122 protein-coding genes (1 of these 122 only partly in view) are annotated in these 110,844 nt (G+C 68.8%); 47 read left to right on the top strand and 75 right to left on the bottom strand.

Annotated elements, in window-relative coordinates; genetic code table 11:
- On the top strand, window positions 1-170 hold the final stretch of the coding sequence (locus tag BST28_RS02050; protein WP_083079786.1) for a CoA transferase. It extends 1,024 nt beyond the left edge of the window; the window shows 170 of its 1,194 coding nt (coding positions 1,025-1,194); its start codon lies beyond the left edge, outside the window; the stop codon is at window positions 168-170.
- Here the strand turns inward: BST28_RS02050 and BST28_RS02045 are convergent.
- The 9 genes from BST28_RS02045 to BST28_RS02005 form a co-directional block, all read right to left on the bottom strand.
- Entirely contained in the window at window positions 128-1,447 is a 1,320-nt protein-coding gene (locus BST28_RS02045) for an acyltransferase family protein (protein ID WP_083079683.1), read from the bottom strand. The two genes, BST28_RS02050 and BST28_RS02045, sit on opposite strands and share 43 nt — an antisense overlap.
- Window positions 1,448-1,452: 5 nt before the next feature.
- Window positions 1,453-3,213, bottom strand: a complete 1,761-nt coding sequence (locus BST28_RS02040) for a DUF2339 domain-containing protein (protein ID WP_083079681.1) — start codon at window positions 3,211-3,213, stop codon at window positions 1,453-1,455.
- 62 nt (window positions 3,214-3,275) lie between these two features.
- Window positions 3,276-3,905: a response regulator gene (locus BST28_RS02035; RefSeq protein ID WP_420093418.1), complete on the bottom strand. Its 630-nt coding sequence runs from the start codon at window positions 3,903-3,905 to the stop codon at window positions 3,276-3,278.
- Window positions 3,906-3,924: 19 nt separating this feature from the next.
- Entirely contained in the window at window positions 3,925-5,070 is a 1,146-nt protein-coding gene (macS, locus tag BST28_RS02030; protein ID WP_083079680.1) for a MacS family sensor histidine kinase, read from the bottom strand.
- A gap of 26 nt (window positions 5,071-5,096) precedes the next feature.
- Window positions 5,097-6,242 (bottom strand): acetate/propionate family kinase, encoded by a 1,146-nt coding sequence (locus BST28_RS02025; protein ID WP_083079679.1) that lies wholly within the window; start codon window positions 6,240-6,242, stop codon window positions 5,097-5,099.
- Window positions 6,239-8,350: a phosphate acetyltransferase gene (gene pta, locus BST28_RS02020; protein WP_083079678.1), complete on the bottom strand. Its 2,112-nt coding sequence runs from the start codon at window positions 8,348-8,350 to the stop codon at window positions 6,239-6,241. Before pta ends, BST28_RS02025 begins: the two co-directional genes overlap by 4 nt.
- 119 nt (window positions 8,351-8,469) lie before the next feature.
- Window positions 8,470-9,639 carry an acyl-CoA dehydrogenase gene (locus tag BST28_RS02015; RefSeq protein WP_083079677.1) on the bottom strand — a complete coding sequence of 390 codons (1,170 nt, stop codon included), beginning with the start codon at window positions 9,637-9,639 and terminating at the stop codon, window positions 8,470-8,472.
- Between the two features lie 14 nt (window positions 9,640-9,653).
- Complete coding sequence (gene purE, locus BST28_RS02010) at window positions 9,654-10,169, bottom strand: 5-(carboxyamino)imidazole ribonucleotide mutase (RefSeq protein WP_083079676.1); 516 nt, start codon at window positions 10,167-10,169, stop codon at window positions 9,654-9,656.
- A complete protein-coding gene (locus BST28_RS02005) occupies window positions 10,162-11,394 on the bottom strand; it encodes a 5-(carboxyamino)imidazole ribonucleotide synthase (RefSeq protein WP_420093417.1) in 1,233 nt (410 codons plus the stop codon). Before BST28_RS02005 ends, purE begins: the two co-directional genes overlap by 8 nt.
- 79 nt (window positions 11,395-11,473) lie before the next feature.
- Between BST28_RS02005 and BST28_RS02000 the strand changes: the two genes are divergently transcribed.
- On the top strand, window positions 11,474-12,121 hold the full coding sequence (locus BST28_RS02000) for a GtrA family protein (RefSeq protein WP_083079673.1): 648 nt from the start codon (window positions 11,474-11,476) through the stop codon (window positions 12,119-12,121).
- On the opposite strand, the gene BST28_RS01995 is transcribed toward BST28_RS02000, so the two are convergent.
- Together BST28_RS01995 and BST28_RS01990 are read right to left on the bottom strand one after the other, a co-directional pair.
- On the bottom strand, window positions 12,085-12,594 hold the full coding sequence (locus BST28_RS01995) for a PH domain-containing protein (protein WP_083079672.1): 510 nt from the start codon (window positions 12,592-12,594) through the stop codon (window positions 12,085-12,087). The two genes, BST28_RS02000 and BST28_RS01995, sit on opposite strands and share 37 nt — an antisense overlap.
- An 8-nt stretch (window positions 12,595-12,602) precedes the next feature.
- A complete protein-coding gene (locus tag BST28_RS01990) occupies window positions 12,603-13,442 on the bottom strand; it encodes a biotin--[acetyl-CoA-carboxylase] ligase (RefSeq protein WP_083079670.1) in 840 nt (279 codons plus the stop codon).
- A 95-nt stretch (window positions 13,443-13,537) separates the two neighbouring features.
- On the opposite strand from BST28_RS01990, the gene BST28_RS01985 reads away from it, so the two are divergent.
- Window positions 13,538-14,512, top strand: a complete 975-nt coding sequence (locus tag BST28_RS01985; RefSeq protein ID WP_083079669.1) for an alpha/beta hydrolase — start codon at window positions 13,538-13,540, stop codon at window positions 14,510-14,512.
- Window position 14,513: 1 nt separating this feature from the next.
- Here the strand turns inward: BST28_RS01985 and ligD are convergent, their stop codons facing one another.
- Entirely contained in the window at window positions 14,514-15,419 is a 906-nt protein-coding gene (gene ligD / locus BST28_RS01980) for a non-homologous end-joining DNA ligase (RefSeq protein WP_083079668.1), read from the bottom strand.
- A 129-nt stretch (window positions 15,420-15,548) separates the two neighbouring features.
- On the opposite strand from ligD, the gene BST28_RS01975 reads away from it, so the two are divergent.
- The 7 genes from BST28_RS01975 (at window position 15,549) to BST28_RS24530 (ending at window position 21,840) form a co-directional block, all read left to right on the top strand.
- Entirely contained in the window at window positions 15,549-17,198 is a 1,650-nt protein-coding gene (locus BST28_RS01975) for an acyl-CoA carboxylase subunit beta (RefSeq protein ID WP_083079667.1), read from the top strand.
- Window positions 17,199-17,257: 59 nt separating this feature from the next.
- A complete protein-coding gene (locus BST28_RS01970; protein WP_109560609.1) occupies window positions 17,258-17,518 on the top strand; it encodes an acyl-CoA carboxylase subunit epsilon in 261 nt (86 codons plus the stop codon).
- Between the two features lies 1 nt (window position 17,519).
- Window positions 17,520-18,158: a Maf family protein gene (locus tag BST28_RS01965; RefSeq protein ID WP_083079665.1), complete on the top strand. Its 639-nt coding sequence runs from the start codon at window positions 17,520-17,522 to the stop codon at window positions 18,156-18,158.
- Between the two features lie 54 nt (window positions 18,159-18,212).
- The gene (locus tag BST28_RS01960) at window positions 18,213-19,127 is read left to right on the top strand and encodes a sulfurtransferase (RefSeq protein WP_207570011.1); all 915 of its coding nucleotides are present in this window, start codon (window positions 18,213-18,215) and stop codon (window positions 19,125-19,127) included.
- The gene (locus BST28_RS01955) at window positions 19,127-19,543 is read left to right on the top strand and encodes a SufE family protein (RefSeq protein ID WP_083079661.1); all 417 of its coding nucleotides are present in this window, start codon (window positions 19,127-19,129) and stop codon (window positions 19,541-19,543) included. Before BST28_RS01960 ends, BST28_RS01955 begins: the two co-directional genes overlap by 1 nt.
- 91 nt (window positions 19,544-19,634) lie before the next feature.
- Window positions 19,635-21,431, top strand: coding sequence for an acetyl/propionyl/methylcrotonyl-CoA carboxylase subunit alpha (locus BST28_RS01950; protein WP_083079659.1), 1,797 nt, complete (start codon window positions 19,635-19,637; stop codon window positions 21,429-21,431).
- Between the two features lie 13 nt (window positions 21,432-21,444).
- Entirely contained in the window at window positions 21,445-21,840 is a 396-nt protein-coding gene (locus BST28_RS24530) for a hypothetical protein (RefSeq protein WP_043336991.1), read from the top strand.
- Here the strand turns inward: BST28_RS24530 and BST28_RS01940 are convergent.
- Window positions 21,754-22,029 (bottom strand): hypothetical protein, encoded by a 276-nt coding sequence (locus tag BST28_RS01940; RefSeq protein ID WP_083079657.1) that lies wholly within the window; start codon window positions 22,027-22,029, stop codon window positions 21,754-21,756. The two genes, BST28_RS24530 and BST28_RS01940, sit on opposite strands and share 87 nt — an antisense overlap.
- A 60-nt stretch (window positions 22,030-22,089) precedes the next feature.
- Window positions 22,090-23,073: a TIGR03557 family F420-dependent LLM class oxidoreductase gene (locus BST28_RS01935; protein ID WP_083079655.1), complete on the bottom strand. Its 984-nt coding sequence runs from the start codon at window positions 23,071-23,073 to the stop codon at window positions 22,090-22,092.
- 90 nt (window positions 23,074-23,163) lie between these two features.
- Here BST28_RS01935 and BST28_RS01930 point away from each other — a divergent pair, with 90 nt between their 5' ends.
- Both BST28_RS01930 and BST28_RS01925 read left to right on the top strand, forming a co-directional pair.
- Window positions 23,164-24,171, top strand: a complete 1,008-nt coding sequence (locus tag BST28_RS01930; RefSeq protein WP_083079653.1) for an iron-containing redox enzyme family protein — start codon at window positions 23,164-23,166, stop codon at window positions 24,169-24,171.
- Window positions 24,172-24,364: 193 nt separating this feature from the next.
- Complete coding sequence (locus BST28_RS01925; RefSeq protein ID WP_234808169.1) at window positions 24,365-24,802, top strand: STAS domain-containing protein; 438 nt, start codon at window positions 24,365-24,367, stop codon at window positions 24,800-24,802.
- A gap of 5 nt (window positions 24,803-24,807) precedes the next feature.
- On the opposite strand, the gene BST28_RS01920 is transcribed toward BST28_RS01925, so the two are convergent.
- Window positions 24,808-26,970 carry a catalase gene (locus tag BST28_RS01920; protein WP_083079649.1) on the bottom strand — a complete coding sequence of 721 codons (2,163 nt, stop codon included), beginning with the start codon at window positions 26,968-26,970 and terminating at the stop codon, window positions 24,808-24,810.
- A gap of 85 nt (window positions 26,971-27,055) precedes the next feature.
- On the opposite strand from BST28_RS01920, the gene BST28_RS01915 reads away from it, so the two are divergent.
- Window positions 27,056-27,745 carry an HAD family hydrolase gene (locus BST28_RS01915; protein WP_083079648.1) on the top strand — a complete coding sequence of 230 codons (690 nt, stop codon included), beginning with the start codon at window positions 27,056-27,058 and terminating at the stop codon, window positions 27,743-27,745.
- Between the two features lie 59 nt (window positions 27,746-27,804).
- Here the strand turns inward: BST28_RS01915 and BST28_RS01910 are convergent, their stop codons facing one another.
- From BST28_RS01910 to BST28_RS01855, 12 genes are all read right to left on the bottom strand, one after another.
- Entirely contained in the window at window positions 27,805-29,571 is a 1,767-nt protein-coding gene (locus BST28_RS01910) for a complex I subunit 5 family protein (RefSeq protein WP_207570010.1), read from the bottom strand.
- 6 nt (window positions 29,572-29,577) lie between these two features.
- Complete coding sequence (locus BST28_RS01905) at window positions 29,578-29,931, bottom strand: sodium:proton antiporter (RefSeq protein ID WP_234808168.1); 354 nt, start codon at window positions 29,929-29,931, stop codon at window positions 29,578-29,580.
- Window positions 29,928-30,680, bottom strand: a complete 753-nt coding sequence (locus BST28_RS01900; protein ID WP_234808167.1) for an MnhB domain-containing protein — start codon at window positions 30,678-30,680, stop codon at window positions 29,928-29,930. The genes BST28_RS01905 and BST28_RS01900 overlap by 4 nt, the downstream gene beginning before the upstream one ends.
- Window positions 30,677-30,928: a Na(+)/H(+) antiporter subunit B gene (locus BST28_RS01895; RefSeq protein WP_083079644.1), complete on the bottom strand. Its 252-nt coding sequence runs from the start codon at window positions 30,926-30,928 to the stop codon at window positions 30,677-30,679. Before BST28_RS01895 ends, BST28_RS01900 begins: the two co-directional genes overlap by 4 nt.
- Window positions 30,925-31,218 carry a monovalent cation/H(+) antiporter subunit G gene (locus BST28_RS01890; RefSeq protein ID WP_083079642.1) on the bottom strand — a complete coding sequence of 98 codons (294 nt, stop codon included), beginning with the start codon at window positions 31,216-31,218 and terminating at the stop codon, window positions 30,925-30,927. The genes BST28_RS01895 and BST28_RS01890 overlap by 4 nt, the downstream gene beginning before the upstream one ends.
- Window positions 31,215-31,469: an MrpF/PhaF family protein gene (locus BST28_RS01885; protein ID WP_083079640.1), complete on the bottom strand. Its 255-nt coding sequence runs from the start codon at window positions 31,467-31,469 to the stop codon at window positions 31,215-31,217. The genes BST28_RS01890 and BST28_RS01885 overlap by 4 nt, the downstream gene beginning before the upstream one ends.
- Entirely contained in the window at window positions 31,466-31,936 is a 471-nt protein-coding gene (locus BST28_RS01880) for a Na+/H+ antiporter subunit E (protein WP_083079638.1), read from the bottom strand. The genes BST28_RS01885 and BST28_RS01880 overlap by 4 nt, the downstream gene beginning before the upstream one ends.
- Entirely contained in the window at window positions 31,920-32,333 is a 414-nt protein-coding gene (locus BST28_RS01875) for a ChaB family protein (protein WP_083079637.1), read from the bottom strand. The genes BST28_RS01880 and BST28_RS01875 overlap by 17 nt, the downstream gene beginning before the upstream one ends.
- Before the next feature lie 83 nt (window positions 32,334-32,416).
- Window positions 32,417-33,415, bottom strand: coding sequence for an SDR family oxidoreductase (locus tag BST28_RS01870; protein ID WP_083079635.1), 999 nt, complete (start codon window positions 33,413-33,415; stop codon window positions 32,417-32,419).
- Complete coding sequence (locus BST28_RS01865) at window positions 33,412-35,085, bottom strand: GMC family oxidoreductase (protein WP_083079633.1); 1,674 nt, start codon at window positions 35,083-35,085, stop codon at window positions 33,412-33,414. The genes BST28_RS01870 and BST28_RS01865 overlap by 4 nt, the downstream gene beginning before the upstream one ends.
- Entirely contained in the window at window positions 35,085-35,831 is a 747-nt protein-coding gene (locus BST28_RS01860) for a gluconate 2-dehydrogenase subunit 3 family protein (protein WP_019738422.1), read from the bottom strand. The genes BST28_RS01865 and BST28_RS01860 overlap by 1 nt, the downstream gene beginning before the upstream one ends.
- 7 nt (window positions 35,832-35,838) lie before the next feature.
- Window positions 35,839-36,249: a hypothetical protein gene (locus tag BST28_RS01855; RefSeq protein ID WP_234808175.1), complete on the bottom strand. Its 411-nt coding sequence runs from the start codon at window positions 36,247-36,249 to the stop codon at window positions 35,839-35,841.
- 237 nt (window positions 36,250-36,486) lie between these two features.
- Here BST28_RS01855 and BST28_RS01850 point away from each other — a divergent pair, with 237 nt between their 5' ends.
- The 3 genes from BST28_RS01850 (at window position 36,487) to BST28_RS01845 (ending at window position 37,855) form a co-directional block, all read left to right on the top strand.
- Window positions 36,487-36,720, top strand: coding sequence for a hypothetical protein (locus BST28_RS01850; RefSeq protein WP_109510963.1), 234 nt, complete (start codon window positions 36,487-36,489; stop codon window positions 36,718-36,720).
- A 15-nt stretch (window positions 36,721-36,735) separates the two neighbouring features.
- On the top strand, window positions 36,736-36,891 hold the full coding sequence (locus BST28_RS23955) for a hypothetical protein (protein WP_019738425.1): 156 nt from the start codon (window positions 36,736-36,738) through the stop codon (window positions 36,889-36,891).
- Between the two features lie 103 nt (window positions 36,892-36,994).
- Window positions 36,995-37,855, top strand: coding sequence for a cyclopropane mycolic acid synthase family methyltransferase (locus BST28_RS01845; RefSeq protein ID WP_065288894.1), 861 nt, complete (start codon window positions 36,995-36,997; stop codon window positions 37,853-37,855).
- 23 nt (window positions 37,856-37,878) lie between these two features.
- Here BST28_RS01845 and BST28_RS01840 read toward each other — a convergent pair whose 3' ends face one another.
- From BST28_RS01840 to BST28_RS01835, 3 genes are all read right to left on the bottom strand, one after another.
- Window positions 37,879-38,226 carry a J domain-containing protein gene (locus BST28_RS01840; RefSeq protein WP_019738427.1) on the bottom strand — a complete coding sequence of 116 codons (348 nt, stop codon included), beginning with the start codon at window positions 38,224-38,226 and terminating at the stop codon, window positions 37,879-37,881.
- A 249-nt stretch (window positions 38,227-38,475) separates the two neighbouring features.
- Window positions 38,476-38,724 (bottom strand): hypothetical protein, encoded by a 249-nt coding sequence (locus BST28_RS23610; protein WP_131813849.1) that lies wholly within the window; start codon window positions 38,722-38,724, stop codon window positions 38,476-38,478.
- 38 nt (window positions 38,725-38,762) lie between these two features.
- Entirely contained in the window at window positions 38,763-39,185 is a 423-nt protein-coding gene (locus BST28_RS01835) for an Hsp20/alpha crystallin family protein (protein WP_065288914.1), read from the bottom strand.
- Between the two features lie 123 nt (window positions 39,186-39,308).
- On the opposite strand from BST28_RS01835, the gene BST28_RS01830 reads away from it, so the two are divergent.
- On the top strand, window positions 39,309-39,695 hold the full coding sequence (locus BST28_RS01830) for a MerR family transcriptional regulator (protein WP_065288893.1): 387 nt from the start codon (window positions 39,309-39,311) through the stop codon (window positions 39,693-39,695).
- Window positions 39,692-39,913: an Rv3202a family protein gene (locus tag BST28_RS01825; protein WP_019734831.1), complete on the top strand. Its 222-nt coding sequence runs from the start codon at window positions 39,692-39,694 to the stop codon at window positions 39,911-39,913. Before BST28_RS01830 ends, BST28_RS01825 begins: the two co-directional genes overlap by 4 nt.
- A gap of 3 nt (window positions 39,914-39,916) precedes the next feature.
- Here the strand turns inward: BST28_RS01825 and BST28_RS01820 are convergent, their stop codons facing one another.
- Both BST28_RS01820 and BST28_RS01815 read right to left on the bottom strand, forming a co-directional pair.
- Complete coding sequence (locus BST28_RS01820) at window positions 39,917-40,117, bottom strand: CDGSH iron-sulfur domain-containing protein (protein WP_065288892.1); 201 nt, start codon at window positions 40,115-40,117, stop codon at window positions 39,917-39,919.
- A complete protein-coding gene (locus tag BST28_RS01815) occupies window positions 40,114-40,746 on the bottom strand; it encodes a HemK2/MTQ2 family protein methyltransferase (protein WP_065288913.1) in 633 nt (210 codons plus the stop codon). Before BST28_RS01815 ends, BST28_RS01820 begins: the two co-directional genes overlap by 4 nt.
- A 166-nt stretch (window positions 40,747-40,912) precedes the next feature.
- On the opposite strand from BST28_RS01815, the gene BST28_RS01810 reads away from it, so the two are divergent.
- The gene (locus BST28_RS01810) at window positions 40,913-42,025 is read left to right on the top strand and encodes an enolase C-terminal domain-like protein (RefSeq protein WP_019734834.1); all 1,113 of its coding nucleotides are present in this window, start codon (window positions 40,913-40,915) and stop codon (window positions 42,023-42,025) included.
- 87 nt (window positions 42,026-42,112) lie between these two features.
- Here BST28_RS01810 and BST28_RS01805 read toward each other — a convergent pair whose 3' ends face one another.
- The 4 genes from BST28_RS01805 to BST28_RS01790 form a co-directional block, all read right to left on the bottom strand.
- Window positions 42,113-43,933: a thiamine pyrophosphate-requiring protein gene (locus tag BST28_RS01805; RefSeq protein WP_083079629.1), complete on the bottom strand. Its 1,821-nt coding sequence runs from the start codon at window positions 43,931-43,933 to the stop codon at window positions 42,113-42,115.
- 27 nt (window positions 43,934-43,960) lie between these two features.
- Entirely contained in the window at window positions 43,961-44,653 is a 693-nt protein-coding gene (locus tag BST28_RS01800; RefSeq protein ID WP_083079627.1) for a UdgX family uracil-DNA binding protein, read from the bottom strand.
- The gene (locus BST28_RS01795) at window positions 44,650-44,919 is read right to left on the bottom strand and encodes an LLM class oxidoreductase (RefSeq protein ID WP_019734837.1); all 270 of its coding nucleotides are present in this window, start codon (window positions 44,917-44,919) and stop codon (window positions 44,650-44,652) included. Before BST28_RS01795 ends, BST28_RS01800 begins: the two co-directional genes overlap by 4 nt.
- Before the next feature lie 142 nt (window positions 44,920-45,061).
- Window positions 45,062-45,541, bottom strand: a complete 480-nt coding sequence (locus BST28_RS01790; protein WP_019734838.1) for an MPT63 family protein — start codon at window positions 45,539-45,541, stop codon at window positions 45,062-45,064.
- A 304-nt stretch (window positions 45,542-45,845) separates the two neighbouring features.
- Between BST28_RS01790 and BST28_RS01785 the strand changes: the two genes are divergently transcribed.
- Complete coding sequence (locus BST28_RS01785; RefSeq protein WP_234808174.1) at window positions 45,846-46,478, top strand: PAS and ANTAR domain-containing protein; 633 nt, start codon at window positions 45,846-45,848, stop codon at window positions 46,476-46,478.
- A 184-nt stretch (window positions 46,479-46,662) separates the two neighbouring features.
- Entirely contained in the window at window positions 46,663-47,418 is a 756-nt protein-coding gene (locus BST28_RS01780; protein WP_165758038.1) for an STAS domain-containing protein, read from the top strand.
- 10 nt (window positions 47,419-47,428) lie between these two features.
- Here the strand turns inward: BST28_RS01780 and BST28_RS01775 are convergent, their stop codons facing one another.
- From BST28_RS01775 to BST28_RS01765, 3 genes are all read right to left on the bottom strand, one after another.
- Window positions 47,429-48,139 carry a GAF and ANTAR domain-containing protein gene (locus BST28_RS01775; protein ID WP_029248735.1) on the bottom strand — a complete coding sequence of 237 codons (711 nt, stop codon included), beginning with the start codon at window positions 48,137-48,139 and terminating at the stop codon, window positions 47,429-47,431.
- Window positions 48,140-48,287: 148 nt separating this feature from the next.
- Window positions 48,288-49,514: a glycosyltransferase gene (locus tag BST28_RS01770; protein ID WP_029248736.1), complete on the bottom strand. Its 1,227-nt coding sequence runs from the start codon at window positions 49,512-49,514 to the stop codon at window positions 48,288-48,290.
- A 17-nt stretch (window positions 49,515-49,531) separates the two neighbouring features.
- On the bottom strand, window positions 49,532-50,521 hold the full coding sequence (locus tag BST28_RS01765) for a glycosyltransferase (RefSeq protein WP_083079624.1): 990 nt from the start codon (window positions 50,519-50,521) through the stop codon (window positions 49,532-49,534).
- Window positions 50,522-50,801: 280 nt separating this feature from the next.
- Here BST28_RS01765 and BST28_RS01760 point away from each other — a divergent pair, with 280 nt between their 5' ends.
- Window positions 50,802-51,227 (top strand): STAS domain-containing protein, encoded by a 426-nt coding sequence (locus BST28_RS01760; protein WP_207570009.1) that lies wholly within the window; start codon window positions 50,802-50,804, stop codon window positions 51,225-51,227.
- A 133-nt stretch (window positions 51,228-51,360) separates the two neighbouring features.
- On the opposite strand, the gene BST28_RS01755 is transcribed toward BST28_RS01760, so the two are convergent.
- Both BST28_RS01755 and BST28_RS01750 read right to left on the bottom strand, forming a co-directional pair.
- Window positions 51,361-52,308, bottom strand: coding sequence for an MFS transporter (locus BST28_RS01755; protein ID WP_234808166.1), 948 nt, complete (start codon window positions 52,306-52,308; stop codon window positions 51,361-51,363).
- A gap of 111 nt (window positions 52,309-52,419) precedes the next feature.
- Complete coding sequence (locus tag BST28_RS01750) at window positions 52,420-53,124, bottom strand: cutinase family protein (RefSeq protein WP_083079776.1); 705 nt, start codon at window positions 53,122-53,124, stop codon at window positions 52,420-52,422.
- Between the two features lie 264 nt (window positions 53,125-53,388).
- Between BST28_RS01750 and BST28_RS01745 the strand changes: the two genes are divergently transcribed.
- Window positions 53,389-54,327 carry an esterase family protein gene (locus BST28_RS01745; RefSeq protein ID WP_019738940.1) on the top strand — a complete coding sequence of 313 codons (939 nt, stop codon included), beginning with the start codon at window positions 53,389-53,391 and terminating at the stop codon, window positions 54,325-54,327.
- A 32-nt stretch (window positions 54,328-54,359) separates the two neighbouring features.
- Here BST28_RS01745 and BST28_RS23950 read toward each other — a convergent pair whose 3' ends face one another.
- From BST28_RS23950 to BST28_RS01735, 3 genes are read right to left on the bottom strand one after another with little or no spacing between them, the layout of a single operon-like run.
- Window positions 54,360-54,515, bottom strand: a complete 156-nt coding sequence (locus tag BST28_RS23950) for a hypothetical protein (RefSeq protein ID WP_019738941.1) — start codon at window positions 54,513-54,515, stop codon at window positions 54,360-54,362.
- A complete protein-coding gene (locus BST28_RS01740) occupies window positions 54,512-55,075 on the bottom strand; it encodes a hemerythrin domain-containing protein (RefSeq protein WP_083079622.1) in 564 nt (187 codons plus the stop codon). The genes BST28_RS23950 and BST28_RS01740 overlap by 4 nt, the downstream gene beginning before the upstream one ends.
- Before the next feature lie 47 nt (window positions 55,076-55,122).
- On the bottom strand, window positions 55,123-56,583 hold the full coding sequence (locus tag BST28_RS01735) for an aminotransferase class I/II-fold pyridoxal phosphate-dependent enzyme (RefSeq protein ID WP_083079620.1): 1,461 nt from the start codon (window positions 56,581-56,583) through the stop codon (window positions 55,123-55,125).
- Window positions 56,584-56,626: 43 nt separating this feature from the next.
- Between BST28_RS01735 and BST28_RS01730 the strand changes: the two genes are divergently transcribed.
- Together BST28_RS01730 and BST28_RS01725 are read left to right on the top strand one after the other, a co-directional pair.
- Window positions 56,627-58,957 carry a molybdopterin oxidoreductase family protein gene (locus BST28_RS01730; protein ID WP_083079618.1) on the top strand — a complete coding sequence of 777 codons (2,331 nt, stop codon included), beginning with the start codon at window positions 56,627-56,629 and terminating at the stop codon, window positions 58,955-58,957.
- Window positions 58,954-59,436, top strand: coding sequence for a hypothetical protein (locus tag BST28_RS01725; RefSeq protein ID WP_083079616.1), 483 nt, complete (start codon window positions 58,954-58,956; stop codon window positions 59,434-59,436). The genes BST28_RS01730 and BST28_RS01725 overlap by 4 nt, the downstream gene beginning before the upstream one ends.
- Window positions 59,437-59,442: 6 nt before the next feature.
- Here BST28_RS01725 and BST28_RS01720 read toward each other — a convergent pair whose 3' ends face one another.
- Both BST28_RS01720 and BST28_RS01715 read right to left on the bottom strand, forming a co-directional pair.
- Entirely contained in the window at window positions 59,443-59,781 is a 339-nt protein-coding gene (locus tag BST28_RS01720; protein ID WP_065288910.1) for a hypothetical protein, read from the bottom strand.
- An 11-nt stretch (window positions 59,782-59,792) separates the two neighbouring features.
- Entirely contained in the window at window positions 59,793-60,362 is a 570-nt protein-coding gene (locus BST28_RS01715) for a type 1 glutamine amidotransferase domain-containing protein (protein WP_065288882.1), read from the bottom strand.
- Window positions 60,363-60,465: 103 nt separating this feature from the next.
- Here BST28_RS01715 and BST28_RS01710 point away from each other — a divergent pair, with 103 nt between their 5' ends.
- Together BST28_RS01710 and BST28_RS01705 are read left to right on the top strand one after the other, a co-directional pair.
- Window positions 60,466-61,512 carry a hypothetical protein gene (locus BST28_RS01710; protein WP_083079612.1) on the top strand — a complete coding sequence of 349 codons (1,047 nt, stop codon included), beginning with the start codon at window positions 60,466-60,468 and terminating at the stop codon, window positions 61,510-61,512.
- A 22-nt stretch (window positions 61,513-61,534) separates the two neighbouring features.
- A complete protein-coding gene (locus BST28_RS01705; RefSeq protein ID WP_065288880.1) occupies window positions 61,535-61,831 on the top strand; it encodes a hypothetical protein in 297 nt (98 codons plus the stop codon).
- On the opposite strand, the gene BST28_RS01700 is transcribed toward BST28_RS01705, so the two are convergent.
- The 5 genes from BST28_RS01700 to BST28_RS01680 form a co-directional block, all read right to left on the bottom strand.
- Entirely contained in the window at window positions 61,824-62,099 is a 276-nt protein-coding gene (locus BST28_RS01700) for a hypothetical protein (protein WP_065288879.1), read from the bottom strand. The genes BST28_RS01705 and BST28_RS01700 overlap by 8 nt on opposite strands.
- A gap of 2 nt (window positions 62,100-62,101) precedes the next feature.
- Window positions 62,102-63,592 (bottom strand): molybdopterin-dependent oxidoreductase, encoded by a 1,491-nt coding sequence (locus BST28_RS01695; RefSeq protein WP_083079774.1) that lies wholly within the window; start codon window positions 63,590-63,592, stop codon window positions 62,102-62,104.
- The gene (locus tag BST28_RS01690) at window positions 63,589-64,017 is read right to left on the bottom strand and encodes an oxidoreductase (protein ID WP_083079610.1); all 429 of its coding nucleotides are present in this window, start codon (window positions 64,015-64,017) and stop codon (window positions 63,589-63,591) included. Before BST28_RS01690 ends, BST28_RS01695 begins: the two co-directional genes overlap by 4 nt.
- 69 nt (window positions 64,018-64,086) lie before the next feature.
- Window positions 64,087-64,623 carry a DUF1360 domain-containing protein gene (locus BST28_RS01685; protein WP_083079772.1) on the bottom strand — a complete coding sequence of 179 codons (537 nt, stop codon included), beginning with the start codon at window positions 64,621-64,623 and terminating at the stop codon, window positions 64,087-64,089.
- A gap of 3 nt (window positions 64,624-64,626) precedes the next feature.
- Window positions 64,627-64,959, bottom strand: a complete 333-nt coding sequence (locus BST28_RS01680; protein ID WP_234808173.1) for a hemophore-related protein — start codon at window positions 64,957-64,959, stop codon at window positions 64,627-64,629.
- Between the two features lie 123 nt (window positions 64,960-65,082).
- Between BST28_RS01680 and BST28_RS01675 the strand changes: the two genes are divergently transcribed.
- Together BST28_RS01675 and BST28_RS01670 are read left to right on the top strand one after the other, a co-directional pair.
- Entirely contained in the window at window positions 65,083-65,763 is a 681-nt protein-coding gene (locus BST28_RS01675) for a cutinase family protein (protein WP_029248909.1), read from the top strand.
- A gap of 80 nt (window positions 65,764-65,843) precedes the next feature.
- Window positions 65,844-67,604, top strand: a complete 1,761-nt coding sequence (locus BST28_RS01670) for a glycoside hydrolase family 15 protein (RefSeq protein ID WP_083079770.1) — start codon at window positions 65,844-65,846, stop codon at window positions 67,602-67,604.
- On the opposite strand, the gene BST28_RS01665 is transcribed toward BST28_RS01670, so the two are convergent.
- Complete coding sequence (locus BST28_RS01665; protein WP_083079606.1) at window positions 67,594-68,772, bottom strand: alcohol dehydrogenase catalytic domain-containing protein; 1,179 nt, start codon at window positions 68,770-68,772, stop codon at window positions 67,594-67,596. The two genes, BST28_RS01670 and BST28_RS01665, sit on opposite strands and share 11 nt — an antisense overlap.
- Window positions 68,773-68,923: 151 nt before the next feature.
- On the opposite strand from BST28_RS01665, the gene BST28_RS01660 reads away from it, so the two are divergent.
- Both BST28_RS01660 and BST28_RS23945 read left to right on the top strand, forming a co-directional pair.
- Window positions 68,924-69,814: a manganese catalase family protein gene (locus tag BST28_RS01660; RefSeq protein WP_019735706.1), complete on the top strand. Its 891-nt coding sequence runs from the start codon at window positions 68,924-68,926 to the stop codon at window positions 69,812-69,814.
- A gap of 16 nt (window positions 69,815-69,830) precedes the next feature.
- Window positions 69,831-69,983 (top strand): hypothetical protein, encoded by a 153-nt coding sequence (locus BST28_RS23945; RefSeq protein ID WP_019735707.1) that lies wholly within the window; start codon window positions 69,831-69,833, stop codon window positions 69,981-69,983.
- A 36-nt stretch (window positions 69,984-70,019) separates the two neighbouring features.
- Here BST28_RS23945 and BST28_RS01655 read toward each other — a convergent pair whose 3' ends face one another.
- Window positions 70,020-70,604 (bottom strand): hemerythrin domain-containing protein, encoded by a 585-nt coding sequence (locus BST28_RS01655; protein WP_029248911.1) that lies wholly within the window; start codon window positions 70,602-70,604, stop codon window positions 70,020-70,022.
- Window positions 70,605-70,726: 122 nt separating this feature from the next.
- Here BST28_RS01655 and BST28_RS01650 point away from each other — a divergent pair, with 122 nt between their 5' ends.
- The gene (locus tag BST28_RS01650; RefSeq protein ID WP_083079604.1) at window positions 70,727-72,235 is read left to right on the top strand and encodes an FAD-dependent oxidoreductase; all 1,509 of its coding nucleotides are present in this window, start codon (window positions 70,727-70,729) and stop codon (window positions 72,233-72,235) included.
- A gap of 59 nt (window positions 72,236-72,294) precedes the next feature.
- Complete coding sequence (locus BST28_RS01645) at window positions 72,295-72,498, top strand: DUF2795 domain-containing protein (RefSeq protein ID WP_019735710.1); 204 nt, start codon at window positions 72,295-72,297, stop codon at window positions 72,496-72,498.
- Window positions 72,499-72,509: 11 nt separating this feature from the next.
- On the opposite strand, the gene BST28_RS01640 is transcribed toward BST28_RS01645, so the two are convergent.
- From BST28_RS01640 to BST28_RS01625, 4 genes are all read right to left on the bottom strand, one after another.
- Window positions 72,510-73,298 carry an RNA polymerase sigma factor SigF gene (locus BST28_RS01640; RefSeq protein WP_019735711.1) on the bottom strand — a complete coding sequence of 263 codons (789 nt, stop codon included), beginning with the start codon at window positions 73,296-73,298 and terminating at the stop codon, window positions 72,510-72,512.
- A complete protein-coding gene (locus tag BST28_RS01635) occupies window positions 73,295-73,732 on the bottom strand; it encodes an ATP-binding protein (RefSeq protein ID WP_019735712.1) in 438 nt (145 codons plus the stop codon). Before BST28_RS01635 ends, BST28_RS01640 begins: the two co-directional genes overlap by 4 nt.
- Before the next feature lie 202 nt (window positions 73,733-73,934).
- The gene (usfY, locus tag BST28_RS01630) at window positions 73,935-74,246 is read right to left on the bottom strand and encodes a protein UsfY (RefSeq protein ID WP_019735713.1); all 312 of its coding nucleotides are present in this window, start codon (window positions 74,244-74,246) and stop codon (window positions 73,935-73,937) included.
- A gap of 178 nt (window positions 74,247-74,424) precedes the next feature.
- On the bottom strand, window positions 74,425-74,799 hold the full coding sequence (locus tag BST28_RS01625; protein ID WP_019735714.1) for a hypothetical protein: 375 nt from the start codon (window positions 74,797-74,799) through the stop codon (window positions 74,425-74,427).
- 140 nt (window positions 74,800-74,939) lie between these two features.
- Here BST28_RS01625 and mbp1 point away from each other — a divergent pair, with 140 nt between their 5' ends.
- The 3 genes from mbp1 (at window position 74,940) to BST28_RS01610 (ending at window position 76,337) form a co-directional block, all read left to right on the top strand.
- Entirely contained in the window at window positions 74,940-75,179 is a 240-nt protein-coding gene (mbp1, locus tag BST28_RS01620; protein ID WP_019735715.1) for a microaggregate-binding protein 1, read from the top strand.
- A 126-nt stretch (window positions 75,180-75,305) separates the two neighbouring features.
- Window positions 75,306-75,980 (top strand): winged helix-turn-helix domain-containing protein, encoded by a 675-nt coding sequence (locus BST28_RS01615; protein ID WP_019735716.1) that lies wholly within the window; start codon window positions 75,306-75,308, stop codon window positions 75,978-75,980.
- A gap of 42 nt (window positions 75,981-76,022) precedes the next feature.
- The gene (locus BST28_RS01610; protein ID WP_019735717.1) at window positions 76,023-76,337 is read left to right on the top strand and encodes a hypothetical protein; all 315 of its coding nucleotides are present in this window, start codon (window positions 76,023-76,025) and stop codon (window positions 76,335-76,337) included.
- 17 nt (window positions 76,338-76,354) lie between these two features.
- Here BST28_RS01610 and BST28_RS01605 read toward each other — a convergent pair whose 3' ends face one another.
- Together BST28_RS01605 and BST28_RS01600 are read right to left on the bottom strand one after the other, a co-directional pair.
- A complete protein-coding gene (locus BST28_RS01605) occupies window positions 76,355-76,684 on the bottom strand; it encodes a hemophore-related protein (protein ID WP_019735718.1) in 330 nt (109 codons plus the stop codon).
- Window positions 76,684-77,073 (bottom strand): hypothetical protein, encoded by a 390-nt coding sequence (locus tag BST28_RS01600; protein WP_019735719.1) that lies wholly within the window; start codon window positions 77,071-77,073, stop codon window positions 76,684-76,686. The genes BST28_RS01605 and BST28_RS01600 overlap by 1 nt, the downstream gene beginning before the upstream one ends.
- 104 nt (window positions 77,074-77,177) lie before the next feature.
- Between BST28_RS01600 and BST28_RS01595 the strand changes: the two genes are divergently transcribed.
- Together BST28_RS01595 and nei2 are read left to right on the top strand one after the other, a co-directional pair.
- Window positions 77,178-81,650 (top strand): ATP-dependent helicase, encoded by a 4,473-nt coding sequence (locus BST28_RS01595; RefSeq protein WP_083079602.1) that lies wholly within the window; start codon window positions 77,178-77,180, stop codon window positions 81,648-81,650.
- Complete coding sequence (nei2, locus tag BST28_RS01590; protein WP_083079600.1) at window positions 81,650-82,399, top strand: endonuclease VIII Nei2; 750 nt, start codon at window positions 81,650-81,652, stop codon at window positions 82,397-82,399. The genes BST28_RS01595 and nei2 overlap by 1 nt, the downstream gene beginning before the upstream one ends.
- Before the next feature lie 16 nt (window positions 82,400-82,415).
- Here nei2 and BST28_RS23940 read toward each other — a convergent pair whose 3' ends face one another.
- From BST28_RS23940 to BST28_RS01560, 6 genes are all read right to left on the bottom strand, one after another.
- Entirely contained in the window at window positions 82,416-82,850 is a 435-nt protein-coding gene (locus BST28_RS23940) for a hypothetical protein (protein ID WP_029248913.1), read from the bottom strand.
- A 50-nt stretch (window positions 82,851-82,900) separates the two neighbouring features.
- Window positions 82,901-83,782 (bottom strand): pseudouridine synthase, encoded by an 882-nt coding sequence (locus BST28_RS01580; RefSeq protein WP_083079769.1) that lies wholly within the window; start codon window positions 83,780-83,782, stop codon window positions 82,901-82,903.
- A 97-nt stretch (window positions 83,783-83,879) separates the two neighbouring features.
- Window positions 83,880-84,782, bottom strand: a complete 903-nt coding sequence (locus BST28_RS01575; protein WP_133054277.1) for a hypothetical protein — start codon at window positions 84,780-84,782, stop codon at window positions 83,880-83,882.
- A 497-nt stretch (window positions 84,783-85,279) separates the two neighbouring features.
- Window positions 85,280-86,344, bottom strand: a complete 1,065-nt coding sequence (locus BST28_RS01570) for a hypothetical protein (protein ID WP_165758035.1) — start codon at window positions 86,342-86,344, stop codon at window positions 85,280-85,282.
- A gap of 158 nt (window positions 86,345-86,502) precedes the next feature.
- Complete coding sequence (gene glpD / locus BST28_RS01565; protein WP_083079594.1) at window positions 86,503-88,215, bottom strand: glycerol-3-phosphate dehydrogenase; 1,713 nt, start codon at window positions 88,213-88,215, stop codon at window positions 86,503-86,505.
- A 66-nt stretch (window positions 88,216-88,281) separates the two neighbouring features.
- Entirely contained in the window at window positions 88,282-89,706 is a 1,425-nt protein-coding gene (locus BST28_RS01560; protein ID WP_083079592.1) for an NAD(P)H-quinone dehydrogenase, read from the bottom strand.
- 42 nt (window positions 89,707-89,748) lie between these two features.
- Between BST28_RS01560 and BST28_RS01555 the strand changes: the two genes are divergently transcribed.
- Window positions 89,749-90,240, top strand: coding sequence for a gamma-glutamylcyclotransferase family protein (locus tag BST28_RS01555; RefSeq protein WP_019735230.1), 492 nt, complete (start codon window positions 89,749-89,751; stop codon window positions 90,238-90,240).
- Window positions 90,241-90,348: 108 nt separating this feature from the next.
- Here the strand turns inward: BST28_RS01555 and BST28_RS01550 are convergent, their stop codons facing one another.
- Window positions 90,349-91,233 (bottom strand): type IV toxin-antitoxin system AbiEi family antitoxin, encoded by an 885-nt coding sequence (locus tag BST28_RS01550; RefSeq protein ID WP_065289190.1) that lies wholly within the window; start codon window positions 91,231-91,233, stop codon window positions 90,349-90,351.
- 180 nt (window positions 91,234-91,413) lie between these two features.
- On the bottom strand, window positions 91,414-92,592 hold the full coding sequence (locus BST28_RS01545; RefSeq protein ID WP_043335011.1) for an amidohydrolase: 1,179 nt from the start codon (window positions 92,590-92,592) through the stop codon (window positions 91,414-91,416).
- A gap of 43 nt (window positions 92,593-92,635) precedes the next feature.
- Between BST28_RS01545 and BST28_RS01540 the strand changes: the two genes are divergently transcribed.
- The gene (locus BST28_RS01540) at window positions 92,636-93,424 is read left to right on the top strand and encodes a purine-nucleoside phosphorylase (protein ID WP_019735233.1); all 789 of its coding nucleotides are present in this window, start codon (window positions 92,636-92,638) and stop codon (window positions 93,422-93,424) included.
- Window positions 93,425-93,491: 67 nt separating this feature from the next.
- Window positions 93,492-95,102 carry a phospho-sugar mutase gene (locus BST28_RS01535; RefSeq protein WP_019735234.1) on the top strand — a complete coding sequence of 537 codons (1,611 nt, stop codon included), beginning with the start codon at window positions 93,492-93,494 and terminating at the stop codon, window positions 95,100-95,102.
- Window positions 95,103-95,134: 32 nt separating this feature from the next.
- Here the strand turns inward: BST28_RS01535 and upp are convergent, their stop codons facing one another.
- From upp to BST28_RS01520, 3 genes are all read right to left on the bottom strand, one after another.
- Window positions 95,135-95,758: a uracil phosphoribosyltransferase gene (gene upp, locus BST28_RS01530; protein WP_019735235.1), complete on the bottom strand. Its 624-nt coding sequence runs from the start codon at window positions 95,756-95,758 to the stop codon at window positions 95,135-95,137.
- Between the two features lie 109 nt (window positions 95,759-95,867).
- Window positions 95,868-97,283 (bottom strand): PE-PPE domain-containing protein, encoded by a 1,416-nt coding sequence (locus BST28_RS01525; RefSeq protein WP_234808165.1) that lies wholly within the window; start codon window positions 97,281-97,283, stop codon window positions 95,868-95,870.
- Between the two features lie 215 nt (window positions 97,284-97,498).
- Entirely contained in the window at window positions 97,499-98,989 is a 1,491-nt protein-coding gene (locus tag BST28_RS01520) for a PE-PPE domain-containing protein (protein WP_083079590.1), read from the bottom strand.
- Window positions 98,990-99,223: 234 nt separating this feature from the next.
- Between BST28_RS01520 and satS the strand changes: the two genes are divergently transcribed.
- Window positions 99,224-100,504, top strand: a complete 1,281-nt coding sequence (satS, locus tag BST28_RS01515; RefSeq protein WP_083079588.1) for a protein export chaperone SatS — start codon at window positions 99,224-99,226, stop codon at window positions 100,502-100,504.
- A gap of 18 nt (window positions 100,505-100,522) precedes the next feature.
- Here the strand turns inward: satS and BST28_RS24525 are convergent, their stop codons facing one another.
- Window positions 100,523-100,903, bottom strand: a complete 381-nt coding sequence (locus tag BST28_RS24525) for a hypothetical protein (RefSeq protein ID WP_133054276.1) — start codon at window positions 100,901-100,903, stop codon at window positions 100,523-100,525.
- On the opposite strand from BST28_RS24525, the gene BST28_RS24340 reads away from it, so the two are divergent.
- The gene (locus BST28_RS24340; RefSeq protein ID WP_234808164.1) at window positions 100,896-101,300 is read left to right on the top strand and encodes an LGFP repeat-containing protein; all 405 of its coding nucleotides are present in this window, start codon (window positions 100,896-100,898) and stop codon (window positions 101,298-101,300) included. The genes BST28_RS24525 and BST28_RS24340 overlap by 8 nt on opposite strands.
- 90 nt (window positions 101,301-101,390) lie before the next feature.
- On the opposite strand, the gene BST28_RS01505 is transcribed toward BST28_RS24340, so the two are convergent.
- The 3 genes from BST28_RS01505 to BST28_RS01495 are packed head-to-tail and all read right to left on the bottom strand — an operon-like array spanning window position 101,391 to window position 104,166.
- Window positions 101,391-102,476: an adenosine deaminase gene (locus tag BST28_RS01505; RefSeq protein ID WP_083079586.1), complete on the bottom strand. Its 1,086-nt coding sequence runs from the start codon at window positions 102,474-102,476 to the stop codon at window positions 101,391-101,393.
- On the bottom strand, window positions 102,473-103,777 hold the full coding sequence (locus BST28_RS01500) for a thymidine phosphorylase (RefSeq protein WP_083079765.1): 1,305 nt from the start codon (window positions 103,775-103,777) through the stop codon (window positions 102,473-102,475). The genes BST28_RS01505 and BST28_RS01500 overlap by 4 nt, the downstream gene beginning before the upstream one ends.
- Window positions 103,774-104,166: a cytidine deaminase gene (locus tag BST28_RS01495; RefSeq protein ID WP_065289188.1), complete on the bottom strand. Its 393-nt coding sequence runs from the start codon at window positions 104,164-104,166 to the stop codon at window positions 103,774-103,776. The genes BST28_RS01500 and BST28_RS01495 overlap by 4 nt, the downstream gene beginning before the upstream one ends.
- Window positions 104,167-104,398: 232 nt before the next feature.
- Here BST28_RS01495 and sdhC point away from each other — a divergent pair, with 232 nt between their 5' ends.
- From sdhC to BST28_RS01475, 4 genes are all read left to right on the top strand, one after another.
- Complete coding sequence (gene sdhC, locus BST28_RS01490; protein ID WP_083079764.1) at window positions 104,399-104,833, top strand: succinate dehydrogenase, cytochrome b556 subunit; 435 nt, start codon at window positions 104,399-104,401, stop codon at window positions 104,831-104,833.
- Window positions 104,830-105,297, top strand: a complete 468-nt coding sequence (locus BST28_RS01485) for a succinate dehydrogenase hydrophobic membrane anchor subunit (RefSeq protein ID WP_019735244.1) — start codon at window positions 104,830-104,832, stop codon at window positions 105,295-105,297. Before sdhC ends, BST28_RS01485 begins: the two co-directional genes overlap by 4 nt.
- Window positions 105,298-105,328: 31 nt before the next feature.
- The gene (gene sdhA, locus BST28_RS01480) at window positions 105,329-107,083 is read left to right on the top strand and encodes a succinate dehydrogenase flavoprotein subunit (RefSeq protein ID WP_065289187.1); all 1,755 of its coding nucleotides are present in this window, start codon (window positions 105,329-105,331) and stop codon (window positions 107,081-107,083) included.
- Window positions 107,084-107,148: 65 nt separating this feature from the next.
- Window positions 107,149-107,940 carry a succinate dehydrogenase iron-sulfur subunit gene (locus tag BST28_RS01475; RefSeq protein WP_065289186.1) on the top strand — a complete coding sequence of 264 codons (792 nt, stop codon included), beginning with the start codon at window positions 107,149-107,151 and terminating at the stop codon, window positions 107,938-107,940.
- Between the two features lie 30 nt (window positions 107,941-107,970).
- Here BST28_RS01475 and BST28_RS25010 read toward each other — a convergent pair.
- A partial coding sequence (locus BST28_RS25010) for a hypothetical protein (RefSeq protein ID WP_420093416.1) occupies window positions 107,971-110,844 on the bottom strand: 2,874 nt, incomplete at its 5' end.

Raw genomic sequence — 110,844 nt, 5'->3', positions numbered from 1 at the left:
AGCTGTTCGCCGAGAACCGCTTGGCGTTGCGGGTCGGTGACGGCGATGATGCGGTCACCGTGGTACGCACCCCGGCCCGCTACGGCTCGTTCGACGCCACCACGACCGGCCCTCCCCCGGCGCCCGGTCAGCACAACGACGATTTTCTGGTCGACGAACCGCCGCGGTGAGCGGCCAGCGCACGGGCGCTCACCAGCGCGGCCAGCAGCACCGCCACGCAGATCAGCCCGTCGTCCTTGAGTCCCCACTTGATCGCCAGCAGCGTCGCCGCCCCGGCCACCATCAGTAGTGCTCCGACCACCGCACTGCGGCCCGGCGCCACCACCACCGGGGCGTCCCAGCCGGGTAGCGCGTCGTTCTCCAGCGGCCGCAACACCACGAACAGCACCGCTACCGTCGCCGCCACCGCCATCAGCTGCACGACGCTCAACGCCGCGAAGTGCGGCAGGCCCGGATAGCGCGGCAGGCCGAGGCCGTCGCAGACCAGGTGCACCCCCAGCAGCACCGGAATGTGCCACAGGTACAGCGTCATCGCTCCGGAGTTGCCGAGCGCGGTCAGCCACCACACCCGCGGCCGCTGCGCCCATCGGGTGATCGCCGGCGCGGCCCAGATCGCCAGCGCGCTCATCACGATCGTGTGCCCGGCCAGCAGCAGCGACGGTGGGCTGGTGTTGGACAGCTGCTGATCACCGGTGCCGACCATGCTCGGCTGGTAGGGGCCCAGCCACAACAGCCCCAGGTTGATGACCAGCAGCGCCGCCGCCACGCCCAGGGCCGCCGGCCGGGTCAGCAGCCCGCGCCGGTAGGCCACGCCGAACATCGCCGGGATGAGCCAGACGGCGAGGTTGAGATAGCCCAGTGGCGCCAGCGCGGGCCAGTGCACCCGGAGCATGTCGATGGCGGCGATGCCGGCGTAGATCCCGGCCACTCCCGTGGCCAGGCGCGCCGCGGTGGTCACCCGGTAGAGCAGCGGCATCGCGGCCAACACCAGCACGTAGGCCCCGAGGAACCACAGCAGCTGGATGCTCACACCTGCCACTGGTTCATAGACGTGCCGCGGCAACAGCGGGTAGAGCACGGTCAGGGCGCAGGCCCAGAACGCCAGGTAGTAGAACACCGGGCGGAACAGCCGCAGGCAGCGTTTCATCAGCCAGGCGCCCCAGTCGGCCCCGGGCCGCCAGGAGGTCACACAGGCCGCGGCGCCGGCGAAGAAGAACAGCGGCATGATCTGGAAGATCCAGGTCAGTGCCTGAAACACCGTCGAGGTGGTCAACAGGTTGTCCCAGATCAGCACGCCGTCGCGGATGACGCTGGTGGCCATCACGGTGTGTCCGGCTACCACGCCGATCAGGGCGGTGATCCGCATGACGTCGACGGCGCGGTCGCGGTCGGCCGGCGTCGCCGCGGCCAGTTCGGCGGGCCCGGGGAAGCTCAGTTGCCGTGCCATGGCGCTCAGTTGCCTTTCCCGTACGGGTCGCCGGCGTCGGGTTGCGCCAGGCTGCGGGCGTAGCCGGTGCCCATGGCGAGCAGCATCAGGCCCGCGACGATGAACGCCGCGACCCGGAACATGCCGTCGAGGGTGCCCAGGTCGAACAGGAACAGCTTGGCGGTGGCAGCGCCGGTGAGGGCCAGCCCGGCGGTGACCGCCCAGGTGCGGCCATCGCGGTCGGCCAGGTGCAGCGCATAGCGCAACAGACCGGCCGCGGTGGCGATCCAGCAGATGGTGGCCGCCGTGTGGCCGGCCAGGAAGCCGCCGCCGGCGCCGCCGATCGCCACGCCTGCGGTGACCGCGAACATGGTGACGGCGTAGAGGCTCAGCGCCCCACCGGCCACGGCAAGCATCCGGGCGCTGTCGGGATCGGTGTTCGTGCCCGCGGCGGCGTACGCCCGGGCAAGGGCGGCCACCAGCGCGATCGCCAGCACGCTGGCGGCCAGGGTGGAGACGGTGTCGGCGGTCGTCATCACGGTCGCGGTGACCAGGGTGCGCGGTGCCGCGTAGCCGCAGTAAGCGAGGAGGCCGACGCAACCGAATCCCGTTGCCACCCAACGTGCCACCCGGCTCTGCCGGCCGACGACCGCGACGACGCCGGCCATGCCCAGCAGCACCGGCGCCAGCACCGGCCCGCGCACCGCGGAGATGACCGCGACCAGCGCGGCGACCGCCGACAGCGCCGAGAACACCTCGACGACCACCGTCGCCAGCCCCCGGCCGAGCAGGACGACCGCGAGCATGGCAACCGACAGCGCCGCCGCCAGCGCGGTGGCCCCCACCCTGTCCGTGACTGCCCCGGCCGCCAGCACGGGCAGGGTTCCGGCGGCGGTCAGCAGCGCGAGCGCACCCGCCCGGGTGGTCGTCGGCAACAGCAGCAGTCCGCTGGCGACGGCCAGGACCGCGGCCACCACGGCAGCGGCGCCGAGCAGCCAGCGCTGATCGTGGCCGGCGCCGGCGGTCAGCGCGACCAGCAACGGCACCGTCGACGCCGCGATGCGGGCGGCGAACATCGCGGTCCAGTCCTTGCCCAGCTGCACCGGCAGCGCCGCCGCCGACAATGTGAGCAGGAAACCGATCAACAACAGATCGACGTCGCCGGTGATGGCCGGGGCCAGGCCGATCAGCGGCACCAGTACCAGCAGTGCGAGGTGTTCGGAGTCCCAGCGCCGCGCCAGGGCCAGGCCAACACCGCCCACCGCGGCGGAGATCACCAGCCCGAGGGGCGCGGACACCCACCCGTAGTACGCGGTGATCGCGAGGATATCCAGGTAGGCCGCGGCGATCCCGGTGGCGGCCACCGCGATCGCGCCGGTACGCCCACCCGGCCGGCCGTACAGCCGGGCCGCGGCGGCCACCAGTCCGGCCGACAGCGCGAAGCCTCCGACGACCCGGATCTGTGGGCGCAAGATTCCGGCCTGGGCGGCCAGCACCAGCAGCAGCACCACGCCGACCAGGGTCACCGCGACCCCGGCTACGGCCAGCAGCTTGCCGATCCAGCCCGAGTCACCGGGGGCCGGACGGGGTTGGGGCTCGGTGCGGTACCCGGCGGCCGGCGGGGCGGCCGGGGTGGCCAGGGCGGCCGGGACCGCTCGGGTGCTGGGGGCTCCGGCACTGATCATCCGGTCCAGTTCGGCGAGCTCGCCCGAGACCCGGTACAGCTGCCAGGACAGCGCATGGCATTCCGCGGAGAGCCGGTTGATCACGGCGTGTGGTTCGGTCATGCCGGTGACGATGCCGGTTTTTTGCGCCGCGCGGATGAGTAGGACTACCTGATTCGCCGGGGTTATTGGTCCAAACCGTGCTCGATGGCGTAGCGGGTGAGCTCCACCCGGTTGGCGACCTGCAGCTTGCGAAACGTCGCCTGGACGTGGTTCTCCACGGTGCGGTGGCTCAGCGACAGCTTGGCCGCGATCTGCTTGGCGGACAGTCCCTTCGCCACGTAGCGCAGCACCTCGGTCTCCCGCTCGGTCAGCGCCGGCGTCGCCGGCCCGGACTCCGGACTGCGCGACAGCCGGCGGTATTCACCCAGGACCAGACCCGCCAGGCCGGGGGTGAACACCGCCCGCCCGGCGGCCGTGGCACGCACCGCGGCGGTCAGCTCCTCGCGCGAGGCGCTTTTGACCAGGTAGCCGGTTGCACCGGCTTTGACGGCCTGCAGCACGTCGTCGCGCTCATCGGAGGCCGACAGCACCAGCACCCGCGTCGACGGCGAGACCTCGAGCACCGCGGTCGTGGCCGCGACACCGTCACCGTCGGCCAGTTGCATGTCCATCACCACCACCTCGGGCTTGACCACCTCGGCCCGGCGGCGCGCGGCGGCCACCCCGTCGGCGGTGGCGACCACGGTGAAACCCGACTCGGCCAGGTCGCGGGCCACCGCGTCCCGCCAGATCGGATGGTCGTCGACGACCATCACCGTCGGCGCAGCCGGTTCAGCCACCGCACTCACCCCGGCGCGGTACGGACAGTTCCCATTCGGTTCCCTCACCGACCTCGGTGCTCAGCCGGGCGCTACCGCCCAGCGCGGCCAGCCGGCCCACGATCGCCTTCGAGACACCGACTCTTCCCTGCCGGACCGCCTCATCCAACCGGCCCGCGGCGATGCCCACGCCGTCGTCACGCACGGTGACGGTCACGGTTTCTCCCAGGTCCTCGCAGAGCACGAATGCCCGGGCCCCGTCCCCGGCGTGGCGCGCCACGTTGTCCAGGGCGTTGCCGACCGCCGCGTCGAGTTCGGCCACAACACCGGGCGCCAGCAACACCGGTGTGGCCGGCAGGCTGACCGAAACCCGCTCGTCGGCGCGGCGGCTCAGCAGGGCACGCAGGTCGGCGATGTCTGCCGCATCGGTGTCCTGGGCGAACTCCGCCGAACTCACCAGCCGCCGCAGTGCGCGCTCCTGCTCGCCGGCCAGCTCCGCCAATTCCGCTGCCGCGCCGCCGATCTCCCGGCCGCGGCGAGCGACCAGTGCCAGCACCTGGATGGCGCCGTCGTGGACGTGGCGGGACAGCCGTTCGCGCTCTTCGGTCGCCGCGGAGAGCCGGATCGCGCGTTGCAGGTCCTGGTGCGCGCGGCGGGCGGTCTGGGCGGCCATCCCCACGGCCAGCGCGAGCGCCAACTCGATGATCACCGTGGCGTTGCGGCCGAAGTTGAGGCTCACATAGCCCTTCACGAATGCGCTGGCGGCGGTGATCACCACCGCGGCCGGCAGACCGCCGACCGGGCCGAACAGCAGGGCCGCCGAGATGGTGGCGTTGCTGGCCCACAGCGTCGTCGGCCAGGTCTGGTTGTCCAGCGCCCAGGATCGGGCGGCGACCAGTTCGGTGGACAACATCAGCGCCACGACGACGAGCAGCTCGGCGATCACCCAGGCCGGGCGCCGGCCGAAGCCGTGCAGGTAGGCGATCGCGCAGGCGATGCTCCAGGCGATCAGCACCGCGAACAGCAGCCAGGCCGCCCCGGGCCGGTCCAGGTCGTCGTTGATGGCGATTTGAAAGCCCAGCGCGTAAAGGCAGCTCAGCAGGCGGAACAGCTGCGCCGCCCGCCACAGCGGCGCAGTCGCATCCGGATCCCGGCTCATCGGTGTCCACCGTGACCGATCGCCATTTACACGAATTCCCATGCGGCGCGGGCGATCGCCAGCTCCTCGTTGGTGGGAACAACCAGGACGGTGGTGCGCGAGTCGTCGGCGGAGATGATCCGCGCGCCCTTACCGGTGCGGTTGAGGTCGGGGTCGACGACGATGCCCAGCCCGTCCAGGCCCGCCAGCGCGTCCTCACGTACCGCGGCGACGTTCTCCCCCACCCCCGCGGTGAAGGCGATCGCATCGACCCGGCCGAGCACCGCCAGGTAGGCGCCGACGTATTTGCGCAGCCGGTGCACATAGACGTCGTAGGCCAGCTTCGCCGGGGCCGAACCGGCGGCGATGTGCTCGAGCAGTTCCCTGAAGTCGTTGATCCCGCACATCCCCTTGAGCCCGGAGCGCCGGTTGAGCAGTTCGTCGAGTTGTTCGACTTCCATGCCGGCGGTGCGCCGCAGGTGCATCAGCACTCCCGCATCGATGTCGCCGCAGCGGGTGCCCATCACCAGCCCCTCCAGCGGGGTCAGCCCCATCGAGGTCTCCACCGCGACCCCGCCGTGCACCGCCGACGCCGACGCGCCGTTGCCCAGGTGCAGCACGATGGTGTTGAGCTCGGCGAGGTCGGCGTCCAGCAGCACCGCCACCTGGCGGGAGACGTACTCGTGCGAAGTGCCGTGGAACCCGTACCGGCGGATGCCGTAATCGGCTGCCACGTCACGGTCTATCGCATAGGTGGCGGCGGCCTGCGGCAGCGAGTGGAAGAAGCCGGTGTCGAAGACCGCCACGTGCGGTAGGTCGGGGAAGTCGGCGCGCGCGACCTCGATGCCGATCGCGTTGGGGGGGTTGTGCAGCGGCGCCATTTCGGCGAGCCGCTCGATCTCGGCCAGTACCGCGTCGGTGATCAGCGTCGGCGAGTGAAACTTCGTGCCGCCGTGCACAACCCGGTGCCCGACTGCCCGGATCGCGCCGAGGTCGATCCCGGAATCGAGTAGCTGCTGGTGGATCATGTGCAGGCCGGCGGCGTGATCGGGGATCGTCCCCTCCGGCTCGCCGATCTGTTCGACCAGACCCGAGACCACCGCGGTGCCGGCCACCGGATCGATCACCTGGAACTTGATCGACGACGAACCGGAGTTGAGCACCAGCACCAGCCCGGTGTCGCCGACAGTCACCGAGCCGCCTCCTGCGCCTGGATCGCGGTGATCGCCACCGTGTAGACGATGTCGTCGACCAGCGCGCCCCGGGACAGGTCGTTGACCGGTTTGGCCAATCCCTGCAGTACCGGACCGATCGCGACCGCCCCGGCGCTGCGCTGCACCGCCTTGTAGGTGTTGTTGCCGGTGTTGAGGTCCGGGAACACCAGCACGGTGGCCCGCCCGGCGACCGCCGAGTCGGGCATCTTGGCTGCCGCTACCGTCTCGTCGACCGCGGCGTCGTACTGGATCGGCCCGTCGGCGAGCAGGTCGGGCCGGCGCTGATGCACCAATTGTGTTGCGGCACGCACCTTGTCCACACCCGCCCCGGCGCCGGACTCACCGGTCGAATACGACAGCAAAGCCACCCTGGGCTCGATACCGAACGAGGCGGCTGTGGCGGCCGAGGAGATCGCGATATCGGCGAGTTGCTCGACGGTCGGGTCGGGTACCACCGCGCAGTCTCCGAACGCCAGCACCCGGTCGGACAGACACATCAGGAAGACACTGGACACCGTTGAGACCCCCGGCGCGGTCCGGATGATCTCGAATGCCGGGCGGATGGTGTGCGCCGTGGTGTGCGCGGCACCGGACACCATGCCGTCGGCGAGCCCCAGTTGTACCATCATGGTGCCGAAATAGGAGATGTCACGCATGATCTCGCGGGCACGTTCCTCGGCGATCCCCTTGTGGGCGCGCAGTCGGGTGTACTCTGCGCCGAACGATTCCAGCAGGCCGCTGTTGGCGGGGTCGACGACCTGCGCCGCATCCAGGTCCACCCCGAGTTCGGCGCCGCGCCTGCGCACCGCGTCCTCCACCCCGAGCAGGGTCAGGTCTACGATTCCGCGGGACAGTAACCGGCCGGCCGCCAACAGGATCCGGTCATCGGCGGCTTCGGGCAGCACGATGTGGCGCCGGTCGGAGCGGGCGCGCTCCAGCAGCTGGTACTCGAACATCTGGGGGGTCACCACCGTCGACGCCGGCACCCGGATCCGTTCGGCCAGCTCGGCGCCGTCGAGGTGAGCGGCCATCACCGCTAGCGCGGTGTCGATCTTGCGCAGTGCGTCGACGGTGATCCGCGAGCCGGTGTGCGACACCTTTTCGGCGGTGTCGTAGGTGCGGTGGCTGGTGGCGATCAGCGGCAGGGTAGGCCGCAGCCCCTTGACTAGCTTGTCGATCGCCGGGTGCGGCAGCAGGCCACCGTTGAGGATGATCCCGGCTAGTGACGGGAAGCCCTGTGCGTCATGGGCGTTCACCAGCGCCAGCAGTACGTCGGAGCGATCGGCGGGCACGATCACCACTTGACCTTCGGTCAGCCGTTCCAGAATGTTCTCGGCGGTCATCCCGCCGACCATGACACCGAGCGCCTCACGGCGTAGCAGCTCGGGGTCGCCGCTGTAGACGGTGCCGTCCAGCGCCGTGCACAGTTCGGCCATCGTCGGGGCGGACAGCAGCGGTACCTCCGGAACCGCGAACGCGGGAATGTCCCGGGTGCCCGGGCCGTCCAGACGGTCCGAGATCGCCTTGGTGACCTCCGCCAGCCGGTCCGGGTCGCAGCGGTTGGCGATCACCACGGCCGGGTGGGCGTGGACCGCGGCCGCCTCGGCCAGGCAGCGGGCCGTGATCTCGCCGATGGCCTGCGCATCACGCTGGTGACCGTTGATGGCCAACACCAGCGGCGCCCCCAGGTTCACCGCGACGCGGGCGTTGAAGGTCAACTCGCTCGGGTTGACGATGTCGGTGTAGTCACTGCCGACCACCAGCACGGTTTCGCACTGGCGCGCGACGTCGTGGAACCGCGCGACGATCTCGCCCAGCGCGGCTTCCCGGTCGGAGAAGACCTGCTGGTAGGTCACGCCGCGGCACCTGGTGTGATCGTCGATCTGCGCGGTGGCGTGCGCGAGCAATAGCTCGAGCTGCTCGTCGGGCTCGTCGAGTGAGCGGACGATCGGGCGGAACACGCCGACCCGCGCCGACGAGGCGGCCAGCAGGTGCAGCAGACCCAGCGCGATGGCGGACTTGCCGGTTCCGCCCTCGGCGGCGGCCAGGTAGATGCTCGACGTGCGAGCCGGTTCGGCTTCGGTCATGGTGCCCTCAACCTAATTGAGGCGGTCGCCTTCGGCCTTGATCACCGCGAGATTGCAACCATGCAGGTGACTGCGCGCATTTCGCTGCATGGTTGCAATCTCGCGGAAATGTGGGCTGCTCAGCGCAGCAGGTGCCGGCTCATCACCACGCGCTGGATCTGGTTGGTGCCCTCATAGATCTGGGTGATCTTGGCGTCGCGCATCATCCGCTCGACCGGGAAGTCGGTGGTGTAGCCCGCCCCGCCGAACAACTGCACCGCATCGGTGGTGACCTCCATGGCCACATCGGAGGCGAAGCACTTGCTCGCCGCAGAGATGAAGCCCAGGCCGGTCTCCCCGCGTTCGGCGCGCGCGGCGGCGCTGTAGACCATCAGCCGGGCCGCCTCCAGTTTCATCGCCATGTCGGCGAGCATGAACTGCACCCCCTGGAAGGTGGCGATGTTCTTGCCGAACTGCTTGCGGTCCTTGGTGTATTCGATCGCCGCATCCAACGCCCCCTGAGCGATACCCACGGCCTGGGCGCCGATGGTCGGGCGGGTGTGATCCAACGTGCGCAGCGCGGTCTTGAACCCGGTCCCGGGCTCACCGATGATCCGATCACCGGGGATACGGCAGTTCTCGAAGTACAACTCGGTGGTCGGCGAGCCCTTGATACCGAGCTTGTGCTCCTTGGGCCCGATCGTGAAGCCCTCGTCATCGACGTGCACCATGAACGCCGAGATACCGTTGGCATCCAGATCAGGGTCGGTCACCGCCATCACCGTGTACCAACTCGACTTGCCGCCGTTGGTGATCCAGCACTTGGAGCCGTTGAGGATCCAGTCGTCGCCGTCGGCCTTGGCCCGGGTGCGCATCGCCGCGGCATCACTGCCCGCCTCCCGCTCGCTCAATGCGTAGGAGGCCATCACCTCACCGCTTGCCAGGCCCGGCAGCACCTGCCGCTTCAGCTCGTCGGAGCCGGCCAGGATCAACCCCATGGTGCCCAGCTTGTTCACCGCCGGGATCAACGAGGACGACGCACACACCCGCGCGACTTCCTCGATCACGATGCATGCCGCCACCGAGTCCGCACCCTGCCCGCCGTACTCCTCGGGCACATGCACGGCGTTGAAGCCCGAGGCGTTCAAGGCCGCCAGCGCCTCCTCGGGGAAACGCGCCTGCTCGTCGACCTCCTTGGCGTAAGGAGCGATCTCCTTCTCCGCCAACGCCCGAATCGCCGCCCGCAGCTCGTCGTGCTCTTCGGGGAGTTTGAACAGGTCAAACGACGGATTCCCGGCCCACCCAGCCATCACAGCCTCCTAAGCTACTCGCCGGTAACTTTACCTTGTAGTTTCGCGTCCTTCGCAAGCACGGTGTCCGCCAGTTGCTGTTGGAAAGTCTCCATCCGGGCCCGTAATGCCGCATCGGCGGAGGCCAGAATACGCACCGCCAGCAACCCCGCGTTGCGCGCGCCGCCGATGGAGACGGTGGCCACCGGCACCCCGGCCGGCATCTGCACGATCGACAGCAACGAGTCCAGCCCGTCGAGACGTGCCAGCGGAACCGGCACCCCGATCACCGGCAGCGGTGTGGCCGAGGCCACCATCCCGGGTAGGTGCGCGGCCCCGCCCGCCCCGGCGATGATCACCTCGATACCGCGGCCGGCCGCGGCACGGGCGTAGTCGAACATCCGCTGCGGGGTGCGGTGCGCCGAGACCACCCCCACCTCGAAGGGGATGTCGAACTCGGCCAGCGCGCGGGCCGCGTCCTCCATCACCGACCAGTCGCTGTCGCTGCCCATGATCACGCCTACCCGGGGACCGGGCTTGTGCTCACTCATGCGGATCCCATCCATCGCTCCATTCCCCGTGCGACAACCAGTGTGCCGCGCTCTCGGCCCGCTCACGCAGCTTGGCCGACGCCGTGGCGTCATCACCGAGCAGGTTGACGTGCCCGATCTTGCGGCCCGGCCGCTCGTCCTTGCCGTAGAGGTGCACACGCGCGTCGGGATAGCGGGCGAACAGGTGGTGCAGCCGCTCGTCCATCGTCATCGCCGGCGGCTCGGCAGCACCGAGCACATTGGCCATCACGGTCACCGGCACGACCGGGGAGGTGGCGCCGAGCGGATAGTCCAGCACCGCGCGCAGATGCTGCTCGAACTGGCTGGTGGCCGCACCGTCCATGGTCCAGTGCCCGGAGTTGTGCGGCCGCATCGCCAGCTCGTTGACCAGCAGCTCTCCGGCCGTGGTCTCGAACAGCTCGACGGCCAGCACCCCGACCACACCCAACTCGTCGGCCAGGCGCAGCCCCAATTGCTGTGCGGCAGCAGCAGATTCAGCAGGAAGATCGGGTGCGGGCGCGATCACCGTCACACAGATCCCGTCTTCCTGCACCGTCTCCACCACCGGCCACGCCGCGCCCTGGCCGAACGGCGACCGGGCGACCAGCGCCGAGAGCTCCCGGCGCATCGCGACCCGCTCCTCGACCAGCACCGGCACCCCGGAGGCCAGGTACTCGGCGGCGGCGGCCCGGGCCTGGACCACATCGTCGACGATGGACACTCCGCGCCCGTCGTACCCGCCCCGGGTGGTCTTCACCACCATCGGGCCGCCGGTCAGCTCGGCGAACTCGTCGACGGCCTGCAGAGTCTCGATGGCGGCGAACCGTGGCACCGGCGCCCCCAGGGCCGCCAGCCTGCGTCGCATCACCAGCTTGTCCTGAGCGTGCAGCAGCGCAGCCGGCGGCGGCGCCACGTTGACACCCTCGGCGATCAGCTTGTCCAGCAGTTCGCCGGGGACGTGCTCGTGGTCGAAGGTGAGCACGGTGGCTCCGGTGGCGACCCGGCGCAAGTCGTCGAGGTCGGTGTGCGAGCCGATCACCACGTCCGGGGTGACCTGGGCCGCCGGCTCGTCGGCCGCGCCGGCCAGCACCCGCAGCCGCTGGCCGAGCGCGATCGCCGCCTGGTGGGTCATCCGGGCCAGCTGACCGCCGCCGACCATGGCGACCAGGGGGCTGCGGCCACTTGCCGATGGCGGCGCGGTGGTTGGGGGTTTCGGCACGGGCAATATCGTGTCACGTCGGGCCGTCTGCGTCCTTATCCAGTCGTTAGGCGCGGATCAGGCAAAGTCCGTACACTGGCGACTTGTGTCTTTTACCGACGCCACGATCGCCCGGCTGCCCCGGGTGATCCGGCCGCTGGCCGAGCGCCACCATGAGTTGATCAAGTTCGCGATTGTCGGCGCGACCACCTTCGTCATCGACTCGGCGCTGTTCTACACGCTCAAGCTGACGATCCTGGAACCCAAGCCGGTCACCGCCAAGGTCATCTCCGGCATCGTCGCGGTGATCGCGTCCTACATCCTCAACCGTGAGTGGAGTTTCAAGGACCGCGGTGGCCGGGAGCGCCACCACGAGGCGCTGCTGTTCTTCGGGATCAGCGGTGTCGGCGTGCTGCTGTCGATGGCGCCGTTGTGGTTCTCCAGCTACGTGTTGCAGCTGCGGGCGCCGATGGTGTCGCTGACCATCGAGAACATCGCCGACTTCATCTCGGCCTACATCATCGGCAACCTGCTGCAGATGGCGTTCCGGTTCTGGGCGTTCCGGCGCTGGGTCTTCCCCGACGAGTTCGCGCGCAGCACCGATGCCGCGCTGGATGCGACGATCGAGACCGGCGCACTCGCCGAGGCGATCGAGGACTCCCTGGAGGGCGGCCCGGACAGCGGAGTGGTCACCCTGTTCCGGCGCCCGGCACGCCGTCAGCCCGCAGCGGACGGGTTGTCGAAGACCTCGTGATACAGCAGCGCGTGGACCTGTTCCACGCGCGGGATGTCGTAGAACTCCAGCGGTTCCTGTGACGCCGACTCGATGATCAGCGTCCCGGTACGCAGCATCCGGTCGATGAGCCCGTGGACGAACTCCACACTGTTGATCCGCGCCAACGCGATGTCGATCCCGCTGCGCGTCAGCAACCCGTGCCGGTACATCACGCGCCGGTCGGTGACGACGAAGTGGGTGGTCAGCCAGGTCAAAAACGGCCAGACCGCCAGCCAGCCGACCACCACCAGCCAGATCACCCAGATCACCCCGAAGACCACGTTCTTGGCGTTGGGGTCCCAGGCCCGCGGGTTGACGATCCCGGAAGCGAAGCCGGCGCAGGCCGTGGCCAACAGCAGGGCCAGCAGCGGCAACAGCAGGCGTTTGACGTGCGGATGACGGTGCAGCACGACCTGTTCGTCCTCGGCCAGCACGTTCTCGGGGTAACCCACGGCCGGCCCTAGCCGAGACCCGCTGAATCGCCGGGCCGCAGCCGCGTGACATCGCCGGCCGACACCGTGACCGTCTCAGTACCGGTGTTGATGATGAGCCGGCCCGTGTCATCGATCGCCTCGGCGAGGCCCTCGACCCGATGGTCACCGGGGGTGTCGGCGCGCACCCGGGCGCCCAGTGTGCAGCTGTAGCGCCGGTAGTCCGCCGCCAGCGCCTCATCCGCCCCACCGGCTGAGCGCCACGCCGCGATCCGGGCCGCGAGGTGCCGAAGAACCTTGTTCGCCAAGAGATTTCGGTCGAGCATCGAGGCGCCGAGCATCGCCAGCGAGACCGCCGCCGGATCCGGCGCCTCGGAAGCGGTCATGGTCACGTTCAGACCGAGTCCGACCACGATGAGCGCCTTGGGCGCAGCCACCTCGGCGAGGATCCCGGCCAGCTTGCCTTGCATGTCCGAGCCCACCAGGACGTCGTTGGGCCACTTCAGGCCGACCGGCAGATCCGCGACCTCGGTGAGCGCGTCGGCCACCGCCACCCCGGTCGCCAAGGTCAGCCAACCCCATCCCGATGTCGGCACCATGTCCGCGGCGACCCCCACCGACAGTGCCAGTTGACTACCCGCGGGGGCCACCCAGTGCCGCCCGTGCCGGCCGCGACCGGCCGTCTGGTATTCGGCCAGCAGCACCGCGCCATCGATGTCCTCGCCCGCCGCGGCGCGGGCCAACAGATCGGCATTGGTGGATCCGGTCTCGGTGACCACATCCAGGGCGCGCCAGGGTTGACCCGGGCCGGTCAACCCGTCTCGCAGAACGGTTGCGGCAAGCGGCGGCCGCGGTGGCTGAGCATCCATTTCGCCAAGCCTAGAGGCCGTGCCGTCGCCGCGCCGGTTGAAACGCCCGACCGCAGGGTACTCCAACTCCTGAACACAGGAGAGCGGGAAGTCGAATGGTCACCGTAGGCTTGACGAGGCGAATTCATCGCCGCCACAGTGCACAATCGGTGGCGGTCTCGTTGGCCAGCCTGTTCATCGTCAAGAATGTCGTGCGCGCGTGGGCTATTCGGCCGGACCTGGCGTGGCCGTTGACATCTGTCGACCGGTTCGCCGGCTGGGTGCCCTATCGGCCGGCGATGACAGTTGAACGCGTCCGGCTGGGACACTGTGCGGCCGAACGGGTCCACGCCGCGAGAACATCGAGGCAGCGCGCGATCCTGTACCTGCACGGCGGCGCATTCCTGACCTGCGGGCTCAATACCCACCGCTCCCTGGTGGCTCGGTTGTCGCGGGCCGCCGACGCCTGCGTCCTCAACGTCGATTACCGAATGTTGCCGTCGCACCGGATATCCGACGCGATCGAGGACGGCCTGAGCGGATTGCGCTGGCTGATGCGTCGCGGCTACGACCCCGAACAGATCGTGATCGCCGGTGATTCGGCCGGCGGCTATCTGGCTTTCATGACGACCCTGGCCGCACTGCAGGCTGGGCTGGCGAAACCTGCTGGCATTGCCGTGGTTTCGCCCTTCACCGATGCGGATCCGACGGCGAAGATGCGGCACCGCAACGCCAATCGGTGTGCGATGTTCCCGCGCGGAGCGCTGGCGGCGTTCACCCGCTTTCTCCATCGGGCCCAGGTCGTTTCACCGGTGGACGCCGACCTGTCGACGCTGCCTCCGGTCACCATCCACGCCAGCTCCGACGAACTGCTGCTGCCCGACGCCGAGGTCATGGCGCAGCGCCTGCAGGCCGCCGGGGTCCCCTGTGATCTGCACTTGTGGGAAGGCCAGATTCACGATTTCCCGCTGGCGGCCGATGTGCTGCCCGAAGGCCGCCGGGCGATCCGCTACATCGGTGACTTCGTCAAGGAAGTCACCGAAGTTCTCGAACCCAACCCGGCTCCCAAACCCGGTACGGCCGTCGCCTGAGCTAGGCGCCCAGCTTCGCCAGCCGATGCCGGCGCGACGCCACAGCGCACGCATGCCGATGCATGTCGGCCCACGGATCACCGCGTTCGGACAACCGCTCGGGCACGTCGCGCAGGGTGAACCTGTCCGACCGCATGCCCGGCACGTCGAGCTCCTCCCACTCCAACGGGGTGGCCACCGGCGCGCCCGGGCGGGCCCGGACCGAGTACGGCGCAACCGCGGTCTGCCCGTAGGCGTTACGCATCACGTCGACATACAACCGGCCGTCGCGGCCGGCCTTGCGAATCTCGCACGTTCGATGCACCGGGTCGTCGTCGACGACCAGCCCGGCAATGGCGCGGGCGAACTCGCGAGCGGTGTCGAAATCGGCGTGGCCCCGCAGCGGCGCGACGACGTGCAGGCCGCGAGAACCCGTCGTCTGCACGTAGGCCGTCATACCCAGCTCCTGAAGGACGTCGGCGACCGCACGGGCGGCGGCCCGGACCACGGCGAAGTCGGCGTCGGCAGGGTCCAGATCGAACACCAGGCGGTCCGGCCGATTCAGATGCGGCCGGCGAGACAACCAGGTGTGCAATGTGACGCAATCCTGGTTGGCCGCCCATACCAGCGCCTCGTCGCGTCCCACCACCGGATGCACGACGGATCCCGCCGCGGACTTTTTGGGGACCTCGGCCCGCTCCATCCAGTCCGGCAATGACGCGGCGAAGTTCTGCTGGATGAATCCTTCCTCCTCGATGCCGCCGGGAAACCTGGTCAGCGTGAGCGGACGGCCGTCCAGGTGCGGCACCATCACCGGCGCCACCTGCGCGTAATAGTCGATCAGGTCGCCCTTGGTGATCGGGTCGTGGCCGGCCGACGGCGGGAACAACACCCGGTCCGGATGAGTGATCGCGACCTTGGGCTTCATGGCAACCGCGTACCCGCTGGCATCGAGGCGGTAAACCGACCCGCGCCGGTCACACGTTGTGCTTGCGCGATCTGGGCCTAACCGGGTCCGGTCGGGAGAACCGATGGTCCGCGATTAAGATCATTTCTTATGACCGTTACTGAGCACTCCGGGGAGTCCGCTGTAGAAGCCCAGAGCGAGCACGTCGTCGACATCCACACCACCGCAGGCAAGCTTGCCGACCTCAAGCGTCGGACCGAGGAGACCCTGCACCCGGTCGGGGAAGCCGCGGTGGAAAAGGTGCACGCCAAGGGCAAGCTGACCGCCCGTGAGCGCATCCTCGCCCTGCTCGACGAGGGGTCGTTCGTCGAACTCGACGCGCTGGCCAAGCACCGCAGCACCAACTTCGGTCTCGCCGAGAAACGCCCACTGGGCGACGGGGTGGTCACCGGTTACGGCACCATCGACGGCCGCGAGGTCTGCATCTTCAGCCAGGACGCCACCGTCTTCGGCGGCAGCCTCGGTGAGGTCTACGGCGAGAAGATCGTCAAGGTCCAGGAGCTGGCCATGAAGACCGGCCGGCCGCTCATCGGCATCAATGACGGCGCCGGCGCCCGCATCCAGGAGGGTGTGGTCTCGCTGGGCCTCTACAGCAAGATCTTCCACAACAACATCCTGGCCTCGGGCGTGATCCCGCAGATCTCGCTGATCATGGGGGCCGCCGCGGGCGGTCACGTCTACTCCCCCGCCCTGACCGACTTCATCGTGATGGTCGACCAGACCAGCCAGATGTTCATCACCGGCCCGGACGTGATCAAGACCGTCACCGGCGAGGACGTCACCCAGGAGGAACTGGGCGGGGCCCACACCCACATGGGTAAGTCCGGCACCGCGCACTACGTCGCCTCCGGCGAGCAGGACGCCTTCGAGTACGTGCGCGACCTGCTCAGCTACCTGCCGCCGAACAACTACGCCGACCCGCCGCGCTACCCGGTGCCGGCTCCCGCGGGCGCGATCGAGGACAACCTCACCGCCGAGGACCTCGAACTGGACACGCTGATCCCGGACTCGCCGAATCAGCCCTACGACATGCACGAGGTGATCACCCGGATCCTCGACGACGACGAGTTCCTCGAGGTGCAGTCCGGCTACGCGCAGAACATCATCGTCGGGTTCGGCCGCATCGAGGGCCGCACGGTCGGCATCGTGGCCAACCAGCCCACCCAGTTCGCCGGCTGCCTGGACATCAACGCCTCGGAGAAGGCAGCCCGGTTCATCCGGACCTGCGACTGCTTCAACATCCCGATCGTGCTGCTGGTCGACGTGCCCGGCTTCCTGCCCGGTACCGAGCAGGAGTACAACGGCATCATCCGACGCGGCGCCAAGCTGCTCTACGCCTACGGTGAGGCCACCGTCGCCAAGATCACCGTCATCACCCGCAAGGCCTACGGCGGCGCGTACTGCGTGATGGGTTCCAAGGAGATGGGCGCCGACGTCAACGTCGCCTGGCCGACCGCACAGATCGCGGTCATGGGCGCCTCCGGCGCGGTCGGTTTCGTCTACCGCCAGCAGCTCTCCGAGGCCGCCCGCAACGGCGAGGACGTCGATGCGCTGCGCCTGAAACTGCAGCAGGAGTACGAGGACACGCTGGTGAACCCGTACGTGGCCGCCGAGCGCGGCTACGTCGACGCGGTGATCCCGCCGTCGCACACCCGCGGCTACATCGCGACGTCGCTGCGGCTGCTGGAACGCAAGATCGTCCAGCCGCTGCCCAAGAAGCACGGGAACATTCCCCTGTGAGCGGCGCGAGCGGAGTGAGCGCAGCGAGGGACGCGAGTGACGCGAGCAGTGAAGGCGCTGTGAGCGGCGACAAGAGCGACGACACCCCGGCCCAGGAGGCTCCCGCAGCCGCCGAGCCGCACATCCGGGTGCTCAAGGGCAACCCCACCGACGAGGAGGTCGCGGCGCTGGTCGCGGTCCTGGGCACGGCCGGCGCCGGCGCGGCCGAAACCGGAGCACCAGAGCGCAATCTGTGGGGCCACCCGGTGGACAAACTCCGGTATCCGTTGTTCAGCTGGCAGCGGGTGACCCTGCTCGAGCGCACCCACCTGCGCCGGTGAGGTGACGCGCTTCGTCCTCGGGTCCGCGTCATCAGGCCGCTTGGCCGTGCTGCGGGGCGCCGGGATCGACCCCCTGGTGGTGGTCTCCGGGGTGGACGAGGACGCCGCCGCGGCGAGCCTGGGCCCCGACGCCGAACCCGCCGCCGTGGTGTGCGCCCTAGCGCGCGCCAAGGCCGAAGACGTCGCGGCCCGCGTGGACCCGGCGGTCGCGACGGATTGCGTGGTCATCGGATGCGATTCCATGCTCTACATCGATGGCGAATTGGCCGGTAAGCCGCCGTCGGTGCACGAGGCCCGCCGCCGATGGCGGTCGATGGCCGGGCGCGCCGGCCAACTTCACACCGGTCATAGCTTGATCTGGTTGCAGGATAACGAGATACGTCATCAGGCCGCGGAGACTGCGGTGACCACGGTGCGGTTCGGGACACCCACCGACGACGACCTGGACGCCTACCTGGCCACCGGGGAGTCGCTGCGGGTGGCCGGCGGCTTCACCCTGGACGGGCTGGGCGGCTGGTTCATCGACGGCGTCGACGGCGACCCGTCCAGTGTCATCGGGATCAGCCTGCCGTTGGTGCGGTCCCTGCTCGCCGGCGCCGGCCTTTCGATCGCCGCGCTGTGGGCGGCCAACCCGGTGTAGGCGAGGCGCCGTCTCGCTGCGACGCGGGAGACCGGGGTGGGTAGGCTCGACACCGTGCCAGTGCCTGCCGACCCCAGCCCCGCCCTGCAGTCCTACGCCCACCCCGAGAGGTTGGTCACCGCCGACTGGCTCGCGGGAAATCTTGGTAAACCCGGTCTCGTCGTGGTGGAGTCCGACGAGGATGTGCTGCTCTACGACGTCGGCCACATCCCCGGCGCGGTGAAGATCGACTGGGTCACCGACCTCAACGATGCCCCGGTCCGCGACTACATCACCGGTGAGCAGTTCGCCGATCTGATGAACCGCAAGGGAATCTCGCGCGACGACACCGTGGTGATCTACGGCGACAAGTCCAACTGGTGGGCCGCCTACGCGCTGTGGGTGTTCACCCTGTTCGGCCACGAAGACGTCCGGCTGCTCGACGGCGGACGCGACCTGTGGGTGTCCTCGGGCCGCGAGACCACCCTGGAGGTGCCGTCGAAGACCACGACCGGTTACCCGGTGGTGCAGCGCAACGACGCTCCGATCCGCGCCTACAAGGACGACGTGTTGGAGATCATCGGCCGGGAGCCGCTGATCGACGTCCGCTCGCCGCAGGAGTACACCGGCGAACGCACCCACATGCCGGACTACCCGGAGGAAGGCGTGCTGCGCGGCGGCCACATCCCCACCGCGATATCCATCCCGTGGAGCAAGGCCGCCGACGACGCCGGCCGGTTCCGCAAGCGCGAGGAATTGGAAGAGCTCTACGGGTTTCTGAAGCCGGAGGACAAGCCGGTCGCCTATTGCCGCATCGGGGAGCGCTCCAGCCACACCTGGTTCGTGCTGACGCACCTGCTCGGCATGGAGGGGGTCCGCAACTACGACGGCTCCTGGACCGAGTGGGGTAACACCGTGCGGGTGCCCATCGTGGACGGCCCGGAACCGGGTCGGGCGCCCGCGGCAGCTCAGGGAGCCGCAGCGAGCTGATGAGCCTGCCGGAAGGATTGGCGCAGGTGGCTTCCGATTTCGCGGAAGTCGACGGGCAGGACAAGCTGCGGCTTCTGCTGGAATTCGCCGACGAGTTGCCCGACCTGCCCGATCACCTGGCGGAATCGGCCATGGAGCCGGTGCCGGAGTGCCAGTCGCCGTTGTTCCTGCACGTCGACGCCGCTGACCGGCAGCGGGTGCGGTTGTACTTCAGTGCGCCCCCGGAGGCACCGACCACTCGGGGGTTCGCAGCGATCTGGGCGGCCGGTCTCGACGGTCAGCCCGCCGACGTCATCCTGGCGGTGCCGGAGGATTTCGCCTCCAGTCTGGGCCTGGCGGCGCTGATCAGCCCGCTGCGGCTACGGGGCATGTCGGCCATGTTGACCCGTATCAAGCGGCGGTTACGCGCGGCATAGGGGCACCTGGAACAGGTTCCGCGGTCGCGCCTTACACTGCTGTGAACTAGATTCTTAAAGACATTTCTTAAACATGCCATCAGGAGGGCCAGTGGCGAACCATGCCAGCTCGAAGATCTCCAAGGTGCTCATCGCCAACCGCGGGGAGATCGCAGTCCGGGTGATCCGCGCCGCGCGCGACGCCGGATTGGCCAGCGTGGCCGTGTACGCCGAACCCGATGCCGACGCGCCGCACGTCCGGCTCGCCGATGAGGCGTTCGCCCTGGGCGGGCAGACCTCCGCCGAGTCATACCTGGTGTTCGAGAAGATCCTGGACGCCGCCGCGCAGTCGGGTGCCAACGCGATCCACCCCGGGTACGGATTCCTTTCCGAGAACGCCGATTTCGCCCAGGCCGTCATCGATGCCGGGCTGATCTGGATCGGGCCGAGCCCGCAGGCCATCCGCGATCTCGGTGACAAGGTCACCGCCCGCCACATCGCCGCCCGCGCCAAGGCGCCGCTGGTGCCCGGTACCCCGGACCCGGTCAAGGACGCTGACGAGGTGGTGGCCTTCGCCAAGGAGCACGGTGTGCCGGTGGCGATCAAGGCCGCCTTCGGCGGCGGCGGCCGCGGCATGAAGGTGGCCCGCACCATCGAGGAGATTCCCGAGCTGTTCGAGTCGGCCACCCGCGAGGCGATCGCGGCGTTCGGCCGCGGTGAGTGCTTCGTGGAGCGCTACCTGGACAAACCCCGCCACGTCGAGGCCCAGGTCATCGCCGACCAGCACGGCAACGTCGTCGTCGCGGGCACCCGCGACTGCTCGCTGCAGCGCCGTTTCCAGAAGCTGGTCGAGGAGGCCCCGGCGCCGTTTTTGACCGACGCGCAGCGCAAGGAGATCCACGAGTCCGCCAAGCGGATCTGCAAGGAGGCCGGCTACTACGGTGCCGGCACGGTGGAGTACCTGGTCGGCCAGGACGGGCTGATCTCGTTCCTGGAGGTCAACACCCGCCTGCAGGTCGAGCACCCGGTCACCGAGGAGACCTCCGGAATCGACCTGGTGCGCGAGCAGTTCCGCATCGCCAACGGCGAGCAGCTGGACCTTACCGAGGACCCGGAGCCGCGCGGGCACTCCATCGAGTTCCGGATCAACGGCGAGGACGCCGGCCGCGGCTTCCTGCCCGCCCCCGGCCCGGTCACCCGCTTCGACCCGCCGACCGGCCCCGGCATCCGGATGGACTCCGGTGTGGAGACCGGTTCGGTGATCGGCGGCCAGTTCGACTCGATGCTGGCCAAGCTGATCGTCACCGGGGCGAACCGCACCGAGGCGCTGGAACGCGCCCGGCGCGCCCTGGACGAGTTCCATGTGGAGGGGCTGGCCACGGTCATCCCGTTCGACCGTGTGGTCGTCCGGGACCCGGCGTTCATCGGTGACGAGAACGGCTTCTCGGTGCACACCCGCTGGATCGAGACCGAGTTCGAGAACAACATCGAGCCGTTCGCCGGTGGCGAGCCGCTCGACGACGAGGACGCGCAGCCGCGGCAGAAGGTGGTCGTCGAGGTCGGCGGTCGCCGCCTGGAGGTCTCGCTGCCCGGGGATCTGGCGCTGGGCGGTGGCGGGGCCGGTGGTCCCGCCGGGGCCATCCGCAAGAAGCCGAAGGCCCGCAAGCGCGGAGCACACGGCGGCGCGGCGGCATCCGGTGACGCGGTGACCGCGCCCATGCAGGGCACCGTGGTGAAGGTGGCCGTCGAAGAGGGCCAGGAGGTCGCCGCCGGTGACCTGGTCGTCGTCCTGGAGGCGATGAAGATGGAGAACCCGGTCACCGCGCACAAGGACGGTGTGGTCACCGGCCTGGCGGCGGAGGCCGGGTCGGCCATCACCCAGGGCACGGTGCTCTGCGAGATCAAGTAGCGGAGCCGGACTCATCGAGCCCGTCGAGATCAACGCCGGCCCGTGGTATCTGCGGATGCCACGGGCCGACACCCGCGTCGATGACCGTCCCACGCTGGCCGACCTCGGTGAGACCGACCCGGACTACGTTGCCGACGCGGCTTCCGGGTGGGCCGGTGATACCCGCTATCTGTGGGCGGTCTGCGAGCCGACCACCGGCGAGCTGCTCGCCGAGGTGACGCTGGACCCGGTCTCGGGCGCGCTTGCCACCCGCAGCCGGGCCGGCCATGAGGAGGCGGCGCGGACCGGAGCTGAGGCGGTATCGAGGTTCGCCGCCGGTGCCCTAGGTCTGACGGCGGTGGTTGCCGCCGCGGAAGCTGCGGTTTCGTCCGACGAAAACCCACGTCACCCCGCCGGCCGCCAGCACTAAGACCAGGATCCCGAAACCCAGCGACCAGCCGGCGTCGTGTAGCGCCGCGGCGCACAAGAACCCCACCAGAGCCAGTGCCGCCATCACCAGCATGGCCAGCCCCGGCGCCTCACGGCGGTCCTTGAACACCATTCCGTCTCGCGGCCGTGTCTTGCGCGACTCATCGATGGGGTGTTCGGTCTCACTCATGGGCTCCTAGTACCCGCCGCCGTCCGGCGTGAAACCCTCCGCGCTGGCGGCGGCGACCTGCTACGCCGCGTCGCGCAGCGCTGCCAGCAGCGGTTCCGCGGCCTCCTTGAGGAAGGCCTCCTGGGTCTCCCCGCCGATCTGGATGAGCGCGATGTCGGTGAACCCGGCGTCGGCGTAGGCGCGCACCGCCTCGACGATCGCGTCCAGGTCGGGGCCGCACGGGATGGCGTCCGCGACGTCCTGCGGGGTGACGAACCGCGTGGCGGCGGCGAACGCTGCCGGCGTGGGCAGCTCGGCGTTGACCGCCCACCCGCCGCCGAACCAGCGGAACTGCCGGTGGGCGCGCTGAACCGCGGCCTCGGGGCCGGGGTCCCAGCACACCGGTAGCTGGCCGAACACCCGGCCGCCTTCCAGCCCGGAGGCTTGGCGCGCGGTATGCCAGGCCTGGACCAGATCCGCGTCGGGCTGCACCGCGATCAGGTCGTCGGCGGCGGTGGCGAACCTGTCCACGCCCTTGGCGCCCGACATCGCGACCGCCAACGCGACCGGGATCTCCGGCAGGTCCCACAGCCGCGCCCCGTCGACCTGGAAATGCTCGCCGCTCAGGTCGACCGTCTCCCCCATCAACAGCTCACGGATGATCTTGATCGCTTCACCGAGCATGGCCTGCCTGCGCCGGACGTTCGGCCATCCGGCGCCGGTGACGATGTGCTCGTTGAGGTTCTCCCCGCTGCCCAGGCCCAGGGTGAACCGGCCGTCGGCAAGGATCTGCACCGTGGCCGCCTGTTGCGCCACCACCGCGGGGTGGTAGCGCATCGTCGGGCAGGTGACAAAGGAACACAGCCCCACCCGCTCGGTGGCCTGCGCAACCGCTCCCAGCACCGCCCATGCGTTCGGGGCGTGGCCCTGCGACGCCAGCCAGGGCGAGAAGTGGTCGCTGCACACCTCGAAGTCGAAACCTCGTTCTTCAGCGGAGACGGCAAACCGGACAAGGTCTTGGGGCCCGCTCTGCTCGGTCATCAGGGTGTAGCCGAACCGTGTCATGGTCCCGGGGTACCCAACGGTCGACCGCCGAAACGGAGCCGCGTCGGCCGGCATCGTTTGACGGCGGGTATGCGCGGGGTACTCGCGAGCGTGACCGTTGCACCTATCCGCACCGAGCCCGCCCTGCCCACCGCCTGCGGGCCGCTGTCGGCGGCGATCTGCGAGCTGCTCCGCCGGCCCGCGGGCGCGACCGAGGGCTTCACCGCCCAGACCGCCGACGCCGACCCGTACGGACGGGACCTGCAGCTGGCCCTCTACGTCTGTTACGAGCTGCACTACCGGGGCTTCGCCGAGGTGGACCCGGACTGGGAATGGGACGCCACCTTATTGGAACTGCGCGCCCGGCTGGAGCGCGCATTCCTCGATAGTGTCCGCCAGGACGTCGGAACGATACCCGCGAACACCACTGCGAACGACGAAATGACTGCTGCGGCAACCGAGCCCGTGCGCGGCAGCGGCCCATCGTGGCACCTGCGGGATCAGGGCACCTGGGAGCAGGCACGCGAGTATTTCGTGCACCGCTCGCTGTATCACCTCAAGGAGGGCGATCCGCACGCCTTCGCCATCCCGCGCCTGACCGGCCAGGCCAAGGCGTCCTTCGTCGCGGTCGAGTTCGACGAGTACGGCGCCGGCCGCGGGTCGCGGGTGCACCAGCAACTCTTCGCCGAGCTGCTCACCGCGGCCGGGCTGAACGCCGAATACCTCGCCTACCTCGACGTTGTCCCCGCCGAGTCGCTCGCGGTGGTGAACCTGATGTCGCTGTTCGGGCTACATCGCCGGTGGCGGGGCGCGGCCGTCGGCCATTTCGCCTCGACGGAGATCACCTCGCCGCCGGGGTCGAGCCGCCTGGTCGCCGCGCTGCGGCGCATGGGCGCCCCGGAGCCCTGCGTGGCCTTCTACGCCGAGCACGTCGAGGCGGACGCGGTCCACGAGCAGGTGGTGCGCACCGATGTGGTCGAGGACCTGATCCGCCAGGCGCCGCACCTGGAAGCCGACGTGGTGTTCGGCATGCGCGCCCGTGACGCGGTGGAAAATCGGCTGGCCGATCACCTGATGTCGGCCTGGTCCGCGAGGCGATCTTCGCTGTGCGCGATGTGAAACTTAAGGTTTCACTGGGATTTTGCGGAAATTGTCGTTGGCCCCTTTGCCAATCGGCGCTGGTCTAGGTAACGTCTGGATCCTCCGGTTGAGTTCACAGCCGGTAGTTGAACGTCACCGTGTTGAAACGCTCGAGACGAGATTACGTTGACGTTGATCCAACAGCACGATTCGTCGACTGATGGAGCCACAGATGACTACCAGCAACATGACCGAGACCGCTTTCGCCACTCCTGCAACGGAAGCCACTCAAGCATGGCGGAATCACACCGCCAAGTTCACCGTGCATTGGGGCCGTGCCGGAGCGGTGGTAGCCGCGGACGGGGAGATCGACGCCGCCAATGCGGGTCCGTTCGCCGACTACGCTAGGCGCTGCGCCGACTGCTGCGAATGGCTGATCCTGGACCTGTCTGAGTTGACATTCATTGGCACAGTCGGGTTTACGGCTCTTCAGTCGATCAGCGCCCGGTGCACCACCGCGCGGACCCGGCTGATGGTGATACCGAGCCCGGCGGTGACCAGCGTGCTGAAGATCTGCGCCCCGCAGTCGCGCCTTCCGCTGGTTGCGTCGCTGGCGGACGCCCTTGCCTATGTCCAGAAGTCCGGCCGGCCACTGCGCGCGGTGACCTGAGCCGGCTAGGCAGGCACCGCGTCGGCGGCTCGGTCCCAGGCGCGGTGCTTGGCCAGTTCTGCGGCGAATGCGTCGAAGAACTCGTCGTCCAGGTCGTCCGCTGCTGCTGTCGTGGTGACCACCCCGGTCGAGACGGTGACGGAGGTGTCCGAGTCGCCTGCGGCCAGCCGTTCGGCGATCCCGGCTTTCGGCAACAACTCGACGCCCGCCCCGAACGCCCCCACCGGCTTGAGGTGCTTGTAGGCCTCGGTGATGAAGTGCATGGCGTAACCGTCGGCGGACAGGGTGCGCACCGCCTCCGGGCCGCACGGCACCACCACCGCGTCGTAGAGCACCGAGGCCATGGTGGTGATCGCCCGGTCGACGCCCAGCCGTCCGCCCGAACCGCCGGCCAATTCCCCGCCGCCGATCGGCGCCAGCACCTCGGCGACGGCGCCGCGCCGGCGCATCGCCTCGACGAAGCGTTCGACACCGGCCACGTCGACCCCGTCGGCGGCCAGCACCGCGATCTTGCGGCTTTCGATGCTGGGGACACCCCGCGCATCCGGGGGAAGGGTGGCGCTGTGCAGCTGCGAGAGCGCAGGTGAGGCCACGGCCCGCTCCACGACCTCGTCGAGCGGCTGCTCCTGCGGCGTCGGCAGACCCAGCTTCTCGGCCACCTGGCTCGCCAGGTCGTTATCGATGCGGTTGAGCTGCTCGACGACGCGCTCCCGGATCTCGACGGTCTCGCATTTCCCGAGTTCGAAGGCGTACGCGGCGACGATGTGCTTCGCCTCCGGTTCGGACATGCTCTTCCAGAACATCCGCGCCTGGCTGTAGTGGTTCTCGAAGCTCGCGGCGCGTTTGCGGATCTTGTCGCCGTCCACCTTCTGGGTGTAGTGCCGGAACACGTCGGCGTCGGCCTCCGGACTCGCCAACGCCGGGCAGCCCCCACCGAGCGTGTTCTTGTAGTAGCTGGTCTTGCCCTTCGGGATCGTGTGCTGGCCATAGCCGTCGTGCTGGTTGGTGTGCACCGGTGCCACCGGCCGGTTGACCGGCAGCTGCACGAAATTGGGACCGCCGAGCCGGATCAACTGGGTGTCCAGGTAGGAGAAATTGCGGAACTGCAGCAGCGGATCGTTGGTGAAGTCGATTCCCGGCACGACGTTGGCGGTGCAGAAGGCCACCTGCTCGGTTTCGGAGAAGAAGTTGTCCGGATTGCGGTTGAGCACCATTCTGCCCACCGGGCGCACCGGGACCTGTTCTTCAGGAATGATTTTCGTGGCGTCCAGCAGGTCGAAATCGAAGCTGAACTCGTCGCTTTCCGGCACCAGCTGAACGCCGAGCTCCCACTCCGGGTACTGGCCGGCCTCGATCGCGTCCCACAGGTCCCGGCGATTGAAGTCCGGGTCCTTGCCGGCGATCTTCTGGCATTCGTCCCAGACCAGCGAATGCACGCCGAGCTTGGGCTTCCAGTGGAACTTCACGAAGGTGCCCTGCCCCTTGGCGCTGACGAAACGGAAGGTGTGCACGCCGAAGCCCTGCATCATCCGGTAGCTGCGCGGCAACGCGCGGTCCGACATCAGCCACATGATGGTGTGCAGTGTCTCCGGCTGCAGCGACACGAAGTCCCACAGCGTGTCGTGGGCGGACTGGGCCTGCGGCATCTCGCTGTCCGGTTCGGGCTTCACCGCATGCACGAAGTCCGGGAACTTGATCCCGTCCTGGATGAAGAACACCGGGAAGTTGTTGCCCACCAGGTCGTAGTTCCCCTGGTCGGTGTAGAACTTGGTGGCGAACCCGCGCACATCACGCACGGTGTCGGCCGACCCGCGGGAGCCCGCGACGGTGGAGAACCGCACGAACACCGGGGTCTTTTTGCCCGGGGTGGTCAAAAACCGCGCCGCCGTGTACTCGGCGAGCGAGTCGTCGTAGGGCTCGAAGTAGCCGTAGGCGCCCGACCCGCGGGCGTGCACCACCCGCTCGGGGATCCGCTCGTGGTCGAAGTGGGTGAGCTTCTCCCGGGCGTGGAAATCCTCCAGCAACGTCGGCCCGCGCTCTCCGACGGTCAGCGCGTCGTCGGTGTGGTCGACCCGCACCCCCTGCTGGGTGGTCAGGTATCCGGACTGCCGATCGATCCGGTGGTCGTCGAGTTGTCGCTGCTTTGCATCACGGTCGTCAGTGGCCACCGGATGTCCTCTCTCCTGGGGACGGTATGGGAATTCCCTGCGTGGGTATCCCAGCGGGGACGTCCGCAAACGGAGAGGAAGAGCTGTGGTCACCCGATCGGCGGTGTTGTTCGATGTCGACGGCACTTTGGTCGATTCCAATTACCTGCATGTGCACGCGTGGCGGCGCGCGTTCGCCGAGTTGGCCATCGAGGTCGAATCCTGGCGCATTCACCGCGCCATCGGGATGGACGGATCCGCGCTGGTGCGCCTGCTGTCCGACGACGCGCCCGACGATGTCCGGCGGGAGCTGAAAGACTTGCACTCCCGCTACTACCTGCAGACGGCGGAGCTGCTGTCACCGCTTCCGGGCGCCCGGCGGCTGCTGGAACGTCTCGCCGCACTCGACCTGCCGGTGGTGCTGGCCACCTCGGCGCCGGAGGACGAGCTGGCGATATTACGCAAGGCGCTGAACTGCGACGACCTGATCGCCGCGGTCACCTCGTCCGCCGACGTCGACGTTGCCAAACCGGACCCGGGCATCATCGGGATCGCCTTGGACCGGATCGGTGCGACAGCCGATCAAGCGGTCTTCGTGGGCGACGCCGTCTGGGACGCGAAAGCCTGCGCGCGCGCCGGCGTGCCGAGCATCGGTGTGCTCAGCGGCGGAGTGTCCCGCACGGAGTTGGAAACCGCGGGCGCCGTGAGCGTTTTCGACAACGCCGAGGATCTGCTGCTGCATCTGGATCAGACACCGATCGCGGCGTTGGCCGATCGACGGGCCGACCGGGCCTGAAACCCCGTTGCGGCACAACCGTTTCGGGCTGCCGGCGCGCGGCAACCCACCGGCCTCTGTCACCTCAACGGCATCGCCACGGCGGCGCTCAGCACCGCGAGCGCGGCGAACAGCCAGGCCACATAGTCGCCGATATGGCCGGAATGCGCCGCGCGCAGCACTCTGAGCACGGGCGCGGTCACCGCGGCGGCCACCGGGAACCGGTGGTACATCCCGGCGACCGCAACCCCGATCGCCACCACGCAACCCACCACACCCAGCCCGGCACCGGACACCGACCAACCCGGCGCCTCGATCGCCGCACCGGCGTCGAGGAAGCGGCGAGCGGCGATGTCGGCGCCGTGCGCGACCGCGGGCAGCACCCCGGCGGCCAGACATACGGTCAGCAGCAGCCCGATCGCGGTGTACATGCTCGCCGGTGTCCGCCGAAGCCAGGTGTCGGGTTGCTCGTCGCCCCTGGTGGTCCGACCGACGGCCGGATCGTCGGGCGGCTCGGTGTGGTGGCCGCCGAAACCGGTGAAGCAGCGAATGCCGGCCCGCAACGCCGCACCAGCGGTGAGCGCTGAAACCCCCAGGAACAGGGCCGATCCCCAGGCGGTGCCCACCGCCTCCTCGCACAGGGATTTGCCCAGCGCGGTTCCGAACGGCGGCAGGCCGGCCAGTGCCGCCGCCGCGACGGCGTAACAGGCCGCCAGCGCCGGCTGTCCCCGGCCGCGCCCTACCAACTCCCATTCGTCGACGCTGTGGTGCCGGTCCAGCAGGACCCCGACGATCAGGAACAACGCCGACTTGGCGCCGGCGTGCCCGATCGCATACACCGCCGCGCCGCCCACCCCCTGCGAGCTCAGCGTCGCGGTGGCGACCAGCAGCAAGCCCACGTGACCGATCGTCGAATAGGCCAGCATCCGCTTGAGGTGCCGCTGCAGCACACACATCACCGAGCCGACGACCGCGGTCAGCACACCGGCGGCCACGAAGACGCGACCCATCACGGCCGGCGGCAGCACCCCGGCGAACACCACCCAGTAGACCCGCCAGAGCCCGTAGAGCCCGAGTTCGACCATGACCCCGGAGAACAGCACGCACACCCCGGCGGGAGCGACGGCATGCGCGTCGGCCAGCCAGAAGTGCAACGGCACGATCGCGGCTTTGACCAGCAATGCCGCCGAGACCAGCACGAAGGCGGCCACCACCAGGGCATCGGGCGGGCCGCCCCGCAACGCCGCACCCAGCTGAGCCATGCCCAGCTGACCGACGCGGGCATAGAGCATGCCGATGCCCACCAGGGTCAGGCAGGCGCTGAGCGATTGGATGATCCCGAAGTTGAGCGCGCCCTGGATCGCCGAGCGGTCTTCGATCTTGATGCCGGTCAGCGCGTAGGCCACCGCGCCCATCAGCTCCAAGAACACGAACAGGTTGAACAGGTCGGCGGCCAGGACGAAGCCGTTCATCGCGGCCAGGAAGATCAACAGCAGTGCGTCGAAACGGGTATCGGCCTCGTCGAGTCCGCGGCGACTGTAGAGCGCCGCACACCCGGTCAGCGCACCGATCAGCACCGCCAGTCCCGCCGACAGCGGATCAGCCGCCAGGGCGATTCCGACCGCCAGCCCCTCACGCGGCTGCCAGCCCCCGCTCCAGGCCACCACGGTGCGCTCGGCCGCGGCGGCCAGCACACAGCCGGCGGCCCCGGTCGAGGCCGCCGCCACGGCGAGCACCACCGTGTTGGCAAGGGACTTGGGCAGTCGACCGCCCACCGCTAAGAGCAGGCATGCCACCAGGATCGGCACCGCGACCAGCAGCGGCAGCAGGGCGGTGGCGGCCGGCACGGCGGCTCAGCCCCGCAGCGCCGACAACTGATCCGGGTCCAGGGTGTGGTGGCGCTTGTGGACCTGGATGGCCAACGCCAGCAGCAGCGCGGTGACCGTGGCCTGAATAACGATGTCGGTCAACGTCATCGCCTGCACCACCGGGTCGACCACCGCTGCCGGCACCGGCGCATCGACGAAGATCGGCGGTGCCGCGTCCTGCTGGTAGCCGATCGCCAGCAACAGCAGATAAGTACCGGACTGAGCCACCGACAGGCACACCACGGTGTGAACCAGATTGCGGCTGCGGATGATTCCGAATGAACCGATCAGCACCATCCAGCCCGCCACCCCGTATACGTAGCCGCTCAAGGCGCTCACGAACCCTCCCGCTGCGGAGCGACGGTGATCTCCTGCGCCAGGAACTGCGCCAGCAGCACCGTCATCCCGCACGCCACGGCCACGGCGACCGCCGCGTTGAGCAGCGGCACCGACCCGGAGGACAACAGTTGACCGCGTGTGCCGGTCGGCAACACGTTGAGCAGGAAGGCTCCGCCGGTGAGCAACCCGGCGATCCCGATGCCGGCGAACGCCGCCGCGCCCAGGGCCTCGCCGATGTCGAAGACGTTGACCGGACACAACCGGTCCAGCGCCCGGAAGCTACCGGTGATGTAGAGCAGGTGCAGGCCGGTGGCCAGCACCACGCCGCCCTGGAAGCCGCCGCCGGGCGTCAGATGTCCGTGCAGCACCACGTCGAGGCCTACCGCCAGGGTCACCGGCAGCAACAGGTATCCGACCAGCCGGGTGGCGTCCAAAGCGGCAGTGCGGCCTTGGATGCCTGAGTCGTGGTATTCGCGCTCCTCCACCGCGGGACGCAGCAGGGCCATCACACCCGTCACCGACGCGACGAGAATCGTCTCCTCGCCGAAGGTGTCCAGTGCGCGCAGGTCGAAGTTCACCGATGCGACCACGTTGGCGGTGGCGTGCGTAAACGCTTCTCGCACCGCGAGATCCCGATAGAGGTGATGATCCTGCCCGAACGCCGGCAGTTCGGCGAATCCCATCCACAGCAGCAGGCTCACTCCGGCGGCACCGGCGAGGAACAGCATCGTGCGCCCCGCGCGGCTCACCGGCCGATCTCCCGGCGCTGCCGCTGCACCGTTCGGACGGTGAGCATCACCATCAGCGGCACCACCACTCCGCCGATCAGCAACTGGGACAACGCCACGTCGGGCGCCTGGAGCACCATGAACAACATGGTGAGCGTCAACCCGAACACCGCCAGCACGATGGCCTGTCGGTGGGGATCAGCGGTCAGGGCGACGATGGTTCCGGTGAGCCCGACCAGCGTGACCGACACCAGAATCAGCACGGTCATGGCGGCGAATCGGCTTTCACCACACCGGCTTCCTGCGCGGTCAGTCGGGCGGTGGCCGCGGACATCGCCGGGCCGGTGAGCAACACCAACCCGACGATCACCGCGACCATCGCCGACGCTGCGGTGGGCCCCCGATGCACGATCAAGCCCAGCCCGGTCAGCGGAAAACCCACCGACGTGGTCACCGTCAGCAGGTGCAGTTGGTCGAGCACCGGATACAGCCCGATCGCACCCAGCGCACAGCAGGCCATCACCGACACACCGGCGAGCACCATCAGCCAGGCGATCACGGTTCGCCCGCCAGGAGCCGGGCGTAGACGAGGGTCCCGGGAAACGTCACCAGCGCCAGCACCAAGGGGACGATCAGGCTCCAGTCCTGGCGCCAGCAGACCGCCAGCACCGACAGCATCGCGATCGCGCCGACGCCGGCGAATTCCAGTCCGACCAGGCGCCTTCGGGGAGCGCCGCGAGCGGCCATCCAGACCCCGGGCAGCACGACCCCGCCCTGCAACACCAGTGCGGCGAGCACCCCGGGGCTCACCGCCCCACCGCCGTCTCCAGCGCACCCGGCCGCCGCCCGACCCGGTGCACCAGCACGGTGTGCGCAGCACTGTCGAGCACAACGGTCCCCGGAGTCGTGGCCAACGCCAGCGTCGCGGCAGCCCGACGACCGGCCGCCACCGCCGCCGGTTCGTCGGGCAACGCCACCGGGCGGATCTCCGACCGGGATCGCCGCGACGGCACCAGAAGATAAGCCCACACCTGGGCCGTCTGCGTGAGCAGCTCGGCCGCAACCGTTGGCACCCAGCGCAGCCACCCCGGCTGTAACCGCCAGCTGCCGCGGTTGGCGCGCCGCGCCGCCCGAGCGGCAACCGCGCACGGCAACGTGCACAGCACCGCCGCGGCCAGCTCTGCGACGGTCCGCTCGGTCAACGTCACCACCCATACCGCGGCGGTGATCAGCCACCACAGCAGGGTTTCGCCGAGCGCTCTACTTGCCCCGAACACGGCGGTTGTGTTTCTTGATCGCCGTGACCAGTTCCGATTTCCGCATCGTCGAGCGCCCGTGAATGTCCAGCCGGCGGGCAACGTCCATCAGGTGCTGCTTGCTGGCGTTGGCGTCGACGCCCTCGGCGGACGGCGCCGAGTTGTTCAGGCCGCCCCGGGCCGCACGCTTGTCGGACGGGCCACGCTTCTTCTTGGGTTCCCAGTGGTCCCCGACCTTTTCGAAACTGTGCTTGAGCGCCGCGTATGCCACCCGGTGCGCGCGCTGCTCGCTGCCGTACTCCTTGGCGGCCGCGTCGTGCGCCTTGGCGAACGTGCGTTGCGCCTTGCTACTGGAACGTTGCAGCGTGCTGGGCAACTCGCTCTTCTTGGCGGTGCCGCTCTTCGTCGTCTTGGGCATGTGACCTCCAATCAGCCAGTCTCGGCTGCATACCCGCCGAAGCCGCCCGGCAATCACGATGCGGCCCTGTCGAACCGCCCCGCTCAACGACGCCGCGCGGCGAGCACGCCGGCCCCCGCCACCCCCAGCGCCGTCGCCGCCCCGGCGACCAGCCCGGAGTGCCGGGACGCCCAGAGCTGCGGGCTGCGCGCATGAGAGGAGTCGTTGAACTCACCACGGGCCCCGTGATCGGTGGCGGCGTCTGCGGGCTCCCACAGGTTCTGAACCGCGGTGCCGTCGATATATTCGCCGGTCTGCTGCGAGTCATAGCCGGTACGAGCCAGATAGCGGTCCAGCAGCGGTGCGGCGAACTTCTGCGCCAACAGGGTCGCAACGGTGCTCTCCCCCGCCCAGTACTGCTTGCGCCGCGGATGGTCGGCGGCTCGCAGCACGGCCCGGGCAACCAGCTCCGGCTGGTAGATCGGCGGCACCGGCTGCGGGTGGCGCGGCAGCCGGGACAGCACCCAGGAGAACTGCGGGGTGTTGACCGCCGGCATCTGCACGATGGTGATATTCACCTTCGAGCCCTCCTGCAACAGCTCGCAGCGCACCGATTCGGTGAACCCGTTGATCGCATGCTTGGCGCCGCAGTATGCCGACTGCAACGGGATGGACCGTTGCCCCAGCGCGGAGCCCACCTGCACGACGGTGCCGCGGTCACGGGGTTTCATCCGCGCCAGCGCCGCCATGGTGCCGTAGACGAAGCCGAGGTAGCAGACCTCGGTCACCCGTTTGAACTCCTCGGGTCCGATCTCGCTGAACGGCGCGAACACCGAGGTGAACGCGACGTTGATCCAGGTGTCGATCGGCCCTAACTCCGCTTCGACGCGGTCGGCGGCGGCCTCCACGGCGGTGTGGTCGGCCACATCGGTCGGGATGGGCAGCGCGGCTCCACCGGCGGCTTCGACGTCGCGTGCCGCGCCCCGCAAGCCCGCCTCGCCACGGGCCAGCAGGGCCACCGCGGCCCCGCGTGCGCCGAACTGCTCCGCGACGGCGCGACCGATTCCGGCGCTGGCGCCGGTGATGACGACTGTCCGGGTCATGGTTGGAATCCCTTCTGCAAGACGCGCTTTCCGGCAAGCCGCTCGGCGAGCCGGGAGGCCAGCGCCATGATGGTCAGTGCCGGGTTGGCCGACCCCTGGGTCGGACAGACCGAGCCGTCGGAGATGAAGACGTTGGGCACTCCCCATACCCGATGGTCGGCGTCGACGACGGAGTTCTCCGGCGCGGTGCCCATCCGGGCGCCGCCGATGAGGTGCGCATAGCGTTGGATGGTCAGCACATCCTGCGCTCCGGCCGCGTGCAGGATGTCGGTGATCACCTTGGTGGAGTACTCCATGTTCGCCTTGTCGTTGTCACAGCGGGAGTAATCCATTCGGGCCACCGGGATGCCGTAGCCGTCGGTCTCCTCGGCCAGGGTGATCCTGTTGTCCGGTAGTGGCAGCAGTTCATTGAGCACGCCGATCGTGCTCCAGTGGTTGTAGTCGCGCATGTATTCGCGCATCGCCCGCCCCCAGTGCCCGTCGGCGAGCACGTGCTCGGACCAGCCGATCGGGAGCGGCGACACGGTCTGAATGGAGAATCCGCGGGCGAATCCGCGGGCGGTGTCGGTCTCGTAGAACTGCTCGCTGGACACCTGCGGCGGGGGCGCCTTGTACATCCGCAGTTCCTCCGGCCATCGGCCCGCCGTCTGGGTGGCGCCTTGGACCATGACGTAACGACCCACCTGATCGGTGTTGTTTCCCAGTCCGTTCGGAAACCGGGCGCTGGTCGAATTGAGCAGCAGCCGTGGGGTTTCGATGGAATACCCGGCTACGGCGACGACCTTGGCGCGTTGCAGGTGCTCGGCGCCGTGCCGGTCGTAGTAGACGACACCGCGTGCCGCTCCGGTCTCATCGAGTTCGATGCGGGTGGCCATGGACTCTGCCCGGATCTCCACGCCGTGGGCCAGTGCGTCGGGAAGATGGGTGACGTACGGGCTGGCCTTGGCGTTGACCTTGCAGCCCTGCAGGCAGTAGCCGCGGTAGATGCAGTGCGGTCGGTTCCCGAAGGTGCCGTTGACGATTCCGACCGGGCCCACCCGCATCTCGATCCCCAGTTTGAGGGCGCCCTCCCACAGCTTCGATGCGGCGCCGGAGATCGGGTGCGGCGAGGAGGGGTAGCGGTGCGGAAAGCCCCAGGGCCAGTTCTGTCCCGCCACCGGCAGTTCGGCCTCCAGCACTTCGTAGTGGCGGCGGATGTCCTGGTAGTCGATCGGCCAGTCCACTCCGACGCCGTCGAGGCTGCGGGTGCGTAGGTCACTCGGGTGGAACCGCGGGCAGTAGCCGGCGTAGTGCACCATCGAGCCGCCGACCCCGCGTCCGGAGTTGTTCTTGCCCAACTCGATCGGGTCGTCACCGCCGATGATGCGCTTCTGCGTCCAGTACAGCGGATGCGAGCCGGCTTCATCGGAGACCCAGTCTTCGTCCGGATGCCAGAACGGGCCCGCTTCGATGATCACGATGCGCCAACCGGCCCGTGCCAGGCGTTGCGCCAGCACGGATCCCCCGGCACCCGCGCCGACGACTACCAGGTCGACCTCGTCATCGGTGGCGTACCGGCGCATCGTCTTCTCGCCGGGCAGGTCCCGCGACTGCACATCGAGAAGGAATCGCGAGTCGTTGTCGGGTGGGCCCAGCGATCCCTTGAGCAGGCCGCGCCAGAAATCGCCCACTAGTAGCCCTCTTCTTGCACCATTTCGACCGGGTCCTCGTTGGTGGCACCTCGGGTTTCGAACGGCTCACGCACCGCGGACGGCCCGGTCGGCCCACCCAGTCGCATGTATCCGCGCGGGTACGCCGGACCGCCGAATCCGATCTCGTTCCATGCCCACGGGTGCGAGTAGAACGCCGACAGGGTCATCCGCATGCACACCGACCAGGCCCGGCCTGCGTTCAGCTGCGCGAAGCTGCCCTCCTGCAGCCAGCCCTGGGAGAACTGGTTGACCAGCGCCAGTTGGGTGGCGGGCTCGGCGTCGGCGAACGACGTTCTGCCGTAGCGCTCCCGGGCGGCCTCGTCGAGGCCCCGCAGCACCAGGCGCCAGGTGTCCCGGTCGTCGGGCATGTCGGCGTACTGGTAGCCGTCGAGCTGGCCGTCGGCCAGTTTGGCGTCGACGAACTCGGCCACCGGCACCCGCGGCTCGTGGTCTTGGGCCAGCACGATGTCGCAGAATGCCCGCAGGGTGGGTTCCTCGTCGGGGGTGAAGAACCGCAGCGGGCCGGGCGGCTCCAGCCGGGCCAGCACCACCTTCTTGGTGGCGTCATCCCAGCTGTCTTGGGATTCCAGTACGTCGAAATCCGGGTAGCGCCCGATCATCTGCGGGGTGGTGCCGCGGCGCTGCCGGGGCAGCCAGGACGGGTGCGGAGGTTGCCGATCAGCCCGCAGGTTGGGCAGGTGGTCGGGAAGGGAGGTGTCGGCCATGGGCACCTCAGCGTTCGCGACGCAGCACCGCCGCCAACAGGCCCATCCCCCCGACCATCGCCATCAGGCCGGGCGCCGCGATGGGCGGGCCCATCGGCACGTTGTATGAGGCCATCTTCCAGCCCCCGGGTTTGCGCGCCACCCCGCGAGCGTGCAGGTATTCACCCAGTAGGCCGTTGGCGGCATAGACCCCGGCGGTCAACGGAAGCCAACTTTTGGCCCAGCGGCGGGAGAACACCCCACCGATCCCGGCGACCACCACCGGCGGCGTGACCAGCACCGGACTCCACATCCATTTGTTGCCGAAGCCGGCCTTGTAATGCTCGAGGTAGATCTCGGCCGTGGTCACCACCGCCGCGAACACGGTCATCGCCGACAGCGACCTCTCGAAGCGGCCGTGCGCAACATTGCGCAGCATCCGATCGAGGAACTCGCCGGTTTCCCCGATCCACTCCGCGTGACTACCCGCCCGTGCTTCACCCGTTTGCAGCACCACCACTGCGCGCTCCGTTCTGTGTTCTGTTCGCGGAAGTCTCGCCCGGCAGTACCCCACCGCCCCGCCGGTCAAACATTGCGGGTACGTCGGCCGGCGGGCAGGTTTCGACAGCGGTCCGACGGGGAACTGATGCGGTAAAGGATGGACGGAGGACGGATAATGCGGATCGGTGGTTTGGCCGGGACTGTCGTGCTGATCTGGTTACTCATCGGCGCTTTCGCCGCGTGGCAGCGCGACTATTTCCACGGAACCGAAACCAGTTGCGCAACTGCCGGAACCATTGCGGTCACCGTATTGGCAGGCCCCTTGAACTATGCCGGGTTCAATCCCGTCGTATCGGATTGCCATTTGCCGCAACCGTCTGCTGTGGATGCTGTCAGTTTCATTGTGTAAGAGAAGGGATTGGTGATGATCGCACTCGGGGTGATCCTGCTTATTCTGGCGCTCGTCTTCAAGATCAACGTGTTGTGGACGATCGGAATCATTCTTGTCGTTATCGGTGCCGCACTGTGGATTCTGGGCGCGGTCGGCCGACCGGTCGCGGGCCGTCGCTACTGGTATTGATAGCGGCCAGCGTGTTGCCGCCCCGGCGGCACGACGACGTCGGCGGGTCCCGCGGCGCGAGGCCTCCCGGGCTGGGCCAAGCTGGGTGTAGCGTGAAAGATCGATGTCTGAGTTAAAGCCCAAGTACGCAGAACTGCAGTCGATCTACGACATCTCGAATGAGTTCTTCGAGCTGTTCCTAGGTCCGACGATGGGCTATACCTGCGGGTATTACCAGCATCCGGAGACCACCCGCGATGAGGCGCAGAACGCCAAGTTCGACTTGGCACTGGGCAAGCTGGGACTGGAGCCGGGCATGACGCTGCTGGACATCGGCTGCGGCTGGGGCGGTGGGATGCGACGCGCCCTGGAAGTATTCGATGTCAACGTCATCGGGCTGACAATCAGTGAGCGCCAACGCGAGTACGCCATCGCCAAGCTGAACGAGATACCCACCCCGCGCACCGTGGAGGTGCGTCTGCAGGGCTGGGAAGAATTCGACGAACCGGTCGATCGCATCGTATCCATCGGCGCCTTCGAGCACTTCGGCCACGAGCGGTACCGCGACTTCTTCAACATGGCCTACCGTGTTCTGCCGTCCGACGGGGTGATGCTGCTGCACACCATCACCGCGATCACCCAGGACGACGCCCAGCGCCTGGGTTTGCCACTGACCATGAGCCTGGTCCGGTTCAACAAGTTCATCATGACCGAGATCTTCCCCGGCGGTCAGCTTCCCACGGCGTCCATGGTCGCTGACCGTGCGACCGAAGCCGGATTCACTGTCGCCCGCGTCCACGAGATCGGATCCAACTACGTTCGCACCCTTGAGGACTGGGCGGCGGCGCTGGCTGCCAACAAAGACAAGGCGATCGCGGCGCAACCCGAAGAGGTCTATGACCGCTACGACAGGTACCTCAACGGCTGCGTGAAGCTGTTCCGCGACGGCTACACCAGCGTCCACCAGTACACCCTGCAGAAATGACTCCCCCGGCGTAGCCCATCCGATCAGCGGTGCCGGCGCACCGGCCCGGCCCACAAGTCTTTCCGGGGACGCCGCGCGGGTGTGCGGCGGTCGGTGATCCGGACCGTCACCGGCCCCCGGGCGTCCGCGCCGGCGGGCCTTGCTGTGGGCGGATCGGCGCCGGCGCTTCGGCGGCCGGCGTGGCGCACCGCGGAATAGGCAAGTAGCAGCCGCTGCAACTGGGCGTCGGCATCGTCGGGTAGTTGCGAACGCGCAGGTCCGGTGTCGGGGTGCAGGGCGCGCACCTTGGTGCGGAAGGCGTGGCTGATCTGCGCGGGAGTGGCCGAAGGCGTCACTCCCAGCACGGTGTAGGGATCGGGGCTCTCGTTCATCACGCCACCAGACTCGCTCAGCAACTGTGGGACTTCCCTTGATGCAGGCCGGCGTGGTCCCGCTGCCGGGAGAGCAGGGTGACGGCGGGGCCACGCCGGGCCGTGCGGCGATATCGTGCGCAGCCGTGGGCCGGCGCAAGTCACCGCCCGAAGTGCTCATCCCGCTAGGCATCACCTCCCATGTGTGTGCACGCGGACAAGGTCGGTGGCGTCGCGGAGGCGACCGCTGCGTCGGTCGGGCTCCGCCGGCTACGCCACCGCCTGTCCGACCGTTCCGAGGACCCCCCGGTGGTGGACGCCACGCCGCTTCGGCCTGGCGCACGTATGGCGAGCTTGGGGGGCGGGGCCGGGCGACGGGCATTCGGTGCGCACCGCGTCACAGTGCTTGGGGTTTACGGCGGAGCGCAGTCGCAGCCCTGCGACACGCACGATGCGCTCCGCCTCGTCCAGCACCTCCGCGGTCAAAATGTCGGTGGTCAGCGAAGGGTTCGCGCTCACCTTCTCCACCTTGCAGGCCGCCGCCCGCCCCCTCGCAATCAGGCGTTGATGGCCCGCTCGCCGTGTCCGGTGGCGACCTTGATCCGGCGCGGCTTTGCCTTCTCCGCAACCGGAATGGTCAGCCGAAGCACCCCGTCGTGGTAGCTGGCCTGGATCTGGTCGACGTCAAGGTTGTCGCCCAGGAACAGCTGGCGGCTGAACACACCGCGCGGCCGCTCCGCCGACACCATCTCGCGGTCCTGATCAAGGCCGGGTCGCTCGGCGTGCACGGTCAGCACGTTGCGCTCGACATCGAGGTTCAAGGAGTCTTCCTTCACTCCCGGCAGGTCGAACTCGACGATGAACTGATCTTCGTCGCGCCAGGCGTCCATGGGCATGACCGCCGGCCGAGCCGCGGTGCCCAGGATCTGCTGAGTCCAGCGGTCGAGATCACGGAACGGATCGGTACGCATCAACATCATCTCCACCTCCTCGATCTGCGGCAGATCATCTATGTCCGCCGTCATAGATTTTTATATAGCATCGATGGTAGGTTTGTGCAAGAACTATCCGACCAGTGAAAGCGACGAGTCTTGGCCGAGGACATGAATGCCCGATCCGGGCTTGGGGTATACAGCATCTCGGTGGCTGCCGAGTTGTCCGGTATCGGCCCGCAGACGTTGCGGCTCTACGAGCGGCGCGGCCTGCTGACCCCGGCCCGCACGGCGGGCGGAACACGCCGTTACAGCGATGACGACCTGGCGCGGCTGCGACGCATCGTGGAACTGGTAGCGGAAGGGGTCAACGTGGCCGGTATCGGTGAGATCCTGGGCCTGGAAGCACGCAATGCCCGGCTGGCGTCGGACAACACCAGGCTGGCATCGGACAACCATCGACTGAGGTCGGACAACGACCAGCTGAAAGCGGACTATGCCCTGCTCGCGGCCCAGCGGGCGGAACACCAAGGCCGGAAACGAAAGGGGTCATCATGACCAACGCTGAAGGGCTGCCACCGACCGCGGACGTTCCCGAGGCAGATCGTGCCGAACAGTGGCTCGCGGCCGACGCGACCGACGACGGTGGACTCGATCCGGCCCGCCTGGAAAACATCGACGAGATCGACGCCAACCCCGCCGATGTGATCGACCAGGCGATCAGCGTTCCACTCCCCGACGAAGACTACGACGTCGGCCAGTCCGATAGCGGGTAGGACTCAATCCCGGGGTGAGGTCTCACGTCGACGATGGCTGGTGTCGCATAGCGGGTAATTGCGGCTGCGCCCGCAGGCACAGATGGCCACCATAAACCGGTCTGATTCGACGACACCGTCGGGTGTCTCGATGCGCACCGGCCCGGAGACCAGGACCGGACCGTTGCGGACGGGCTTCACCAGCTGGGGCTGCGGCCCGGTCATGGCTTGTCCGCCCGGATCACCACCAGCTGCTCTTCGCGGCAGCCGCGGGGCATCCGCCCGGTTCGTTCCAGCCAGCCGGCCCGCGCCGACACAACCGGGCCGAACGGAATCCATCGCGACGCCACGATATCGGCATCCAACCCACTGTCGCGCAATGCTTTCAACGATCGCCCGGGATCTGCCAGTGCCGACTGGACCAGCAGCACCGAGCCGCCGCTGCGCAACAGTGCGGCGGCAGAGCGACACAACGGATCAAGGACGATCCGGCCGTCGACGCCCCCGTTCCACGACCATTCCGGTCCCCCCGCCGCCGGAATCGGGCCGCCGTGGCGCGGGCTGGGCACATACGGCGGGTTCGACACGACCAGGTCGAACGGATCGCAGGCCAGCGCACCGGTCCACGGGCCGTGCCGGATCTCCACGTCGGCCCCAGCAGCGCGCGCGTTGTCCCGCGAGCACCGCACCGCGCGCGGGCAGATGTCGAAGGCGGTGACGCTGTCGGCGCCCATCTCGGCCGCCGCGATCGCCACCACCCCCGACCCGGTACACAGGTCGAGTACCCGGCCCCGGCCGGCCAGCCCGGTGGCTTCCATGGTGTCTATCAGCAGGTGGGAATCCTGCTGCGGCATATACACGCCGACAGCGGTCAGCAACTCGGTCGTGGTGGCGCCCGTGGCGGTAGGGGAATTCACGTAGCCGGTTTACCCGGCCGCGGCAGCTGACAAACGTCGACGATCCCGCATCGGTGCGCGCGTCCCGGGCATACCCCTTCCGCGTCGCGGGTAGTCACCATCGATGAGCCCGCGCGCAGCAACTGCCATCCCGATCGAATCCGTCGAGATCTCGGTGTACTCCATCCCCACCGACGCCCCGGAGTCCGACGGCACGCTCACGTGGAACTCAACCACCTTCGTGCTGGTCACGGTGCACGCCGGCGGGGCGGCCGGCACCGGGTACACCTACGGCGGCACCGCAGTGGCCACCGTGGTCCGCGACAAGCTGGCCGAGGTCGTCACCGGCGAGGACGCGTTGCAGCCGCCGGCCCGATGGGCCGCGATGCAACACGCGGCGCGCAACCTGGGTAAGCCGGGGGTGGTCGCCGAGGCGATCTCGGCGGTCGACATCGCCCTGTGGGATCTGCGGGCACGACTGCTCGATGAGCCCCTGGTCATCGCCCTCGGTGCCGTGCACGAAGCCATCCCGATCTACGGCAGCGGCGGGTTCACCTCCTACGACAACGCCACGCTGTGTGAGCAGTTGTGCGGCTGGGCCGACGCCGGCATCCCGCGGGTCAAGATGAAGGTCGGCCGTGACCCGGACGCCGACACCGGCCGGGTCTCAGCGGCCCGCGCGGCGATCGGCGATGACATCGAGTTGTTCGTCGACGCCAACGGCGCCTACCAGCGCAAGCAGGCGTTGGGGTGGGCACAACGCTTCTCCGAGTACGGCGTTCGGTGGTTCGAGGAACCGGTGAGCTCCGATGACCTGGACGGCTTGCGCCGGTTGAGTGAAAACGGGCCGCCGGGAATGGACATCGCTGCCGGCGAATACGGTTATCACCTCCCCTATTTCCAGCAGATGCTGGCCGCCGGCGCGGTGGACTGTCTGCAGGCCGACGTCACCCGCGCCCTCGGGATCACCGGTGTACTGCGGGTCGCGGCACTGTGCGACGCCCGCGGCATGGACCTATCACTGCACTGCGCCCCGCAGATCAGCAGCCAGGTCGGCACCGCGATATGGCACCTGCGGCATCTGGAGTATTTCCACGACCACGTGCGCATCGAAGGGCTGGCGTTCGACGGCGTGATCGAGCCGGAACCGGGCGGAGTGCTGCGTCCGGATCGCACCGCGCCCGGCCACGGGCTTACCGTCAAACAGGTCGACCTCGACGAGTTTCGCGTCGCCTGAAGCGAACCGCGACGACTGCTGCTGCCACTCTCGCCTTTGAACGTCGTACAGAGTGCCGCCGGTCCGGCCGGCGCTGACCGGTCAGGCTCATTCGTCGGACTTGTCGCGCAGGTCGCGGACGGTCTGACGGGCGGATTCGGTGAACTCGTGCATCTTCTGTTTGGCGTTCTTGGTGGCGATGCTGACCCGGTCGGGATCTTTGAGCATCGCCTTGGCGGTGTTCTTCGCGATGTCCATCCTGATCTGCGGTGGGACCGGTGCGATGTCGGGATCGACGACCACTTCCAGCACCACCGGGCTACTGGCGGCCAACGCCTGATCCCAGGCGTGCCCGATGTTCTTCGGGTCATCGCAGCGAATGCCGGTCAGACCGAGCATTTTGGCGAACTCTGCGTACGGCACATCCGGGATGTGTTGGGAGCCTTCGAATTTCTTCTCCCCGCCCATCGCCCGCTGCTCGAACGTGACCTGGTTGAGGTCTTGGTTGTTGAACACGCAGAAGATGAGCGGGCCTTTGGACAGCCGCTCCTTGTACCGCTTGACGGTGATCATCTCGGCCATGCCGTTCATCTGGAACACCCCGTCGCCCACCAGAGCGATCACCGGGCGGCCCGGATGGGCAAGCTTCGCGGCGATCGCATACGGCGTACCTGGCCCCATGGTGGCGAGGTTTCCGGCCAGCGAGGCAGCCATCCCCGGCCGCAGCCGCAGGTGCCGCGCCCACCAGTTGGCCACCGAGCCGGCGTCGGTGGTGATGACGGAGTTGTCGGGCAGTCGCTTGGACAGCTCGTGCACCACCAGCTCAGGGTTGAGCGGGTCCGCCTTGTCGTGGGCCCGCTTGTCGAGCACCCGCCACCACTCCTGCACTTCGCCTTCGATCTTCTTACGCCAAGAGCGGTCTTCTTTGCGCTTGAGCAGTGGAATCAGCTCTTGCAGAGTGTCTTTGGAGTCGCCGATCAAATTGGCGTCCATCGGATACCGGACGCCGATCATGCGCCCGTCGTGGTTGATCTCCACTCCCCGGCACTGCCCTTCCTTGGGCAACCATTCGGAGTAGGGGAAACTCGACCCGATCATGAACAACGTGTCGGCACCGGACATCATCGCTTCGCTGGCTGTGGAGCCGAGCAGCCCGATCGGACCAGTGACGTAGGGCAGATCATCCGGCAGCGACGCCCGGCCCAGTGAGGTCTTGGCCACCCCTGCGCCGAGCAATTCGGCGACCTGCACCACTTCATCTGAGGCATCGGCGGCGCCGGCACCGATCAGAATCGCCACCTTCTCGGCGTCGTTGAGGATGTCAGCGGCCTTCTGCAGCTCCGGTTGAGCCGGAAGCATCCGCGACCGGGACCAGCCCACACTGCTGAACACCGCCCCGTGCATCCGCGGGGGCGAGGGCACCGCGTCCTCTTCGGCGACGTCCTCCGGCAGGATGATGGTGGCCACCGTTCTGTTGGTCAGGGCCACCTTGCACGCCCGGTCCACCAGATGCCTCGCCTGAACGGGGGCCATGCAGGTCTGGATGAAGTCCGACGAGACGTCCTTGAACAGCGACATCGGGTCGATCTCCTGTTGGAATGCCGCCCCCAGCGACATCCGCTTCTGCTGACCGACGATGGCGACCACCGGCTGGTGATCGAGTTTGGCGTCATAGAGCCCGTTGAGCAGGTGGATCGCTCCGCCGCCGGAGGTGGCCAGGCAGCAGCCGAGCTCGCCGGTGAACTTGGCGTGGCCGGTGGCCATGAAGGCGCCCATCTCCTCGTGCCGGGGCTGGATCAGTTCCGGATCGCCTCCGGCACGGTCCAGAGCGCCCAGCATGGAGAGGATGCCGTCACCGGGATATCCGAAGATCCGGTGCACCCCCCACTGGCGTAACCGGTCGATGATGAAGTCCGCGGTTTTCGGCATGGCGCGCTCCCTTCTATCGGCACACGGTTACCCGTCACCGTCGTTGTCAAACAGCGCCGTGGCCCAAGCGTTCCCTTTTGTCACGGCACCGCCGGCCACCCGCAGGTCGTCGACGAACGCGCGGTAGGCCTCGCGCCGGTCGCTGCTATCCCGCAGCACCGCCGAGGGGTGCACGGTGGCCAGCAACTGAGCCCGCCAGCTCGATTCCGTCGGCGGGCTCAGCAGCTCCCCCCGCGAGGCGGAGACCCGGAACGCCGGGCCCAGCAGCGATTGCGCCGCGCTGGCCCCCAGGCAGACCACCAGTTGCGGGTGCACCGCCTCGATCTCGGCGATCAGCCACGGCCGGCACGCGACCACCTCGGTGCGGCTCGGCTTCTGATGGATCCGGCGTTTGCCCTCGCGGCGGGTGAACTTGAAATGCTTGACCGCGTTGGTCGTATAGACCGATTCCGGGTCAATGCCCGCATCATGCAGTGCGCGGTCCAGCAGCCGCCCGGCCGGGCCGACGAACGGGTGCCCCTGACGGTCCTCGTGGTCACCGGGTTGCTCACCGACCAGCATCAGCGGTGCACCGCGGCGACCCTCGCCGAACACCGTCTGGGTGGCGTTGCGGTACAGCTCGCAGCCGTGACACCCCGCGGCCGCGGCCCGTAGTGCGCTCAGCGTCCGCTTCTGCGGCAGATAACGCTGCGCCCCAGGCACTTTCGTGGTTGCGCTCACGCCGCCAACTCCAAAACGACCCCGGATTCCCAGAAGTCGAAGAACCGCTCCCGGTCTTCACCGATCTGCTGGACGGCAGGCACCGCCTGCGCCAACGCCTCGGCGGCGACCAGACTCGAGGCCTGCTCGAAATGCGCCGTAGTGGGCAGATTCTGCCCCAGCTCACCGGGAAGCTGCGCACTGGCCCATACGGCGTGCGCGGTGCGCACCACCAACGCGTGGGGATGAAACCGCGCGCAGGACAGCGCATAACCCAGGATCGTCATGAGCCGGGCATACCCGGCGCAGCGGCAGCCGAATCGCGGTCCTCGATTCGGCCTGCCGGCCGCCGTGGCGGCGGACAGGTCGAGCGCACGGGCACATCCGAATGAGCCCGATCCATACGATCGGGCCCATCTCGGCTCGGACTCAGGCCTTACTGGTCCAGATCAGCACGTCCTCGACGCCGTCGTTGTACACAACTCCGTCCGGCGGCGGGCCGGTGACGTCGAAGTAGATCTTGCCGTTGGCCGCGGCACCCTGGGCGATCGGGCCGGGGTTGATACCGCCCGGCGTGGGCACTGTGTTGATCACCCGGTAGGTGTCGCTGTTGGCCGCCCTGGCGTTGAAGTCGGCGACCACCGGGGTCACCGTGCCGCGGTCGGCGCGGGCCGTCACGTCGGCCTGATACAACTTGCCGCGGGGCTGGTACCCCGGAATGACGACGTTCGCCGGTCCCAGGTTGCTGACCGTATACGACGTCGCCATCGCCCCGTCGTTGAGCTGTTCGGGCGTGCCGAACGGCTGGATCGCCGGCTCGGCCATGGCGGTCGTCGCGGAGAAAACGCTCAGCGCGGCGATTCCGGCCGCCCCGGCTGCAGTCTTGGCAGCAGTCTTGGAGAGCTTCACTTGTGGCTCCTTCCCTGACGTTCCTGCGGCGACCCCTTTGCTGGAGTATCACCGCACCTCCCCCAGCACTTACCCAGCGGCGCCGCGGCGAAAACATGACTTGCAGTTGCACGACCTGGGTACATTGTGGAGAGTTACCGGGCTCGGGCGTTCAGAAAGTAGCGCCGGTCCAGATCGTCCGTGCATGTATTCCTGCGATTCCAGACCGCGGATCGCCCGCCGGTCGTTGGAATGGGCTCATACTGTTCAGGTACGAGAAGGCAGGTTTGCGGTGGTCGGGAATGTCAATGAGATCGTGCCGCCGATGGGCGACGACTCCGAGGTCCACAGTGACCTCGACCTCGTCGTAGGCCACGGCGAGCCACAGCGGGTCGGCCGGTTCCGGTACTGGCTCGGCGAGCAACGCTGGGAGTGGTCGGACGCGGTCGCCCGCATGCACGGCTACGAGCCGGGCACGGTTGAGCCCGACACCCAGCTGCTGCTGCAGCACAAGCATCCCGAGGATCGCCGCCAGGTCGCCGAGGTCCTGGACCGGGTCCTGCAGGGCGAGCCGTTCAGCAGCCGGCACCGGATCATCGACACCGCCGGGCAGGTCCACTGGGTGATCGTGATCGGTGACCGCATGCTCGACGACGGGGGCGTCGTGATCGGAACCGCCGGGTTCTATGTCGATGTCACCCGGGTGCTGCAGAAGGATGTCAGCGCCGTCGTCTCCGAGGTCGCCGAGTCGCGTGCGGTGATCGAGCAGGCCAAGGGCGTGCTGATGGTCGCGTACCGCATCTCCGCGGAGCGGGCGTTCGACATCCTGGTGTGGCGTTCACAGGAGACCAATGTCAAGGTACGCGATCTATCGGCCCGCTTCCTGGCGGCCTTCACCGGTAGGTTGCCGACCGAGGTGCTTTCGGATCTGGACCACACTCTTCTCACCGTGACCTGACGCGGACGCCAAGACCGCTGCGGAGACCACCGGGGTGGGATTGCCGGCGCTGTCCGGAGGATAGCCACCTGACGGTGGTGAATGCGATGGCAGGCGAATCCGGTCCCGACGTCGGCGAACTGTGCAGCCTGCCGGCCGAGACCGACCGAGACCGACTATGTCGCCGAGGTGCTCGATGCCCGGCCTGAATAGGCGCCCTAGTCGACTCACGGTGTCCGCCGATACCGTGGCCGGGGTCTGCCTGCTGAAGCCGGCCGGCACGCTGGACAGCGACACCTACCGGGCTCTGCGCGACCGCGTGATCAATGCCGCGCTCGACGAACCGCAGGCCGTGGTGGTCGATGTCAGCGGTCTGGATGTTCCGGCGTCCTCGGCGTGGTCGGTGTTCACCAGCGCCCGCTGGTATGTGAGCACCTGGCCCGATATCCCGATCCTGTTGGTCTGCCCGCGAGCGGACGTGGCTGAGCGGATCACGCGCGCCGGCGTGACCCGCCATGTATCGGTGTACGCCGACCTCGAAGCCGCGTTGGCCTCGCTGGTGCCCGGCGCTTCACCGCGCCGGCGGGCCCGCATCGAGCTCCCCCATCGGCCGAGCAGCCTACGCGGCTCGCGGGACTTCGTAGACGAGTGGCTGGCCAACTGGTCGCAGGGCCAGCTGATCCCCGCCGCCAAGGTGATTGTCGAGGTGCTGGTGGAGAACGTGCTTCGCCACACCCGAAGCCCACTGGTGGTCATACTGGAATGGATCGACTCCGCAGTCACCATCGCGGTTGAGGACACCGACCCTGCACCGGCCGTACTGCGCGAAGCGGCCGACGGTGGCGCTGATCAGACCTCCGGCCTGGCGGTGCTGGGGGCGTTGTGCCGCGCTTGGGGCAGCAGCCCCACCTCGAACGGCAAGACGGTATGGGCCGTGATCGGGCCGGAGAACCGGCTATGAGGTTCGGCGATCACCGAGGCGGGATGGCGCTGCCGTGCCGGCCGACCACCCGCTGGGCCACGTCGGCCAGCGGGGTGTTCATGTTCTGCGACAGGCGCTTGAGCAGTTCGAAGGCGCGTACCGCGTCGATGTCGAACCGTTCCATGAGCATCCCCTTGGCCTGCCCGATGACATCGCGGGAGGCCAGCGCACTGCGGAACTGCTCGTCGCGGCGCACCATGTGCCAGGCCAGCGCAGCGTGGGTGGCCAGGGTCAAACCCACTTCCACCGCATCGTCGTCGAAGGCATCGGGCGTTTCGGCGTAGAAGTTCAGGGCCCCGGTGGAACCCTGCCCGGTGAACAACTCGAACGCCAGGATGGATCGGATCGGTGTTGTTGCCGCCACCTCCCGGCAGAAGTCCGGCCACCTGTCATCACAGCAGATGTCGTCCATCCGAACGACGTGGTGTTTCCACGCCGCGCTCAGGCACGGCCCCTCCCGCAGCCGCCGCTGAATCCGGTCGAGCGCAACGGGGTGGGCCCCGGTCGCCGCCAGCGTCTGCACATCACCGTCATCCGTCGTCAGGGTGGCACCGGCGTGTTGGGCGCGGGGCATGTGAGCGAGCAGGTTCGCGACCAGCTCATCCAGCGCACCCTCTGCGTCGACATCCGCTCGCTGATCGAGCGTGTGAACCAGATCGGCCACATCGCCCATCAGATCGTTGCGGTCGGTCACCACCATCTCGTTGCTCCGCCGGAGGCCCATTCGATGCGTTCATGCTCCTCCGATGGGCCGGACACGGCAACCGGTTTGACTCAGCACTTACCTACTCGGGCCGGAACCAATAATCAGCCAAATGACGCTCAGGAGTTACACATTCGTCTGCGGCTCACCCGGACTTCGATGCCCAGGCGGTGCTGCGGGCCGGAACCGCAACCGGCAGCAGTCGGTCGTACACCCGCAGCATGTCGGTCGCGATGCGGTCCCAGGAATAGCGCGAGCAGGCCCGTTCCCGCCCGGCGGCGCCGAAGCCGGATGCGGCCCGGCGATCCCGCAGAATGGCGTTGACGGCATTCGCGCACGCCCGCGGATCCCTCGGCGGAATCAGCAGACCCGTCACGTCATGGACGACCGTGTCGAGCATGCCGCCTACCGCCGAGGCCACTACGGGCGCCCCGCAGGCCATCGCCTCCAGCGCTACGACGCCGAACGGTTCATACCACGGCGTACACGTCACCACGTCCGCCGACCGCAGCAACGCCGGCATATCCTCGCGGGCGATCGACCCCAACAGCGAAACCCGGTCTGCCACACCGAGATCTGCGGCCAGCTTCCGCAGGCGAGATGTCTCCGGGACAGTGTCGAGTTCGCTACGTCGGGGTCCGCCGGCGATCACCAGCTCGGCGGAGGGAACGGTGGTCAGCGCCTCGATCACGGTGTCGAATCCCTTGCGGGGCACCAACCGGCCGACCGCGACGATGCGCCGCCGGCCCGAACGGAAAGCAGTCGGGCCGTGCGGCGCGAACCGATCCACATCGACACCGCACGGCACCACCGAGACCCGCAGTCGGTCCCGGCCCAGACGTATCAGCTCGAACACCTCATCACTGCAGCCGGCCGTCACCCACGTCGCCTCGCGCGTCACCCGCGTCTCCAGCCGCACCCGTTCGGCGGGACTGGTGTCGCGATGTCCCTGGTGTCGTTGCTTGACGACACCCAGGCCGTGGAACGTCTGGACCGTCGGCACCCTGCGGCGCTTGGCCGCCAGTTGGGTAGCGATCCCCGACATCCAGAAGTGCGCGTGCGCAATGTCGGGGCGCTCCGCGTCCCACTGTTCATCCAGGTAACGCCCGAACGTCGCCATGTACTGCAGCAGTTCGTCTTTGGGCAGATAGCGTGGCGGCCCGGAGGGCACGTGGATCACCGTGTAGCCCTGCTCGGTGTCCACCCGCTCGGGCAGGTCGGGATCGTCACGGCGGGTATAGACCTCGACATGGTGCCCGCGACGGGCCAGCACCGCCGAGAGCTCGGCGACGTGGACGTTCTGGCCCCCGACATCGGCTCCGCCGGGCGCGGCGAGCGGGCTGGCGTGTTCGGACACCATTGCGATTTTCATGCGATCCTCCCCGACGGTCACGGCCTCGCCGCGCACTGCTCTTCGATGACCCGGTCCCATTCGCACAGGAATCGTTCGAGCCCGAAGTGTTCCGTCGCGTAGTCGCGGGCCGCCTTGCCGACCACCTCGGCCAAGTAGCGATCGGCGACCAGCCCGGACAGCGCCGCCCGTAACGTGTCGATGTTGGCGCTGACGACGCCCGCCTCCGGCGGAACCACCAGCGGCGCCATCGTCGCGGCCACGGCCACCACCGGCATGCCCAGGAACATGGCTTGCGGCAGCGTAAATCCCAGCGACGTCCAGCGCGCGGTGTGCAGATAGACCCGCCGATGGGCCAGTTCCTTCATCAGCGGCCCGGCCCGCAGATCGCCGTGGCCGGTGACCCCGGCGCACCGGTGCGCCGGGTCGTTGAGGTCGTCGGTGCCGATCCCCCAGACGTCGACCGGTGCGGATTGTCCGAACGCGGCCAGCAGGTCAGCGCCCACCGCGCGCCCTCGCCGCACCGGTTCGTCGATCAGGGCGCCCGCCGCCGCAATGTCGCCGGTGTAGAGATGTCCCGGATCGGCGATGCCGTGGTCGATGACCATGGTCGTGGCGCGGCCGTTGTCCCACATCAACCGGTTGAAGTCGGTGACGTGGATCAGCGGGATGTCGTCGCGGTCCGCGATCGGGTGCCGGCTGTGAACCGCGAACGGCCGGGGCGTGTTGTGCTCGATGTAGACCGCGGGGACGTCGATTCCGGGCCGGCGGCCCAGCAGTCGCGCGGCCAGTTCGGCCTCGTGCGGGCGCTGCAGCACCACCAGGTCGATTTCTTGATCGTGGAGGTCGCCGAAGGGCACCTCCCGCGCCCGGGGCCAGTCGCGTCCGCACAGTCCGCGGCCATCGGGGTCGCGTGGGGCGTTGACCGGAATGAGGTAGCGGTGCCCACCGGCGACGAACGAATCCATCCAGGAGCCGTGCACGTGCCACACGAGCAGGGAACGCCTGGTGGTCTGCGGAAACACCATAATCGGCGGTTACCCGCGGCGCCGGGCTCTAAACTTCCGGGCGGCCCCGGAAACGGTTTGCTGCGCAGCGGGATTCTTCGGCGGCCGTTACTGAATCGTTGCACAGGCGCGGTAATCGGCGTAGGTTCATCAACAGGTTGAGTTAACAGCCACCCGGAGAACGCGTCACCCACGCAGGCCAGGGAGGCTGACTCCCTGCCTCTCATCCGTGAAGGTGTAACTCGCATCGACGCGATCCACAGTACGAGTTTCGACTGATGGAAGTGGTTTAATGTCCGCCTTGAAATTGGGCGCGTCGGTGTTGCCGTCGCGTCGAATAGATACCGCCCCGGTCGCCGATACCTGGGAAAGCCACACCGCCCGCTGCGTCACCCGTTGGGGACGCGCGGGGGCGGTGATCAGCCTGGATGGCGAGATCGACGCCTCCAATGCCGATGCATTGGGCGACTACGTGCAGCAGTGCGCAGCGTACTGCGAATGGCTGGTCCTGGACCTCAGCGACCTCGAATTTATTGGCACCACCGGCTTTTCGGTGCTGACGACGATTACCTCCCGGTGCGCTGACGCCCGGATCTACTGCTCGACGGTGCCGGGGCCGGCGGTGACTCGCCTGCTGCGGATCTGCGATCCGACCAACGCCTTGCCGACGAGCGCGTCGGTGTCCGACGCGCTCTCGGGCGTGCAGGGGTTACGGCAGGCGCGCTAAGCCTCTCGCCCCTGAGCCAGCTCGCGGGCCCGCGCTTCGCTCTCCACCGCGGGCCCCGCGCCTGGCAGGCGTCTGCCCGCCACCTCGGGGGTGAAGAACAGCGCCAGTGCGCCGATGACGCCGGCCGCGATCATCAGGTAAACACCGCCGGATAGCTGCGGGCCGAGCGGATCAGAGCGAACGCGGGTATCGAGAGCGACACCAGCATGGCGGATCCGGCCCACAGCAACGGCTTGACGCCGATGCGGTCGGACAATCCCGCCGCCGGCACCACGGTGGCCATCATCACCAGCAGCGTCAGCACGATCAGCAGCAGCCCGGGGGTGGGCGGGATACGTGCGATGGTCTGCAAGTAGGTGGGCAGATAGCCGGTGAGAAGGTAATCGGTGACGTTGTAGGTCAGCACCAAGGCGATGCAGAGCGCCAGCGGCCTCCACGCCCCGGCGGTGCGGCGCAGTTGCGCCCCGGCAGAGTCGTCGCCGGCGCCCGGCCCGTGGTCAGCTTGCCGGAATACCGGTGATTCGTCCAGGTGCAGCCGCAGGTAGAGCGCAGCCAGCCCCAACGGTGCGCTGAGCAGCAACGGGATTCGCCAGCCCCAGCTGAGCATGGCCGCGTCGTCCAGCCCGGCCCGCAGCCCGGTCACCAGGGCCCCGCCGACCACATAACCGGCCTGAGAACTCATCGGCAAGAATCCGGCCATCATGCCGCGTCTTTTATCCGGGGCCTGTTCGCCGACGTAGACCATCGCCCCGACGTATTCGCCGCCGGCGGAGAAGCCCTGCGCCATCCGCGTCGCGATGAGCAGGATCGGCGCCGCGACGCCGATGGCACGGTAGCCGGGAAGCAATCCGGTGGCGGTAGTGCCGAGCGTCATCAGCACCAGCGTGGTGACCAGCACGCGCTTTCGTCCGATCCGGTCACCCAACGCGCCGAACACCACACCGCCGACCGGACGCATCGCGAACGCCGCGGCCAGCGTGCCGAAGGCGCCGATCAGGCTGCCGGCGCCGGCATCCGGGTAGAACACCCGGGCGATCGTGGTGGCGAGATACCCGTAGACGCCGAAGTCGTACCACTCCATGAAGTTGCCGATGGCGGTACCGCGGATGGAGCGCCGGGCCTCCGCGGGATCGGAGACCCGGATCTGATCACGACGCCAGCGCCGGCGCCGAAGCCTTCGGCCGGTCAGGGTCTATCCCAGGCGGCTCTGCAGCCGGCGGGCAGCGAAGTCGGCCCCCTGTTCGACCATCGTTGCGTCGTCACCGGCGTAGCTGTCGTGCGCAGCGAAACTCAGCCCCTCCGAGCAGACCGCGTCCTCGGGCGCGCACACCTGCAGTGTCTTGGCCTGGTATGAGGGGCCGATCGTGATCGTGGGCTCCTTGAGGAATTTCATCGCCCGCTCGTTGGGCATCGCGAAGAGCACCACCGCGGCCACGTGTTCGGCGACATCGGGATCCAGCGGCTTGGGCACCGTGGCCGGGTCGACACCGTCGGGCACCTGCGCCGAGGTCACGAAGCCCATCACCGCGGCCCCCTGCGAGTAGCCGCCCAGCACCAGCTTGGTCTGGGGACACGCGGTCGCCCGAGAGACCACGTGTGCACCGGCGTCCCGAATACCGTCGACGCCGGTGTCCCACTGGTCGATGGCCGGATAGTTGACCGCGTAGACCGACAACGGGTGGGGGGCCAGACGCGCGCCGAGCGCGTTGGCGAACGCCTGCCCGGTCGGTCCGACGCCGGGCGGCTCACCGGTTCCGCGCGCAAACACCAACTCGGTATCGGGACACGGCTGGGCGCTCGCGGCGGGCACGCCGGGGGTGAAAAGGATTGCGGCACCGGCGGCCGTTGCCGCGATCGCCACAGAGCCAACGGAATAGAGGAAGACACGCGCGGACATGTCGGTGGAGGTGCCCACCGCGCTGCCGGCTCAAACCGCCTCTCTGAATTTTTTCTCGGGCGGGGTGTCTATGGACAACGGTCCCGCACTTTGTTAAGACAAGAAGGTTAGGTGTCTGTCTTCAGACTGCAGGGCAGCCATCCCGCGGCATCTCACGATGCCGAGGTATGGAACCAAAGCCTTATGGGCCCTGTGTCGATCCCTCCCCTCTCGCACATCGGCCGGCAGGCCTTGGCTCTCGGGTCTGCGTGAAAGGGGAGAAAAATGCGCAAGAACACACCACGCCGGCTGCGCCGGCTCACCCAGGCCGCGGTGGCGACGCTGCTGCCGGGAGTGATCGGTTTGGCAGCGGCCCCGCCGCCCGCCGGCGCTGCCGGGACGGAATTCTTGTCGGTGCCCTCGCCGAGCATGGGCCACAACATCACCGTCGAGTTCCAGGGCGGCGGCGCGCCGGCGGTCTACCTGCTCGACGGCCTGCGCGCCCGAGACGACCGCAGCGGCTGGGACATCGAGACACCGGCATTCAACGAGTACAGCGGTTCCGGGATGTCGGTGGTGGCGCCGGTCGGCGGGCGTTCCAGCTTCTACACCGACTGGTATGGGTCGGCCAACGGCCAGACCTACAAGTGGGAGACGTTTCTGACCAGCGAACTGCCGAGCTACCTGGCCGGCAGGGGCGTGCGCTCGACCCGCAATGCGGTGGTGGGGGTCTCGATGTCCGGGTCCTCGGCACTGATCCTGGCGGCCTACCACCCGCAGCAATTCGCTTATGCCGCTTCGCTTTCGGCGCTGCTGACACCGTCCAGCGGTAACGGCCCGATGCTCATCGGCATGGCGATGAACGACGAGGGCGGCTTCAACCCGCAGGACATGTGGGGCCCGACGGGCGGTCCCGGCTGGCAACACAACGACCCGACGGTGCAAGCCGGCCGGTTGGCGGGCGCCAACACCCGGCTGTGGATCTACAGCGGCAACGGCACCCCGTCGGAGATCGGCGAAGGAAGCCTGCCCGGGCAGGTGATCGAACAGGTCGTCATGCAGAGCAACATCGCCTTCCGCGACGCCTACACCGGGGCGGGCGGACACAACGCCACGTTCAACATCGACAGCAACGGGGTGCACAGCTGGGGCTACTGGAACGCCCAACTGGTGGCGATGAAGCCCGACATGCAGAACACGTTGGGCACTGGCGGGCGGGTCTGACCGGCGAGTCGCCCGGATTCCGGCGGTGTCGCTCAGTACCAGTAGCGTCTGCCCGCCACCGGGCGCCCGACCGCCCCCAGCAACCAGAACACCGCACCGACGACCAGCAGGACGATCCCGATCGCCCACAGCACGTAGACGTCGAAGACCAATCCCAGGATCAGCAGCAACAGCCCCAGCGCGATCATGACTCGTAGCCCAGGATCGCGTCGCGTGCCCGGTCCACCATCGAGGCGAACGGCCCGACGAATGCATTGGCCAGCGCGCCCTCGACCCCGGCGTGCGGCCTGGTCGGCGCGATGGACTCGGCGAGTTTGACCGCGCGTTCCAGCAGCTGTAGTTCGGTGTCGTCGAGTTCCGCGCGCAGCCCGGCGAATTCGTCGCGCTCTTCGTGGCCGGCGTGCTCGGCCACGTCGTCGCGCAGTTCACGGAGTTTCTCGGTGAAGAACTCCGAATCGACATCGACGTTCTCCAGCTCACTCAGTGCCGTCTTGGCCTGCTTCTCCTCGGCCAGGCGTGCCTTGATCAGGTCGCGACCGTTGTCGAGTTCGCGGGCGGCGCGCGGGTGCACGATCTCCTCTTCGGCGGTTTCGTGGACCGCCAGCAGCCGGCGCAGCCGCACGAAGGACTCTTCACGTTCAGCCCCGGCGGCCAGCAGCGTCTCATCGAAGAGCGTCTTGATCCGCTCGTGCTGCGCGGTGAGGAAATCGACCACGTCCACCGGGTTGTGCAAAGTCGTCTGTGCCATGGCTACGGGCTACCCCGGCAGACCGGCGGCAAAACCCGCGTCGGCCCTCAAGCGACCACCCGGAAGTGTTCGAGCGCCGGATCGGCGGAGTCGGGCAACGCCATTCCGGCCGCCAGCCCGGACCGCAGATAGTCGATGACGGCCGCGTCGAGGCGCTCGCCCGGCACCACCGCCGGGATACCGGGCGGATACGGCGTGAGCTGCTCGGCCGAAATCCGGCCCGCGGCGTCTGCCGCGGCAACCATCTCGGTGCGGCCGAAGAACGCGTCCCGCGGCAGCGCGACGGTCTCCAGCTGCAGCTCCTCGGGTGAGGGCAGCCGGACCGGCGCGGGCGGATCGAAAGACTCTGCGGCGGTCCGCCACCCGCGCAAAGCCTCCGCCAGCCGGTCGGCAGTGGTCGCGCCGTCAGCGAAGGAAAAGGTGGCCAGGATGCGCCGGTGATCGGCCAAACCCACATCGAGGCAACGGTGTTCGCGCAGCCAGTCGCGAGCCTGGTAGCCCGACGTCCCGGTTCCAGACACGTCCACCAGTACCTGCAGCCGGTCCAGGTCGTGGGAGGCCTCCGTCCCCAACAGCACGTCTTCGAGCACCTCGATGTCGGGCAGCGCGTCGATGCGCCGGCGCGCCTCGCGCGCCAACCCCAGTGCCGCGCCCAGCAGTTCGCCCCCGTGGGCCACCATGTTTCGTCGCCAGCCGTCCAGTGCCGCGTAGATGGGCACGCTGGGACTGGTGGTCATCAACAGATCCGCGCATGCCTTGAGCCGGTCCCGGTCGACCAAGTCGCCCTGCACGTGATACACCGAGCCCTGCTCGAATCCCGCGCCCATCTTGTGCACGCTGACCACGCAGATGTCGGCGCCGGCGCTCATCGCCCAGGTCGGCAGGTCGGGATGGAAGGGCAGGTGCGCACCCCAGGCCTCGTCGACGATCAGCGGTTTGCCGCGCTCATGGCAGATCTCGGCGATGGCGGCCAGATCCGCGCAGGTGCCGTACGGTGACGGGCTGATGATCAGCGCCCCCGCGGCGTCGGGATGTTCCTCCCATGCCCCGGCGACCCGCTCGGGTGACGGCGGGTGAGAAAAGTGGCGGTCGGCGTCCCAGCGCGGCGTGATCCAGCGCGGCTGGATACCGGAGAAGATCAAGCCACCCACCACCGACTTGTGGCTGTCGCGCGGCAGCAGCAGCCCGCCGTCGGCGCCACCGGCCACCGCCATCATCGCCGCACGTACCGACAGTGAGCTGCCGCAGGTGGAAAAGAACGTCGCCGCGGCACCCACCGCGTCGGCCATCAGTGCTTGGGCGTCGGCCAGGACACCGCCGCCCGCGCGCCAGTCGTCCAGGCCACCGCGGGCGAGCACGTCGGCACGGAACAGATCGCCCCCCAACACCGCACGCACCGGCTCGTCGGCGCCGCGGCCCTGGCGGTGCCCCGGCGGGCTGAAACCGTACCGGCCGCACCGGTGGTAGTCGGCCAGCGCTTCCAACACGGGTGCTCGGCGGTGGTCCATACCCGGCGCATACCCGCGGCCAGAAACGGGTAACCGCAGTTACATGACCGACCGCATCGCGGAGCCGTGGGGTGCCCGCACGCCCTATGCCGCGGGGCAGAGGTGGCCCGACCGGGTGGACACCGAGCTGGCCGAGGGTCTCGATCCCGAGGCGGTGGACTGGACGCAGTCGGCGGCTGTGTTGCATTCCAACGGCGACGGAATCGACATCGCCAGCCACAACGGCCGGATCGCCGAGGTGCGCGGACGCCGTGCCGACCGGGTCAACCACGGGCGGGTCGACCCGAAGGACCTGTTCGGTTGGCAGGCCAACAACTCCCCCGATCGGTTGACGGTGCCGCTGGTGCGTGACGGCGGGCGTCTGGTCGAATCCGATTGGGACACGGCGATGAATCGGATCGTGGCGACCACCAAGGCGCTGCTGCGCGATGCCGGGCCCGGTTCGATCGGGTTCTACACCAGCGGTCAGCTGATGCTGGAGGAGTACTACACGCTCGGGGTGATCGCCCGCGCCGGGCTGGGCACCAACCACATCGACGGCAACACCCGGCTGTGCACCGCCACCGCGGAATGGGCGCTGAAGGAGACATTCGGCTGCGACGGCCAGCCCGGCTCCTACACCGACGTCGACCACGCCGACGTGATCGCGCTCTACGGCCACAACGTGGCCGAGACCCAGACCGTGCTGTGGTCACGGATGCTGGACCGGCTGGCCGGCGCGAACCCGCCGCAAATCATCTGCGTCGACCCGCGCGAGACCCCGGTCGCCAAGGAGGCGACGGTGCACCTGGCACCGGTTCCCGGGACCAATCTGGCGTTGATGAACGGCCTGCTGCACGAGGTGATCGCGCACGACTGGGTGGACCACGACTACATCGCCGCCCACACCGTCGGTTACGACGCGTTGGCGGCGTGCGTCGCCGAATACCCGCCCGAGCGGGTGGCGACGATCTGCGATGTCGCGGCCGACGACCTGCGACGCGCCGCGGAGATAATCGGCCACGCCCAGCGGCTGCTGTCGACTGTGCTGCAGGGGTTCTACCAATCCCATCAGGCCACCGCGGCGGCGGTTGCGGTCAACAACCTCAACGTGATCCGCGGCATGCTCGGCCGCCCGGGTGCCGGCATTCTGCAGATGAACGGGCAGCCGACCGCGCAGAACACCCGGGAGTGCGGCGCCAATGGCGACCTGCCCGGCTTCCGCAATTGGCGCAATGACGGCCACGTCGCCGAGTTGGCCCGGTTGTGGAATGTCGACATCGCCACGATCCCGCACTACTCGGAGCCGACGCACGCCATGCAGATGTTGCGTTTCGCCGAGCAGGGCACCCTGCGGATGCTCTGGGTCAGCGCCACCAATCCGGCGGTGTCGCTGCCGGAGTTGCGCCGCATCCGGCACATCCTCGGACAGACCCGGCTGTTTCTGGTGGTGCAGGACATCTTCGCGACCGAGACCGCCGAACTCGCCGACGTCGTACTGCCGGCCGCGGCATGGGGTGAGAAGACCGGAGTGTTCACCAATGCCGACCGCACGGTGCACATCTCCGATAAGGCGGTGGACCCTCCCGGGCAGGCCCGCCCCGACCTGGAGATCTTCTGCGACTACGCCGAGCGGATGGACTTCCGCGATTCCGACGGCGCCCCGCTGATCGCATGGCGAGACCCGGAGGCGACGTTCGAGGCCTGGAAGCGGTGCAGTGCGGGCCGCCCTTGCGACTACACCGGATTGAGTTATGAGAAGCTGCGCGGCAGCAGTGGCATCCAATGGCCGTGCAACGCTGAGCATCCCGACGGCACCGAACGCTTGTATACCGACGGCGAGTTCTGGAGTAAGCCGGACGACTGCGAGAGCTACGGCAAAGATCTGATCACCGGCGGCTCGATCGAACCCACCCAGTATCGCGCAGCCAACCCGGACGGCAAGGCGATGCTGCGGCCCGCCGGTTACACCCCACCGCATGAGCGGCCTGTCGACGACGACGAACTGTGGCTGACGACCGGCCGCACCGTCTATCACTTCCATACCCGCACCAAGACCGGTCGCGCGCCTCAACTCAACGACGCGGCACCGCAGGTGTGGGTACAACTGTCGGCCGGCGATGCCGGCCGTCGCGGGATCCGGGACGGAGACCTGGCCGTCATCCGCTCGCCGCGCGGCTGCGTGCAGGCCCGCGCCCAGGTGGGCGGCATCCGGGACGGGGTGGCGTTCTTGCCGTTTCACTACGGCTACTGGGACGCCGACGACGACGGCCACCATCGCGCGGCCAATGAACTGACCATCACCGACTGGGACCCCGTGTCCAAACAGCCACACTTCAAGACTTCGGTGGTGCGCATCAGCCGGGGTGCCAACGCAGACCGGAGCGGCTGGTGAAACTCGACCTCGCGTTGCGGGAACTGCACCGCTCCGAAACGTCGCTGGGCAGGCGGTTCCGGCGCGTCGGGGAGCGGCACCAGGCCGACCACGACGTCTTTCACCTCTGCGCTGATCTCGCGGGTTGGTCGGACGACCACGTCCGACGGATCACGGAGGCCGGAACGAGTCATGGAGTGCGGCTGGCCGATTCGCCCCCGCGGATCGGGCAGGTCATGTCGTCGGTGCGGAAGATGGCCAGCGTGGCGCTCGGCCGGCGACCCGAACCAGGACTGCTCCTGCTTGCCGACCTGCGCAGCGTGTACCTGCACGCCGCCGCGGTGTCGGTCGACTGGGAGCTGCTCGTCCAGGGTGCCCAGGCCGCCCGCGACACCGACCTGCTCGAGCTTGCTACCCAGTGCCACCCGGAGACACTGCGGCAGATGGAGTGGGCCAACACCATGCTCAAAGAACTTGCGCCGCAAGTCCTGACGTCCTAGCTCCGGTCAGCGCCGAAACGCGATGACCAGCGCCAGCAGGTCCAAGGCCAACAGCGCCCAACCAATCAGCGGGACAACGAACCCACGACGCCGTTTCGCCGTCCAGAACGAGGCCAGGATGGTCAGCGCCGCGATGACCGGCGCCCCGTAATACAACACCCCGAACACGACGCCGCCGGGGCCGAGGTCGGGACACTCAGCGGTGCTGCACGCGGCGGTGCTCATCACCGCACCCGTCGCGACAACCATCACCAGGGCGGCGCCGGCGGCGGTCAACAGGGCCGCGACCCAGTTGACCCAGAGCCGCGCGCGGTGGTCATCGCCGGTCTGTACCGGTACCGGCATGGGTTCTCCGGTCACAGGGTTACCTCTTGCGACGCAAGCTCAGCCACCAACGCCTCACAGAACGCCGGCAGATCGTCGGGCTTGCGGCTCGACAGCAGGATCGACGGCCCGCAATCGCAACGCACCAGCTCCTCATCGACCCATTCTCCGCCTGCGTTGACGATGTCGGTGCGCAGGCTCGGCCACGACGTGATCCGCCGCCCGGCAAGGACTCCGGCTTCCACCAGGATCCATGGGCCATGGCAGATGACCGCGACCGGCTTGCCGGCGTTGAAGAATTCCCGCACGAACGCGACCGCGCGTCCGTCGGTGCGCAACTGGTCCGGGTTGGCTACCCCACCCGGCAGGACCAGCGCGTCGAAGTCGTCCGCTGAGACGTCGTCGACCACCCGGTCCACGTCGAATTGGTCCCCGCGGTCCAGATGGTTGAAGGCCTGCACCGGCCCGGTGGTCGTCGACACCAGCACCGGGCAGCCCCCGGCCCTGGCGACCGCCCGCCACGGCTCGGTCAGCTCGACCTCCTCGGCGCCTTCGGGCGCCACCAGGAACGCGACCCGGCGGCCCGCTTGCGGTTCAGACATTGAACTCCCCTCTCCGTAATACGGGACACCTCCCCCATACCCGATGGCCCAATCGCACAAACGGACCGGTGTAGCCGGCGCACACCGCGGGTACCCGGGCGGGATGAGCTGGCGGACCTGGTATTGCGCGGCGATCGTCGCCGCCCTCGCGTGTGCCGGCTGCTCGACACCGGGACGGTCGTTGCACAGTGCACCGGAAAGCGTATCGGTGCGGGTGCAGACGCCGCTGCGCGATCCGGTGTGGTCATATCGCACCGGGTCCCTCGTCGCCCTCACCGAGGACGGCCGATTGGCGGCGGTCGATCACGCCGACGACCCCGGCGCGGTCATCACCCGGCTGTCGGTGCCACTGGACGCCGGGCGCAATGTACAGATCAGCCGCGCCGATGACCGGACCGTGTTCGTACCGCAGCCGGCCCGCGGCCGGGTCGCGGCGGTCGAGTTGACCGGCTTGCGGCAGGTCGGCGACATCGACGCCGGGCCGGCCCCGTCCTATCTGTCGGAAGTCTCGGGTATGCGGATACTGCTCGCGCTGTCCGCCGACGGATCGACGGTGACCCCCGTCGAGGAGTTCGGTCTGCGGCAACTGCCGGCCGCTCGGGTGGCCGCGGGCGCCGCCGGTGTCGTCGACGGCGCCAATCGCGGGCGCGCAATCGAGTACCATGTCCACGGTCCGTCCGGAGTCTCTTACTACAAGGCGTCTTTCCAGCGACAGTCGCCGCCGGAGCAGCGCGGCAGCTACGACGCCGAGGTCGTCGCCGCAGCCGGAGACGGCACGGCGACGAGCCGGCTGTATCTGGCCGACGCCGCCCGCGACACGCTCTACACCGTCGAGTCCGCTCGCGGCGGAGAAGAATTACAGGAGATCGGCCGCGCGCCGGTCTCCTCTCCGATCCGCTATCTCGGTTCCGACGAGACCCGGGTGTATGCCGCCACCGACACCGACGTGACGGTTTTCGAGTCGGCGAGCGTCACCGGTTTCCCCCACGCCAGCATCGCGATGCTGCGCGTCATCGACTACCGGGCCGGTCTACCGTCCGGGCCGGCCCGGTCCGCACCTCTGTCCGGAATGGCGGTCGGCGCCGATCGGGTGTATCTGACCCTGCGGGGTCAGCCGGTCGTGGTCAGTGTCGCCAAACCGAGACTGTGAGAACTGTTTTCCGGGAGGCCGATTGAGCACGACGCAGCGGATCAGCATCGACGACGACGTCGCGGTGCTGACCGAACAGCTGCGCGCGCTGCGCGAACTGGGGCGCCGTGCGCAGGTCGACGACGAGGACATCTACGACCTGAGCATCCGGTGGGGCACCGCGCTGGCCGGCCGGCTGCGCCGACTGGTCTATTACCACGACCGCGGCCTGCTCGGCGAGGACGCCGAGCGCCGTTTCGCGGCGGTCTGCGAGGAGTTGCGGGGCGTGACCGAGCTGGTGGAGCGGTTCGGCCTGGCCCGCCCCCAACTGCCTATCTAGCGAGAAATTCTTTGTGGTGCAACCGGATCGCCGTTCGCGGTTGCGGGCAGGACGCCTCACGGCAGGTCAGGGCGACCAGGTAGGCGTCGTCGTCTTCGTCGAGGAACAGAAACCCCAGATACAGCGCTTGGCCGACCTCGAACTCCGTGCCACCGCAGGCCGCGCAGCGCCCGCCGCGCACCGTCACCAACTCCGATACCCGATCGCGGGCGGCCTCGTCCAAGCCGACAAGTTCCGGACGGGATTGCGCGTCTGCGGTGGCGGTCACCTCTAGATCTCTCCGTCCATGCCGTAGTAGACGTTGTCCTCGCGCCAGCCACCACGTCCCTTCCCGATTTGGGCGTAGTCGTCGACGAACTCGATCTGATTGATCCACTTGGCCATTTTGAAACCCACCTGCGTCTCGGCCCGCAGTCGCAACGGCGCCCCGTGCTTGATCGGCAGCGGTTCGCCGTTCATCGCGTAGGCCAACAGCATCTGCGGTTTGTGGGCCAGCTTCAGGTCTAAAACCTCGTAGAACTGACCGCCACCGTGTGCGCTCGGTTCGTCGGTGCTGTTGTCCTGCATGCTCATAAAGCAGACGTAGCGGGCCTGCGGCAACGGCCGCACCAGATCCACCAGGGTGCCCAGCGGAAGTCCGGTCCACTCACCGATCGACGTCCAGCCCTGCACGCAGTTGTGCAGCACCCGTTGGGTCTGCGGTTCGGCCAGTGCGCGCAACCCGGCCAAATCCAATATCACCGGTTGCTCCACCAGCCCGCCGACCCGCAGCCGCCAATCGACGAAGTTGTGCACCGCCATCACCTTGTAGTTCTCGGCGGTCGGGGGCTTGCCATTGACGCGGTGCTCGGCCGACAGCGCTCGACGCGGGTAATCCTGGCGCGAATCCAACCGGCGCAGCAGGCCCTTGCGGGGCACGCTGATCACCGCGCCGAGCACCCGCCGCACCGACGCCGGGCTGCGCTGGCTCCACACCGTCGCCGCCACATGGACGGTGACGACCACCGTGATGATGAGCAGGGACAGCACGGTCGCCCAATGGGTGTTGCGGATCGAGCCGAAGATCATCAACGCTGTCAGCCGGCCCCAACCCCAGAAGAACACCATCGACAGGTGGATCGCGATGAACACCAGAAACGCCGCCAGGCCGAGGAAGTGCAGGCTGCGGGCGGACTGCCGGCCGCCGAACAACCGCACATACCTTGGGAACCGGGCCTCGATCGCCGGTGACTGCGCGGCACCGGTGAGGATCTGAAACGGCGCCAGTCCGAAGATCACACCCGCGTAGGTCAGCTTCTGGATCGCGTCCAACGGTTCGCCGGGCAGCAGTGGCGGCAGGTTAAAGCTGAGATAGGTGACGATGTCGTTCCACGCCTCGGGGAAGATCGACCAGGAATACGGCCAGTACCGGTGCCACTGCCCGGTCGCGAAAAGCAGGATGTAGTAGGACGATCCCACCACGATCCAGCCGATGACCGCGGCGAAGTGCCAATGCCGGCCGATGCCGAGCTGCGCGTGTCCCGGCAGCGCGATGATCGGGTGGTAGTCCTCCTCCTCATCCAAGGTGTCGTACAGCTTGTCCTTCGGCATCACTTTTCCGGTGAACTTGGCCCACTGGGTTCCGGGGGCACTGTCTTCGTGGCGGTAGAGCTTCGGATGCGTGGACAAGATCTCGATTCCGCTGCGCAGCAGCAGCGTCAGGAACAACACGTTGAGCCAGTGGTCGACGCGCAGCCAGGCGGGGTAGTCGAGTGTCATCAGTAGTACCACGCCCTGCGCTGCCCGAATGCCACGTTGATGCCGGCCAGCACTGTCAGATGCAATGCGAGGAAGGCGCCGGCGCAGGCCAGCGCGAGGTTCCCCGGCGCGATGTCCCACCGACCGGTCAAGGCCGGCAGGCCCGGCAGGCTCACCAGCCGGCTGATCAGGTAGCCGATCACGAACGCGGCGCAGAGGACACTGCCGGCCCACCACCCCCAGCCCGGCACGATGTCGTCGATGTCGATCCAGGCGATCGCGGCGGCGGCCAGGCAGCCGATGATCATCGCGACGCAGTACGCAATGAAGTACCCCGGCGGTCCGGGCGTGGTGGCCAGCACGTACCCGTGAGTGGCAGCCACCCCTAGCAGCGCGAGGTCGGCGGCCAACGTCACCGACCGCGGCAGGTTGAACGCGATACTGCTCATGGGTGGGCCGCCCGCGGCGAGGCGAAAGGGAAACAACCGGTGACCATCTCGAGGGGATCTTTCGATCGGTTACTGCTCGGCGAGCTGCTGAGCTTTCGCGTAGGCCAGTTGCAGGAAATCCGCGCCGGCCAGTGCGGTGAAGGTGCCGGCCACCAGCCGAGTCGGCCGGGGCGCGAACACCAGCCCGGCGGTGAACGCGGTGACCGCCCACATATCCAGGCAGAACGGGCACGTCAACAGCTCCCCCAGGCTGTGGCGCAACTGCGTTGAATGGCGGGTCTCCTCCATCACCTCGGCGGGTCCGCCGGTACCCGCGTAACGGGCGAACGGCGCCCGCAGCGGGCTGGTCACCGCGTCCTTGGTGAGCGTTCGGGAGAGTTTATGGGTACCCACGGTCACCGTCAGCAGGTCGCCGGCCGCCCACCGCTGCGGCAGACGCCGACCGGTGGCCGCGGCGGCCACCGTCACCGCCGCGACCAACCCCCCGTACACCAGCAACGCCATCACATATCCCCCCAACGGCCGTGGGTTGTCGCCGCTGTACGCGTCGGCCTCCCGCTTGGCCGCGTCCGCAATGGCGTTGCCGGCGCCGGTCGACTGAACCATCACTCAGTACTTGTTGCAGGTCTTGGCGATGGGTCCGACCAGGTTGACGAACTGCGCGGCTTCGGGCACGCCCTGGGCCTGCTGAAGCATCTGCTCACGCTGCGGCGGCGGTGAGGCGAGGAAATTCTGCAAGAACGATTGCGCCATGGGCGTGGCGTTGAATTGTGCTGCAGTTTCCGGCGATTGCGCGTTCATCGCCGCCACCACCTGTGAGTAGCTGCAGGTGGTGCTGACCGCCGGATCCTGCGCCGGATCCGCGGACGCGACCCCCGCCGCGGACAGCGCCAAGGCCACGCCGCCGACAGCGGCGGCCAGCCTGGTCAAAGACGTTGTGATCATTGATTTCTCCCCTTCGACTCATGTCCCGTTCGGTGACGGTACGGAGGTAGGCTTGCCGTTTTCGGTCGAGCTAAACCCACGGTTTGCCGAGAAGCAGATGTGGGTATCGGACGAAATGCTGTGATTACTCGAATACTCGCTGCGGTCGGCCTGGCGGGTTGCACGCTGGTCTCCTGGTGGCCCGCCGGGGACGCAGTCGCCTCCGATTGCCCCGATGTCGAGGTGGTGTTCGCCCGTGGCACCGCCGAACCGCCGGGCGTCGGATGGATGGGTCAGCAGTTCATCGACGCACTGCGGTGGCGGGTCGGCGGCCGCCCGGTGGGTGTCTACCCCGTCAATTTCCCGTCCGTATCCGAATTCGGCCCGACTGTCGCCGGGGTCGCCGACGCCGCCGGCCACATCAGCGATATGGTCGCGGGCTGCCCGGACACCACACTGGTGCTCGGCGGGTACTCCCGGGGCGCGGCGCTCATCGGCTATCTCACCGCACCAGCGCCCGCAGCCGACGGGTTTCCGCCGCCGCTGCCACCGCAGGCGGACGGGCATATCGCCGCCGTGGCATTGCTCGGCAGGCCGTCGGCGGCGTTCCTGAATTCCCTCGGCGCCCCACCCCTGGTGATCGGACCGCGCTTCGCCGCCAAGTCGATCGACCTGTGCGCCCCCGGCGACCCGGTCTGCTCAGCGGGTGCCGACGGTGCGGCCCACACCGCCTATGCGGCTAACGGGATGACGGCCCAGGCGGCGGATTTCGCCGCCGCGCACCTCAGGCCTCCCGACACACTTTCAGATCAGCCGCTGTAATGGGGACCGGGCACCGGCACGCCCGGGGGGATTCCTACCCCGGTGACTATCCGGCCCCGGCCGGGGGTATGCACCCGGACATGGACGCCTGCCACTCGCTGCTGCAACGGTATCCCCCGCAGGTACTGCGTCAGTACGCGCTGATCGCCGACGGTGAGCGTGGGATCGTGGTCGGGCCCCGCGGGGACTTCTGCTGGATGTGTCTGCCCCGCTGGGACAGCCCGGCGGTGTTCAGTTCACTGCTGGGCGGCGCCGGACTGTACGCCGTCACCCCGCAACGACGCTATGTGTGGGGCGGCCACTACGAGGAACGGTCGTTGATCTGGCGGTCCCGCTGGGTCACCACCGACGGGATCGTCGAGTGCCGCGAGGCGCTGGCCTTTCCCGGCGACCCGGACACCGCGGTGGTGCTGCGCCGCATCCGAGCGCTCGACCAGCCGGTGCGGATGCAGGTCGCGCTGGACGTTCGGGCCGATTTCGGCGCCACCGAGATGTCGAAGTTGTCGTGCACCGACGGGATTTGGACCGGACGATCCGGGCCGCACCGGTTCCGGTGGGCCGGAGGCGGCGACGCTCAGCGCGCCGCCGACGGTTCGCTGCGCGTGAGCATCGACGTGGTTCCCGGCCGCGATCACGATCTGGTACTGGAGTTATCCGATCGCGAGCTGACATCCGAGCCGGTTCACGCCGCCGACACCTGGTTCGCCACCGAAAGCGCGTGGACGCGAACGGTCCCGGAGCTCACCGGCACCGTGGCCGACGTCGACGCGCAGCAGGCCTACGCGGTGCTGCGCGGCTTGACCAGCAGCGGCGGCGGGATGGTTGCCGCCGCGACGATGTCGCTGCCGGAACGGGCCGAGGCCGGGCGCAATTTCGACTACCGCTACTGCTGGATCCGCGACCAGTGCTACACCGGGCAGGCGATCGCCGTCGCAGGACCCCATCCGTTGCTCGATGACGCCGTCCGGTTCGTCACCGAGCGGGTGCTCACCGACGGGCCCGACCTGCGGCCGGCCTACTGCGTCGACGCCACCGCGCCACCGCCGGAACAGGATCTGTCGCTGCCCGGCTACCCGGGCGCGGCGGCCAAAACCGGCAACTGGGTACGCGACCAGTTCCAGCTGGACAGTTTCGGGGAGGCGCTGCTGCTGCTGGCCGCCGCGGCCCGGCTGGACCGGTTGGACGGCACCCATTGGCGTGCGGTACACACCCTGGTGGCGGCGATCGAAAAGCGTTGCGGCGACGCTGACGCCGGGGTGTGGGAGCTTGACAACCACCGCTGGGCGCATTCGCGGTTGATGTGTGCGGCGGGTCTGCGCCAGATCGCCGGGACGGCGTCCCTTCGCGAGGGCGCCCACTGGCAGCAACTGGCCGACAAGCTGGTTAGCGACACCAGCAGCGACTGCCTACACCCCGACGGCAGGTGGCAGCGTGCACCGGATGATTCTCGGGTGGACACCGCCCTGCTGCTGCCCGGTGTGCGCGGAGCCGTCCCCGGCGACGATGCCCGTACGCTGGCCACGCTGGCCGCGGTGCGCGCTGATTTGACCCGGGACGGCTTCGTCTACCGCTACCGGCCCGACCAACGCCCGCTCGGTGAAGCCGAGGGCGCGTTTCTGCTGTGCAACTTCGTGATGGCGCTGGCCGATCACCAGCAGGGCGACGATCTTGCGGCGCTGCAGTGGTTCGAGCGGGGCCGCACCGCGTGCGGCCCGCCGGGACTGCTCACCGAGGAGTACGACGTGGGCCAGCGCCAGTTGCGCGGCAACCTGCCGCAGGCGTTCGCGCACGCGCTGCTGTTCGAATCGGCGCACCGGCTGGCCGGCGCTGTCACGGCTTGAGCAGGATTTTCACCGCGCCGTCGCGCTTCTCCTGAAATATCTCGTAGGCGTGCGGAGCCTGCTCCAGCGGCAGTTCGTGGGTGGCGAAGGTGTCGACACCCAGCGGGTCGTCGTCGGTCAGCAGCGCCATCATCCGGTCGACCCGCGGTTTGACGTTGGCCTGCCCCATCCTCAGCTGAATCTGCTTGTCGAACAAGGTGAACATCGGCAACGGGTCCAGTTTGCCGCCGTAGACGCCGACGATCGACACCGTGCCGCCGCGGCGCACGACGTCGATAGCGGAGTACAGCGCGGCGAGCCGGTCGATTCCGGCCTTGCTGATCAACGGGCCGGCGACGGCGTCCGGCAGCAGGGAGCTGAGCTGCTGCACGGCCTTGGCGCCGCCGGAGCCGTGCGCCTCCATGCCGACGGCGTCGATCACCGCGTCGGTTCCCCGCTCGTCGGTGCGGTCACGGATCGCCTCGCCGAGGTCGGATACCTCACGCAGGTCGATGGTTTCGATCCCCCGCCGAGACAGCCGACCCAGCCGCTCAGGCACCAGGTCTACGCCGATCACCCGGGCTCCCTGATGAGCGGCGATGCGGGCCGCCATGTCGCCGATCGGCCCGAGTCCCAGCACGGTCACCGACCCGCCATCGGGTATCGCGGCATAGTCCACCGCCTGCATCGCGGTCGGCAGCACGTCGGACAGGTACACGAACCGCGAATCCGGCGGCCCCTCCGGCACTTTGATGTGGGTGAACTGCGCCTGGGGCACCCGAAGGTACTGTGCCTGCGCGCCCGGAACCTGGCCGTAGAGCTTGGAATAGCCGAACAGCGCGGCACCGGTGTCCTGCTCGCGCACCCGGGTGGTGTCGCACTGGGTCGGCAGGCCCTGGCGGCACATCCAGCAGTGCCCGCATGCGATCTGGAACGGGATGACCACCCGGTCACCCACCTTGAGGTTGCTGACCCCGCGACCGACCTCCTGGACGACACCGATCGGTTCGTGGCCCATGATGTCGCCGGAATCCATGAACGCACCGAGCACCTCGTAGAGGTGCAGATCGGATCCGCAGATGTTGGTGGTCGTCACCTCGATCACCGCGTCGGTCGGCTTCTCGATCACCGGATCCGGGACGGTGTCGACTTGGACATTGCGCTTGCCCTGCCATGTGACTGCCCGCATCGGATCGCCTCCGTCGTCTCTTGAGAACACCGCCCGGCTACCCGCCCGGATTGCGGCGCAAACGCGCGCCGATCACCCCGCCGCTCAGGTTTGGCGGCGGTGCATTCGGGTACGCCGCGGAAACAGATCCACCGCCGTGTAGGGAGCCGCCATGTTCGTCCACAACAAAGAGATGCAGTTCGAGATCCGGGTCGAGCGGCCGGATCCGCGCTTCGCCAACCTGCTTCAGGAGCAGTTCGGTGGTGAGAACGGCGAACTGAAGGCGGCGATGCAGTATTTCACCCAGGCGTTCCTGCTGCGTCGCAAGAACCCGAAGATGTACGACCTGTTCATGGACATCGCCACCGAGGAGCTCAGTCACCTCGAGATGGTGGGTTCGTTGATCACCTTGTTGCTCGACGGCCTCAACGACGACCTGAAGAATGCCAACGAGCGCTGCGACTGGATGCCGGCGGTCGCCAACGGCGACGGTCGCGATCAGATCATCCACCAGGTTGCGCTCAACCCGCTGCACTTCATTGAGACCGGCGGCGGTCCGCACGTGAGCAACGCCGCGGGCACCCCGTTCACCGGCGCCTACATCAACGCCAACGGCGACCCCTCGGTGGACCTGCGCAGCAATCTCGGCGCCGAGTCCCGGGCCAAGGTCGTCTACGAATACCTCAAGCAGTTCACCGACGACCCCGGAGTGCAGGACACCCTGACCTTCCTGATGACGCGTGAGGTCACCCACTTCCAGCAGTTCACCGCCGCCCTCAACGAGCTGCCGGTCAACTTCCCACCCGGGCAGGCACCGGGCGACGAGCGGTTCCAGAACGTGGCGTTCAACATGTCCGAGGGCGAGACCAGCCGGGGTCCCTGGAACCAGGGGCAGGGGCCCTGGCCGAAGGGCATCGAGTGGGAGTACGTCAAGAGCCCGACCCGGGATTGGCTCGGCGGTTCCGTACGGCAGAACCGCGGTCCCCAGGACAACCCCGACGGTAGCCCCGCCGTACAGTCCGAGAAGCCGTTCGCGCACGAACAGCACAGCGCCACGGGGTAATTGGAAGGCCGCAGCGATGACACGACGCGGTGACGAGCGCCCGGATCACGCGAAGGACCTGGAGGACACCGTCGACCGGCTCGACGAGAAGGTCGCCAAGGAGCACGATTACGAGACCCCGGCCCGTGAGAGCCCCCGGCACGGGTCACCGGACGAACCGCCGGACTAGGCGCTCGGCCGGCCGCGACGGTCAGCTCTTGGACGGTCAGCTCTTGGGGGCATCGGGCGGGTTGTCCGCCGTCCGGCCGCTCAGGTGGTCGCGCAGATGGTCGACGGCGCCAACGGCCACGCCCAGGGTGTTCTGGGCCAACCCGCCGGAGGGGGCGTTGGGGTGCGGCCGGGTCGGGGCGATCTTCTTGGCGGTTTGCAGTTTGTCGCCCAACTGCTCGAGGTCGTGGATGCTGACCGCCGTTTGGAATCGCGGCCACACCACGTTCTGCTCGTAGTCGATGTGCTCACGGGCCGCCGCGATGAATTCGTCCAGCGCCCGGTGATACTCGGGCTCGCCGGGGTGGCCGTCCTCGAGCTGCTGCAGGAGCGCCTTGCCGGCTTCCTCCTGGCCGATGGCGTGGTCCGCCAAGGCGTCGCCGTCGTCGAGCGCTGCCCGGACCGCGGGCCAGAACAGTTGTTCCTCGATCGCCTCGTGTTGCGACTCGGCGATCACCAGATTGGTGACCATGGTCGCCAAGCCGCTCACGTGGTCACCGTCGCCCCGCGGCGCGCCGTCGAGTACTTCCAGCATGCCCAGCACACTTTCGTGGTCGGCACGAAGAAAGGTCAATGCGTCCATCGGTTTCCCTCCCGGATCAGCTCGGCATTCGACCGATCGCATACCCATCGCGTCGCGGCCGAAACCCACCGTGGTGGCGCCGGGCACGTTTCACCGGCGCGGTACCGGGTAACTGATCGACCATGACGTCGTTGTGGCTCGCTGACAGGATCGCGACATCGCCGGCTTCGGCCACCGTGGAGGATCTGCCCGCGTTCGCCGATGTGGTGGTGGCGGGCGCCGGTATCACCGGATTGATGACCGCGGTTCTGCTGGCGCGAGCGGGCCGGGAAGTGCTGGTGCTAGAGGGCCGGACCGTCGGTTCCTGCGCAACCGGTAACACCACCGGCAAGATCAGCCTGCTGCAGGGCACCCAGCTGTCGCGATTAACGGCCAAGCACGGGAAGCACATGGCGGGTGCATACCTGGACGGCAACCGTGCCGGGCAGGACTGGCTGCTGTCGTTCTGTGCGGCAAGCGGTGTCGCGGTGCAGCGCGAGGACGCCTACACCTTCGCCCAGTCCGAGCAGGGCGTGCGGGCGGCGCGCGCCGAATTCGACGTGTGCCGCGCGGTGGATCTGCCGGTGACCTGGGAGGCGCGGGCCGACGTGCCGTTTCCCTATCACGGCGGGGTGCGGCTGGGCGAGCAGGCGCAGTTCGATCCGATGCAGTTCCTCGACGCGCTGCGCGCCGAGTTTCTCGCCATCGGCGGACAGCTGGTGGAACACGCTCGGGTGCAACGTGTCTCCGGCGGCCGAGATGGATTGAGGTTGCAGGTCGACGGTCCGCGAGTGCGCGGCGAACTGCAGGCCAACCGACTGGTGCTGGCCACCGGCATCCCGGTCCTGGACCGTGGCGGATTCTTCGCCCGGGTCAAGCCCAACCGCTCGTACTGCATGGCGTTCGACGTGCCCGGCGAGATCACCCGCGCGATGATGATCTCCACCGACTCGCCGACCCGATCGCTGCGCTACGCCCTGTCAGACGGCTCCGAGGTGCTGGTCGTCGGCGGGGCGGGACACATCGTCGGTCGCGCCAAGCACGCAGGCGATGCGCTGGCCGAACTGGAGTCGTGGACGCTGCGGCATTTCCCGGATGCGACCCGTACCCACCTGTGGTCGGCGCAGGACTACGCTCCCGCCGACGAGCTTCCCTATGTCGGGCCGATCCTTCCCGACAGCGACACCATCTGCGTGGCAACGGGTTTCAATAAATGGGGCATGACCAACGGGGCGGCCGCAGCGCTGGCGTTGTCGGGCCGGCTGCTGGGCAGGCGTCCGGAATGGGACCGGGCGTTCGCCAGTTGGAGCACCCACGAGCTGCGCGGCCTGTCCACCGCGATAACGGCCAATCTGGAGGTCGGATTCAATCTCGCAAAGGGGTGGATCGCCCCGACCGCCCGCATCGGCCGACAGGGTCTGGGGCACGACGCCGCCGGTGTGGTCAGCGGACCGCCGTGGCACCTGCAGGCCCAATGCCGGGTGAACGGCGTCGAACACCGGGTCTCGCCGGTCTGCCCGCACCTCGGCGGCATCGTCAACTGGAACGACGCCGACCGGGCCTGGGAGTGCCCGTTGCACGGGTCGCGTTTCGCCCCCGACGGCACGCTTCTGGAAGGCCCCGCCACCCGCGGCCTGACCGCGGGTGACTGATGAGGCCGGCGATGTGCGGCGGGTGTTTCCGGCCCGGGATCGCCGGGTACTGCGCAGATATGGCGTTTCATGTGACCCACGTTCAGATGTGCCTCAAGGGTTTCGACTACCCGGGCACAGCGGCGGAACTCGCCGAGCACGCCCAAAGCAACGGGGCCGACCCGAGGCTGGTGGACACCCTGCGGGCGTTGAAGAGGGAGAGCTTCGACGGGCTGGACGAGGTGATGTCATCGCTGTCGGCTCAGAACGTACTGGGTGGGTGAGCCGCCGCCGGCTACTCCAGCTGATCGCGTAGTTTGGCCAGTGATTTGGCCAGCAGGCGCGAAACGTGCATCTGCGAGATGCCCACCCGCTCGGCGATCTGGGTCTGAGTCATCGACTCGAAAAATCGCAGTATCAACACGGTGCGTTCCCGTTCCGGCAGTGCGTTGAGCAAGGGCCGTAACGCTTCTCGATCCTCGATCCGGTCCATCCCGGCGTCGATGTCGCCCAGGGTGTCGGCGATCGAGCGGACGTCATCCTCATCCGAGCTGCCGCCGCTGTCGATGGACAGGGTGTTGTAGGAGCTGCCCGCGACCAGCCCTTCGACGACCTCGTCACGACTCAGCTCCAGATCACGGGCGAGTTCCGAGGCGGTCGGCGCCCGGCCCAGCGTCTGCGACAGGTCCGCGGTGGCGGCCCCGAGCCGCAGGTGCAGCTCCTTGAGCCGTCGGGGCACCTTGACCGACCAGCTGTTGTCCCGGAAATGGCGGCGGACCTCGCCCATGATCGTCGGGACGGCGAACGAGACGAAATCCGACCCGGTCTCGACGTCGAACCGTGTCACGGCGTTGACCAGACCCACCCGCGCGACCTGAACCAGGTCGTCGCGCAGCTCGCCGCGGCCCTCGAACCGGCGGGCGATGTGGTCGGCCAGCGGCAGGCACCGCTCGACGATCTTGTCTTTGCGATTCCGGAAATCGGCGGAGTCCGGCTCGTATTGAGCCAGCTCACGAAACATGTCCCCGACGTCGGAATACTCCGAGCCTGATTGGGAGCCGCTCCCGGCGGCGCGCGGGGTCACCGCCTGGATTCCGCCCGCCGGGTCGTCAACGTCACACCGAAGACCTCACCCGCGCCGTCGGATTCGGGGCCGACGCGGAAGGTTTGCACGTCATCCACCAGCGAGGTGAGCACATGCCAGCTGAAGCTGCCCGGCGTCAGCACCTCGACTCCGTCACCGGCCGCCGAGGCCTCGATCGCGATGTCGTCGTCGTTCGGGTCGATGACGACTTTCAGCGTCGCGTTCGGGGCAGCGCAACGGATCAACTGGGTACACAGCTCGTCGATCGCCAGCCGGAGATCGGCCACCGTATCGACGTCGAGGTCCTCGTAGGTCGCGATCGCGCCGACGAGCATGCGCACCACCGCCAGATTCTCCAGCCGTGGCGCGACCCGCAATTCGACGGCACGCTCGCTACACGACCGTGAGGTCCGGTCGCTGTGGATGTCAGTCATAGAGCCTCCCGGCGATGTCGGACCGAGATTACCGCTGCGAACCGATGGACCATTCACGCAGTCATCACCGCATGGTCGGCCGCCCAGAGGTTAGTCACGGGAGGTCTGTACCCGGTTATCGGTCAACTCAACCATCGATTTATCGCGCAGCGACACAACGGCCCGGCCGGATGACCGGCCGGACCGTCTGGGGTTCGGAAAATCAACTGGTCGAATGCTGCCGATGCAACTCCGGGTGCGCCAGGTGCCACTGCCTGTTCACCCTGCCGATCCGCCGGTGCTCGATCAGCAGCCACAACGCGCCCAGCACGCCGGCCAGCACCGCGAAGGCGGCGACCGCCGCGCCCTGACGGTCGTGGCCGGTGGCGAACGCGGTGAGGCAGCCGGCCCCGGCGACCATGCTCACCACCAGCAGGGTGTAGCCCGGCCAGCCCATGACGTCGATCACGGCACGGCCGGCATGCGGCCGGGTCGTCCGGACATGGTCAACGGGGTCATGAAACGTGTCGCCCATGGCGTCTTCCTTTCTGCTTCGTCCGGCCAATCCGGAGGTCGCGCGGAGAGTCCCGTCCGTTGTGTGGCGAACCCGAGCGCTACCAAAAACTATCGTAGTTCGATGTGATCTAAATAACGTCCGTGTTTCAGGATGTTCACAGCTATACCGCAGTGAAGCCGACGCAAAGGGCGTCTGATCAGGACATACCGCTGATCGGCCCAGCGCTCATAATCAGGACGAGAAGCATCAATGACAGCAGAAACCAGCCGGCGCCCTGCCACCCCCACCAGGTGCCACGCGCTCGCCACACCCGGTAGGTACGCAGGAATGCGCGCACCCCGCCGGCGGCGAAGATCACCGGCGCACCCGCGGCGAGCAGGGCCCGGTACGGCCTGCCACACGCCACGGTTTCGGCGGCCGGTTCACACGAGCTGGTCCACCACGCCGCCAACAAGACGAACGCCACCCCGACCGCGGTAATCACCCCGGCGAACCTGATCGCCGAGCGGACCTCTTCATCTTCCTGACCCAACCGGTCGCCACCGGGGCGCGGTTGCACGCGGCGTTCCATTCCTCCACCGTCCGCGCTGATCGGCTCTGCGTCAAGACGATTCGACGTTTGGGCCGCCGACCGGCCGGGAAGCCTTGCGGGTGTGGCGGGCCGACCGAGCATCTGGGCCTGTCGCATCCACGAAATCAGGGAGGGATTTTATGTCAGACGACAAGAAGAGCGGCCCCGAAGAAGGCATCCGCGGCACGATCGAGGGTGTCAAAGGCAAGGCCAAGGAAGCCGTCGGCACTGTGATCGGCAACGACGAGATGGCTCGCGAGGGCGAGGCACAGCAGGACAAGGGTGAAGCGCAGCGCGACGCCGCCAAGCGTGAGGCCGAGGCCGAATCGGCCCGGGCCGGCGCGGAAGCGGCCGAGGCGCGCCAACAGTCCCACCAGTAGCCCGATGGAAGATAGGCCCGGCCCGCGGCGCGGGCCGGGTCTATCGCTAGGCGGTTATTCACGCCCGGTAGCGGGTAATAGTGCCTTGAAAGGCACCGAGGAATTTCCGAGGGCGGGAGCCAGGCGATGGACATTCTGTTACTGACCGACCGGGACGAGTTCGAACAGTCCCTGTCGGTCCTACGCGTCTTCGGGCATTCGGTTGTCCGCGCTCCACTGGCCATCACCGCCCCGGCCGACTGCCACAGCGCCACAGCGGTGCTGGTGGACGGTTGCACCGATCTGACGATCTCGCGTGAAACCTGCCGGCGGCTGTGCACCTGGCTACCGTCGGCCGCGGTGGTTGCGGTGGTGAGCGCCGAAGACTTCGCCGCGGTCGACCTCGACTGGCAGGTCGACGATGTTCTGGTCGCCACCGCGGGGCCTGCCGAGGCGCATGCGCGACTGCGCTTGGCGCTGGCCCGCCGCCGTGGATCAATCCACACCACACTGCAATTCGGCGACCTCGTCATCCACCCGGACAGCTACACCGCGTCCCTGTCGAACCGCGAACTCGACCTCACCCTCACCGAGTTCAAGCTGCTCAACCATCTGGTGCGGCACGCGGGCCAGGCGTTCACCCGCACCAGGCTGCTGCGTGAGGTCTGGGGTGGCGGAGGCAGCCGTCGCAAGGTCGACGTCCACGTACAGCGGTTGCGCGCCAAACTCGGCCCCGAACACGAGTCGATCGTCGACACGGTCCGCGGCGTCGGATACATGACACCGGAGTCGCCTCAACCGCAATGGGCGATCGCCAACTGAGCCGATCGCGGACCTCGGAAACCGAACGAGAGCGCCAAGCACATGACCGATCAGCCCGAAGTCGATCCCGCCACCGACACCACCGATGACGACACGCTGCCGGCCAGCGAGGCCACCGACTCCGACGAGCTTCGCAATGACGACGGGGATGCGACCGTCACGCCACCGGAGAGCTGGCAGCCGGGCGGCGCGGCGATCAACGAGTCACGGGATGACAAGCTGGCCGCCGAGCAACCCGACACCGGGGCACCCCCAGGATCGGACGAGGCGGACCGGGCGATCACCGGCGGCCGACACCGCGCTCAAGTCTCCGGCAGCCCCGAAGACGGCGACTCGTTCTACAACGTCGAGGAGTGAGCGTCGAGGACGCCGGCTCAGTAGTAATCGCAACCGTTGGCCAGCGGGCCCCACAGCGCGACGTACTCGGGAGCCTCGGGGGTGCTCTCTGCCTGTTCGACCAGCTGCTGACGCTGCAGGGGCGGCGCGGCCAGAAAGTTCTGCAGCCAGGACTGCGCCGCCGGCGTCGCGTAGAACTGCTCGGCGATCCCCGGTGACTGATCGGTCATCGCCGACACCACCTGGGAGTAGCTGCAGGTCGTGTTGACCGCCTCCTGCGGATCGGCGGATGCCACCACCAGACCGGCGGTGAGCCCAAGGGTCGCGCATCCGGCGGCGGCGGCGGTCAGTTGCACGAACCGGGGCATCAAAACACCGCGACCAGGACCAGCAGGTCGGCTACCAACAGGACCCAGCCGCACGCCCAGACCGCGATCCCGCGCCGGCGTGTCGTCGCGAAGAAGAAGGCAAGGAACAGCGTCACCGCCGCAACACCGGCCGCCCCGTGGTAGAGCAGGCCGAACAGCGAGGCGTTGACCCTCGGCGCCGGGCAGCCCGCGGTGCTGCACAACGCGGTGCCCGCCACCCTGGACAGCGCGAACGCCATCAACAACACCGCGCCCGGCGCGGTCAGCAGCGACAACGTCCAGTTGATCCACGTCCAGTCGCGCGCGGGCGCCTCCGGAGGCGACGGCGCCGGTGCCACGTCGGCGAAAATCGGCCGTGCCGTCCGGGCCCTGTCGTCCAAAACGGTCATGCCGCCCCCCTTCACCGGTGCCCCGAACGACGGAATACCCGGCTGCGACCGGCACAAAACCGCACCACCCGGCAGCGCGGCCGCGAAGTTGGCACGATGGCGGGGTGAGCCGAGAACCCGCCACCCCGCTGGCCCGGTTCTCCGCGCTGACCCAGGACTGGTTCACCGGCACCTTCACCGCGCCCACCACGGCCCAGGAGCAGGCCTGGTCGGCGATCGCCGACGGACACAACACGCTGGTGGTCGCCCCCACCGGGTCCGGCAAGACGCTGGCGGCGTTCCTGTGGGCCCTGGACCGGCTGGCCGCGGAGCCGGACCCGCCCTCGGGTGGCACCCGGGTGCTGTACGTGTCTCCGCTCAAGGCGCTGGCCGTCGACGTCGAACGCAACCTGCGCACCCCCCTGGCCGGCATCGGCCGCATCGCTGCGCACCGTGGCCTGCCCGCCCCGGCCATCACCGTCGGGGTGCGTTCCGGCGACACCTCCGCGGCGCGGCGCCGTGAACTCATCGCCAAGCCCCCCGACATCCTGATCACCACCCCCGAGTCACTGTTTTTGATGCTGACGTCGGCGGCGCGGGAGACCCTGACCGGGGTACAGACGGTGATCGTCGACGAAGTGCACGCGGTGGCGGGCACCAAGCGCGGCAGCCACCTGGCGTTGTCGCTGGAGCGCCTCGACGCTCGACTGGCCCGGCCCGCGCAGCGCATCGGGCTGAGCGCCACCGTGCGTCCCGCCGAAGAGGTGGCCCGTTTTCTGTCCGGTCAGTCCCCGACCCGGATCGTGGCGCCGCCGGCGGCCAAGACGTTCGAGTTGACGGTGCAGGTGCCGGTGCCCGACATGGCCAGTCCCGCCGAGGGCACCATCTGGCCTCAGGTCGAGGAGCGCGTAGTCGACCTGATCGAGGCGCATCACTCTTCGATCGTGTTCGCCAACTCGCGGCGCCTGGCCGAGCGATTGACCGCGCGTCTCAACGAGATTCACGCCGAGCGCTGTGATGACCCGGCCTCGCCGGCACCGTTGGCGCGAGCCCATCACGGGTCGGTGTCCAAGGAGACCCGTGCCGCGGTCGAGGAAGACCTCAAAAGCGGGCGGCTGCGGGCGGTGGTGGCGACCTCGAGCCTGGAATTGGGCATCGACATGGGCGCCGTCGACCTGGTCATTCAGATCGAGGCGCCGCCGTCGGTGGCCAGCGGACTGCAGCGCATCGGGCGGGCCGGACATCAGGTCGGGGAGATCTCCCGGGGGGTGGTCATTCCCAAGCACCGCACCGATCTGATCGGCTGCGCGAACGCGGTGCAGCGGATGCTGGCCGGTCAGATCGAGACGTTGACGGTGCCGGCCAATCCGCTGGACATTCTGGCCCAGCACACGGTGGCCGCGGCTGCACTGGAGCCGCTGGACGCCGAGGCCTGGTTCGACACGGTGCGGCGCAGCGCCCCGTTCGCGACGTTGCCCCGCAGCGTATTCGAGGCGACGCTGGATCTGCTCTCCGGAAAATACCCGTCGACCGAGTTCGCCGAGCTGCGGCCCCGGCTGGTCTACGACCGCGACTCCGGCACCCTGACCGGCCGGCCCGGCGCCCAGCGGCTGGCCGTCACCTCCGGCGGCGCCATCCCGGATCGCGGCTTGTTCGCGGTGTATCTGGCCGGGACATCCAAACCGTCGCGGGTGGGCGAACTCGACGAGGAGATGGTCTACGAGTCGCGGCCCGGCGATGTGATCTCGCTGGGCGCCACCAGCTGGCGGATCACCGAGATCACCCACGACCGGGTGCTGGTGGCCCCGGCCCCCGGCCAGCCCGGCAGGCTGCCGTTCTGGCACGGCGACGGCGTCGGGCGACCGGCCGAACTCGGCGCCGCGCTGGGGAAGTTCACCGGCGAGTTGGCCGGACTCGACCGCGCGGAACTCGACAAACGCTGCGCCGGTTTGGGTTTCGATGACTACGCCACCGACAATCTGTGGCGGCTGCTCGATGACCAACGCACCGCCACCGGAAGGGTTCCCACCGACACCACGCTGCTGGTGGAGCGGTTCCGCGACGAGCTCGGCGACTGGCGGGTGGTGCTGCACTCGCCCTACGGCCTGCGGGTGCACGGGCCGCTGGCACTGGCGGTGGGCCGGCGGCTGCGCGACCGCTACGGCATCGACGAGAAACCGACCGCCTCCGACGACGGCATCGTGGTGCGACTGCCCGACGCCGACGCAGACGCAGCCTCCGAGGCACCCGGAGCGGACCTGTTCGTCTTCGACGCCGGGGAGATCGAGCCGATCGTCACCGCCGAGGTGGGCGGCTCGGCACTGTTCGCCAGCCGGTTCCGCGAATGCGCGGCCCGGGCGCTGCTGTTGCCGCGACGGCACCCGGGCCGCCGCACACCGTTGTGGCAGCAACGCCAGCGGGCCGCCCAATTGCTGGACGTGGCGCGCAGATACCCCGCATTCCCGATAGTGCTGGAGACCGTGCGCGAATGCCTGCAGGACGTCTACGACGTCCCGGCACTGACCGACCTGATGGCGCGGATCGCGCAGCGCCGGGTGCAGGTGGCGCAGGTCGAGACGGCCACCCCGTCACCGTTCGCGGCGTCGTTGTTGTTCGGCTACGTCGGGGCGTTCATCTACGAGGGCGACAGCCCGTTGGCCGAGCGCCGCGCGGCGGCGCTGGCGCTGGATCCCACGCTGCTGGCACAACTGCTGGGCCGGGTGGAGCTGCGCGAGTTGCTCGATCCCGCCGTCGTCACCGCCACCACCCGCCAGTTGCAGCACCTGACCCCGGAGAAGGCCGCCCGCGACGCCGAGGGGGTCGCGGATCTGCTGCGGCTGCTGGGCCCGCTCACCGTCGAGGAGATCGCGCAGCGCGCGGGCACACCCGACGGCACCGTGGATGTGAGCGGTTGGCTGGAGCATCTGCTCGCCGACCGGCGGGTGCTGACGGTGTCGTTCGCCGGGCGCAGCTGGTGGATCGCCATCGAGGACATCGGCCGGCTGCGCGACGGCATCGGGGTGGCGGTGCCGCCCGGGGTGCCGGCCGGTTTCACCGAGCCGGTCGCCGACCCACTGAGTGAACTGCTGGGCCGCTTCGCCCGCACCCACGGACCGTTCACCACCGGGCAGGCCGCCGAGCGATTCGGGCTGGGTCCCCGAGTGGCCGCTGATGCGCTGGGACGGCTGGCCGCCGACGGACGCGTGGTGCGCGGGGAGTTCGCGGACTTCCCGGACTCCCCGGGCGAGCAGTGGTGCGACGCCGAGGTGCTGCGGATTCTGCGGCGCCGGTCGCTGGCCGCGCTGCGTTCGGCGATCGAACCGGTGTCCCCGACCGCCTACGCGCGTTTCCTGCCGGACTGGCAACAGATAGGCGCAGCATCCGGACTCGACGGGCTGGCCGGGGTGATCGAGCAGCTGGCGGGCGTGCCGCTGCCGGCCTCGGCGGTCGAGCCGCTGATACTGGGAACGCGCGTGCGTGACTACTCCCCGGCCATGCTCGACGAACTGCTGGCCTCCGGTGAGGTGCTGTGGGCCGGTGCGGGCGCCCCGGCCGGCAGCGCTTTGGCCGCCGACGGCTGGATCACCTTCCACACCGCCGATTCGGCGCCGTTGACCTTGACTCCCGGCGCCCCGATCGAATTCGGCGACACCCACCGCAGGATCCTGGACCTGCTCGACGGTGGCGGCGCGTTCTTCTTCCGTCAGCTCTGCGGTGAAGGCGGCGAAGCGGACTCGACAGCGCTGAAAACCGCCCTGTGGGAATTGATCTGGGCGGGATGGGTCACCGGTGACACCTTCGCCCCGGTGCGGGCGGTGCTGACCGGAACCCGGCGCGGAACCCCCGCGCACCGAACCAAGCGCCCGCCTCGGCTGAGCCGCTTTCACGTCGCCCACGCCTCCACCCGAGCCGCCGACCCGACCGTGGCCGGGCGTTGGTCGAGGCTGCTTGCACCGGAACAGGATTCCACGATGCGCGGGCATCACACCGCCGAGCTGCTGTTGCACCGCTACGGGGTATTGACCCGCGGCGCGGTGGCCGCCGAAGCGGTGCCGGGCGGATTCGGCACCCTCTACAAGGTGCTGACGGCGTTCGAGGAAGCCGGGCGCTGCCAGCGGGGTTACTTCATCGAATCATTGGGCGCGGCCCAGTTCGCCCTCGCCTCGACCGTGGACCGACTGCGCGGGTACCTCGATGGTGTCGACCCGGCCCGCCCGGAGTACCACGCGGTGGCCCTGGCCGCCGCCGACCCGGCCAACCCGTACGGGGCGGCTCTGAGTTGGCCGGCCCATCCCGGCACCGCCCGCCCGGGCCGCAAGGCGGGAGCGCTGGTGGTGATCGTCGACGGAGCGCTGGTGTGGTTCCTCGAGCGCGGCGGCCGGTCGCTGCTGAACTTCGCCACGGACACCGATGCCGCCGAGGCCCAGCGCGCCGCCGCCGGAGCGCTGGCCGGGCTGATCGCCGACCGCCGGGTCGACGGGATTCTCCTCGAGCGGGTGGACGGCACCGCTGTGCTGGAGCTTCACGATTCGCCGACGCTGGCCGCGTTGACCGAGGCCGGGTTCTCCCGCACCCCACGGGGATTGCGACTGCGCTGATGCCCGAGGGTGACACCGTCTTTCACACCGCCGCCGTGCTTGACGACGCTCTGAGGGGAAAGACCTTGACCCGCTGCGACATCCGGGTCCCCCGCTATGCGACGGTCGACCTGACCGGTCAGCGGGTGGATGAGGTGATCAGCCGCGGCAAGCATTTGTTCATCCGCGCCGGGCGGGCCAGTATCCACTCGCATCTGAAGATGGAGGGCAGCTGGCGGATCACCCGCGGCCCGCTCGACCATCGGGTGCGAATCTGCTTGGAGGCAGGCCCCGTTCGCGCCCTGGGCATCGACCTGGGCGTACTGGAGGTGCTGGACCGCGACCGCGACGGCGAGGCCGTCGCGCATCTGGGTCCGGATCTGCTCGGCGCCGACTGGGATCCCGACATCGCGCTCGCCAACCTGGTGGCCGGTCCCCACCGTCCGCTGGCGGCGGCACTGCTGGATCAGACCGTGCTGGCCGGCATCGGCAACGTCTACTGCAACGAACTGTGCTTCGTCGTCGGTCGATTGCCGACCACCCCGGTGGCGGCGCTGGCGGATCCGGCCCGCTTGGTGGCTCGAGCGCACGACATGCTGTGGGCCAACCGGCTGCGGTGGACCCGCTGCACCACCGGCGATACCCGCCGGGGCCGTCAGCTGTGGGTGTACGGCCGGGCCGGGCAGCCGTGCCGGCGCTGCGGCACCCCGCTGGAATGCGACCGCGGCGGTGAGCGCGTCAGCTACTGGTGCGGGTCGTGTCAGCGGTGAGTTCGCCGGTTGCCGATCACGGCCACCCGCCGCAACCCACACCGGGCACGCAGCCCCCGCCTCCGCCGGGACCGCCCCAGCCGGTCGGGCCGCCCGGAATCTGACCGCCACCACCACCGGGCCCACCACTACCGGTCGGGCCGCCCGGTATCTGGCCGCCACCACCACCGGGCCCGCCACCACCGGTCGGGCCACCCGGAATCTCACCGCCACCACCGCCGGGCCCACCACCGCCGGTGGGGCCGCCGGGAATCTCACCACCGCCGCCGGGGCCGCCGGGCTCGCCGGGTGCCGGCTCCAGCGGCGTGGTCTCCATCGTGGTGGTCGTGGTCTCGGTCGTGGTGGTCGTGGTGCTGGTCGGAGCTTCTTCTTTGGTACCGCTGCAACCCGCTGCGACCAGCGCCGCTGCGCTGCCGAGCACCGCGATCGCCATCCTGCCGTGTGCCTTCATCAGAATCAGGCTCCCCTCTGCTCTGTCGTGCCTTGCTGTACCCGGCACGCTCAGCGCTGAAACGCGCGGCCGCTGACGAAGCAGCGCCGCCGTCCGGTGAACGGGTCCTCGAACTCGAGCCGGTGGGCCAGCAGGCACAGCGGGGTGGAGAAGTCGTCCGCGGCGACCTCGACGACCCGCGGGTACAGCGGATCACCGTCGATGGGCAGTCCGAGCGAGGCCAGGTGCACCCGCAACTGATGGGTCCGCCCGGTGCGCGGGGTCAGCCGATAGCAGCCACTGTTGGGTGGGTCCAGCGCTTCGACCAGCGTCTCGGCATTGGGCTCGCCGGGTTCCTCACAAGCCTGCAGGCAGCCGCGCCGTTTGACGATCCGGCTGCGCACCAGCCGGGGAAACTCCCCGGTCGGCGGCGCCGACGAGCGGGCCAGGTATTGCTTGCGCACCGCGCCGCGGGCGAACAGCGTCTGATAGGGCCCGCGCAGCTCGCGCCGGGTGGTGAACAGCAAGACCCCGGCGGTGAGGCGGTCCAGGCGGTGCGCCGGGCTCAACTCGGGCAGCCCCAGCTCACGTCGCAAACGCACCAGTGCGGTCTGGGCCACGTGGCGGCCCCTGGGCATGGTCGCCAGAAAGTGCGGCTTGTCGACCACCACCAGGTCGTCGTCGCGGTGCAGCACCGGGATGTCGAACGGTACCGGAACCTCATCGGGCAGCTCCCGGTACCAGAAGATGTGGGCACCGGCCGGCAGCACCGTCGTCTCGTCGACCACTGCGCCGTCGGCGGTCAGCACCTCGCCGGCGGCGACCTTGGCCGCCGCCGCGGCGCCGAATCGGTCGCGCAACTCGGCGGCCACCGGCCCGCCGTGCAGCCGCAGGCGGGCCGGGCCCAGGCCGTCACGCACCGGCAACGGGGCGGGACGTCGGTGAGACGCCATGGTCATCAGTATGACGAGCACCCGTGAAACGACACATCGGCCACAACCGTCGGGGGTTGTGGCCGATGCGTCCCCTAGTCGCGGTGAACTACTCCGCTCAGCCGAGACCCAGCATGCTGAAGATGCCCAGGTCGCCCAGGAAATCGGTCAGCGTGGTGGCGTCGGTCACCGGGTCGGCACCCACGCCGAGCAGGCTGGTCAGCAGGGCGCCCAGCGTCTCATCGCCCAGGATGCCCGTGCCGTCGGGGTCGATGATCGTTCCGCCGACGGTCATGTTGTCCAGGAACTGGTCCCAAGGCGTGCTGCCGTCGATGCCGAACAGGCCACCGAGAGTCGCGTCGCCCAGCGTCTGTCCGTTACCGATCACCAGGCTGTCCAGCGTGGTGTCGCTGTCGATGCCCAGCATGTCGCTGAGCAGCTCGGCCACCGTGAGGTTCGGCGACAGGTCGAGGAACGGCAGGTCCAGCAGGCCGACGTACGGCCCGAGACCGAGGGCGGTCAGCACGTCGCCGATGCTCTCGTTGGCGCCGGTACCGCCGATGAAGGTACCGATCAGGGCGTCGATCGGCACCTCACCGAGCGCGGCGGTGGCGCCGCCGCCGATGGGGATCTGCACGTCGGCCAGCAGCGAACTGATATCGCTGGAGAACAGGTTGTTGGTGACGTCGTCGAGCGTCAGGCCGTCCGGGTTCAGCGTGGCCAGCAGGGCGGCGAGGGTTGAGCTGGTGCTGATGTCCTCGCCGAACAGGCCCAGCACCTGACCCATCGTGCCGAACTCGAGGGTGTCCAGCAGGGTCTGCAGGCTCTCGGTGAAGGTCGGGAAGGCGTTCAGCGTCACCTCGTGCTGGACCGACGCGGAAAGGCCGGCGGTGACCGTCGGAGCAACGGCCGCGCCGCCAAACACAACCGCACCGGCTAATGCGGTTCCGGCGGCGAATACTCCGGCTTTCGCTACGAAACCGCGTGGCGCCATCGGCGTATCAATTGAAGCAGTGGACATGTATCAGGCCCCCTTCAGGGATCAAACAAAATCGCGTTGTGGTTTCAACAACGAGCATTAACTTATTAGGTACTCAGGCTGGTGTCAACTGGATCGCAGAGTTCTTGCGTGTGCGTCAGCAATCGAAATTCGCAGGAATCTCCCAGCTCACACTCCTAATCGGCGAAGCCCTGGGGCGGGAGAACCGAATGTCGCACCGTGTCACATGTCGATGTGCGATAACAGTTCGCTCAGCATTTTCTAGGTATTGCAGACTGCCGGAACGCCTTGAAACCAACGCAATGCCGAACGAGCATTAACATCCGGCGATAACGGTCCGATGGTATGAAATTTACGGTGTCCAAATACTGTCCAATACCGACCCACGAGCGAAATACGCACCGTGCCGTTAGCAAATTGCTAGCAAAGCAAGCAGTCTTGTTTTTTCGGGCGCTGTGACGAAGACAACACCGCACCCGGCGAGGGGTCCGGGTGCGGTGCTGTGAGGGGGTTAGCTGCTACCAGTTCAGCAGGCCGAAGGCCTCCAGGATGTCGGTGATAGGCGTGTCCCCGGTGATGGCCAGGGTGCTGTCATCGGGCAGGAAGCTGCTGAGCAGGGTGCCCAGGGTCTGCTCGCCCCACGTTTCGCCGGAGGGGTCCAACAGCGTCCCGCCGAACGGGAAGTTGGAGACGTACTCGTCCCAGGTCTGGCCCGGCGTCAGGTTGAACAGCAAGCCCAGGGTTGCGTTATCCATGGTCGTGCTGTCGGTGTCGCTGACGGGCAGTGTGTGCAGGTACTCGCCGAGGGTGTAGCCGCTGTCCGGCACGACGGTAGTGGTGCCGCCAAATGGGTTGAGCGTATCTGCGTGCTGGGTGACGTCCGTGGTGGGAACCGTCACTATCGCACTCAGCCAGTCGACCAGCGAGCTGTTGAGCGTCAGATCGGGGTGGGTGTCGATGCTAAGGAGGCCGCCGCAGGTCAGCGTGCAGTTGAGAACATTCAAGTTCTCCAGCCCGAGCGCGCTGATCAGGCTCCAGTACTGGCTGAGCATCGAGCCCAGCCCTACCGCGTCGGCCAGGTCGGTCAGCGAATGCTCGCCGGCGCCGTCGCCCAGCACGAGATCGATCAGGTCACCGAGGTCGAGGTTGCCGATCGGCACGCCGTCGACCAGGAACAGGCTGCCCTGACCCAGCAGGGAGTCGACCGTCGAGCTGTACAGCGGCTCGGTCAGCGAGATCCCGAACATGTTGGTCAGCCCGTTCAAGGTGACGCCCTCGGGGTTGAGTGCGGCCAGGAAGCCCGAGACCGGCGAGTCGACGGTGAAGGTGCCGAACCCGCTCAGCACCGCGTTGAGGTCGCCCATCCCCATGTCGTCGAGCAGGGTCTGCAGACTCTCGGCGAACGTCGGGAAATCCACCAGCGCCACATTGTGTTGCACCGCGGCGAACGGCGCACCGGAGAGCTGGGGCCCGACCGTCGCGACGCCGATCAGGCCGGCGCCGGCAAGAACGGTCGCGGCCGCCAGCGTGCCGCCTTTGATCGCCAGCGCGTGCGGGCGCGCCACCCCCGAAAGATCCGACATGGACCACCTTCCCCAGTACCCGGATCCCCCATGTGATCCAGCTGATGGGCAGAAAGTAATGGCCCTAACAAATAACTGTCAAACATATGTTAATGATTATTTCAGACTAAACGCATGGATTTTTCAGGGACAACATCCCTCCAGTAATGAAATCCAGTTCATGGAAGCGGAATCGGCTCCAGAATCTCGGTCCTGGCTTCGGGCGCCCTCGCGCGCAACGCGTCCGCAGAGGCGTCGTCGGGCTGTTCCTGCGACAGGATCTCCGCCTCCACCCGGGCGGTGTAGTTGGCCACTTCCGCCTCGACGGCGGCGTCGTCCCAGCCGAGCACCGGAGCCATCACCTCGGCGACCTCGCGGGCGCAGTTCACCCCGCGGTGGGCGTATTCGATGGAGATCCGGGTCCGCCGGGCCAGCACGTCCTCCAGGTGCAAAGCGCCCTCGGCGGCCACGGCGTAGGCGACTTCCACCTTGAGATAGGTGGGCGCCTCAGCGATCGGGTCCAACAGATCCGGACTGCCGTCGGCCAGCGCCAGCACGTCGTGGATCAGTGAGCCGTAACGGTCCAGCAGGTGGCGCACTCGGTAGGGGTGCAGGTCCTGTTCCGCCCCGACGTGCTCGGTCTGGTTGACCAGCGCGAAGTAACCGTCGGCGCCCAGCAGCGGCACCTTCTCGGTGATCGAGGGCGCCACCCGGGTAGGGATGTACTCGGCGGCGGCGTCGATCGCGTCGGCGGCCATCACCCGGTAGGTGGTGTACTTGCCGCCGGCGATGGCCACCAGGCCCGGCGCCGGCACGGCCACCGCGTGCTCACGCGACAGCTTGGAGGTGTCGTCGTTCTCCCCGGCCAGCAGCGGCCGCAGCCCGGCGTAGACACCCTCGATGTCGGCGTGGCTCAGCGGGGTGGCCAGCGCGGTGTTGACGTTGGTCAGCAGATAGTCGATGTCGGCCTTGGTGGCGGCCGGGTGAGCCAGGTCCAGGTTCCAGTCGGTGTCGGTGGTGCCGATGATCCAGTGCGTGCCCCACGGGATGACGAACAGCACCGACTTCTCGGTGCGCAGGATGATCGCCGCCTCGCTGACGATCCGGTCGCGCGGCACCACGATGTGCACACCCTTGGAGGCCCGGACGTGGAAGCGGCCGCGCTGGCGCGACAGCGCCTGGATCTCATCGGTCCACACCCCGGTGGCGTTGACCACGACATGGCCGTGCACTTCGGTGGTCGCGCCGTCCTCGGAGTCGCGGACGGCCACCCCGGTCACCCGGTCGCCTTCGCGTTTCAGCGCCACCACCTGAGTCGAGGTGCGGATGACGGCCCCGTAGTGCGCCGCGGTACGGCCGACGGTCAGGGTGTGCCGGGCGTCGTCGACGACGGTGTCGTAGTAGCGGATACCGCCGATCAGCGCGCTGCGCTTGAGCCCCGGGCATAGCCGCAGCGCGCCGGCGCGGGTCAGATGACGTTGCGCGGGAACAGATTTGGCTCCACCGAGCTGGTCGTAGAGGAAGATCCCGGCGGCCACGTACGGCCGCTCCCACCAGCGCTGGGTCAGCGGGTAGAGAAACGGCAACGGTTTGACCAGGTGCGGCGCCAGCGTGGTCAGCGACAACTCGCGTTCGTGCAGCGCTTCGCGCACCAGGCCGAACTCCAGTTGCTCGAGATACCGCAGCCCGCCGTGGAACATCTTCGAGCTTCGGCTCGAGGTGCCGGCGGCGAAGTCCCGGGCCTCGACGAGCGCCACCTTGAGGCCACGGGTGGCGGCGTCGAGCGCGCACCCGGTGCCCACCACGCCCCCGCCGATCACCACCACGTCGAACTGCTCGGTACCGAGGCGTTCCCAGGCTTGTGCTCGTTGGTCAGGTCCCAGCGTGCTCACGACTGCCAGGCTACGTGGCGGGGGTCGGCTGCCGGGGTGTGACACCGGCCTCACGGCTTCGGAACTTCAGTCCAGATCGTCGTGCGTCATCAACCGGCGGCCGGCCTCGGTGAGCGAGCCCGACAGCGACGGGTACACCGCCAGCGTCTGCGCCAGGTCGGACACGGTGATGCGGTTCTGCACCGCCAGCGCGATCGGCAGGATCAGCTCGGAGGCGATCGGGGCCACCACCACCCCGCCGATCACCACCCCGGTGGCCGGCCGGCAGAACAACTTGAGGAAACCGTGCCGCATCCGGCTCATCTTGGCCCGGGCGTTGGTCTGCAACGGCAGCATGACGGTGCGCGCGGGCACCGTGCCGTCGTCGATCTGGGACTGCGGGACCCCGACCGCGGCGATCTCGGGCCGGGTGAACACCGCCGCTGCCACCGTGCGCAGCCGGATCGGGGTCACCGCTTCCCCCAGGGCGTGATACATCGCGATCCGGCCCTGCATGGCCGCCACCGAGGCCAGTGGTAGCAGGCCGGTGCAGTCCCCGGCGGCGTAGATCCCGGAAACCGACGTCCGCGACACCCGGTCCACCGGCAGATAGTTGCCGGGCCCGAGTTCGATACCGACCCGCTCCAGGCCCAGCCCGGAGGTGTTGGGCACCGAGCCGACCGTCATCAGCGCGTGGCTGCCGGTCACGGTGCGCCCGTCGGTCATGGTGACCAGCACTCCGTCGCCGTCGCGGGTCACCGAGGCGGCCCGGGCGTTTTTGACCAGGGTGACGCCGCGCTCGGCGAACGAGCGCTCCAGCACCCGGGCCGCGTCGGGGTCCTCGTGCGGCAGCACCCGGTCGCGGCTGGCCACCACCGTCACCTTCACGCCGAGTTCGGTGTAGGCGTTGACGAACTCCGCGCCGGTCACCCCGGAGCCCACCACCACCAGGTGCTCGGGCAGCGTGCGCAGGTCGTAGAGCTGGCGCCAGGTCAGGATCCGCTCGCCGTCAGGCTCGGCGTGGGCCAGGGTGCGCGGACTGGCGCCGGTGGCGATCAGCACCACGTCGGCGTCGAGCACGCGCTGCGCGCCGTCGTGCTCGGTGACCTGAATCCGGTGGTGCGCTAGGCCCGGCTCGGGGTCGATCAGCTCGCCCCGGCCGGCGATGACGTCGATGCCGGTGTTGACCAGTTGGGTGCGGATGTCGGCGGACTGCGCCGCGGCCAGTGCCTTGACCCGCTCGTGAATCTGCTCCAGTTCGATCTCGGCGTCGGTGAAGTGGATGTCGAAGCCCAGGCCGGGGGCCCGCCGCAACTCGGTGCGCACCCCGGACGAGGCGATGAACGTTTTGGACGGCACGCAGTCCCACAACACGCAGGCACCGCCGATGCCGTCGGAGTCGACCACGGTGACCGCCACCGCCTCCGGGCCTTTGGCCGCCGCTACCAGCGCGGCCTCATAGCCGGCCGGGCCGCCGCCGATGATCACGATGCGCGTCGAGGCAGATGTCACAGCGACCAACTTATCGCCGACGCTGCGTTTAAGCTTTCTGCCGTGCCGCTCTACGCCGCCTACGGGTCGAACATGCATCCCGAGCAGATGCTGCAGCGGGCACCGCACTCCCCGATGACCGGCACCGGCTGGATCCACGGCTGGCGGCTGACGTTCGCCGGCGAGGACATCGGCTGGGAGGGCGCGCTGGCGACCGTGGTCGAGGACCCGGGGTCGAGCGTGTTCGTCGTCCTCTACGACGTGACCCCCGAGGACGAGAAGAATATGGACCGCTGGGAGGGTTCAGACTTCGGAATCCACAAGAAGATCCGCTGCCGGGTGGACCGGGTGGACGGGATCACATCGGATCCCGACGACCGGGCCCCCGAGCCGGTGCTGGCCTGGCTGTATGTGGTGGACGCCTGGGAGGGCGGGCTGCCCTCGGCGCGCTACCTGGGCGTGGTCGCCGAGGCCGCCCAGATCGCCGGTGCGCCAGAGGAATACGTGCGCAACCTGCAAACCCGCCCGGCCCGCAACATCGGCCCGGGGAGCTAACGCCCCTCTCCTTGTCGCGAGCGTGCGTGTTAGCCCGGCGACACGCCGCAAAATCTGTACATCTGTGCACCCTCGCGAGGGTCTTAGCGGGGGCTCGGACGTGGCCGGTCAGGCGGCCGCGCGCGCCAGATGCGTCTCAATGCGGCGGATGGTCTGCCAGGGCCGGCGCCGGACGTCGTCGGCGATGATCGGAATGACCACCCAGCCCACCTCCTGCAACGCGGCGCGCCGCTGACGTTCGTAGGCGAACGCCTCCGGTCCCTCATGCCAGACCACGCCGTCGTATTCGACCGCGAGCCGCTGCTCGGGCCAGGCGAAATCGACCCGCCAGGTCCGATGATCGCGATCCACGATCGGGTACTGCAGAACCGGCAACGGCAGACCGCCGTCGATCATCATCAGCCGCGACTCGCTCTCCATCTCCGAATCCGCCCGCGAGTCGGCGAGCGGCAGCAGATCACGCACCGCCACGATGCCGCGCCGGCCGGCCTGGCGGAGGGCCGCCCGCTGCAGCTCACCGCGGGTGCAGGTGCCGCTGCGCAGCGCGGCGTCCAGCGTCGCCAACGCCCTTGGCCGGCGCAAGGAGCGGGCCACCTCGATCGCGGTCCACGCCGGCGCGGTCGCCGGCCGGCCGTCGACTTCGCTCAGTGGTGCGCCCTCGCGCCGGTGCACCACCAATCCGTCGGCCGACCGCAGTTGGTGGCCTGTCGGATTGAGGACGTGCAGATCGACCGGCTCCTCGGTGTCGAAGCCGTACGCCGCGGCCGCGGTCCCCAAACAGACCGCGACCGTGGTACCCGTCGCAAGATCCAGGCCACGCAGCTGCAGCTCGGCGCTCAGCTCCCTGTCACTGTAGATGCCGTACCAAATCTTTTGCAGTGGACCATGTTTGAGCTCCGATTCGAGGCCGCGGCGAGTGAGGAAGGTCAACGCCTGGGCAGACGTCACCACCCCACCCTGACGATCGAGCAGTTGACGCAGGCGCAGGTCCATGCCGCAGATCGTCGGCGCGAAACACCAACGCGGCCTTACGCACCAGGCCCCGGGGGCGCGAAATTGTGGATAACCATCGGACTGTGCACGGTCGACCGGCCCACGAGGGTGCGCAGTTGTACAGAATTTGCGGCGTGTCGGCGTGCAAACACGCACGCTCGCGCCAACAAAGAACGGGGGTTAGCCCAGCGCGGCCTGGTCGATGATGCCGGCCATCACCCGCACCCCGATCCCCAGCGCCCGCTCGTCGAGATCGAACGTGGGCTGGTGCAGATCCAACTGCGGCCCGCTGCCCGGCCACACCCCGAGCCGGGCCATCGCGCCGGGCACCTGCTCGAGATACCAGGAGAAGTCCTCGCCCCCACCGGACTGCCGGGTCTCGGCCAGCACCTCGGGCCCGACGGCCTCGATCGCGTGGGTGAGCATCCGCGTCGACACCGCTTCGTTGACCACCGGCGGGACCCCGCGGTGGTAGTACAGCGTGTGGTTGATGTTCAGTGGCGCCAATAACGAGGCCACCGCGTCCTCGATGATGCCCTGCATCGCCAACCAGGTCTCGCGGCTGGCGGTGCGCACGGTGCCCGCCAACCGCCCGGCCTGCGGAATCGCGTTGGCGGCCGCCCCGGAGTTGACCGCCCCCCACACCATCACCGTGCTGTTCCGCGGGTCGATGCGCCGCGACAGAACGCCGGGCAGCCCGGTGATCAGCACGCCCAGCCCGTAAACCAGGTCGGCGGTCAGGTGCGGCCGGGAGGTGTGGCCGCCGGGGCCGCCGACGGTGATCTCGATGGTGTCGGCCGCCGAGGTGATCGGCCCCGGGATGGTTGCCACCCGGCCGACCTGCAGCCGCGGATCGCAGTGCAGCGCGAAGATCCGGCTGACCCCGGTGAGCACCCCGGCCGCGATCGCGTCGATCGCGCCGCCGGGCATCAGCTCCTCGGCGGCCTGGAACACCAGCCGCACCCCGACCGGCAGTTGCGGCGCCGAGGCCAGCGCCAGCGCGGCACCCAGCAGGATCGCGGTGTGCGCGTCGTGGCCGCAGGCGTGCGTCACCCCGGGCACCAGCGAGGAGTACGGCGCCCCGGTCTGCTCGGTCATCGGCAGGGCGTCGATGTCGGCCCGCAACGCGATCCGGGGTCCGTCCTCGGGGCCGAAATCGCAGATCAGGCCGGTTCCGGCGGGCAGCACCTTGGGGTTGAGGCCGGCACCGGCCAGTCGTTCGGCGATGAACTGGGTGGTGGCGAACTCCTGACGGCTCAGTTCCGGGTGGCGGTGCAGATGCCGCCGCCAGGCGACCAGCTCGTCGGCGTTGAGGGCCAACCACGCCTCGGCGGCCTGCGAGGCGGACACTGAGGGCATTGACGCAGTATCCCACCGCGGGGCCCGACTAAACTCAGGGGCTGTGACGGTACCGCTCGCGACCCAGGCGGCCGCGGTCGTGGCCAGGCGCACCGGCGTCGACACACACGACGTGGCGATCGTGCTCGGTTCCGGGTGGGCGCCGGCGGTTTCGGCCCTGGGCGCGCCCACCGCGGCGCTACCGATGGCCGATCTGCCCGGGTTCAGCGCGCCGACCGCGGCGGGCCACCTCGGCGAACTGCTCTCGATACCGATCGGCACGCACCGGGCCCTGGTGCTGGTCGGGCGGATCCACGCCTACGAGGGCCATCCGCTCGTCGACGTCGTGCGCCCGGTGCGCACCGCGGTGGCGGCCGGCGCGAACACCGTGGTGCTGACCAACGCGGCCGGCGGGCTGCGGGAGAACTTCGAGGTCGGCCAGCCGGTGCTGATCAGCGACCACCTGAACATGACGGGACGCTCGCCGCTGGAGGGCGCGCACTTCGTCGACATGGTCGACGCCTACACCCCGGCGCTGCGCGCACTGGCCCGCCAGGTGGACCCGACCCTGGCCGAGGGCGTGTATGCCGGGATGTCGGGTCCGCAGTACGAGACGCCCGCCGAGATCCGGATGCTGCGCACGCTCGGCGCCGACCTGGTGGGGATGTCGACCGTGCACGAGGCGATCGCCGCCCGGGCGGCCGGGGCGCAGGTGCTGGGCCTGTCGCTGGTGACCAACCTGGCGGCCGGGCTCACCGGTGAGCCGCTCAGCCACGCCGAGGTGCTGGCCGCGGGCCGGGAGTCGGCGGGCCGGATGGGCGAGCTGCTCGCCGAGGTCGTAGCCCGGCTTTGAGTCGCAGGCGGCCGGGCCTGCCGGTTCATCGACACCTGAGAAGCCTTCGCTTGTCAGAATCGACCCTGTGACCCCCGAGGACTGGATCGCCCACGACCCCGACCCGGCGACCGCCGCGGAGGTGGCCGGCTGGGACGACGACGAACGGGCCGCCCGATTCGCCGCGCCGCTGCGGTTCGGCACCGCCGGACTGCGCGGACCGGTCCGGGGCGGGCCGGATGCGATGAACCTGGCCGTGGTGTTGCGCGCCAGTTGGGCGGTGGCCCAAGTCCTGACCGCACACCGGCGCGCCGGCGCCACGGTGGTGGTCGGCCGGGACGCGCGGCACGGCTCGGCGGAATTCGCCGCCGCGACCGCGGAAGTGCTGGCCGCCGCGGGGTTTTCGGTGCTGCGGTTTCCCGATCCGCTGCCGACGCCGGTGGTGGCTTTCGCGACACGTCAGACCGGGGCGGCGGCCGGTATCCAGATCACCGCCTCGCACAACCCGGCCACCGACAACGGTTACAAGGTGTATTTCGACGGCGGCATACAGATCGTCGCCCCGATCGACGCCGAGATCGAGGCCGCGATGGCCGCCGCTCCCCCGGCTGACACGATCGCCCGGCGTCCGGTCCCGCCGGCAGATGGTGAGTTGCTGCAGCGCTACATCGGGCGGGCGGCCGCGGTACGACGCCACCGTGGGCGGGTCCGGGTGGCGCTGACGCCGCTGCACGGGGTGGGCGGTGCGCTGGCGGTCGAGGTGCTGCGCGCCGCCGGATTCAGCGACATTCACACGGTGGCAAGCCAATTCGATCCGGATCCGGACTTCCCCACGGTGGCCTTCCCCAATCCGGAGGAGCCGGGGGCCGCCGACGCGCTGCTGGAGCTGGCCGCCGACGTCAAGGCCGACATCGCGATCGCGCTGGATCCCGATGCCGATCGGTGCGCGGTGGGCATCGGTGGACCGGAGGGTTGGCGGATGCTGACCGGAAACGAAACCGGTTGGCTGCTCGGCGATTACCTACTGTCCCGGTTGCGGGGAAACCGCGCTTCGAGCGCGGTGGTGGCCAGTAGCGTGGTGTCGTCGCGGATGCTGGCGAGCATCGCGCAGCGCTACGGGGCTCGCCATGTCGAGACCCTCACCGGGTTCAAATGGCTCGCTCGCGCCGACGTCGGCCTTCCCGGCGCCGCCTTGGTCTATGCCTACGAAGAGGCGATCGGCTACTGCGTCGACCCGGATGCGGTGCGCGACAAGGACGGAATCAGCGCCGCGGTGCTGGCCTGCGACCTGGTGTCGGCACTGCGCGATCGGGGCGCCTCGGTGGCCGGGACACTCGATGAGTTGGCGCTCCGGCACGGTGTTCACGTCACCGACGCGGTGTCGCGCCGGGTCGCCGACGTGGCCGAGGCGTCCGGGGTGATGGCCCGGCTGCGCGCCGATCCGCCGGGTGCGCTCGCCGGATTCCCGGTGACCGCAACCGATCTGCTGCGCCGCTCCGGACCGCCCACCGACGCATTGGAGTTCTTCGGGCGGCGTCAGGGCACCTCGGTGCGGGTGGTGGTGCGCCCTTCCGGCACCGAACCCAAACTCAAGTGTTACCTGGAGGTGACCCGGGAGCCGTCGGACGATGCGGCCGGCGACCGCGCGGAGGCGTCGCGGCTGTGCGCGGCCGTGGCCGACGAGGTCCGTCGCTGGTAGCGCCCACCCGCCCGACAGGGATGTGTGGAAACTCAGCGCGGCCCGAACTGCCGGTCACCGGCATCGCCGAGCCCGGGAACGATATAGGCGTTGCCGTCCAGGCCGTCGTCGACGGCCGCAGTCAGCAGCCGCACCCTCGGGTCTGCGTTCCCCAGGGCCGCAAGCCCTTCGGGTGCGGCCACCACACACAGCACGGTGATATCGGTGGCCCCGTGCTCCCGCAGCACCGCCACCGCGTGCGTCATCGATCCGCCGGTGGCCAGCATCGGGTCGAGCACCAGCACCGGCCGTGCACTCAGGTCAGCGGGCAGCGCGGCGAGGTAAGGCACCGGGGTGAAGCTCTGCTCGTCGCGCACCACGCCGACGAAGCCCACCGCGGCCTCGGGCAGCAGCGTCTGGGCGGCATCGACCATGCCCAGCCCGGCCCGTAGCACCGGCACCAGCAGCGGCGGGCAGGCCAGTCGCGCCCCGGCCGCCTCTCCGCGCGGGGTGCGCACCCGCTGCGGGTCGCAGGCGGCGTCGCGGGTGGCCTCGTAGACCAGCATCAGGGTCAGATCGCGCAGCGCGGCCCGGAACCCGGCACTGTCGGTGCGCTCGTCGCGCAGGGTGCTCAATCGGACCGCGGCCAGCGGGTGGTCGATGACGCGGATATCCACGGGCTCACACCCTACGGGTCATGCGCCTGCGACGGTGCGGATCTCTGCGTCCACCCGCCCCTGCCCGCGGGCCATCGAGAGCAGCGCTTCGACGTGGAACACCGGCGGATCAGGCGTCGAGGTAGTTGAGGAGGCTGAAGCCGATCCCGACCAGGTCGAGCAGCGGCTGGGCCGAGATGAGCGGAGCCCCGTTGAAGATGGCGTCGGGCCCCAGCACGTCGAGCAGGTTCCACTGGGTGGCCAGGTCGTGCCAACCGGTCAGCAGCGCCTGGTCCAGCTCGATCGTGAAGTTGTAGCCGCCCAGCAGTGAGTCGACGATCGACTGCGCCAGCGGAGCCTGCCCGGCGAAGTCCAGCAGGTGGTTGACGGTGTTGGTCAGGCTCTGCACGCCGGCGTACTGCATGCCGGCCAGCATCTGCAGCGGGTCCATCCGCAGCAGGAACCCGGCGACGCCGGTGTCCTCCGACAGGTGGCCGGTGGCGGTGACCGCCCAGGCGCCGGCCGCACCGATCGGGTCGACACCGTCGACGGTGATTCCGGCGTCCGGGGCGCCCGGGTTGCCGTAGGACCAGTCGATCGCGACCTTCAGCAGGGGCGCCAGCGCGTCACCGACGAGCCTTCCGATGTCTCCGAGTCCGTAGAGCGGCCCCAGGATCGGCAACTCGGCGGTGGGCAGCATGTAGAAGTCGTTGCCCCCGATCGAGCCGAGGTCGATCGCGTTGCCGAGGTTGTCGTTGAAGTAAGCGCCGTGCACCGCCAGAATTCCCATCAGGGCGTTGAGCACCGCCACCAGGTTGGTGGGGTCCTGCGGGAAGTTGGACCACCCGTCGTATTCGGTGCTGTAGACGCTGGCCGAGAAGTCGGTCGGCCCGGAGCCGATGCCCAGCGGGATGCCGAGGAACGGGATGTGCTGCATGTTCCCGTCGAGGCCGTCGGCGAAGTGCAGCCGGCTCAGGATGCCGCCGATCGGGCTGTTGGGGTCACCGATCAGCACGAAGTGCAGATTGTCCGGGTCGTAGGAGCCCCCCGGCACGTCGGCGAGCAGCTTCTGCATCGCCAGGGTGGAGACCACGGCGCTCTGCGAGTAGCCGAACACCGTGACGTCGTCGCCGGCCTCCAGTTGCGGGCGGATCGCGGCGTCGAGGTTGGCGGCGCCCTGAGCCAGCGATCCCGCGAAGTCCAGCTGCGGGACCGGCAACGGCTGGCAGACGATCGGGCAGAACTGCTCGGGAGTGACCAAGCCGTTGAACACGTAGTCCGGGAACGCGGTCTGCCCGGGGAACCACGGTGTTGCGGGTTGCAGATAGAAGTCCCGCACCAGGTCCATGTAGTTGCCGACGCTGGGGTCGGACTGGCCGGTGCCGGTCATGATCCAGCCCTCGCCGGCCAGCAGCACGATGTCGGCGACCAGCTTTTCCAACCGGTAGGCCAGCGCCGGTGCCAGCAGCGAGGACAAGGCCACCACGATGGCGCAGAACGCGGCCAGCAGGGTCGCTGCCACCGCCCCCAGTCGCTTAGCCGGCATCGCAGACCTCCCGGGTGTTCACATTGGTCTATTAGGTGAATTTCAGGGTTCACCCTATTAAGAAAGCGGGCGTTGTCAAATCCACGAGAGTGGACGGTATGTCTACCGATTCGGATGATCGTACTCGGCGACGATCCCGATGTCGCGCAACTGTTTACCGATTCCGGAGCCCGAATCCGGGCCCGCCACGCGCCCTGCGCGCCGAACGACGCGTCCTACGCGCCGAAGAAGTTGAAGACGTCGAAGCCCAACCCGACCAGAGCCAACAGGCCGTCGCCGGGGATGCCCACCCCGCTCAGGACGGCATCGGGGCCCAGCACGTCACCCAGGTCCAGCGAATCGGCCAGGTTGCTCCAACCGTCGAGCAGGAACTTGTCGATCGAGTTGACCAGGTCGTAGCCGGTGATGACCTGCAAAAAGTCGGTGATGCCGGTGATGGTGGTGATGTCCGACGCCGACAGGACACCGCCGTTGGCGGCGGCCGCGACATCGGCCCACGGGCCGATGAGGCTTTGAATCAGCGCGTTCTGGGTGCCGGCCAGCATCTGCAGCGGGTCCATCTTCAGGAACAGGCCCATCTCGCCGGAGCCGTCGTAGAGCTCGCCGGTCGGCGTCATCGCCCACGGCCCGCCGGCCACCCCGAAGGCCTGCTGATAGGCGCTGCCGTTGATGAACTCGCCGGTCGGGATCTGGTAGAGCCCGTTGACGTCCGGGTCTCCGGCGTTGCCGTAGCCCCAGTTGATGGCCAACCGCGCCCAGGGCGAGAAGAAGTCGCCGAAGAACTGCCCGGCGGTGCCGCCGTTGAACATGAACTGAAGGATCGGCAGGTTCTGCGGGATCATGTAGAAATTGGCGTCGCCGATGCTGCCGATGTTGATGGCGCTGGCCATCTGCTCGGCGCTGTAGAGCGGGTAGTACGGGTGCACGGTTTGGATGCCGATCAAGGCGTTGATCACGGCCAGGAGGTTGGTCGGATCCCGCGGGAAGTTGGCCCAACCGTCGTATTCACCGGTGTAGATGTCGGTCGAGATGCTCTCGGTGGGTGTGGGCGCCAGGCTCACCGGGATGTTCACGAACGGCACGTGCTGGTCGTCGGGGAACTGGAAGCGGTCCAGGATGCCGCTGACCACGTTGTTGGGGTCGCCGATCAGCACGAAGTGCAGATTGCCCAGCTGATCCAGGGTGGGATAGCCCGCCGCCCCCGCGTTGGCGATCAGGTCGTTCATCTCGATGGTGCTGATGACGGCGCTCTGGGAGTAGCCGAACACGGTGACGTTGTCGTCGCCCAGCAGCTGCGGAAGGATCGACTGGTGCAGCGCGGCGACCCCGTCGTTCAGTGAGTCGCCGAAGTTCAGCGGTGGCTGACCCGGGATGCAGACGAACGGGCAGAACTGCTCGGGGGTGGTCAGACCCTGGAAGGTGTACCCGGGGAAGGTGGGCTGGCCGTCGAACAGCGGTGCCGAGGGCTGCAGGTAGTTGGCGAGGATCTGGCTGATGTAGGAGCCGACGGTCGGATCCGGAACCCCGGTCCCGCTCATGATCCAGCCTTCGTCTGCCAGCAGCCGCAGCCGAGCACTGAGCTGATCGGTGAGCTGACCCAGTCCGTAGCCGACCAGCGGCGAGACCAGTGACGTCATACCCAGCACGACGGCGCACAGCACCGTCACAACCATCGCCCCCAGCGGACGTAACCGCGTTGTCGTCATCACGACCTCCCCGACCCCCGGGGGATTATGCGGCGTATCGCGCACCCCCGGCGATGTGAACCTAACCAAAAGATGAGTGCGGCGCCATTGCTAACACAAGAAATTCAGGTTCATTATTTGCGGGCCGAGACAGCGCCACTAATACCGGCATTAATCCGGCCGATAATCCCGGCGCTAAACCCGGCACGAATCCCGGTTCCGGGGGCCGGTGGACGCCTCGCTAGTCTGTGCGCCATGGCAGCTGACCTCGTACCGATCCGTCTCGCGGTGACCGCCGGTGACCGCTACACCCTGTGGGCGCCGCGCTGGCGCGACGCCGGTGACGAGTGGGAGGCGTTCCTAGGCAAGGACGACGACCTGTACGCCTTCGCCAGCGTGGCCGACCTGGTGGCGTTCGTGCGGACCAACACCGATAACGACCTGGTGGATCACCCCTCCTGGCAGCAGCTGGTCGAGGATGTCGAAGTCACTGCGCACAGGCTCAACCCAGCCGGCGGCCGCCACTACGACCTGATCGCGGTCGAGGAACTGCTGGCCGAAAAGCCGACCAAGAAGTCGGTGCGGACGGTGGCCGACGCGATGGAGATCGTCTCCTCGATCGGGTCGGTGTGCGACCTGACCGCGGTGACGAAGTTCTTCAACGGCAACCCCAGCCTGGGCATCCTGGCCGGTGGCGTCGAGAACTTCACCGGCCGGGCCGGCCGCAAGCGGTGGAACGCGATCGCCGAGATCATCGGCCGCAGCTGGGGCAACGTCTTGGCCGCGGTCGAAGAGGTCATCAGCACGCCCGACATCGACGCCGCCGTGTCGTCGAAGGCGGCCGCCGAGCTGGCCGAGGACCCGCCGGCCGAACTGGAGAAGACCGCCTCAGAAGACACCGAAGACACCGCCGCCAGCACCGACACGGATGAGGCCGACGCGGCGATCGGCGAGCAGGCCACCGGTGAGCGGATCGTGCTCGGCGGCGACGCGAACTTCTGGACCAAGGTGGGCATCGACCCGATCCGCATCATCACCGACAACGGAACGTTCTTTACGTTGCGCTGCTACCTCGGCGACGAGCCGGTTTTCCTCGGCCGCAACGGCCGGATCAGCGTGTTCGGCTCCGAGCGGGCGCTGGCCCGCTATCTGGCCGACGAACACGACCACGACCTGTCGGACCTGAGCACCTACGACGACATCCGCACCGCCGCCACCGACGGGTCGCTGGCGATCGACATCACCGACGACAACGTCTACGTGCTCTCCGGCATGGTCGACGACCTCACCGACGGGCCCGACGCGGTGGACCGCGAGCAACTCGAGTTGGCCGTCGAGTTCCTGCAGGATGTGGGCAGCTACGCCGAGGACGGTGTCGTCAGCGAGACCCTCAAACCCGACCGCGCCCTGGGCCGGCTGGTCAGCTATGTTCTCGACCCCGAATCGGTGGCCGAGCCGCAGCGCCCGTTCGCTCCGGCGGTCAAGGAATGGGAACAACTCGAGCAGTTCGTGCAGTCTCGGCTGCGTCGCGAGTAACGCGCGGATCAGGCTTTTTCACACTGTTCCCGGCTGCCCCGCGGGCACCACGCAGGGCCCGGGACCGTGCGGGTATACCGGGCGCCGGTATCGCGGAAATTCATCAACAATTGCCGTATTCATTTGCCCGATTTCATTGCCGAGTGGTCCTATCCCCGATAACATCTGGCCCGATAACCTATGGCCGGGCCGTGTGGTCTGCGTGGCCCTTCCAAATTCGAAAGGACTACACATGCGCAAGGCAACGCAACGAGCCGCAGCTGTATCCGCCGCAGTTTTGGGGATCGCATTGATCGGCACAGGTTGCAGCAACACCAAAGAGAAGACCAGTGAAGCTTTGAGTTCGGCGAGTTCGGTTGCCTCCTCGGCCAGCTCGGTGATCTCGTCGGCGATGAGCACCCCCTCCGAGGAGAGCGAGGCCGCCAGCTCCACCGAGATGACCGGTGCGGACGGCAAGGAGTACACCGTCTCCGGCCCGATCCTGGCCAAGCTGGACTCGCTGGACGCGGCCGCCAAGCAGGACCTGGGCGAGCCCACCGGGGCCGAGCAGAAGAACCCCGACGGCGGCATCTACCAGCAGTTCGACGGCGGCGTGATCGTTCACACCACCCGGTCCTACGTGGTGTGGGGCAAGATCCGCGACAAGTGGAACGAGCTGGGCGGCTCCCAGGGCAAGCTCGGCTACCCGACCAGCGACGAGACCACCAACGCCGACGGCTCCAAGCAGACCACCTTCGAGCACGGCATCGTCACCTGGAAAGAGGGCGACCCGGAGGCCACTGTCACCGAGCACTGATCTCGCTTCGAAAGCCGGGCAATCGCAATCGCGATTGTCCGGCTTTCGTCGTTTTCACCGGAAGTGGCGCCGGGTAATCGCCCGACGTAATCAACCGACCAGAACCGCGAATCGCGGCTTGATCACTTCCTCGATGATCTCCACGCGCTGATCGAACGGGATGAACGCCGACTTCATCGCATTCACCGTGAATCGCTGCAGATCGGTCCAGCCGTAGCCGAACGTATCGGCCAGCACCAGCATCTCCTTACTCATGGTGGTGTCGCTCATCAACCGGTTGTCGGTATTCACCGTCACCCGCAAGCGGGCGCGTGCCAAGAGGTCGAACGGGTGCTCGGCGATGCTGGCAACCGCGCCGGTCTGCACGTTGGAGCTCGGGCACAACTCCAGCGGGATCCGCTTGTCCCGCAAGATCGCCGCCAGCCTGCCGAGCCGCACTTCCCCGTCATCGACGGTGATGTCGTCGGTGATCCGCACCCCGTGCCCGAGCCGGTCGGCACCGCAGAACGCGATCGCCTCGTGGATAGACGGCAGCCCGAACGCCTCGCCGGCATGAATGGTGAAGCGGGCGTTGTGGTCTCGCATGTACTCGAACGCGTCCAGATGCCGGCTCGGCGGGTGACCGGCCTCTGCACCGGCGATGTCGAACCCGACCACGCCCTCGTCGCGGAACCGGATGGCCAGCTCGGCGATCTCCCGGGACAGCGCGGCGTGCCGCATCGCGGTGACCAGACAGCGCACCGTGATCTCCCGGCCGGCGGCCGCGGCCCGGCGCTCCCCGTCGGCGAAACCGGCCAGCACCGCCTCGGTCACCTCGTCGAACGACAACCCGCCCTCGATGTGCAGTTCGGGCGCGAACCGCACCTCGGCGTAGACGACGTTGTCAGCGGCCAGATCCTCCACGCATTCGGCGGCCACCCGGTGCAGCGCGTCGGGGGTCTGCATCACCGCCACGGTATGGCTGAACGGCTCCAGGTAACGCTCCAGCGAACCGCTGTGCGAGCGGGTGCGAAACCAGGTCGCCAGCTCGTCGGGATCGATGGTGGGCAACCCGTCGTAGCCGACCTGCCCGGCGATGTCGACGACAGTGGCCGGGCGCAGTCCCCCGTCGAGGTGGTCGTGCAGCAGCGCCTTGGGCGCCTGGCGGATCATCTCCAGGCTCAGCGGTGTGGTCATGGGGCCGCTCCGATGATCAGGGGCCGCGGGGCCGCCGGGGTCTCGGTGACATCGCAGACGCGGTAGCCGCCGTCGAGCTCGGCGCGTGCCGGCCCGAACCGTTCGGGTGTGTCGGTGTACAGCGTGAACAGTGGCTCGCCGGCGCTGACGGGGTCACCGGGGCGGCGGTGCATCCGCACGCCGGCCCCGGCCTGCACCCGCTCACCCGGGCGGGAGCGTCCCGCCCCCAATCGCCATGCCGCCATACCCACCGCCATCGCGTCGATTTCCCCCATTGTGCCGCCCCGGGATGCGGTGATGGTCTCCGAACATGCCGCCACCGGCAGCGGAACGCGCAGATCCCCGCCCTGGGCGGCGACCATCGCGGCGAATGCGTCCATCGCGGTGCCGTCGGACAGGGTTGCGGCCGGATCGACGTCGTCCAGCCCGGCCAAAGCGAGCATCTCGGTGGCCAGTGTCACCGTCAGCGCCACCACGTCGTCGGGGCCGCCACCTGCCAGCACCTCCAGCGCCTCGGCGACCTCGAGGGCGTTACCGGCGGTGGCGCCGAGCGGGCCGTTCATGTCGGTGAGCAGCGCACGGGTGGGTACCCCGTGTGCCGCGCCCAACTCGACCATCAGCCCGGCCAGCTCGCGGGCCTGGTCGGCGGTTTTCATGAAGGCGCCCGAGCCGACCTTGACGTCCAGCACCAGCGCCGCGGCCCCTTCGGCCAGCTTCTTGCTCATCACCGAGCTGGCGATCAACGGCAGCGACTCGACGGTGGCGGTGATGTCGCGCAGCGCGTAGAGCTTGGCGTCGGCGGGCGCCAAGGCGCCGGCGGCGAAGATCGCGGCACCCACCTCGACGAGCTGCGCACGCAGCCGCGACGTCGACAGCGTGGGGTCGAAACCCGCGATCGACTCCAGTTTGTCCAGGGTGCCGCCGGTGTGGCCCAGGCCGCGCCCGGAGGCCTGCGGCACCGCGGCACCGCAGGCCGCGACCACCGCCACCAGCGGCAGGGTGATCTTGTCCCCCACCCCGCCGGTGGAGTGCTTGTCGACCGTGGGCAGCCGCCGCCCGTTGCGCCGCAGGTCGGCGAAGTCCAGCCGCTCCCCCGAGGCGATCATCGCCGCGGTCCAGCGCGCGGTCTCGCGGGCGTCCATACCGCGCAGGAATATCGCCATCAACAGTGCCGACATCTGCTCCTGGGCGATCTGTCCGCGGGTGTAGGAGTCGATCAGCCAGTCGATCGCGTCGTCGGTCAGGCGGTGGCCGTCGCGCTTGGTGGCGATCAGTGTCGGGGCATCGAAAACAGGTGTCACGCCCATGCGTCGGGTCCGAAGGCGTCCGGCAGCAGGTCAGACAGCCGCCGCGCACCGGCCGGGTGGTCGATGAGCAGCTCGGGCCCGCCGTGTTCGAACAGCACCTGACGGCACCGGCCGCAGGGCATCAGCAGGTTGCCGGAGGCGTTGGTGCACGACAGCGCCACCAGCCGTCCGCCCCCCGCGGCGTAGAGCCCGGCGACCACCGCGCACTCGGCGCACAGGCTCAGGCCATATGAGACATTTTCCACATTGCAGCCGGTGAACAGCCGTCCGTCCACGGTCAGCCCCGCCGCCCCGACCCGCAGTCCCGAATACGGCGCGTAGGCATTCGTAGCTACCGAAATTGCATTGCGCCGCAACAGATTCCAGTCGATTACGTCAGACATCTGACCTGCGTCCACATCTTTTCGAGTTCACCGCGCAATCCCGTCCATCCGCAGTCGTTTGTCGAATGTCACCCTAACTTCGACGGTTCCTACCCATCAGTAACTTCGGCGTGGTCGTTTCCACCCTGTGAATGGGTTTAGAGTCCAAGCCGAGGTTTATTGACCGCGATGGCGTTGCGTAGCTGCCGCACGCGCAACCGAGCGGGGTGGCTACCGATATTTGGAGGCGCTGATGACGGCGACATCCGCCGATACGACTGCGCTGCCCGGGACGCAGGCTCCTGGCCGGCGTCCCCGGCGGCAGAGTCTGTATAAGGGCGACCCCGGAATGTGGGCGTTCGCCCTGCACCGGATCACCGGTGCGACCATCTTCTTCTTCCTGTTCGTCCACGTGATCGACACGGCGTTGGTGCGGGTCAGCCCGCAGGCCTACACCGAGGTGATCGCGACCTACAAGACCCCGATCGTCGGCCTGATGGAGCTGGGGCTGGTGGCCGCGGTGCTCTTCCACGGCCTCAACGGGGTCCGGCTGATCCTGATCGACTTCTGGTGGCAGGGCTGCCGCTGGCAGCGCCAGATGCTGGTGGCGGTCTGCGCCACCTGGCTGGTGGTGATGGTCCCGGTGGTGGTCCGGATCGGCATGCACATGGCGGAGCGATTCTTATGAGCACACCTGACCTGCAACTGGGCCGCGGCGCGCTGGCCCCGGTCCGCGGCCCGGACCGCGACCGCCCGGCCAGCCTCGGCGACCCGCGTTCGCCGCAGCGGCGCTCCGGGATGCCGAACTTCGAGAAGTACACCTGGCTGTTCATGCGGTTCTCCGGCGCCGTGTTGATCTTCCTGGTGCTCGGACACCTCTTCATCATGCTGATGTGGCAGGACGGGGTGTACCGGATCGATTTCAACTACGTGGCGGAGCGCTGGCACTCGCCGTACTGGCAGATCTGGGACCTGACCCTGCTGTGGCTGGCCGAACTGCACGGCGCCAACGGCCTGCGCACGATCATCGGCGACTACACCCGCAGCGCCCGCAGCCGGTTCTGGCTGATGACCCTGCTGGCGTTCTCGGTGATCTTCACGCTGGCGCTGGGCAGCTACGTGCTGCTGAGCTTCGACCCGAACATTTCTTGACGGCAGTCTCCTACGAACGGGTGATATCGCGGTGATTCAGGAACATCGATACGACGTGGTGATCGTCGGCGCCGGCGGTGCCGGGATGCGCGCGGCGGTGGAAGCCGCGCCCCGCGCTCGCACGGCAGTGCTGACCAAGCTGTACCCCACACGCAGCCACACCGGCGCCGCGCAGGGCGGTATGTGCGCCGCGCTGGCCAACGTCGAGGACGACAACTGGGAGTGGCACGCCTTCGACACCGTCAAGGGCGGCGACTACCTGGCCGACCAGGACGCGGTGGAGATCATGGCCAAGGAGGCCATCGACGCGGTGCTGGACCTGGAGAACATGGGCATGCCGTTCTCCCGCACCCCCGAGGGCCGCATCGACCAGCGCCGGTTCGGCGGGCACACCCGCGACCACGGCAAGGCCCCGGTGCGCCGTGCGTGTTACGCCGCCGACCGCACCGGCCACATGATCCTGCAGACGCTGTACCAGAACTGCGTCAAGCACGGCGTGGAGTTCTTCAACGAGTTCTACGTGTTGGACCTGGTGCTCACCGAGACCCCGTCGGGCCCGGTGGCGACCGGCGTGGTGGCCTATGAGCTGGCCACCGGCGAAATCCATGTCTTCCACGCCAAGGCGATCGTGCTGGCGACCGGCGGGTCGGGCCGGATGTACAAGACGACCTCGAACGCGCACACCCTGACCGGTGACGGCATGGGCGTCGTCTTCCGCAAGGGTCTGCCGTTGGAGGACATGGAATTTCACCAGTTCCACCCGACGGGCCTGGCCGGGCTGGGCATTCTCATCTCGGAGGCGGTGCGCGGTGAGGGCGGCCGGCTGCTCAATGCCGACGGTGAGCGGTTCATGGAGCGTTACGCCCCGACGATCGTCGACCTGGCCCCCCGCGACATCGTGGCTCGCTCGATGGTGCTCGAGGTGCTCGAAGGCCGTGGCGCCGGGCCCAACAAGGACTACGTCTACATCGACGTGCGCCACCTCGGTGCCGACGTGCTCGAGGAGAAGCTGCCCGACATCACCGAGTTCGCCCGCACCTACCTGGGTGTGGACCCGGTCACCGAGCTGGTGCCGGTCTACCCGACCTGCCACTACGTGATGGGCGGAATCCCGACCACGGTGACCGGACAGGTGCTGCGCGACAACACCGCCACCGTGCCGGGCCTCTACGCCGCCGGCGAGTGCGCCTGCGTGTCGGTGCACGGCGCCAACCGGCTGGGCACCAACTCGCTGCTGGACATCAACGTGTTCGGCCGCCGCGCCGGTATCGCCGCGGCGGAGTACGCCAACTCCCACGAGTTCACCGAGATGCCGGAGAACCCGGCCGACATGGTGGTCAACTGGGTCGCCGACATCCTGTCCGAGCACGGCAACGAGCGCGTCGCCGACATCCGCGGTGCGCTGCAGCAGTCGATGGACAACAACGCCGCGGTGTTCCGCACCGAGAAGACCCTCAAGCAGGCGCTGAGCGACATCCACGCGCTCAAGGAGCGCTACGCCCGAATTACCGTGCACGACAAGGGCAAGCGCTTCAACTCCGATCTGCTGGAGGCGATCGAGCTGGGCTTCCTGCTGGAGCTGGCCGAGGTCACCGTGGTCGGTGCGCTCAACCGGCAGGAGTCCCGCGGTGGGCATGCCCGCGAGGATTACCCCAACCGCGACGACGTCAACTACATGCGCCACACCATGGCCTACAAGCAAGGTCCGGACCTGATCGCAGACATCCGGTTGGACTACAAGCCGGTGGTGCAGACCCGCTACGAACCGAAGGAACGGAAGTACTGATGTCCGAGGGCTGTTGCTCATCAGATTCAGGATGCTGCTCGTCGGGTCCGGCGAGCACCACGCCGGTGGCGCTGGTCGACGGCCCGCCGGCCGGTGACCCGCCCCTGCCCCCGGTCCCCGAGGGCGCGCAGATGGTCACGCTCAAGATCGCCCGGTTCAACCCGGAGAACCCCGACCAGTACGCCGCCACCGACGGCTGGCAGAGCTTCCGGGTTCCGGCACTGCCCACCGACCGGTTGCTGAACCTGCTGATCTACGTCAAGAGCTACCTGGACGGCACGCTGACCTTCCGCCGGTCCTGCGCGCACGGCGTGTGCGGCTCGGACGGCGTGCGGGTCAACGGCAACAACAAGCTGGCGTGCAAGCTGCTGATGCGCGACATCCTGCCCAAGAAGCCGGGCAAGGAGCTGACGCTGACCATCGAGCCGATGCGTGGGCTGCCGGTGGAAAAAGACCTCGTGGTCAACATGGAACCGTTCATGGACGCCTACAAGGCGATCAAGCCGTACTTGATCACCACCGGCAATCCGCCCACCCGGGAATGGATCCAGAGCCAGCACGACCGGCACCGCTACGACGACACCACCAAGTGCATCCTGTGCGGCATCTGCACCACCAGCTGCCCGGTGTACTGGAGTGAGGGGTCGTATTTCGGGCCGGCGGCGATCGTCAACGCCCACCGGTTCATCTTCGACTCACGCGACGAGGGCGCCGCGGAGCGGTTGGACATCCTCAACGAGGTCGACGGGGTGTGGCGCTGTCGCACCACGTTCAACTGCACCGACGCCTGCCCGCGCGGCATCGAGATCACCAAGGCGATCCAGGAGGTCAAGCGGGCCTTGATGTTCGCCCGCTGATCTCCCACCCCAAGCCGGCCTGAGCCCGGCTCAGGGCGCGTCCTGGCCGGGTGTTCCCGCGGTGCCGGGTGTGCCGTTACCGCCGATTCCACGGTCGCCGCCGTCCCCGCCGTCCCCGCCGTCACCGCCGTCGCCACCGTCGCCGGCCGGGGAGGGCGCGGTTCCGCCGGGACCGCCGTCGCCGCCGCGGCCACCGTGGCCGGGCGCAGGTGACGACGGGCTCCACACGTCGTCGCCGCCGTTGCCGCCGGTGCCGCCCGCGCCGCCGTTCCCGACACTGGCGGTACCGCCGGTGCCCCCGTCCCCGCCGAACCCGAACATGCCGATGCAGCCGCTGCAGGAGGAACCCAGCTGGTTGCCGCCGCTGCCACCGTTGCCGCCGTCGCCACCGACACCGCCCAGGGCGCTGCCGCCTCCGCCACCGCCGCCGCCACCGCCGGGGCCCCAGCCCTCATCGGGGTCCGTCAAGTCGACTCCGCCGGCGCCGCCCTGACCGCCGGCGCCCCCGGCATTGCCGCCGCCGGCGCCGCCGGCACCACCGTGGCCGCCGTCGCCCAGCTGCACGGTGAAGGCACTGAAGTCACCTCGAGCGCCCTGGCCTCCGGTGCCGCCCGTGACGCCGCCGTCGCCGCCATTTCCTCCGGCGCCGCCGGTGAGGCCGCCGTCGCCGCCGTTGCCGCCGGTGACCCCGCCGGTCCCACCGTTGCCGCCGTCACCGCCGCGTCCGACGCCGCCGCCGCCACCGTCCCCGCCGTTGCCACCGGTGATGCCGCCGCCACCACCGTCGCCACCGGCACCGCCGTAGCGGACGAAGACGTTGCCGCCGTTGCTGGCGCCGCTGCCACCGTTGCCGCCGTTTCCGCCGATGCCACCGGGGCTGGGGTCGCTGTAGCCGTTGCCGCCATCGCCGCCGGTTCCGCCGTTATCGGTGCCGAAGAAGCCGTTTTGCCCGTTGGTCCCGCCGCCGCCGCCGGTGCTGCCGGCGTTGCCGCCGGCGCCGCCCGAAACGAGGGCGGTGCTGGCGTTGCCGCCGTCGCCGCCGTCGCCGCCGTCGCGGCTGACCGCGCCTCCGTCCGCCCCGTTGCCGCCGTTACCGCCGAAATTGGAGCCGCCGCGACCGCCCGAGCCGCCGTTGCCGTTGGCGCCCACCACCGTGCCGCCCTGAGCGGTGCCGGCATTGCCGCCGTCGCCGCCGGCGCCGCCATGACCACCGGTGCCGCCGGCACCGCCATTGCCGCCGTCGGCGCCGGCCACGGTTCCGGAGCTGGCGTCGTAGCCGTGACCGCCCTGCGAGTTCCCGCCGCTCCCGCCGTCGCCGCCGCGTCCGCCGTTGCCGGCAGAGGTGCCGGCGGCGGCGCCTCCGTTACCGCCGTTACCTCCGGTACCGCCGGCGCCGCCGACGCCCCCGGCGCCGCCGGCGGTTCCGTTCGGGCTGGCCGCGGTGCCATCGGCACCCGTGGCGAGGGTGCCGCTGTCCCCGCGGCCGCCGACACCACCGTTGCCGCCGTTGCCGAGCAACCCGCCGTTCCCGCCGTTGCCACCGTGCCCGCCGGCGTTGCCGGTCGCCGTCCCACCGACGGGGTAGCTGTAGCCGGCGCCACCATTGCCACCGTTGCCGGATAGGACGGTCACCGGGGCGCCATTGCCACCAGCGGTGCCGTCGAGGCCGCCACCGCCGACCGTGGTACCGGCCGTGCCGCCGGCACCGCCGACACCGAATGTGCCCGGGTCCCCGCCGTTGCCGCCATCCCCGCCGTCGGGGGTGGCGGCATTTCCGGCGCTACCGCTACCGCCGTTGCCGCCGCGCCCAGCGGCAGCGCCGGCGCCGCCCTGACCGCCGTTGCCGTTGGCGCCCACCACCGTGCCGCCCTGAGCGGTGCCCGCATTGCCGCCGGCGCCCCCGGTCCCACCGGAACCACCGGTGCCGCCGTCGCCACCGTTACCGCCGTCAACCCCGGCTACCGATCCGTTCGCGGGGTTGTAGCCCCTACCCCCGTCGGCGGTACCGCCGGAACCACCGGTCCCGCCGGCGCCACCGTTGCCGGCGGTGTTGGCGGCCAGCATGCCCCCGTCACCGCCATTGCCGCCGGCACCGCCGGAACCACCGGTGCCGCCGACGCCGCCGTCGGTTCCGTGCGGGCTGGCCGCGGTCCCGTCGAACCCGTCGGCCCGGGTGCCGCTGTCCCCGCGGCCGCCGGCCCCACCGTTGCCGCCGTTACCGGCCGAGCCGCCGTCGCCGCCATGACCGCCGGCACCACCGGCACCACCGGCATTGCCGGTCGCGCTTCCGGTGTAGCTGTAACCGGCCCCGCCCCGGCCGCCGTTGCCCGACACCGTGCTCACTGCGGCCCCGGATGCGCCGGATGCGCCCGCGTCCGCGCCGACGCCGCCGGCCGCGCCCCCGGCGCCCCCGGCCGCGGCCACTCCGGCGTTCCCGCCGTTGCCGCCGTCGCCGCCCCCGGGCGTCAGGATGTCTCCGGCTGCACCGTCGCCGCCGTTCCCGCCGACACCGGCGGCACCCCCGGTGCCACCTTTGCCGCCGTCACCATGGGCGCCGGTGACCCACAGGCCCTGTCCGCCCGTCCCGCCGGCGCCACCGCCTCCGCCAAGACCGCCGTCCCCGCCGTCGCCGCCGTCCTGACCGGCTCCGCCGGCCAGCTCGGCCATCCCGCCCGCACCACCGGAACCGCCGGCACCACCTACACCGCCCGCACCGCCGGTCCCGCCGGCCCCGGCGGTGCCGAACAGCCAGCCGCCATCACCGCCGGCACCGCCGACACCACCGGCACCACCGACACCGCCGTTACCGCCGTCAACACCGGCCAAGCCGGCCACACCGGTTATTCCGGCACCACCAACCCCGCCGGTACCGCCCGCGCCGCCGCTGGAGAACCACCCCCAGCC

This window comes from Mycolicibacter kumamotonensis (genome assembly GCF_002086285.1).
In the GTDB taxonomy this organism is placed as follows: domain Bacteria; phylum Actinomycetota; class Actinomycetes; order Mycobacteriales; family Mycobacteriaceae; genus Mycobacterium; species Mycobacterium kumamotonense.
Note: the sequence above shows the minus strand (reverse complement) of the source record. Positions and strands in the feature narration are given on the sequence as shown.

What these genes read in the sequence shown, in the direction of transcription:
- BST28_RS02040 (WP_083079681.1), bottom strand. Translation starts at nt 3,213, where the DNA reads ATGACCGAACCACACGCCGTGATCAACCGGCTCTCCGCGGAATGCCAT.
- BST28_RS01935 (WP_083079655.1), bottom strand. Translation starts at nt 23,073, where the DNA reads ATGACACGGTTCGGCTACACCCTGATGACCGAGCAGAGCGGGCCCCAA.
- BST28_RS01820 (WP_065288892.1), bottom strand. Translation starts at nt 40,117, where the DNA reads ATGACCGGGCCGCAGCCCCAGCTGGTGAAGCCCGTCCGCAACGGTCCG.
- BST28_RS01750 (WP_083079776.1), bottom strand. Translation starts at nt 53,124, where the DNA reads ATGTCCGCGCGTGTCTTCCTCTATTCCGTTGGCTCTGTGGCGATCGCG.
- BST28_RS01840 (WP_019738427.1), bottom strand. Translation starts at nt 38,226, where the DNA reads ATGAACGAGAGCCCCGATCCCTACACCGTGCTGGGAGTGACGCCTTCG.
- BST28_RS01755 (WP_234808166.1), bottom strand. Translation starts at nt 52,308, where the DNA reads ATGGAGTGGTACGACTTCGGCGTCTACGGGTATCTCGCCACCACGATC.
- BST28_RS01625 (WP_019735714.1), bottom strand. Translation starts at nt 74,799, where the DNA reads ATGGAACGCCGCGTGCAACCGCGCCCCGGTGGCGACCGGTTGGGTCAG.
- nei2 (WP_083079600.1), top strand. Translation starts at nt 81,650, where the DNA reads ATGCCCGAGGGTGACACCGTCTTTCACACCGCCGCCGTGCTTGACGAC.
- BST28_RS01570 (WP_165758035.1), bottom strand. Translation starts at nt 86,344, where the DNA reads ATGTCGGATCTTTCGGGGGTGGCGCGCCCGCACGCGCTGGCGATCAAA.
- BST28_RS23945 (WP_019735707.1), top strand. Translation starts at nt 69,831, where the DNA reads ATGACACGACGCGGTGACGAGCGCCCGGATCACGCGAAGGACCTGGAG.
- BST28_RS01810 (WP_019734834.1), top strand. Translation starts at nt 40,913, where the DNA reads ATGAGCCCGCGCGCAGCAACTGCCATCCCGATCGAATCCGTCGAGATC.
- BST28_RS01770 (WP_029248736.1), bottom strand. Translation starts at nt 49,514, where the DNA reads ATGAAAATCGCAATGGTGTCCGAACACGCCAGCCCGCTCGCCGCGCCC.
- BST28_RS01650 (WP_083079604.1), top strand. Translation starts at nt 70,727, where the DNA reads ATGACGTCGTTGTGGCTCGCTGACAGGATCGCGACATCGCCGGCTTCG.
- BST28_RS01860 (WP_019738422.1), bottom strand. Translation starts at nt 35,831, where the DNA reads ATGGCCGACACCTCCCTTCCCGACCACCTGCCCAACCTGCGGGCTGAT.
- BST28_RS23940 (WP_029248913.1), bottom strand. Translation starts at nt 82,850, where the DNA reads ATGAAGGCACACGGCAGGATGGCGATCGCGGTGCTCGGCAGCGCAGCG.
- purE (WP_083079676.1), bottom strand. Translation starts at nt 10,169, where the DNA reads ATGAGTGAGCACAAGCCCGGTCCCCGGGTAGGCGTGATCATGGGCAGC.
- BST28_RS01545 (WP_043335011.1), bottom strand. Translation starts at nt 92,592, where the DNA reads ATGCCCTCAGTGTCCGCCTCGCAGGCCGCCGAGGCGTGGTTGGCCCTC.
- BST28_RS01740 (WP_083079622.1), bottom strand. Translation starts at nt 55,075, where the DNA reads ATGGCACAGACGACTTTGCACAACCCGGTGGACGTGGTCGATTTCCTC.
- BST28_RS01940 (WP_083079657.1), bottom strand. Translation starts at nt 22,029, where the DNA reads ATGAGTGAGACCGAACACCCCATCGATGAGTCGCGCAAGACACGGCCG.
- BST28_RS01610 (WP_019735717.1), top strand. Translation starts at nt 76,023, where the DNA reads ATGACCGATCAGCCCGAAGTCGATCCCGCCACCGACACCACCGATGAC.
- BST28_RS01815 (WP_065288913.1), bottom strand. Translation starts at nt 40,746, where the DNA reads ATGCCGCAGCAGGATTCCCACCTGCTGATAGACACCATGGAAGCCACC.
- BST28_RS23955 (WP_019738425.1), top strand. Translation starts at nt 36,736, where the DNA reads ATGATCGCACTCGGGGTGATCCTGCTTATTCTGGCGCTCGTCTTCAAG.
- BST28_RS01690 (WP_083079610.1), bottom strand. Translation starts at nt 64,017, where the DNA reads ATGAGCAGTATCGCGTTCAACCTGCCGCGGTCGGTGACGTTGGCCGCC.
- BST28_RS01985 (WP_083079669.1), top strand. Translation starts at nt 13,538, where the DNA reads ATGGTCACCGTAGGCTTGACGAGGCGAATTCATCGCCGCCACAGTGCA.
- BST28_RS01655 (WP_029248911.1), bottom strand. Translation starts at nt 70,604, where the DNA reads ATGGACGCATTGACCTTTCTTCGTGCCGACCACGAAAGTGTGCTGGGC.
- ligD (WP_083079668.1), bottom strand. Translation starts at nt 15,419, where the DNA reads ATGAAGCCCAAGGTCGCGATCACTCATCCGGACCGGGTGTTGTTCCCG.
- mbp1 (WP_019735715.1), top strand. Translation starts at nt 74,940, where the DNA reads ATGTCAGACGACAAGAAGAGCGGCCCCGAAGAAGGCATCCGCGGCACG.
- BST28_RS01685 (WP_083079772.1), bottom strand. Translation starts at nt 64,623, where the DNA reads ATGGTTCAGTCGACCGGCGCCGGCAACGCCATTGCGGACGCGGCCAAG.
- BST28_RS01730 (WP_083079618.1), top strand. Translation starts at nt 56,627, where the DNA reads ATGACCGACCGCATCGCGGAGCCGTGGGGTGCCCGCACGCCCTATGCC.
- BST28_RS01855 (WP_234808175.1), bottom strand. Translation starts at nt 36,249, where the DNA reads ATGCTGCGCAATGTTGCGCACGGCCGCTTCGAGAGGTCGCTGTCGGCG.
- BST28_RS01550 (WP_065289190.1), bottom strand. Translation starts at nt 91,233, where the DNA reads ATGGACCTGCGCCTGCGTCAACTGCTCGATCGTCAGGGTGGGGTGGTG.
- satS (WP_083079588.1), top strand. Translation starts at nt 99,224, where the DNA reads ATGGCAGCTGACCTCGTACCGATCCGTCTCGCGGTGACCGCCGGTGAC.
- sdhC (WP_083079764.1), top strand. Translation starts at nt 104,399, where the DNA reads ATGACGGCGACATCCGCCGATACGACTGCGCTGCCCGGGACGCAGGCT.
- BST28_RS01600 (WP_019735719.1), bottom strand. Translation starts at nt 77,073, where the DNA reads ATGACCGTTTTGGACGACAGGGCCCGGACGGCACGGCCGATTTTCGCC.
- BST28_RS01775 (WP_029248735.1), bottom strand. Translation starts at nt 48,139, where the DNA reads ATGGTGGTGACCGACCGCAACGATCTGATGGGCGATGTGGCCGATCTG.
- BST28_RS02015 (WP_083079677.1), bottom strand. Translation starts at nt 9,639, where the DNA reads ATGGCTGGGTGGGCCGGGAATCCGTCGTTTGACCTGTTCAAACTCCCC.
- BST28_RS01835 (WP_065288914.1), bottom strand. Translation starts at nt 39,185, where the DNA reads ATGATGTTGATGCGTACCGATCCGTTCCGTGATCTCGACCGCTGGACT.
- BST28_RS01635 (WP_019735712.1), bottom strand. Translation starts at nt 73,732, where the DNA reads ATGACTGACATCCACAGCGACCGGACCTCACGGTCGTGTAGCGAGCGT.
- BST28_RS01805 (WP_083079629.1), bottom strand. Translation starts at nt 43,933, where the DNA reads ATGCCGAAAACCGCGGACTTCATCATCGACCGGTTACGCCAGTGGGGG.
- BST28_RS01870 (WP_083079635.1), bottom strand. Translation starts at nt 33,415, where the DNA reads ATGACCCGGACAGTCGTCATCACCGGCGCCAGCGCCGGAATCGGTCGC.
- BST28_RS01745 (WP_019738940.1), top strand. Translation starts at nt 53,389, where the DNA reads ATGCGCAAGAACACACCACGCCGGCTGCGCCGGCTCACCCAGGCCGCG.
- BST28_RS01615 (WP_019735716.1), top strand. Translation starts at nt 75,306, where the DNA reads ATGGACATTCTGTTACTGACCGACCGGGACGAGTTCGAACAGTCCCTG.
- BST28_RS01765 (WP_083079624.1), bottom strand. Translation starts at nt 50,521, where the DNA reads ATGGTGTTTCCGCAGACCACCAGGCGTTCCCTGCTCGTGTGGCACGTG.
- BST28_RS01895 (WP_083079644.1), bottom strand. Translation starts at nt 30,928, where the DNA reads ATGACCGTGCTGATTCTGGTGTCGGTCACGCTGGTCGGGCTCACCGGA.
- BST28_RS01720 (WP_065288910.1), bottom strand. Translation starts at nt 59,781, where the DNA reads ATGCCGGTACCGGTACAGACCGGCGATGACCACCGCGCGCGGCTCTGG.
- macS (WP_083079680.1), bottom strand. Translation starts at nt 5,070, where the DNA reads ATGAGCCGGGATCCGGATGCGACTGCGCCGCTGTGGCGGGCGGCGCAG.
- BST28_RS01605 (WP_019735718.1), bottom strand. Translation starts at nt 76,684, where the DNA reads ATGCCCCGGTTCGTGCAACTGACCGCCGCCGCCGCCGGATGCGCGACC.
- BST28_RS01795 (WP_019734837.1), bottom strand. Translation starts at nt 44,919, where the DNA reads ATGACGATCCTGGGTTATGCGCTGTCCTGCGCGCGGTTTCATCCCCAC.
- BST28_RS01955 (WP_083079661.1), top strand. Translation starts at nt 19,127, where the DNA reads ATGAGCCTGCCGGAAGGATTGGCGCAGGTGGCTTCCGATTTCGCGGAA.
- BST28_RS01505 (WP_083079586.1), bottom strand. Translation starts at nt 102,476, where the DNA reads ATGACCACACCGCTGAGCCTGGAGATGATCCGCCAGGCGCCCAAGGCG.
- usfY (WP_019735713.1), bottom strand. Translation starts at nt 74,246, where the DNA reads ATGGGCGACACGTTTCATGACCCCGTTGACCATGTCCGGACGACCCGG.
- BST28_RS23950 (WP_019738941.1), bottom strand. Translation starts at nt 54,515, where the DNA reads ATGATCGCGCTGGGGCTGTTGCTGCTGATCCTGGGATTGGTCTTCGAC.
- pta (WP_083079678.1), bottom strand. Translation starts at nt 8,350, where the DNA reads ATGACCGAAGCCGAACCGGCTCGCACGTCGAGCATCTACCTGGCCGCC.
- BST28_RS01495 (WP_065289188.1), bottom strand. Translation starts at nt 104,166, where the DNA reads ATGTCTGACGTAATCGACTGGAATCTGTTGCGGCGCAATGCAATTTCG.
- BST28_RS02045 (WP_083079683.1), bottom strand. Translation starts at nt 1,447, where the DNA reads ATGGCACGGCAACTGAGCTTCCCCGGGCCCGCCGAACTGGCCGCGGCG.
- BST28_RS01670 (WP_083079770.1), top strand. Translation starts at nt 65,844, where the DNA reads ATGGACGCCTGCCACTCGCTGCTGCAACGGTATCCCCCGCAGGTACTG.
- BST28_RS01990 (WP_083079670.1), bottom strand. Translation starts at nt 13,442, where the DNA reads ATGGATGCTCAGCCACCGCGGCCGCCGCTTGCCGCAACCGTTCTGCGA.
- BST28_RS01710 (WP_083079612.1), top strand. Translation starts at nt 60,466, where the DNA reads ATGAGCTGGCGGACCTGGTATTGCGCGGCGATCGTCGCCGCCCTCGCG.
- BST28_RS01665 (WP_083079606.1), bottom strand. Translation starts at nt 68,772, where the DNA reads ATGCGGGCAGTCACATGGCAGGGCAAGCGCAATGTCCAAGTCGACACC.
- BST28_RS01525 (WP_234808165.1), bottom strand. Translation starts at nt 97,283, where the DNA reads ATGCCGGCTAAGCGACTGGGGGCGGTGGCAGCGACCCTGCTGGCCGCG.
- BST28_RS24340 (WP_234808164.1), top strand. Translation starts at nt 100,896, where the DNA reads ATGAGCACCCCCTCCGAGGAGAGCGAGGCCGCCAGCTCCACCGAGATG.
- BST28_RS01715 (WP_065288882.1), bottom strand. Translation starts at nt 60,362, where the DNA reads ATGTCTGAACCGCAAGCGGGCCGCCGGGTCGCGTTCCTGGTGGCGCCC.
- BST28_RS01580 (WP_083079769.1), bottom strand. Translation starts at nt 83,782, where the DNA reads ATGGCGTCTCACCGACGTCCCGCCCCGTTGCCGGTGCGTGACGGCCTG.
- BST28_RS01925 (WP_234808169.1), top strand. Translation starts at nt 24,365, where the DNA reads ATGACTACCAGCAACATGACCGAGACCGCTTTCGCCACTCCTGCAACG.
- BST28_RS01845 (WP_065288894.1), top strand. Translation starts at nt 36,995, where the DNA reads ATGTCTGAGTTAAAGCCCAAGTACGCAGAACTGCAGTCGATCTACGAC.
- BST28_RS01645 (WP_019735710.1), top strand. Translation starts at nt 72,295, where the DNA reads ATGGCGTTTCATGTGACCCACGTTCAGATGTGCCTCAAGGGTTTCGAC.
- BST28_RS01825 (WP_019734831.1), top strand. Translation starts at nt 39,692, where the DNA reads ATGACCAACGCTGAAGGGCTGCCACCGACCGCGGACGTTCCCGAGGCA.
- BST28_RS01575 (WP_133054277.1), bottom strand. Translation starts at nt 84,782, where the DNA reads ATGTCCACTGCTTCAATTGATACGCCGATGGCGCCACGCGGTTTCGTA.
- BST28_RS01785 (WP_234808174.1), top strand. Translation starts at nt 45,846, where the DNA reads ATGGGCGACGACTCCGAGGTCCACAGTGACCTCGACCTCGTCGTAGGC.
- BST28_RS01850 (WP_109510963.1), top strand. Translation starts at nt 36,487, where the DNA reads ATGCGGATCGGTGGTTTGGCCGGGACTGTCGTGCTGATCTGGTTACTC.
- BST28_RS01660 (WP_019735706.1), top strand. Translation starts at nt 68,924, where the DNA reads ATGTTCGTCCACAACAAAGAGATGCAGTTCGAGATCCGGGTCGAGCGG.
- BST28_RS01875 (WP_083079637.1), bottom strand. Translation starts at nt 32,333, where the DNA reads ATGCCCAAGACGACGAAGAGCGGCACCGCCAAGAAGAGCGAGTTGCCC.
- BST28_RS02035 (WP_420093418.1), bottom strand. Translation starts at nt 3,905, where the DNA reads ATGGTCGTCGACGACCATCCGATCTGGCGGGACGCGGTGGCCCGCGAC.
- BST28_RS01520 (WP_083079590.1), bottom strand. Translation starts at nt 98,989, where the DNA reads ATGACGACAACGCGGTTACGTCCGCTGGGGGCGATGGTTGTGACGGTG.
- BST28_RS01830 (WP_065288893.1), top strand. Translation starts at nt 39,309, where the DNA reads ATGAATGCCCGATCCGGGCTTGGGGTATACAGCATCTCGGTGGCTGCC.
- BST28_RS01735 (WP_083079620.1), bottom strand. Translation starts at nt 56,583, where the DNA reads ATGGACCACCGCCGAGCACCCGTGTTGGAAGCGCTGGCCGACTACCAC.
- BST28_RS01975 (WP_083079667.1), top strand. Translation starts at nt 15,549, where the DNA reads ATGACCGTTACTGAGCACTCCGGGGAGTCCGCTGTAGAAGCCCAGAGC.
- BST28_RS01485 (WP_019735244.1), top strand. Translation starts at nt 104,830, where the DNA reads ATGAGCACACCTGACCTGCAACTGGGCCGCGGCGCGCTGGCCCCGGTC.